This window comes from Cytobacillus sp. S13-E01 (assembly GCF_029193815.1).
GTDB lineage: Bacteria > Bacillota > Bacilli > Bacillales > Bacillaceae_L > Bacillus_BV.
The window spans coordinates 1-115,343 of sequence record NZ_JARFVC010000007.1; the positions used below are offsets into that span (position 1 = coordinate 1).

The following is a 115,343-nucleotide window of genomic DNA, read 5'->3' on the forward strand; positions in this document are numbered from 1 at the left end:
GATTTCGGGCATCAGATTGCACTTTTGATTACCGTTTTTTACTTTTTTCGGGATTTCGGGCATCAGATTACTCATTTGATTACCGTTTTTTACTTTTTTCGGGATTTCGGGCATCAGATTACTCATTTGATTACCGTTTTTTATTTTTTTCCCGATTTCGGGCATCAGATTGCACTTTTGATTACCGTTTTTTATTTTTTTCCCGATTTCGGGCATCAGATTGCACTTTTGATTACCGTTTTTTACTTTTTTCGGGATTTCGGGCATCAGATTGCCCTTTTGATTACCGTTTTTTATTTTTTTCGGGATTTCGGGCATCAGATTGCACTTTTGATTACCGTTTTTTATTTTTTCCCCGATTTCGGGCATCAGATTACTCATTTGATTACCGTTTTTTATTTTTTCCCCGATTTCGGGCATCAGATTGCTCTTTTGTTTAACGTTTTTTATTTTTTCCCCGATTTCGTGCATCAGATTGCCCTTTTGATTACCGTTTTTTATTTTTTCCCCGATTTCGGGCATCAGATTGCACTTTTGATTACCGTTTTTTACTTTTTTCGGGATTTCGGGCATCAGATTACTCATTTGATTACCGTTTTTTACTTTTTTCGGGATTTCGGGCATCAGATTACTCATTTGATTACCGTTTTTTATTTTTTTCCCGATTTCGGGCATCAGATTGCACTTTTGATTACCGTTTTTTATTTTTTTCCCGATTTCGGGCATCAGATTGCACTTTTGATTACCGTTTTTTACTTTTTTCGGGATTTCGGGCATCAGATTGCCCTTTTGATTACCGTTTTTTATTTTTTTCGGGATTTCGGGCATCAGATTGCACTTTTGATTACCGTTTTTTATTTTTTCCCCGATTTCGGGCATCAGATTACTCATTTGATTACCGTTTTTTATTTTTTCCCCGATTTCGGGCATCAGATTGCTCTTTTGTTTAACGTTTTTTATTTTTTCCCCGATTTCGGGCATCAGATTGCCCTTTTGATTACCGTTTTTTATTTTTTCCCCGATTTCGGGCATCAGATTGCACTTTTGATTACCGTTTTTTATTTTTTCCCCGATTTCGGGCATCAGATTGCTCTTTTGTTTAACGTTTTTTATTTTTTGCGGAGTTATATTTTTGATACCCGACTCCATTTAGAGATCACTGATAGCAAGGCATCTTATTCCAAGATTTTTGTTCTTTTATGCTGTTTTAAAGTCTAAAAGGATCAACATATAAAGTCTGATAGATAAGAAAAGCGCAGGGCGCCCGGAGCTAGACACTAAAACTATGTACAACTTTTATACCTTCTTATCTTTTAAAAAACAAAGAGAAACAGGCGACACTCTTGGCATCACCTGCTTCCATTCATCAAATTCTATTGAGCCAATCTGACTACATCTCGTGCTATCATTACTTCTTCATTTGTTGGGATTACTATTACTTTGACTGGAGAATGTGGGTAGTTAATAAATGCTTCTTCTCCGCGCACTTTGTTTAACGCAGGGTCCCAGTATACTCCCATAAACTCTAATCCACGTAGGACGCGAGCACGAATAACATCACTATTTTCACCAATACCAGCAGTAAAAATAATCGCATCAACACCATACATCCGTGCTGCATACGAACCGATGTATTTATGAATTCTACTTGCAAAAACTTCAAGTGCAAGTTCGGCACGTTCCACACCTTGTGCTGCTTGTTGCTCGATATCACGTAAATCACTTGAAAAACCTGTAATACCTAAAATACCACTTTTCTTGTTTAGAACATCTAATACTTCATCTGCAGTTTGGCTTGTTTTTTCCATGATGTACGGAATTAACGCTGGGTCAATGTTACCTGAACGAGTGCCCATCGCCACCCCTGCAAGTGGCGTGAAGCCCATAGATGTGTCAATGGATTTTCCACCTTCAATTGCAGCAATACTCGCCCCATTTCCTAAATGACAAGATAAGAGCCGAAGCTGTTCAATTGGACGTCCGAGCAATTGGGCAGCACGTTCAGATACATATTTATGTGATGTACCATGGAAGCCATATTTACGAATACCGTACTTTTCATAATACTCATAAGGGAGTGAGTATAAGAAGGACTTCTCTGGCATTGTTTGATGGAACGCTGTATCAAAAACAGCAATAGCCGGTACATTGGGTAGTACTTCTTTAAACGCTTTTATACCCGTTATATTAGCTGGGTTATGTAATGGTGCAAGTTCTGATAATTCCTCAATTTGCTCTAAAGCTTCGTCTGTAATTACTGCAGAATCACTAAATATTTCACCACCATGAACAACTCGGTGGCCAATTCCCTGAATCTCATCTAGGGACCTGATAATACCTAAATCAGTTAATTTTGAAAGCAATATTTTAACAGCAACTGCATGGTCTGGTATTTCAGTTGTCTCTGTTTGTTTTTCTCCATTTACTGTAATACTAAAAACTGCAGCTTCTAAGCCAATTCGTTCTACTAATCCTTTTGTTACAACTTCTTCACTTGGCATTTCAAATAATTGAAATTTCAAGGAAGAACTTCCTGCATTTATGGCAATTATTTTAGACATTATGTAATCGGCTCCTTTTTATCGTAGGTTTAAATCTGACTATGTATCATGCCCTTACAATATTCTATGCAAAAGGACACATTTTCAATCTAACCCCTCTCATTTAAACACTGAGATTCCTACATTTCAAGAGCCTTTCTAAATTGGTAACGACTTCGTCTTAAATTCATTAAATTCTGACACTCTTTTGACCATTTTTTTCAGCTTTAAACCATGCATCAATTTGGTCTATTATGTTTTTCATTGCTTCCTTGTTAGAAAACTTAGGTAGATTAACGAGTATAGCCTGATTAGGAGCAACCACCTGCTCTCCTTTTTTCTGCAGGATAAAGATACTTTTTGCAGCTTTCTCATTTGCAAACAATGATAGAGGTAATTGAATCAATCCTTGAATAAACGCCCTTTCTTTAATGAATTGATTAAGCTTTGGTGCTTGCTCACTGCTAAAAAGTGAATTGGGAATTAAAAATAGGAGATAACCACCTTCCTTAGTATGATTCATACTTTGCTCGATAAATAAATGATGGGCATAAGAATGTCCTGACTCAGAACGTAAATCGAATTTTTCAGCGCCGCTATCATTTGGATAATAGCCAACTGGTAAATCACTTAATACTAAGTCAACAGGATCAACATACAACTGCTCTAAACTATCTTGATTAAATAATTGAATGGAATGTCTTTGGAGATTGGCACTTACATAGGCAAGCTTAAGTAAAAGGTCATCAATATCCACACCAAAGCTCGTTATTTCCTTGCTGTTATTTTGATTTAATACAGTTGTTAATAGATTCCCAGAACCTATTGCGGGATCAAGTACCGAAATATTCCTCTCATGCCTAGTTAGCTTTGTCACAAGATAACTAATAAATAAGCCGACAGCATCTGGTGTCATCTGATGATTCGGTTGGGCACTGTTTTTCATTCCTTTTAAGATGACTAACTGAAAAGCTTTGCGTATTTCTTCATTTACAAATCGATCAAGTTGTATTTCTTTGTATTCTTTTTCTAGTCGTCTTGAACTTAGTTCAGATAATTCCGATTGAAGGATTTTACCCTGAAATAAATTTTCACCGGTTTTTGCAGCTGCCTCCAAATATGTACAAGATAATTCCTCTTGTAAAATTTCTGCTGTCTTATTAAGAACTGTAAATAATTGTTCGACCGTGGAATGCATTTTTCTTCCTCCTCTTAAACAAGTACTTTATATTTTAGAAGAAACAAATGATTTTAGGCAAGTGTATAAGTAAAGTGCAGGGCTCACAGTTCCATGAGCAAAACATTTAAACTAGGGTCATAACACCTATACATTCTTACCTATTAATAGAAAAAGACCCCGTAAATCGAGGTCCTAACTGTTTCTTCAATTAATGTGGTGTCATATTACACCACCACTTTCAGCTTTTACTTCGCTGCTTTTGCAGCTTCGATAGCAGCTTCGTAGTTAGGGTGATTTGTTGCTTCACTTACATATTCAACATACGTTACTTTGTCATTGCTATCGACAACAAACACTGCACGTGCTAATAAACGTAATTCCTTAATATGTACACCATATGCTTCACCAAAAGAAAGATCACGGTGATCAGATAAAGTTTGTACATTTTCAATACCATTTGCTCCGCACCAACGCTTTTGAGCGAAAGGTAGATCCACACTAACTGTTAAGATTTTTACATTATCTAGGTTTGCAGCTTCTTCATTGAAACGACGAGTTTGTGCATCACAAACTCCAGTGTCAACAGAAGGTACAACGCTAATCAAACGTACAGATCCCTTAGAGTCAGTTAAAGTAACTGGTGACATATCATTTGCTAAAACAGTAAATTCTGGTGCTGTATCTCCTACATTTACTTCCGTGCCAAGTAATGTTACGGGATTATTCTTAAATGTAATGTTTGCCATCTGTATTCCTCCTAATTAATTATATATGTACAGTGTAAATCATAGCCCTCTCAATGGCTGATTGCAATTATTTCGTTTCGAATTCTAAAAATTTAAATCACATTTCCATAAAATAAGTTAACTGCCACCATGACAGTTAACCAATTTATTAAATATCAAAGTCTTGTTTTGATTGCTGTTGTTGGCTACCACCCTGATTATTATTATCTTGACCTTGATCATTCTTCTTAAACATTTGCTGGATCTTTTCTACTGCCTGTGGTGCTAGTTCAAGGATCTTTTCATATAAATGTGTGCTTTCATCTAGATGAAGTAATTTAACACCTGAGGAGTTTACTATTAAAAATGCAATTGGTGTGATTGACACACCGCCACCACTACCACCACCAAATGGAAGTTTAGAGCTCCCTCCTTGCTGATCTCCTTTACCTTCTTGACTTTGTGCCTGAAACTCACTGCCCCCTGCAGCAAAACCAAAGCCTACTTTTGAAACTGTGAGTATAACACTGCCATCAGGTGTTTCGACTGGATCACCAATTATTGTGTTTACGTCTATCATCTGTTTTAAATTTTCCATTGCAGTTGTCATTAAACCTTGAATGGGATGCTCAGACATGTTGTATTCCTCCTACCATTATATTGATTTTTCATTATTTCCCGAAAGCATAGACAGAGGGCGTTTTTTAAAGTTTGGTAACCCGCCTCTCCAATATTTAATCAGTCTAATTCCTACTAACATAGCATGCCCTATTCGAAAGTGAAAAATACATGATAACTTCGTTTGCGAAATAGGAATTTGAAACGATGGTGTTATAGATGTAACAGGCTGAGTCATTAACTTCATATAGTTGCTTAAAATCCCTAGTAGTGTTCCTTTTATTGACCAGCCTAATCCAGCTAAAACCCCAGTTTGGGCAGCATCACCAATCCCTAATGTAGTATGCCATTCAAATTTTGTAATTGAAATCTTATTAAAAAATTTCCTAATAATAGTATGTAGATTAATAACATGTTTAAGAATTTCGGTGGTATCACGCATGCTTAATAAAATATCCATAGGAGAAAACTTTTGCTTCTTCTTTTTGCCCAAATCTTTTTGACCAGCTATTTCTTCATGTTTAACAACAATACCTGGGGTTTCTTTATCGACCTTAATTAAAGGGACCTTAATTGTATAACGAATTAAGCCAAACCAAGCTGTAAGTTTAATTCTTATATTGTCATCATCACCAGTATGGTATAAATCAACGTTCACACTTAGTTTTGTAATTGTAATAATAAATAATAATAAAAAAATTCCAAGGATAATAAAAAACCAAAGCAACTTAATCCACCCCCCATCTCTTTCGTCTTTCATTATCACCTACTTAAAAATAAAATAAACCTACTGTTTACCAGTAGGTTTAAGCACTTATCTTTCATGTACAACTGTCGTGTCTGCAAAAATATCATGAAGACCTTGTTTTTTAGGAAAAAATGCTACGAGAACAAAGCCTATAAACAAAAATTTCGAAATGAATTTACCGATAAGCTCTCTAAAAATAACTGTAGACCATGTTAAGTGTTTATTACTAATTTCGATAACTTTTAATCCAAATATCATTTTTCCGAGTGTTTGTTTAAAGAACTTTGTCATCAACACAAAATATAGGTAGAACGTAAATGCGGTGGCTATCGAACTCACAGCAAACATACTAGAATCTGATAAAGGGATATCTAAAAAACGGAGAATAGGGTTTATTAGAATTCGATTGATACTTCCAATTACGATTAAATCAGCAAGATATGCCCAAAAACGCATCCAAAACCCTGCATAGTGAAGCTCCTTTACTTTTCGTTCATCTTGTTTATGTTCATGTACTAACGTCCCTTGATTTTGACCATCTTCAATTATATAATCCATATCATTCCCCCTATTCTGCGTACAGGTACATGAGTCGTGGTGAGTTTGGTTGTGATAATAATTTCATGAGCCCTGTCATTTCAAGATCATCACTAAAAACTTTTCTAGCACCCATTGAGAAAATAGAACCAAGTCCATAATTGCTTTCATATTCGACAACCTTTATATTTCCTAAGCTATGATCTTGTTTCATTGCTTCTATAACATCCTCAAAATATCCAAGTTCATCAACAAGGTCTAGTTCCTTTGCCTGTCTTCCGTCATAAATTCGACCATCCGCAATTTTTTTGACCTGTGACTCTGATAGCTCCCGCCCTTTTGAGATAACGTCAACAAATCCGGCATACGCATTGTTAACTAAGGTCTGGAGTATTTCTCTCTCCTCTTCAGTCATGTCACGTGTTGGTGACATAATGTCCTTATATGGCCCACTTTTAATTGTCTGAAATTCTACTCCATACTTCTCAGCTAGACCACCATAGTTTATTCCCTGCATAATTACCCCTAATGAGCCAGTTAATGTATCTGGAACAGCATATATTTTATCTGCAGGGGCCGCAATGTAATACCCTCCAGAAGCAGCCATTGTTCCCATTGAAACATACACTGGCTTATTTGTTTTTTCTTGAAATTCAACGATTCTGTCATGAATTTCAGCGCTTTCTACTACTCCTCCACCCGGAGAATTTACCCGTAGGATGATCCCTTTTACTGAGCTATCATCGGTTGCATTGTCAAGCATTTTTAGGAAGGTCCGATGATTATAGCCAGAACCTTCAAATAATGACGGAACATCCTGTCCAGAGTCTTCGATAACACCATTTACATTTAATACCAAAATTTTATTGGTTCCACTTCCCTCAACTAATACATTTTCTAAAAATTCTTCTTCATTGGCTAAGAGATTTTCAGACCAGCTACCAAAATCACTAAAAGCCACTGCAGTTGTAAAATTAATTACGACTGAAAAGAAGAATAACGTTGCTGCAATAGCTAGAGCTGCCCATCGTTTTCCGTTCATAATTAGTCCTCCTTACCAAAATGTTCATAAATAAATTACGAATAAGATACTAAATAGTTTCATTAAAATGGTAAACTATATTCGTATAAACCCAAGTTGCCTATCACCATCCATTTAACGACAACTTTATCCCGCATTACTGAGGCTGTAAAACCCCCACTTTTAACACTTAGAAAATTCGCAGAGTATAGCGGGGGATGAATGACACCCCCCCTAAAGGGAAGCTTCCTTTATATACTAGCTTACTTTTTACATTATTATCAATTATATCTCATTAAATCTTTTTTCGTTTTTTGAACATGATAGAAAGTGACAATTAAATTAAAGGAGAAATTAAACGATGCCAACTCGCCGTAATCTGTACCTTTTTTACAAAAAAGACCCTGAAATCACACATCAACTTAAACCACTTTTCGATTTAGCAGAAAAATATAATTTCAACATCGTTTCAGATCATGCAAAAGCCAACATTATTGTAAGTATAGGTGGGGATGGAGCTTTTCTACAGGCTGTTCGTAAAACAAACTTCCGCGAAGACTGTTTATATGCTGGTATTTCCACAACAGGTTCATTAAGTTTGTATTGCGATTTTCACCTTGATGAAACTGAGAAAATGATTGAAGCCATGCAATATGAACAAATTGAAGTACGTAGATATCCAACAATCGAAGTCAAGGTCGATGATACGACATCCTTCTATTGCTTAAACGAATGTTCGATCAGGTCGCCCATTATAAAGACCTTTGTTTTGGATGTCTACATAGACAATTTACATTTCGAAACATTTCGGGGTGATGGTATGTTAGTTGCGACACCCACTGGAAGCACAGGATATAACAAATCTGTAAATGGTGCTGTTGTTGATCCAATGCTTCCTTGCCTTCAGGTAAGCGAACTAGCTTCACTAAACACAAATCGCTACCGTACACTAGGATCGTCATTTATCTTAAGTGGCGCAAGAAAACTTACACTGAAAATAGTTCAAGACGGTAATGACTATCCTATCATCGGTATGGATAATGAAGCTGTAAGTATTCGTCATGTTGATAGCATCGATATTAGCTTGACTGATAAAAAAATTAAGACGGTTAAGTTAAAGGATAATTCCTTCTGGGAAAAAGTAAAACGAACGTTTCTATAACTATGAAAGTGAAACTCCTCATTAACTGGATGAAAGGTAAACTTCTTTTTTGAAAAAAGCATGGAAGCTATGCCTCTACCGTGCTTTTTTCATGCTTATACATTATTGAATCATCTACTACGGTCATCATAACATTGGTTACCAAAATTTCATCCTCACTAATAGCGAAAAGATCTTGGTCTAATACAGTGAAGTCTGCTGTAAATCCTTTATCAATCTTGCCCCTTGTATTTTCCTGAGAAACCGCATATGCACTACCACTTGTGAATAATGTGACTGCTTCAAATACAGATAGCTTTTCATTAGCATTATAAATGGTTTTAGTCGGATCATTAGGTACTTTTCTTGAAACCGCGGCATGTATACCAAGAAGTGGATCAATTGGTTCAATTGGTGCATCCGAACCCCCTGCACAATGAAAGCCATTTTCTAAGAGCGTATTCCAAGCGTAGCAATATTTCATTTTTTCTTCTCCAATTCTCTCGATAACCCATGGAAAATCAGATGCTAAAAAACGAGGTTGAATATCAAGTATTATTGATAAATTTTTGGCTCTATCTATTAATTCTTTTCGTAAAATCTGCGCATGAATAAGCCGGTCCCGCATACCGCCAGTTGGAGGAAATTCCTCAATCGCTTCTATCGCATATTCAAAAGCTAAGTCCCCAATTACATGAATAGCTACAGGCATATTATAGTGTCTGGCTGTTTTAAATAGTTTTTTCAAATCAGCTAAGTCATGTATCGCAACACCTGAGGTTTCGGGTGCATCATTATAAGGTCGACTTAATAGCGCAGTTCTACCACCCAAGGCCCCATCTGCAAAAATTTTCATTGCTCCAAATTCTATAAAGCTAGTGTTTTTTCCATATGTATAACCTAATGAGTGCATATCATCAACAACTTCATGATGTACTAGTAGGTTGGTTCGAAATTTTATTGTTGTTCCATCTATCACTTTCCTAAAAGTTTTATATGTTCTTTCAAAACCACCATAATAATTCAGGTCCTCGCTATGTGCACCGACTAGACCTACTTTGAAACAATCCTGTATAGCAACAGTTAATGCTTTTTCTAGATACTGCTCAGATACTTTTGGAATGACAGCTTTAATAAGTTCTTGAGCTTGGTCAAGCAATAGACCTGTTGGCATACCATCATCGTCTTTTACGACTATGCCACCTGATGGATCTTGTTTTATATCCAAAATCCCCGCTAATTGTAATGCCTTTGTATTAGCGAGAATTGCATGTCTACATACTCTACTCAACATCATTGGATTGTTAGGAGCAATTTCGTCTAATTCTACTCTATGAAATATCTTCTTATCCACTAACAGGTTTTCGTTCCATCCCTCACCAATTATCCAATCACCAGGATTTGACTGTCCTACATAATCTTTTAAAAGCTGTATTATTTCTTGTGAAGATGTAATGGCTGAGAGATCCAATAATAAAAGTTTTTGACCATGGCCAATTAAATGGAGATGACTATCTACAAAACCCGGATACATTATATTTCCTTCCAAATCTACCGTTCTTGAAATATTATCTTGAAATTGAGCTCGGAGCTCAGCATCTGACCCAGTGGCAATAATCATTCCATCCTCGACATACACCGCTTCTACAAATTCATCTTCTTTATGTAAAGTATATATTGTACCGCCGTACCATAAAGTTCCCATTGGAATTCTCTCCTGTATTCTTATTCATTAGAAATGGCTTTTTTTTTAAAACTATATTTCATCAATAAAATCCAAAAGTAGTTACGATAATAACCTTAGAAAAACAATAGCAGATAGCCCGCTGCTATCTGCTCACTATTTTCTTTATGCTTTTTGAGCTTCTAGTTCGCGTTGTCTTAATTCAATACGTCGTATTTTACCTGATGTTGTTTTTGGTAATTCTTCAACAAACTCAATTTTTCTAGGATACTTATAAGGTGCTGTAAGCTCTTTTACATGCTTTTGTAAGTTTTGGACTAGATCAGGTGAGTGTTGATCCACCTCATCTTTAAGAACGACAAATGCTTTTACAATGCTACCTCGAATTTCATCGGGGCTTCCTACAACCGCGCATTCCTTTATAAATGGATGTTTTACAAGTGCATCTTCAACCTCAAATGGTCCAATTGTATAGCCGGAGCTAATAATGATATCATCCCCACGGCCTTCAAACCAAAAATATCCGTCCTCGTCGATTTTTGCTTTGTCACCCGTTACATAGTAGTCTCCGCGGAACTGCATCGCTGTTCTTTCTGGGTCTTTGTAATAGTGCTTAAATAAGGCGGGTGTATCAATATGAACGGCGATATCACCCACTTCTCCTACCTTACAAGGCTCTCCTGCTTCATTAATAATCTCAACTCGGTTACCTGGGGTAGGTTTCCCCATTGAACCTGGTTTAATATCCATCCCTTTTAATACACCAACAAGAAGGGTGTTTTCGGTTTGCCCATAACCATCGCGAACCTCAACCTTAAAATGTCGCTTGAATGTGTCAATGACATCTCGGTTTAGAGGCTCTCCTGCAGAAACCGCACTATGTAATGCTGGTAAACTATAGTCATCAAGATTATCTACTTTTGCCATGAGACGGTATTCAGTAGGTGTACAACATAATACATTTATTGAATAGTCACTTAAGAGTTGCAAATACTTTTTAGGTTCAAATTTTCCGTTATAAACAAAACCTATTGCCCCAGTACATAATGTTGAAACAAAGGGACTCCATATCCACTTTTGCCAACCAGGGCCTGCAGTTGCCCAAACAGTATCGTTTTCATCACAACTTAACCAGTTTGTAGCTGCTGTTTGTAAATGCGCAAAGGCCCACCCATGAGTATGTACTACACCTTTTGGATTACCTGTAGTACCTGACGTGTACGATAAAAACGCCATATCATCTCGTTTTGTGTCAGCCGTTGATAAGGTTGAACTTGCACTCTCCATCAAATCATCCAAAAACAACCAGTCATTACACTTTTTTCCGATAACAAATTGTGATAGGCTTTCTTTTTGAATGATGTTGGTAAACTGATCAACATAAGGGTAATAACTGACGACTCCTTTAACATCCCCATGTGAAATACGGTATTGTAAATCCTTTTCTTTAAGCATTTCCGAACTTGGGATAACTACAAGACCCGCTTTTAATGCACCAAGATACACCATATATGCCTCGATTAAACGAGGTACGATTACTAGTACAGTATCTCCTTTTTGTAAACCGTTACTTAATAAAGCGTTTCCAACTTTGTTAGCATTTTGCATTAATTGATCATATGTGATTTGTTTCCTATCTCCGTTTTCATTTTCCCATTTAAGAGCAACCTTATCAGGATTTTGTGTAAATTTTTCAACCTCGTTTACTAAGTTGTAGCTTTCAGGTGCTATAAGATTTTCTCTAATCACAGTATCCTCTCCCCTTGCTCATTATATGAATCTCTATGTACAATTCAAATTATACTAAATTATCTTACATTTTTGAATAATATTTTACTATACTTTTTGTAAAACTTAAAAAGGACGAGCATACGCTCGTCCTGTAGCCATTTTTATATTTTTTTGGTTAATTATTGTTGTTGACCACTCATTGAAGATTGAGCAAAAGATACTAGACGTTTAGTGATTTCTCCTCCAACTGAACCGTTAGCGCGAGAAGTTGTATCAGCACCAAGGTTTACACCAAATTCTTGAGCGATTTCAAATTTCATTTGGTCGATTGCTTGTTGAGCTCCTGCTACTAATAATTGGTTTGAACTGTTGCTGTTGCTTTGTTGTGCCATGTGCTTTCACCTCCTTGTGAGTATAGATTGTGTAAAAACACATGGCATCATTCAAATTATCTATTGGTAATTGTTCACATAATATACATCTTTTATAGGGAAAGAGAAAGATACAAGGATTTTTCGACTTAAACTTGCAAATTTCCAGGCTCAGATTTATTATGCTAACTTCTCTATACCGTTAAAATAAGTCACCAAGGTCTGAATTATCGATACCTATTTCTGTTTTATAATCAATGATTTCTGTTTTTGATATTGCTTCTTCAATTAGAGAATCAAAATCAACAAAACTTTCATAATGCATGACTTTCTCAAGCTTTGGTCGTGTTTTTGGAGATGCAGGAGTGAAAATCGTACAACAATCCTCATAAGGTAGGATCGATATATCATACGTATCTATATTCCTTGAAATCTCAATAATTTCTGTTTTATCCGATGATACAAGTGGCCGGATTACTGGTGTTGATGTCACTTGATTGATTGTATACATGCTTTCAAGTGTTTGACTTGCTACTTGTCCAAGACTCTCACCTGTAACGATAGCTAATCCATTATTTCTATTACGTATTTCATCTGTGATTTTTAACATCATTCGTCTAGTCGATATTAGCGTGTAGTTTTCTGGCACTTGTCTTTGTATCGTCTGCTGAATATCAGTAAAAGGGACAATATGAAGCCTAATCTTACTACCATATTGAGTTAGTTTTTTTGTCAAATCAATCACCTTTTGCTTAGATCTTTCATTTGTAAAAGGAGGGCTAAAAAAATGGACTGCTTCTATGTGAAGGCCCTTTTTCATTGCTAAATAACCAGCAACAGGACTATCAATCCCTCCAGAAAGCATTAGCATTGCTTTTCCACTACTACCAACTGGTAATCCACCAGCTCCACGTATATCTTTACATGTAATATATGTAGCCTCATGTCTAACTTCAACTCTTACATTAATCTCTGGATTATGAACATCGACACGTAAACCCTCAGTGTTGGTTAAAATATGACTTCCGACAGCATGGTTTAATTCGTTTGTATCTAACGGAAATTGTTTATCAGCCCGCTTTGCCGATATCTTAAAGGTTTTCCCAATATATTCTAGATCCTTTAATGCAGTTAGTGCCCCATCTTTAATTTCAGTAAGTTCACTATCTGTTTTGATTGCTAAACTAAACGAATGAATACCAAATACTTTTTCTATTCTATACGTAATTTCTTGAATATTTTCTTCTCCATTTAACTTTATAAAAATTCTATCTCTTGATTTTTCAATTGTTAGCTTTGAAAAATCAATTAATTTAGTCTTAATATTATATGCTAGTTGATCGATAAACTTTTTTCGATTTCTCCCTTTAGTTGATATCTCTCCAAAGCGTATTAATATATGATCATATTCCATAAATTATTTACCTCATTATCTTTTCTAGTTTACTAATTGAATCTGCTATTGCAGCTACTACTATATCTACTTCTTCAAGCTTATTCAAATAAGATAAGCTTATTCTTATAGAGCTTGTTGCTGTTTTCTCATCTTTTCCCATTGCCAATAATGTTTTACTCGGTGCTTTTTTTTTCGAAGAGCATGCCGAAGTTGTTGACACATATATTCCATACTCCTCAAGCATGTGAACGAATACCTCTGATTTTAAACCATTTATTGAAAAATTAATAATGTGTGGTGCAGAATATTTAGAGGGTGTATTAATTGAGATGCTTCCTAGCTTAGACAATTTTGTGATGTAACGTTCTTTTATTTTATTCATCCTATGAACGGTCTTTTCTTTGTTTTCTACTGTTAATCTTAACGCCTTTGCTAATGCCACTGCACCACCAATACTTTCAGTCCCTGAACGAAAATTATTCTCTTGTGCACCACCTGATATTAACGGAGTTAATGATACTCCGAACCGAACATAAAGGATCCCTGTTCCTTTTAACCCATGAAATTTATGGCCAGATATAGTACATAAATCAATCCCTGCCTTAGCAAAATCAAGGTTAACCTTTCCAACACCTTGAACATGATCAACATGAAAGAGAATTTTCGGATACTGCCGTAATAAGTTTCCAATATCTTCAATTGGTTGGATTGCACCAATTTCATTATTTATGTGAATGACAGAAATGAGGATTGTATCATCTCGTATTTCCCTTTTAATATCGTCTACGGATATAATACCATTATTATTTGGTTGTATGTATGAAATGGTAAAGCCATGTTGTTCAAGTTGCTTACATGCTTCTGTAACGGAGGGGTGTTCAACTCCCGTTGTGATAATATGGTTTCCCCGCCCTTTGTTAAACAAAGCTGATCCCTTTATTGCTAGACTATTCCCTTCCGAACCTCCTGAGGTGAAAATAACTTCTGATGGTTTACAACCTAACTGTTTTGCACTATTTTCTCTAGCTTGTGTTAATATCTGCTCTGCTTTCATCCCTAATCCATGAAGAGAGGATGGATTCCCATAAAAGTCTGTTGAAACTTTTACAAATGAATCAAGAACTTCATTATATGGCTTTGTCGTAGCACTGTTATCTAAATATATCATGTACATGCCCCACCTTTTCTCCATTTGATAGGAAACAACACCTTTTAACCTTCACACCAAAAAGGTTCAATAATATCGATTCCTAATCTTTAAAAAGCTAGTCTTTTTCAAACAGGGCTCCGCCTTTTCTTCGTACATATTACCATAATCACTTTGCAAAGAAAACTTTCCAAAATGAGATAGCGCAAAACAAAATTTTTAAAAATTTAAACATTTTATTTTTTCGACAATATTCGCAGTTTCTATGCTATTATGAAAACGAATTTATAGGAAGGCATCAGATTGACCTTTTGGTTACCGTTTTCTATTTTTTGCGGGGTTTCATTTTGAATTTGACACCATACTTCATTTAGAGACACTGATACCAAGGTACATTAGAAACTGTGCCCAGATTTATTGATCTACTATGCTGGTTCTAAAACAAAAAGGGGCAGGATATAAATTTTGATATTTTTAGAAAAACGCAGGGCGCCTTAGAACTAGACACCAAAACTAGGTACATATTTTTATACTTTTGACAATACAACAGGGGGTCTATATGAACGAAAAAGTGCTAACAGGAAAGGAAATAGTAACGATTGGTTTGATGCTTTTTGCACTATTTTTAGGGGCTGGAAACTTGATATTCCCTCCAGCACTTGGGCAAGCTGCTGGGACAAATATATGGATTGCTATAGCTGGTTTTTTAATTACTGGTGTTGGTTTACCACTTTTAGGTGTCATCGCCATCGCACACTCCGGTGGTGATTTACAATTATTAGCAAACAGAGTACATCCCGTTTTTGGACTTATTTTTACAATTACGATGTATATGGCAATAGGTCCTTTTTTCGGAATTCCCAGAACAGGCACAGTTGCTTTTGAAATAGGAATAGTTCCCTTTTTACCCGATGAATGGATTGGGGGAACAGCTCTATTTATTTATTCAATTATTTTTTTCGGAATAACCTATTTCTTATCCCTAAACCCCTCAAAACTAGTTGACCGAATTGGTAAAGTACTAACGCCAATCTTACTTCTTGTGATTGGCCTACTGGTTGTAAAAGCGGTTATGTCACCGATGGGAATTATCCAGAATCCGAAGGAAGGTTATCAAACTTCCCCATTTTTCAAAGGATTCATTGATGGTTATTTAACAATGGATACAATTGCTGCACTTGTATTCGGAATTGTTGTAATTAGCTCCATTAAGGAAAAGGGAATAACTGATAAACGAATATTAGTAAAAGCATGTACTAAGGCTGGGATTATTGCTGCTAGTGGCCTAGCAATTGTCTACGTTAGCCTTTCCTATCTAGGTGCTTCAAGTGTAGAATCCATCGGTTATTCAAATAATGGCGGTGAGATTTTATCAGCTTCTTCAAAATATTTGTATGGGTCATTAGGTTCTGTCATATTAAGTATAGCGATTACATTTGCTTGTTTGACTACTTCTATTGGACTAGTCTCATCGACTGCTAAATATTTCGCAACACTTTCTAGCAAACTTTCCTACAACTCTTTTGTAGCAGTGTTTTCTCTTTTTAGCATGGTAATTGCAAATGTCGGTTTATCACAATTAATAACTATTTCAGTACCGGTATTAATTTTTATTTATCCACTTGCGATTGTTCTTATTGCGCTATCCTTTGCCCATTCAATAATTAAAGACTATAAGGAAGTGTATTCAATCTCACTTATAGGAACAGGACTGGTAAGCTTATTTGATGGGTTAAAAAGTGCAGGAATTGACATAGACCTAATAACCAATCTTTTTAGTAGGATACTTCCCTTGTATGAACAAGGAATAGGTTGGTTAATGCCTGCAATAGTAGGAGCTATTCTCGGCTTTATCCTGGCAAAAACACGGAGGTAAAGACCCAAGAAAAGCGCAAGGCGCGCCAGCCTTTTCGGCGACAAGCATAAGATGAGCCCTTCCTGAAGGCGTTCTTTGCCTTTAGGAAGGGCTTGGCTTATGACCTCAGGTCCGATGGCGCCCGGAGCTAGACACCAAAACTAGGTAAAATTTTTATACTTTCTTACCTTTAAACAAAGACACCCTTGACGATTTGTCTGGGGTGTCTTTGTTTAAAGATCAAAATTTGAATATCGTTTTAGTGTCTTGCTCCTGGCACCGTGCACATTTCTTATTTATCTTCTAGTAGTGCTTGAATTCGTTTTAATGCTCCAGGCTCAACTTCTTCAATGGCACTGGCAGCTTGCTCTAATGCGAGTTCATACTCATAGTTACGGAAAGAGACTTCAGCTTCTCGTAGTGATTCTGAAATAGAACGATAACGACTTCTATACCTATTTCCATATTGAATTACTTGTTCAGCTAGATAAACCTGGTCAATTAATTCCTCAGTTAATTCAGTTGTACTAGTTACCGTATCTTGTGCATCTGTTAATACTTGATTTACTAGCTTCATATTCAGCGGCTTTTCATCAAGCTTAGCAACAACTACTTCTAAGGCTTCCCTGGCCTGAATTAACAGCTGTTTATAGCCTCCAGGCAATCCTGGTATATTACTTTTTGCTATCGCTCTACTTGCCTCTACTAAACTTTTACGCATCTCTGTTAGTTGCTCTCTAGCATAAAGCTCATCCTTACGTAGTGCCTGTAAGGTTTCACAGTACTGTAGATGTTGATCTTTTACAATTTCAATCTGAGAATAAACCTCTTCAAGCTCTTCTTGTATTAAGGAATAGGCTATATGTTCCTCTGAAAGTTTATCTTGGATCATGATGAACTGCTTCAAGAGTAGTTTTATTTGTTTGACAATAGCTTTGTGTGTTTGAATTTCTAAGTCTGACAAATGATAGCTCTGCCCCACAAAGTGTGTTTCTTCTTCAGACTTTTTACTACTCTCATGTAAAACATGTAACGACTTTTCAATTTTACTTACTTCTTGTTGAATGAAATGATTTGCAGCTACTTCTTTTTCTAGTAAATCATATAGAGATTCAATGGACTGTTTTATCTCGTTTAACGATTGTTTTGCCTCGTCAACTTCCAATTTTTCCAATCTGAATTTGTTTTCTTCAAGCTTATTTCTTAGTGATTCAACTTCACTTTCGACCTGAAGATGATCTAACATGTAGCCTTGCTCGTGCATTTGGATGAAACCTTCAATAATTTCATCAAGCTGTGATGGTATAGCAGAATTACACTCGGATAAGAATTGTGGAATATCACTTATATATGATTGAATTCTTGTTAATTTTTCTTTGATAAAAAGAACTATTTCTCTAGCCTCCAAATAGTTTCCAAGGGTAGTTGCTTCTTCAAATTCCTGAAACTTTGCATTTGTCTCTTCTAATTGAACTTCGATATTTAATTCAGACTTACCGAATGACAAACGGTGTGCCAATAAGGACTTTTTTAAATTACGGTATGTAGATTTTAAATCTCCAACTTCAATTCTATTTTTTTCCTCACTACCTATTAACTCCTTCAATTCTATCAATATATTCTCAATTGAGTCTTCTGTCTCTTGTAATGTTGATTTGATTTTTTTAAGGACTTCATTTGATTTTTTAAAACGATATTTATCCGCAAACTCTTCAGCATCAAACAAATATTCCTCAACATTTGGTAGCTTTAGTGTGACAATTTCGTCCCATTCTCTACGCCAGCGTTCAAATAAAGCTTCTGTTTGACCTGTCATATTTAACTCTTTTACTTTTGATATCTCATCGGTCACCGGTCTGTTCATAATATCTATTTTCCACAGTTCTAGACGGTCTACTTCTTTATACACCTTTTTTCTAAAATAAAATCCAACTAATAAACCTGAGCCTACTGCTATTATTATGCCGATTATGATTTCCATAATTAGCCCCCTTACCTCATCTTTTTGGAGTATGTGTTTTAGTTTCTTTAGTTAGAAGGCATTGTTATATGTAGCATCATTCTATTAAACCTTCAGGTAATGTGAAGGTGTATTTGCTCTTTTAACCTCATATTTTTATAATAAACGTATTATTTAATTAAAAATTCGACATTTATCAACCTATTCATTTCAATGCTATGATGTAACATTACTTTTAAATCCTCAGATAGATGTTTTTTCAATGTTTTTATGATACCATGTAAACGACAATTTTTGACCAAATTTTTTAAAATTTTTACAGATTTTCATTTCCTTTGAAAGGTAGCTGCTTTATGAAGACTGACGGACATATCCATACACCATTTTGTCCACATGGGACTAGTGATTTATTTGAAGAATATATTAGCGAAGCAATTAGTCGCGGATTTGATGAAATATCGTTTACTGAGCATGCTCCATTGCCAGAAAACTTTATTGATCCCACACCTGATAAAGATAGCGGTATGGATTCTACTCGATTACTAGAGTATTTTTCTATTCTAGAAAAATTCAAAAAAGACTATGCTTCAAAAATAAAGATAAACATTGGACTTGAGATTGATTATATTGAGGGGTATGAAAGTGAAACAAAGACATTCTTAACACGATATGGTGCCCTTTTAGACGACACCATATTATCTGTACATTTCCTAAAACGAGAAGATAAGTACTACTGCTTAGACTTTAGCCCAGAGCATTTTGGCGAGATGGTTGACATCTTTGGTTCTACTAATGCAATCTATGAAAAATATTTTGATACACTTATTAAATCAATTAATGCTGATCTTGGGCTCTATAAACCAAAGAGAATTGGTCATATGACTTTAGTACACAAGTTTCAAAAGCGCTTTCCTTGTTCACGCAGCTTTAAAAATGAAATTTTAAGTGCTTTAGCTGATATCAAGAAGAATAACCTTCAAATAGACTATAATGGCGCTGGAATAAAAAAGCCTTTATGTGGTGAAACATACCCTTCAGCTTGGATCATAAATGAAGCGGCCAAACAAAAAATCCCTCTCATCTACGGCTCTGACGCTCATAGTGTGAAGGATCTAGAACAAGGATTTGAATATATTGATAAAACTATCTCGCTCTCAAGACCTACATTTTAAACTGGAAGGGCAATCGTTCTTCCAGTTTTTTGAACAGAATGATAGGATTCACATATCGTCTCATTAATCCATCTTTCGATTTCTTTTCCATATTGTTCTGTAAAATATGCTTCATATGGCATTATATGTAGCACTTCAGACATATATTGAGGATGCATAAAAGGCATAATAAGCATTCCCTTTAATTGAATGATCGTAAGTGGTATTGCTATTTTTTTAAATTCCTTTTGTCTAATTCCTGCTTCAAGAATGGATTTAAGGTAATATTTTTCCTTTGCTAAATAAGTGGTCATGATCTCTCTTATTAAGAGAGTATCCAGTGTTAATTCTCGATGTACAAAACGTGCAAGATGACGGTTTTCTTTTTGGTACATTAACGTGTCTTTTACAACTAATAATAGACATTCTGTTGCTGATTTCAGATCCATGTTATTGTACCTGTTTTCTAAAACACTTAAATAGCCTTCGAAATAGGTGGCTAACAAATGTTCTAACAACCCACCCTTATTTTCAAAGTAATACGAAATATTAGCTACATTTACGTTTGCCTTTTTGGCTATTTCTCTAACTGATGTACCATCAAAACCCTTTGTATTAAAATAATATATGGCAGCGTCTATTACCTTTTGTTTTGTCTCTGTTTTCAAAAAATCACCTCAGCTCTAGTACTTCTATATAATAAAATTCTCTAGTAGTAGTACATATCCTTCATCTTTCGCTCGACAAAATTATGCGTAAATCTACGTTTTCTGCTATTATAGATGTAAGTTCTTTCAAAAGAATGGGGGATTATCATGTTTAACGTCGAACTATATAAAGGCACAAAAGAAGAAAACTATCAATTAGTAATTAAACAACTCACCTCTTTAATAGAGGACGAAAACAATACTATTGCAAACTTAGCAAATGCCTCTGCTTTGCTTAATCAATTTTTACGTGGTATCAACTGGGTTGGCTTCTACTTAACTGTAGAAAACGAACTTGTACTTGGTCCATTTCAAGGGCTTCCGGCATGTGTAAGAATTCCATTTGGGCGTGGTGTCTGTGGTACAGCAGCACAAAATGGCCAAACAGAAAGAGTAGCTGATGTTCATCTTTTCCCTGGACACATCGCATGTGACGCGGCATCTGCTTCTGAAATTGTTGTTCCTATGATTAAAAATGGTGAGGTTATAGGTGTGCTTGATATTGATAGTCCATCTAAAAATCGTTTCGATGAAATTGACCAAAAATATCTAGAAGAATTTGTTAGAGTATTAGTTACTTACCTAACATAATATTCCAGTAAAAACAAAAGAACCTCTCTTGTTGAAAGGTTCTTTTGTTTTCACTTAGCTAATATATCCAATGCTTGCTTTAAATCCATCCAAATGTCTTCCCATGCCTCTAGCCCTACAGAAAGTCGAAGCATGTTATCAGTAATGCCCATTTGCTGACGTTGATCTTCAGGGACCACTGCATGTGTCATTGTCGCTGGGTGCTGTATTAATGTTTCGGCATCACCTAAGCTTACCGCTATTTTTATTAGTTTTAATTCATTGATTACACTTTGTGCATTTTCTTTTGTGCCTTTAATAGTAAAGGAAATTAATCCCCCGGCCTGACTCATTTGTTTTTTCATAATATGATACTGAGGATTCTTTGAATCGCCAGGATAGAAAATTCCATCGATAGATTCATGCTGTTCCAATAATTCAGCAATTCTTTTGGCGTTATAGCAGTGCCGATCCATACGTACTGGTAATGTTTTAAGCCCTCTTAAAAGGAGCCAAGCATCAATTGGAGAGATAATTCCTCCAACATCCTTTCTTGTTGTCATGGCAAGCTCATTAATGAAATGCTGCTTTCCGACAACTAACCCTGCAATAACATCACCATGACCCCCAATGTATTTTGTAGCACTGTGAATAACAATGTCACACCCTAACTTTATTGGCTGTTGTAAGTATGGAGAGCAGAATGTGTTATCGACAATGACCGGAATATTATACTTCTTCGCTACATTTACGACCATTTCTAAATCAATAAGTGACATTGTTGGATTGATAGGTGTTTCTACGTATATCGCTTTTGTCTCAGGACGAATTAGTTCCTCGGTAGCCGCTTCCGTTTCCATGCCACTATAATGATGGGTAATGTTATATTTCTCTTTTATTAATTGAAGCAAACCAAATGTACAGCCATAAAGTCCTTTAGAACATAAGATATGATCTCCCGTTTTTGTTAGAGAAAGTAAAACAGCTGATACCGCAGCCATCCCAGAACCAAAAGCTAATCCCGCTTCTCCACCTTCTATTAATGCAATCCTAGTCTCAAGCGCTTTAACAGTCGGATTTCCAAGCCGCGAATAAATAAAGCCTTCCTCGTTACCTGCGAAACGACGTTCGCCTTGTTCTGCTGTTTCAAATGTAAACGTTGATGTTTGGTAAAGAGGGGGTGTTAAGCTACCTTTATGCTCCTTTGAATCATAACCACCATGAATAACAACTGTATCTATTTTTTTGGTTTCATTCTCCATCCACATTCATCTCCCCATAATTTTTACTCACTCCCTCTTTTAGAATATGACAAAACAACTTGTTTTGAAAGCGTTTTCTTTTTTTTGCAGGACTGTTGAACTTTTGGAAAACTAACTTCAACGTTTTTTAAGGCTATGTTCAAATAACTGCCCAATTCATATTCATGTCCTGTTCAATGATTTTATATATCCGTTATACAACAAATAAATGCCTAGGCAAACAGCCCAGGCATTTTTTAATTACCACTAAACTTTTGCTACTTCCTCAATAATTACTCGGTTTTTCCCAGTTTCTTTTGCAATATATAATGCTTTATCTGCTCGTTTAAATAATTTAAAAGCAGTGTCCTGTCGTTCCGCATTCCAATATGATATTCCGCAGGATATTGTTATTTTAGGGCTAGTAGATTGTTCAACTTTTTGAACGACTCGCTCCGCAATTGCAATACCAGCATCAAGCTCCACTTTTGGTAGATAGATAGCAAGCTCTTCTCCACCCCACCTTGCACCTATATCATTATCACGGATGCTTTCTTTTAAAATGTTAGCAACCTGAATTAAGACCTTGTCTCCTACCTGATGACCATGCATGTCATTTATGCATTTAAAGTTGTCCAAGTCAATTAAAATAAATGTCCCATAAGCATCCGTTTCCATCGATAGATTAATTGTTTCATCTAGGTAGCTTCTCGAATATAAATTTGTAAGATGATCTGTTATTACAAGTTTTTCCAGTTCTTCACGAAGCATGGAATTAGTAAATGCCAATGTAGAATGATGAATTAAAGACTGAAGTAATTTGAACGTTTCAAACGAAAAATGATAGGGTAGTTCATGTAACACAATCGCTACTCCCTTTATAAATCCACTTTGAACCATTGGCACCGCCATCAAAGAATGGTATTTCATTTGCTGTAGAGAAGGTTCGATTGTGATGTCTCCAATAAACAGTGTATCTTTTTCATCCTTTATTTTTTCATTAGCATAACCGATGTATTGTTTACTTTTTTCTGTTTGAAAAAAAGTTGTACTTCCTGGTAGAACATCAATTTTATCATTTAAAAACAAAATAAATCCGACCTCTTGGGCATTAAAGGATTTGATAATTTGTTCTGACATAAAATTCATTGTATCGGTCAAACGCAGACTCGAGTTTAATCGATGTGATGTTTCGTTTATTAATTGAAGATCTGCAATTAACCTTTTGGATTGTTGATATAGTTTTGCGTTTTCTAGCGCGCTTCCTGCTGTGTTAGCTAGTAGGTCGATAAAACGAACTTCGCTATAAGGAAAAATGACTGTACTCGGTGCAATTACTTGTAATACACCATAAACCCCCTGTTTTCCTTTGAGAGGAGCGTATAATGCGGAACGCTTATCTTTTATTGAGTCTTCGAATTGTATTTCACCAGTAACATATGCTTGCATAGCAGCTGGATTCTCATCATTATCATATAAAAAATCTTTGATTGGTAGATCGTGATTATTGTGATTGTCATGTGATAATAACAAAAAGTAAGTAAATGAAGGATATACCTTTCGGAGTGTATAGATTACTTCCCCAAGAACGTCATCCATATTCATAGAAGAGTAGAACTTGGCTGTTACATTAAACAATTGTTCATAGCGTTTTCCTTCATTGAATACTTTGGTCATTTTATTTATTTTTTCAATGAGTTTAGAGCATTCTTTTGCAACTTCTACTAATAAAGCACTACTCGTCCCTGTTTGTTTATATTTAAATTGATATAGACCGATTTCTTTATTATTGTGGGTCAACTGTGTTATTAAAGAGAATGTATGTGTTTCCAAGTCTAGTGATGATTGATTTTCACCTAGTCGCTTTACTTCATCTGATGTCATAAAATAGCTATCGGGCTTATTATTAATAGCCTCATTAGTTGAAGCGTCCGGAAAATAGTATTGCTTCCATTCGTTATACAAAAAGAGGGTAACTTCTTCTAATTGTAGCTCCATTTTAATAAATAGTAATAATTGTTCTATCATGTTTAATAATTGACCTTCATCATTCTCTACTAAAAAATCAAAGAATTGACTTTTAAGATTGGCCAATTGCTGCTTTTCTAAAAACTCCATATCATCACCCACAATTTCCCTTACAATAATCTGACAAATATATTATAAACTTTTTAAATTAAATTATCTCTAATAAAAGTATATTTGTAATAGAAATGTCTTTTTCTATATGCACTTTATTTTTATATGAACTATCAACATATTATAAATGATAAACTAGATGATATTTATGATATAGTATACTATATCATAATTTTCTACTGCTATTTTGTGAACATTACTTGACTTTATTTTATTAAAGTCATATACTAATCGTTGTGTAAAATATTGCAGCCTATGTGGTTGGCATTATGATTCATTTTGTTCCTCATATTTCTGAGGTGTATCTTGTAACTCTCTGCTGCTAGAGCGAGGATACATGAAAATAAAATGATCATAGTAGTTATAGTCACGTCTGGTTTTTATTTTATGCAAAATAAAAACATTTGAAGGAGGAGTCATTCATGGCTCGTTATACAGGTCCAAGTTGGAAATTATCTCGTCGTCTTGGTATATCTCTTAGTGGTACAGGTAAGGAAATAGAAAAGCGTCCGTTCGCTCCAGGACAACATGGTCCAACACAACGCAAAAAGTTATCTGAGTATGGTTTACAATTACAAGAAAAGCAAAAACTTCGTCATATGTACGGTGTAAATGAGCGTCAATTCCGTAACTTATTTGACACTGCTGGCAAAATGCCTGGTAAGCATGGTGAAAACTTCATGATTCTTTTAGATTCACGTCTTGATAACCTTGTTTATCGTCTTGGTCTTGCACGTACTCGTCGCCAAGCACGTCAGTTAGTTAACCACGGTCATATCCAAGTTGATGGTAGTCGCGTAGACATCCCTTCATACCGCGTAAGACCTGGTCAAACTATTACTGTTCGTGAAAAGTCACGCAACTTTGACATCATTAAAGAAGCGATCGAAGTAAACAACTTTGTACCAGATTATTTAACTTTTGACGCAGATAAATTAGAAGGTACGTTCACTCGCTTACCTGAGCGTTCTGAATTACCAGCTGAAATTAACGAAGCTCTTATCGTTGAATTCTACTCTCGTTAATAACATGAAGGATGGGAATTTCCCCATCCTTTTTTTGTTGTTATAAGCTTCTCATCATCTGTAGATAAAGGCTTGGATTTCTATCAAAAAAAGAACGTGAATGTACGCACGTCCATAAAATATATTAGTATTTAATTAAGAAATATTTCTTCTTCCCTCTACGTATAACAGTGAATAAACCTTCAATTCGATCTTCTTTTGTTAGTAAGTGTTCTACATTCTGGATTCGTTCTCCATTAATATAGATTGCACCATTTGAAACATCTTCACGTGCCTGACGTTTGGATGGAGAAATTTTACTGGTTACTAGTAGATCAACTAAACTAACCTCAGCTTCTCCTTCAAATTGATATGTTGGTACGTCCTTAAAGCCTTGTATAATTTCCTCTGCTGTCAAATTACCGATACTTCCACTGAACAATGCCTCTGAAATTTTTATAGCCTGTAAAAGTGACTCTTCTCCATGTACAAGCTTTGTTAATTCCTCCGCTAACGCTTTTTGAGCTGCACGTTTTTCCGGTGAAGTCTGCATTTCTACTTCTAGTTTTAAAATTTCCGCTTTTGATAAGAATGTGAAATATTTTAGATATTGAATAACATCACGGTCATCTGTATTAATCCAAAATTGATAAAATTCATATGGCGATGTTTTCTCACGGTCTAACCAGATTGTGCCAGATTCTGTTTTACCAAACTTTGTACCATCCGATTTTGTTACTAAAGGTATAGTTAAGCCAAATGCTTTTGCGTTTTCCTTTGATTTTCTAATTAACTCTAACCCAGCCGTAATATTTCCCCATTGATCACTGCCACCAATTTGAAGTTTGCAGTTTTCTGTTTCATATAATTTCAGAAAATCATATGACTGTAAAATCATATAAGTAAATTCAGTATATGAGATACCTTCGTCAATTCTTGTTTTTACCGAATCTTTAGCTAGCATATAGTTTAACCCGAAGTTTTTACCCACATCTCGTAAAAACGAAATAACATCTAGCTTACCTATCCAATCATAGTTATTTGCTATTTCAGCTGGGTTTTCACTAGCCTCAAAATCTAAGAAACGCGTTAATTGCTCTTTAATTTTATCACTCCACCCTACAACGACATCCTGTGAGTTTAGTGTACGTTCATTTTTCTTACCACTAGGATCGCCTATTAAACCTGTTGCCCCACCAACTAGTGCGATCGGCTGATGACCAGCCTGCTGAAATCTTCTTAATGTTAGAACAGCAGCTAAATTTCCAATATGTAAACTATCAGCAGTTGGATCAAAGCCACAGTACAGCTTTATTTGTTCTTCATTTAATGACTTTTGTAACCCTTCCTCATCTGTTAATTGATTAATTAATCCCCTAAATTGAAGGTCATGTAATATCTCCATTTATAGTCTCCTTTTTCGTGTTAATTACTACCATTTAAAAAAGTAGCAACTGTATTCGTAAACATTGTAGCTTTTAAAGGATCTGTTTATTTTTTTCTTCCCTATTTCTGAAAAAGTTTCTCTAACATGAAAAAACAATAATCTATCAGAAGAGAGCCTTCAGAAAAGCAAAAAACTCGTCTCTTCAAAATGAAGGGACGAGTTTTAATCGCGGTACCACCCAACTTAAAGACAAAAATATGTCCTTCGCTTAAACAAGATAACGGATAAACCGTCTTTTGCTACCCATCGTCTTCTAACTTGTCCTAACGACTAAATGTTTTCCAACAACTTCACAAAAGATGCTCAAGGGAGTAATTCATACACGATCTTTGTACTGATTTTCACCAAACATCAGCTCTCTAGCAACAGGGAGATATGTACTACTAAATCCTATCAATGCTTACAATATATTATGTTTAGTTTTTAACATATAAAGCTTATTCTTGTCAAACTAAATAATGGAAAAAAACAAAAAAATATAATAATTTACAAGTTTTATGCTATAATTAACATGGATTTTTAGGGGGATTGATTATATATGAATCATAAAAAAGAGAAGTGGCTTGAGAGGATTTTTGCCATAAAGAATTTCCTACTAAACAAAAAAGCAAGAAAGACTGCAAACATAACTTATAGTGTGTTCTGGAATTTATTTTTATTATTCATGATTTTTGGACTTATTGGACTGTTCTTTGCGGGCGGTGCTGGAGCAGGTTATTTTGCATCATTAGTCAAAAGTGAACCTATCCGTCCCTATGACGAGATGAAAAAGAATATATACAATTATGAGGAAACTACCGAGATTTACTTTGATAACAGCGTCTATTTAGGTAAACTTCGCTCTGATCTGGACCGCGAAGAAATAACGTTAGATGAAATATCTGAGCATGTAAAAAACGCAGTAATAGCAACAGAAGATGAGTATTTCTATGAACATAATGGAGTAGTACCTAAGGCGATTTTACGTGCGATTCTTCAAGAAGTAACAAATTCTGCCACTCGTACTGGTGGTAGTACATTGACACAGCAATTAATTAAAAACCAAATATTAACCAATGAAGTTTCATTTGATCGAAAAGCAAAGGAAATATTACTAGCTCTTCGACTGGAAAAATTCTTTAAAAAGGATGAAATTCTAGAAGCCTACTTAAATATGGCAACTTTTGGACGGAACTCATCAGGTAGAAATATAGCTGGTGTTCAAACAGCAGCTAAAGGAATCTTTGGGGTAGATGCGAAAGACCTAAACCTTCCTCAGTCTGCTTTCATTGCAGGTTTACCACAAAGTCCGTTTGGCTACACACCTTTTAATAACAAAGCTGAGATTAAAAATGATTTAGAGCCTGGATTAAGTCGGATGAAAACCGTACTAAAGAGAATGTTAGATGGTAAATACATTACTCAAGAGGAGTACGAGGAAGCGTTAAAGTATGATATTCGTGCTAACTTAACACCTTTTAAAACATCACCAACAGATGAATATCCTTGGTTAACCAGAGAGATTGAAATTCGAGCAACAGACATATTAAAATTTAAACTAGCTCAAGCTGATGGTTATGAAGAAGAAGATCTTCTAGGTGATGACGAATTACATGGCTATTATAAAGCACTTGCCGATCGAAATTTACGTCAAAACGGTTATCGAATTTATACGACTATTGATAAAGATATTTATGATAAAATGCAAGATGTTGCTAAAACATACGAATACTATGGTCCTGATAAACCACAAGTAAAGAGAAATCCAGATACAAATGAAGAAGAAAAAGTCTTAGAACCAGTTGAAGCTGGTGCAGTACTTATTGAAAACAAAACAGGTAAAATTATTAGTTTCGTAGGTGGGCGTGATTATAGTAGAGAACAAACGAACCATGCAACAAGCCCACGTCCAAATGGCTCAACGATGAAACCATTGCTTGCCTACGCACCTGCTATTGAACTCGGAACACTTCAGCCTGGTTCAATACTCGCAGACGTTCCTTTTAAATGGGAGCAATCAGCAGAACCTTATGAACCAAGTAACTATGGCGGTGGCTTTGATGGACTTATGTCAGCCAGATATGCGTTAAAGATGTCTCGTAATATACCAGCAGTTAAAACATATATAGATATACTTGACCAAAGACCTTTATCGTTCCTAGAAAAAATGGGATATACTACCTTACACCGTCAAGATGAAGGAGCTCCTGCTGTGGTACTTGGTGGGATGACGTTAGGTGTATCAGTTGAAGAAAATGTTAATGCGTACGCAACGTTTGGAAACTCTGGCAAATTTGTAGATGCATACATGATTGAGAAAATCGTTACAAACGATGGAGAAGTCGTTTATGAGCATGAAGCCAAGCCGGTTGACGTATTTTCTACACAAACAGCATATTTAACAATTGACATGATGAGAGATGTTATTCGTAGTGGTACAGCAACTTCAATTCAAAGATATTTAAATTTCAGTTCTGATTGGGCTGGTAAAACTGGTACAGGTCAGGACTACCGTGATGCTTGGTTTGTCGCTACAAATCCTAATATTACGTTTGGTACTTGGATTGGATATGATACACCAAAATCTATGTTCGGGAACTACAAAGGACTTTCTTATTCCCAAAGAAACCTATTGCTTTGGTCAAAGCTTATGAATGTTGCTTATGAAGTTAACCCTGAGCTTGTTGATCCAAGTGAAACATTTAAAATGCCTGGCGGGATTGTTAAACGGCAATATTGTGCATTATCTGGCCTACTACCATCAGACCTATGTAAAGAAGCTGGCCTAGTGGCAGAAGATATCTTTAATGCTAAATATGCTCCAACAAAAGTTGATGACAATTTAGAAAGAGGCAAATATCTTGTTGTTGATGATAAGGCCTATCGCGTTCCAGCAACCGCTCCATTGGAGTTTGTGCAGGAAGGGATTATGATTAAAAAGGAATTCTTAGAACAGAATGATTTAAAAGATTTGACGGCTATTAATGCTTTGCTACCAAAAAGAGAACAATGGTCGAATATAGTTGTAGCAGAAAAAGAAGAACTAGCCGATAATGGCACTGCACCAACAAAAGTAACAGGAGTTCAAATTTCTTCAGGTAAACTTACTTGGAAAAGACATGAACATAACGATGTTATAGGTTATCGAATCTACAGAGCCAATAATTTCTCTACTGATTTTACGCAAGTAGCAAGTATTCCTGCAACTAAAGAATTACAATATACCATTAATAATCCCTCTTCCGCTGCCTATTATGTTATCGCAGTAGATGTGAGCGGAAACGTTTCAGCACAATCTGATATCATTACAAACGGTAACTATATTGAAGAACCTGTAGAATTACCACCATCTGAGGAAGATGATAGTCAAGATGATGAAGGTAATGGTAATGATGATGATAACAATCAAGAAGAACCAGGTGACGGTGAAATTATAGATTTACCTGGCGTTGGGATGAATAGAATTGTATTGATACCACCCTATATTTGAGATAAGAAACGCGCAAGGCGCCCGCCTATCGGCGACACGCATAAGACGAGCCGGCTGGAAGGTTGTTCTTTACCTTCCGGACGGATTGCCCGAAAAGCGTAAGCGCCTTGGTCAGAAACGAGAAAACTGGTCGACAAGAACGCCACGTCCTGTGGCATTGTCGACACTTGCACATCGTGTGCTTCGAAGACTCCGCCGAAAGAAGCGTTCTTTGCTTCTGTAGGAGGAGTTGAAGTTTCTCCTTGTTTCTAGGCGCTGGAGCTAGACAGGCTTATAACATAGAGTCGATGGCGACCGGAGTTAGACACTAAAACTTGGTACAAATTTTTATACTTTCTTATCTTTAAATAAAAACCACCCGTGAGAATAACGGGTTTACTTGTGAGGTGCAAAACGGTAAATCACAGACCGAATCAAATAGCAAATCACATAAACTTCACAGTATAATTCACAGTAAAAATGGCTTAGAGATGCAAATATCTCTAAGCTATTTTTAAAATTTCCTTTTTTTCACGAAACCACCCGTAAGTTGTACAAGTCCATTAGATGCTAATGCGAGTTTGATAAATAAGCGGAGAAATTTCGCTTAATTAGGAAATAGCACCGAAAATAGCTTAAATAGACGGAAAAATTCCGACTATTGACTCAAAAAGCGTAAAAATGGGTAACTTTGCTTTGCTTAATCGGAAAATCTCCGCTTATATACCCCGAACCGAGCTCTATCGTGCTGTCTAACCGGAAAATCTCCACTTATTTTAAATATCACTGGTTACTCAATTATAATCCACGTACTAAATTACAAAAACTTCACACACCTTCCAATAATTATTTCATACCCTGTGATTTCCTATGTGAATTAGGGAAACGGTATGCAATTAAGATTCCCCAAAATATTGATAAATCAATAAAAAACACACTGTGAATTATATTGTGGATTCAAGCGCGTTTTGCTTTGTGTTTTATAATGTTTGCACCTCTGAAGTAAATCCGCTACCGTGAGAACAGGTGGTTTTCTCTGCTCTATAATAAGCAAAAGCACTATTCATTAACAGTGCTTTTGCTGTTATTATATTGTTTCATCTTTGAAGGTATACATTCTAAAATCTTCTAATGATATATAGTTTAACGTTTATCATTCAGTGAGGGTTTTCTTTCATTTCCCACTGTGAGGGTTAGGTGAATCCTTTAGAATTTTACCTTGGTTTTTATACTGATAATTAGTCTTCCATTGTAGAAAGGTCACCCGTTGGCAAATCAAGCTCCCATGCCTTTAAAACACGTCTCATAATTTTACCACTTCTAGTTTTTGGTAACTTATCACGGAATTCGATTTCACGTGGTGCAGCGTGTGCAGCTAATCCCTTTTTTACAAAACTGCGAATTTCTTCTTTCAATTCATCCGTTGCAGTATAGCCAGCGCGTAGTGCCACAAATGCTTTAATAATTTCTCCACGTACTGGATCTGGTTTTCCAATAACACCCGCCTCCGCAATTGCTGGGTGTTCAACCAATTTACTTTCAACCTCAAATGGTCCAACACGCTCACCAGATGTCATAATAACATCATCGATACGACCTTGAAACCAGAAATATCCATCTTCATCCATATAAGCAGAATCCCCAGACACATACCAATCTCCTGGCATAAAATAGGACTGATATTTTGCATCGTTGTTCCATATGGTGTGCATCATTGAAGGCCAGCCTTTTTTGATAGCTAAATTACCCATACGGTTATGTGGCAACTCATTCCCTTGATCATCAACGATTGCAGCAATTACTCCAGGAATTGGTTTGCCCATTGAACCAGGTTTAATTACCATTGCAGGATAATTACAAATTAATTGCGCACCAGTCTCTGTCATCCACCAAGTATCATGGATTCGCAAATTAAATACTTTCACTCCCCAACGTACTACTTCAGGGTTTAAAGGCTCTCCAACACTCAAAATATGTCGTAAGGATGTGAGATCAAATTGTTTTACTGATTCATCTCCCGCTCCCATCAACATACGAAATGCTGTTGGAGCACTATACCAAACTGTTACACCATAATCCTCAATTGTTTGATACCATGCGTCAGGCTTAAATCGTCCTCCAAGAATGACATTGGATGCACCTGCAAGCCATGGACCAAAGATACCGTAAGAAGTTCCTGTTACCCAACCAGGATCTGCAGTACACCAATACACATCATCTTCTTTTAAATCTAGTACCCATTTAGCCGTTTGGTAGTGTTGGATCATTGCATTATGAACATGAAGGACTCCTTTGGGTTTTCCAGTAGATCCTGAAGTATAATGAAGGATTAAACCATCGGTACGGTCAACCCACTCAATTTGTAGTTGCTTACTTGCACGCTTCATATGACTACGAAAATCGATATAAGGACCTTCTTCTTTCACATTATCTCCAACTAGTACTATATGTTTTAGCGCTGGAAGTTCATCAACAGGTATTCTTTCCAATAACTCTGGAGTAGTAATAATAACCTTTGCTTCACTATCCTCCAAACGATCTCTAACAGCACCTTGCATAAATGCTTCAAATAAAGGTCCAACAATTGCTCCTAGTTTAATTGCTCCTAATAAAGCAAAGTATAATTCGGGTGAACGAGGCATGAATATGAACACTCTATCGCCTTTTTCTACATCTGCAACCTGCTTTAATACATTGCCCGCTTTATTAGATAAGTCCTTCATTTCTTTAAATGTATATTTTTCTTCATTCAAAGGGTCACGATAGTATAATGCAATCTTATTCTTGCGATTCCCCTCTGCATGTCTATCAATAGCTTCATATGCCATATTGACTCTACCGGTTTCTGACCAGGAAAAATTTTTTTCTACCTCAGACCAATCATGATTTTGATATGTTTGATTGTAATCTTTTAAGTTAAAGTCCCCTTGCATTACTGGTAGCGCTTCCACCTTCATATTGAATCTCCCCCTTATGTAAATATATATCCGCTTACCCTAGTGTGTTCAATTTCCTACTAAAGAAATGAACAGTAATAGCCTAGTATAGTTACTTTACAGATAACCACACTGCCTGGAAGTTATTATTTATATCTTCTATTATAGTACAATAAATCCCTTTTCTCAATTTTTAAAATTTTTATATAAAAGCATTTTTTACCGTTCACTTTTTTTAAAAGATAAGAAAGTTTGTACCTAGTATTATATTTATTAAGTATTAGCAAAGGAATATACGTAATATTTTGTGAAAACGCTTTAATTCACTCGATTTCATGTATAATAGTATTAAAGTGATTCGATATGGTGGTGATTTGATGGAACATAAAAAGACTTATAATGCTAAAGAAATAAAAACCCCACATGGAAGTCTAATTATTGAAGGTCCAATTCCTGGCCATAAATTAGCTAGCTATGAATTTCACAAGGATCTGGTAGCTTTTCGCACGCCCGAACAACAACATAAAGCTTTAATTGAAATTGCCGATTTACCTGAAGGTAGAATACTTATTGCAAGAAGTCGTCATACGATTGTAGGTTATGTTACATATCTCTATCCTGATCCTTTGGAAAGATGGTCAGAAGGTAAAATGGAAGACTTAATAGAACTTGGTGCCATAGAGGTAATACCAGAGTTTAGAGGTTATTCTGTAGGAAAAAATCTACTAAAAGTATCAATGATGGATGACGCAATGGAAGATTATATTATTATTACAACCGAATATTATTGGCATTGGGATTTAAAAGGAACCGGACTAAATGTTTGGGAATACCGCAAAGTGATGGAGAAAATGATGAATGCTGGTGGACTTGAATGGTATGCAACAGATGACCCTGAAATTAGTTCTCATCCAGCAAATTGTTTAATGGCTAAAATCGGAAAACGAGTTGATAGTGAGTCAGTACAACGGTTTGACAGACTTCGTTTTATGAATCGTTTTATGTATTAGACTTTTTTTGTCTATGCACTTAACTGATGGCGGCTTCATTATATAAGTTAAATAACCCTCAGTGGGGATGAAAGAACCCCACTGAAGGTTATCCGTTAAAAAAATAGAAGTCAGATTTAGTTTGTTGTTATGCCTCCTACTTAATTGTTCTGACTTCAATATCAAGGGGGAATCATAATGATAGTGGAAGAAATTATGAGAAAAAACGTAAAAACGCTTACTCCTAGCGATACAATTATCACTGCTATAAAACTACTCGAAGAACATAAAATTCGTCACCTACCTATTGTTAATGATCAACAAATTATTGTAGGGATTATTAGTGATCGTGATATTCGAGATGCGAGCCCTTCAATATTCCATGTCAGCGAACATAAAGAAGATTTAGAAAAGCCAATTGAATCCATTATGACTACTAATGTTATAACAGGACATCCTTTTGATTTTGTAGAAGAAATAGCTGCAGTATTTTACGAGCATAACATTGGTTGCTTACCCATTACAACCGGAGGAAAATTAGTAGGGATTGTAACTGAGACTGATTTACTGCACACATTTGTACAACTTACAGGTGCTAATCAACCAGGATCGCAAATAGAGGTTAAGGTCGCAAACATTGCTGGAGTGCTGTCTGAGGTAGCTACAATCTTTGGTAAACGAAATGTTAATATCTCTAGTGTGCTAGTATATCCTGACAAGGATGAAAAGTTCAAAATTCTTGTCTTTCGTGTTCAAACTATGAATCCGACGGCACTTATTACTGATTTAAAAAATGAGGGCTATGTAGTATTATCGCCATACCTACCGGGGATATCATCATGATGAGTAATCAAGCTATATTTGTCTATTCGGATCAATTTTTAAATTATAAATTTAGTGACTCGCATCCTTTTAACCAAATACGAGTCGAGCTAACATATGATTTACTAAAAAAATTGAACGCAATAGATGACTCACAAATAATTGCACCTAGAATGGCTACAGATGAAGAACTAGAGCTTTTCCACGACCCGAAATATATCAATGCAGTTAAACTTGCTGGCTCAGGTAAGCTTCAACAAGATGTAGGGTTGAATTACGGAATAGGTACAGAAGACACACCTATTTTCCCTGGTATGCATGAAGCTAGTGCGCTCTTAGTTGGGGCAACCTTAACTGCAGTTGATTATGTCCTTTCAGGCAAGGGGAAACATGCCCTAAGTTTAGGTGGCGGACTACACCACGGCTTCAGAGGAAAAGCCTCAGGATTCTGTATTTACAATGATAGTGCAGTCGCTATTAAATATATTCAAAAAAAGTATAACCTGCGCGTTTTATATGTTGATACTGATGCCCATCATGGGGATGGGGTACAGTGGGCATTTTACGATGATCCAGATGTTTGTACCTTTTCAATACATGAAACAGGTCGTTATTTATTTCCTGGTACTGGAAATGTAAATGAAAGAGGTGCAGGAACTGGTTATGGGTACTCCTTTAATATACCAGTTGATGCTTTTACCGAGGATGACTCATGGCTAGAATCGTATTCTACTGCTTTTCGTGAGATTGTTGATTTTTTTAAACCGGATATCATTCTTACACAAAACGGTGCAGATTCACATTATTATGATCCACTTACACATTTATCAGCTACTATGAAAATATATCGTGAGATTCCAAAATTAGCACATGAGCTAGCACACCTATACTGTGAGGGACGCTGGATTGCCGTTGGTGGTGGCGGTTATGATATTTGGAGAGTTGTACCGCGTGCATGGGCTATGATTTGGCTTGAAATGACTGAAAATAAGAATATCTCAAAGAATTTACCAAAAGAATGGGCACTGCAATGGCAATCCAAATCACCTGTTCCATTACCTTGTGAATGGATGGATAAAGAGGATATTTACACACCTATTCCTAGAAAACCAGAGATAACAGAAAAGAATGCCCAAACAGTGGAAAGAGCTTTATACCCTATTCGAGCGAATAAAAACAAACGAAATTTACTATAAATCAAAATGATCTAAAAGGCACATGAAGAAAATCATGTGCCTTTGCCAATTTATTTAGTAGAATTGCGGTATTCAATGCGATGAGGTAATGTTACAATGTGGTCTGGAACGGTTTCTTTATTCATATATTTAGTCAGTAATCTCATCGCAACTGCACCTATATCATACATAGGTTGAAGAACAGTCGTTAACGTCGGCCGAACCATCGTCGCAAGTCTTGTATTATCAAATCCTACAACTTCGAGTTGATCGGGTATCAGGATTCCTCTGTCTTGTGCGCCATGAATGACTCCTAATGCCATCTCGTCTGTACCTACAAAAATCGCAGTTGGCTTTTTTTGTTGTTCTATCATTTTTTCATATGCCTCAATTCCAGAGTCATATGTATAATCACCTTCGACAACTAGTTCTGCGTTATATTCAAGATTAGCCTCTTCTAAAGCCTTACGGTATCCTGCTATTTTTTTGACTCCATTAACTGGTTCTACCATTGGACCTGAAACATAACCAATTGATTTATGACCTTTTTCAATTAGCATCGCAATAGCATCATATGTTGCTTGCTCATAATCGATTGCAACCGATGGAATTTTATCGTTCATTTCAATTGAGGCGGCTAGTACGATTGGAACAGGCGATCTTTCAAACTCTTGTACATGCTCTTCGGTAATATTTCCACTCATAAATACAATTCCATCAACTTGTTTTCCAAGCATGGTGTTAAGTAGGTGAAATTCTTTTTCTTTGTTTTGATCTGAGTTGCTTAAAATGATATTGTATTTGTACATTGTTGCAATGTCTTCAATACCACGAGCTAACTCCGCATAAAATATACTCGAAATATCAGGGATGATTACACCTACAGTTGTTGTTTTTTTGCTAGCTAGACCACGGGCAACTGCATTTGGGCGATAGCCTAATCTCTCAATGGCCTCTAAGACTTTTTTTCTAGTCGTCGGTTTAACATTTGGGTTACCATTAACTACACGTGAAACGGTTGCCATTGATACATTTGCTTCTCTGGCTACATCGTAAATTGTAACATTCATTAGTTTACACTCCTTTGCAACGAAAACAGCTTTCTATATTATTAGTATGAGTTTATTTATGGATTTAAATAAAAGTTTCAACATATTCTCATAATTAAGCTATATTTTTGTTTGATAGTTCTTATTTAAAAAGAAATAATACTATGTAAGTTATCATACGATACTATCTGTAAGTCCGCAATGTCTTTGTATTTTAAAATAGAAAATGTGTCCATTTTTTGAAAAATTTATGTATTGAAAAGCCTCCTGTAAAAGTACAGGAGGCTTTCATTTCATTTATATTCTTACAGCACTATGAGCCTTTAATTGAGTAATGAAATCATGGAACTGCTCAAAATCCATTTGCTGTGCTGAGTCAGAAAGCGCTACAGCTGGATCTGGATGAACCTCCGCCATTACTCCATCAGCTCCAATTGCAAGCGCAGCTTTTGCAGCAGGTAGTAATAAATCTCTGCGTCCAGTCGAATGGGTTACATCAACAAGCACTGGTAGATGTGTTTCTTGTTTCAAAATTGGTACAGCTGAAATATCTAATGTGTTTCTTGTTGCTCTTTCGTAGGTACGAATTCCTCTTTCACAAAGAATAATTTGTCCATTACCTTGAGAAATAATATACTCTGCTGCATTAATAAATTCTTCAATAGTTGCTGATATTCCACGTTTTAGTAGAACAGGTTTATTTACTTGACCTGCGGCCTTAAGTAATTCAAAGTTTTGCATATTACGAGCTCCAATTTGAATCACATCAATGTACTCTATTGCTTTTTCAATATCTGCAGGATTAACTATTTCACTAATAACAGCCATATCATATTCATCAGCTACTCTTTTTAAAATTTTCAATCCTTCAAGACCTAGTCCCTGGAAATCATATGGAGATGTTCTTGGTTTATAAGCTCCTCCACGTAATAGCTTTAATCCATAGCCTTTTGCCACTTTAGCAACCGCTGCAACTTGCTCATAACTTTCAACTGCACAAGGTCCAATAATGAAGTGAGGATTCCCATCACCAATTTTTTCACCTTTAAGATCCACAATTGTATCTTCTGGCTTTTTCTTCCTTGATACTAACAACGCTTTACGGTGATCATCCTTTTGCAGCTCTAATCCTGCTTTAAAAATTTCTTTAAAAATGTGTTGAAGTGTTGATTTTTCAAATGGTCCATCATTATTTTCGATAATCGCATCGAGCATTTTACGTTCACGAACAGGATCATATCTGTTTACACCTTGAGACTCCTTAGCTTTTCCAATCTCTTGTACTAGTTTTGCGCGTTCATTAATAATCTGTAATAATTGTAAGTTCAATTCATCTACTCGTTCTCGTAAAACATCTAATTCCGAATTACTCATCTACTAACATCCCTTTCTATTCCCGTTATTCTTTCGTTTCCGCCAAGAGGCTTTGCCTTTTAATATAACCAAGTTTTCTTTAGCTAATTAGAATTTATATCCATAAAATTCTATCCGCATAAGTGCAACTAAACCTCTGTCTTCGCCCTTAGGCTCGACACTCGACCTAGTTTGCTTTATATATTTAAGAAAATATGGTACATTTCTAGTAATTAGGGTTTATTATATACGATATGAAAAGTAATGTCACTAAAAAACTTTATTAAATAAACGCTTTTAAGCGATAAAGTGACATGTGCCCATTAATAAAAGAAGGTGTAAACACTTGAGAGAAGCAACAACAATTTTCGCTTTGGATATTGGTACCCGTTCGGTAGTTGGGATTATCTTAAATAAAGTAGATGGTCAGTATCATATCAATGATATCGTTATAAAGGAACATTCTGAACGTTCGATGATAGATGGCCAAATACATGATGTACTTGCTGTTTCAAATGTTATTTTAGCTATAAAGAATGATTTGGAAACTAGACATGGACATTTGACTAAAGTGTGTGTGGCAGCAGCAGGACGTGCTTTAAAGACAGAGAAAGCTAATTTATCGATTGATATCTCTGGAAAAATATTTATGCAAAAGCAAGACATACTCCACCTTGAATTAAGCGCTGTACAGCAAGCACAAATATCCCTAGCAAATAAACAGAACAACGAAAATAACCATCACTATTATTGTGTTGGCTACTCTGTTATACGCTATCTGTTAGACCAGCAGGACATTGGCAACCTAATTGATCAGCAAGGTGATCAGGCTTCCGTTGAAGTTATTGCCACTTTTCTGCCTAAGGTTGTCGTAGAATCCCTCATGTCAGCATTAACTAGAGCTGGTTTAGAAATGGATGCTCTAACACTCGAACCTATCGCAGCAATAAACGTCCTCATTCCACCAACGATGCGTAGGCTTAATGTCGCCTTAGTCGATATTGGTGCCGGAACATCAGATATTGCGATTACTGACCTAGGAACAATCGTTTCCTACGGGATGGTACCTGTTGCTGGTGATGAAATTACAGAAGCAATTAGTGATCAATTACTTCTCGATTTCCCTCTTGCAGAAAAAGCGAAACGAGAACTTAACGACAACGAATCAATTACAGTAACTGATATACTAGGGTTTGAGACAGAAATACCAAAAAAAGAAATTATTGAACAGATTGGTACAACCATAGATAAACTAGCCTCTTCGATATCGAATGAAATCCTTTCTCTAAATGGGAATAGGTCTCCCAAAGCGGTGATGCTTGTTGGCGGAGGAAGCCTTACGCCTGAACTTCCCAAACGACTTGCCCATATGTTGAATTTACCAGATAACCGTGTTGCGATTCGGGGAATTGACGCAATTCAAAATGTAGTTATGTCTGACGATATTACCAAAGGGCCTGAGCTTGTTACTCCCATTGGCATCGCAATTGCATCTGAACAAAGTCCAGTTCAATATATAAGCGTATATGTTAACAAAAAGCCGGTTAGATTGTTTGATATGAAGCAGCTGACAATTGGTGATTGTCTACTTGCATCTGGTATAAAAATGAACAAGCTATACGGAAAACCGGGAATGGCAATGATCGTCACAGTGAACGGACAAAATATAACCATTCCGGGAAGACATGGAAACCCACCAATTTTGCTTAAAAATGACGAGCCGTGTTCATTGGATGATGAGATTGGAAACGGTGACCAAATTACAGTCGAAAGAGGAACTGACGGATCTCAAAGTCACGCAAAGGTTAAGGATTTAATTGATGAAATCCCTTTAAAACGTATTGTTATTAATGGTACATCCTACGTAATAAAGGCCGCTATCTTACAAAATAGTGTTGTGGCCACAGAAGAACATATAGTTAAAGACCATGATGTACTTACTTATAAATATCCCGAAACCGCCGAACAAGCATTTACATCCTTAGGGTTAGTAAATCTACTAAAAACGTTATCTAGCTTTAATGTTGCGTTGAATGATGCGAAAGTTAATATTCCTGAGTTTACTAGAAAGTTATTTAAGAATGGTCGCGAAACTACGATTAGTGCATCCTTCTCCGATGGCGACTCATTTACGCTTGGGGAAGTGATACATCCCACGATTGAAAAACTGGCTGACATCAAAGACTTGAAGCTTTTTGAAAAGCTCCCTGTTTTCTTCAATGGTGAGAAGATCGTATTACAAAAAACAGTGAATGAGATATACCGGAACGGTCAACTTTTACATGAGGATGATGTACTAAGCACGAATGATCGACTACAAATCATTAGTAAAAAAATCGAACCCTTCATTTTTCAAGACCTTTTTCGCCATGTTGAAATAACTTTACCAGTCACATCAAAGGGACGCTTTATTCTTGAAAAAAACAATAAAGAGGTAAGCTTTCATGAACGTTTAACAGCTGGTGATCAACTAAGAATAATTTGGCCTGCGGATTCATTTTAATAAGAAAATCGCAGGGTGCCCGGAGCTAAACACTAAGGCTAAGTACAAATTTTTATACTTTTGAATGAAAATACCACTTTTTTAACACAAAAAAATATAATAGCATTTCCAAAATAAAACTACAATATTCAATAAATGAAATAAATTTTTCATTGTAGATGGTGGCTACGAGAAGGGTAGCCTTATTGGTTTCTTATTTTTTTAAAAATACGGAGCACCTTAATAAAGCTGACTATTTATAGTCAGCTTTAGTTTTAAAGGCCTGATAACTTTTACCTTCACTTACAAAAAATAGTAATAACCCTGTCTTTTCTTTTAAACATTAACCAACAACTTCTTTTGTTAATGTTTCATATGTAATTTTCCAATGAGATGTATGCCATGCTACATCTTTATTTTTAAATAGAACGACCTGTGGCGATTCGTGTTTAACATGGTATGTTTCCGCTACATAATTTGATAAAGACCTTGAATCTTGCACCACTAAATAATAGGCCTGTACATCTGTATGAGCTTCAACAAATTTTTCAAATTCCTCGTATCCGGCTTGGCTTATCGGACAGGTATTACTGTGCTTTAATAATAATAATTTTTCATTTGCTTCAAATACCTCGTTAAATTGTTCAACAGATTCTAGCTGTTTCATTTCCTTACCACTCCTAAAGAATATAATAATGAAATAATCGTATCATTTCACTACTAAATCTTCAAATTTCCTGTTTAGGCCAATGACAAGTAAAAAACCGCCACCTTTTTAATTATTTCTATTTTCAATCTCTTCAAAAGCCTTTTGTGCTTCTTCTAATTTTTGTTGAATTTCCTCTGTCTGGTTAATTGAATCAAGAGAATCTGTAGAAATGACTTCATCAATTACGTCTTGAAGAGAGTCGTCATTTTTTGGATGGCTCTCACTTTTTCCTTGATCATGCTGTTGAGTTTTTACATTACCTAAGTCTTTTACCTTGGTCATAATTTGGCTTGATTGTTCAGACACAGTTTGTGAAAAGTTTGTTGATTTTTCTTTTGCTACACTTGCAAGCTCCGAACCTCTCTGGGCGGCTTCTTCTCTCCAACGTTCTGTTTTTCCCTTTACAACTGAAGCCTGTGTATTTAAATCATTGCGTAGGTCTCTACCGGATTTTGGAGCAAGAAAGAGAGCTGTTGCTGCTCCAACTAGTCCTCCAATCAACGTCCCTATAAAGAAATTATTATCTTTTTTACCCATAAATGAACCCTCCAATTTAAATGTTATGTTAATTAAACCTTAATTTTTAAGTATCCTTTTGACGCCAAACATCTTTCGTTTCTTTTTCTTTTTTATTCTTCCACTTATCCCAGATATCTATTATCACATTACTCCATTGGATAACTTGACTAACCTTTTCTTGATTTTTTTCTACCTGTACATCAACCGATTCTGACACTCTTTGGATGGAACCATTAAACCTTTGGATAGACGTTCCTACATCACGCACAGCATCAACGATTGTGTTTAGTTTTTGAGTTTTCTGGTGGATATCATCTGCTAATGCATTTGTCTTATGTAAAAGTACAGTTGTCTCAGTTGTTATACCTTCCATTTGTTTTTCTAAGCCAGTTAAGGTTCCAGCCACATTATCAAGTGTATTTTTCAAGGAACGTAGTGTTGTTGATAAGTATATGACTAATATTAAAAAAGCAATTGCTATTAGTGCTACACTTAAATATAAAATGATGATCAAAATAGACCCCTCCCGATACATTATATTTACCCATTATTTTCATATATAAACATACCATACCAACCTTAATTTTATCTATAAAGGAAACTTCCCTCAGTGGTGTTTTATTTCATCCACCACTGAGGGTTAGTTAAACTTATAACGCTAGGAGCGTGCACGTCCTGTGCGCTATGCCTTACTGACACATCCTGTGCTTCGTCGGGCTTTTACGGGCAGTTATCCCCTTCTAACGAGCGAACCCGATTCCCTTTGGTTTCCCCCACTTAAACTTCTTCGATTTCTCTAAGCTTTGAAGTGGGGCTCTTACTGCCCGTTAATGCGGACTAAATTACCTTTAAGTTCTATATTAAAAGCCCTAAAAAGAAGAGTTAATTAATACCGAACCGTTTTTTTAAACAAATCGTCTTAATTCGGTTACAATAAGGTGGTAAATATAAATCACATAGGGGGCTTTTTAATGAAAGATCCACGCATTCAAACATTAGCTAAAAATTTAATTAATTATTCTGTTAAACTTAAAAAAGGCGAAAAAGTATTAATTGAAAATTTTGGTCTTCAACGTGAGCTTGTAACAGCGCTTGTAGATGAAGCTTATAATGCCGGTGGGTATCCTTTTGTTTCTCTAAAGGATCATCAAGTTGATCGTGCATTACTATTAGGTGCACAAGAAGAACAATTTGAAATGATCGCTGATTTTGAGGCAAATGTAATGAAAAATATGGACGCGTACATAGGCTTACGTTCAGGTGATAACATTAATGAGTTGGCCGATGTTTCAGATGATAAAATGAAAATCACTGGAAAAACAATCGGTAAAAAGGTCCATCGAGATATTCGTGTACCTAAAACTAGATGGGTAGTTCTTCGTTATCCTAACTCAGCAATGGCTCAATTAGCGAAAATGAGTACGGAAGGGTTTGAGGATTTCTATTTTGATGTCTGCAATCTTGATTATGGAAAAATGAGCGATGCAATGGATGCCTTGGTAGAATTAATGAATAAAACTGATAAAGTAAGAATAACTGGTGAAGGTACGGATCTATCATTCTCGATAAAAGATATTCCTGCTATAAAATGTGCGGGTGAAATGAATATCCCAGATGGTGAAGTATATACTGCTCCAGTTAGGGACTCGGTTAATGGCACAATTACATATAATACGCCATCACCATACCAAGGCTTTACGTTTGAAAACGTAAAACTAACGTTTAAAGGGGGCAAAATTGTTGAAGCTACCTCAAATGATACTGAACGGATTAATAAAATCTTTGATACAGATGAAGGAGCACGCTATATAGGCGAATTTGCAATAGGAGTAAATCCTTTTATCCAGCATCCAATGCAAGATATCCTATTTGATGAAAAAATTGATGGTAGCTTCCATTTCACACCAGGACAATGCTATGATGATGCTTTTAATGGTAATCATTCAAACATCCATTGGGACATGGTAAATATTCAACGCCCTGAGTATGGTGGAGGAGAAATATATTTCGATGATGTATTAATTCGCAAGGATGGAAAATTTGTGATTCCTAGGTTAGAAGGATTAAATCCTGAAAACTTAAAATAAGACATAAAAGAGGCACCTTTAAATTTAAGTAGTTCGGATAACGTGGAAAAAATTAATAAAACAGATGAAATATCATACTAAATCGCAGTATGTTTGATACCATAAATAACAGTATAAATAGCAAATAAAAAACGCTTGGATTTGATGAAATAAACCGTTCCGTTTTGAGGTACGCAGGCGGAAAATTGACATTAGAAATGGCATACGAATCGACGTATGCCATTTTCCTTTTATATAGGGATTTATAATACCTCTTATAGTAAAATAAAACCATTAATGACAAATTAAAGGACAATGCTTATTGGACACTCAAAATTAAATGTCAATTGGGATGTCAATTCTTACACATTTCCATATACATCAGAAGTCATCTCCTAAATTTAGTAACCAGTGATCGTTAAAATAAGAGGAGATTTTCCGGTTAAACTGCGTAATAACGCTTGGTTCGGGGTATATAAGCGGAGGTTTTCCGCTTAAGCAATGCAAAATGATCCATTTTGACGTTTTTTGTGTAAATAGTCGGAATCCTTCCGTCTATTTAAGCTATTTTAAGTGCTATTTCATAAATAAGAGAAATTTCTCCGCTTATTTATTAAACCATGCTGATTCCCTCATCTCTTGGTCCTTGAGGGTTCGCTCTTTGTTAAAGAGGTGTCAAATCTGTTGCCAGATTGCACGCCTTTTTCATTGTCATTTATAGGATTTGCACCTCAAAACGAAACCCTTTAGTCATCTTTAGTTTTATTGCTATCTCTAAAAAGGAAAAAGGGAAAATAAAATTATTTGGTCTGCTAATTATTATATGCTATTTAGTATGTGTCTCCACGTTAACGGAACTACTTACTTTAAATTTGGTGCCTCTTCTATATCTTAACTATATTGTTTTTCATATGACTCTTGAAATTTTTGAATATCTCCTGCACCCATAAAAATTAGTACACCGCTATCGTGATATCTAAGAATAGAGGTATCATCTTCATGAATTAATGCACAATCATCGATTTTTTCCACCAAATCATTAATCGTTAGCTTTCCTTGATTTTCTCTAGCTGAACCAAAAATATCACATAAATACACTTTATCTGCTGTATTTAAACTATCTGCAAATTCTTGTAAAAATGTTTGGGTTCTGGTAAATGTATGCGGTTGGAAAACAGCTACGATTTCACGATTAGGATACTTTTGTTTTGCCGCTTCTATCGTTGCATTAATTTCTGTCGGATGATGAGCATAATCATCAATTAAGATTTGATTACCAACTTGCTTTTCAGTAAATCTCCTCTTAACCCCTTTAAATGTTTTAAGGCGTTCTTGAATAATTTCAACGTCAATGTTTTCATAATGGCATAAAGCAATAACTGCTAATGCATTCAACACACTATGGTCCCCATAGGTTGGAATGGAGAAGGATGCGAATAATGTGTTTCTTACAAACACATCAAATGTAGTACCTGCTGTGTTTTTGTTCACATTTCGTGCTTGGAAGTCATTATCTTGCCCGAACCCATAATACAACACCGGAACGTTTGCGTGAATGCTCTGTAAATGTTCATCATCACCACAAGCAATAATTCCCTTTTTAACCTGTAATGCCATTTCCTGAAAAGCATTAAAGACATCTTCAACATTGGTAAAGTAATCGGGATGATCAAAATCAATATTCGTCATGATCGTATAATCTGGGAGATAACTTAAAAAGTGCCTGCGGTATTCACATGCCTCGAAAACAAAATACTCATTGTTTTCAGAGCCTTTTCCAGTTCCATCTCCAATCAAAAATGAGGTAGGATGTGCACCTTGAATCACATGGGCTAATAAGCCAGTAGTTGACGTTTTTCCATGTGTACCGGTAATAGCTACGCTCGTATATTTTTGCATAAAGTCACCTAGAAATTTATGATACCGAATGACTGTTAATCCCTGATTGCGTGCTTCTTCAAGCTCTTCATGTGAATCAGGGTACGCATTACCCGCGATAACTGTTAAACCGGGCTGTATATTGTCTTTGCTAAATGGAAGAATTGAGATTCCTCTTTCTTCTAATGGCATTTGCGTAAAAAATCGCTTCTCTACATCTGAGCCTTGAACTTGGTAATTCATATCATGAAGCACCTGTGCCAAAGAACTCATGCCAGTGCCTTTAATCCCAACAAAATGGTAAACTGTCATATAAAGAACCTCCAACAATCGTCTATCTGTAAGACAGTATATGACGTTCATCTAGTTTTGCTAATTGAACTCATTGTAAACAGATGATGAAACAGCTAAGAAACACTTAGCTTCCGTCAATTGTAGCAAATAAAAAAACTGCTTTTTTTATGTATGAACGAAGTATGGGATATATACGTAAATTCTCCCATTTCAATGAAAACAGTCAGCTCTAGAGAGAAGTAAATGCTGATGTATTCATCTCACATTTTCCTATTATAGCACTAAACATTCATGAAAACCATGAAAAAAATAAGCTGAATCCTTTGCACTATAAGATCTAAAATTAAAAACTGATAGGTATTTCCCTATCAGTTTTCCCAATTATACCGCATTGTATATCACTTGTTATTCAATATTGTTTATAATAAAAACAATATTTTTAGAACTTTTGGCATAAAAAACTTTTCTTCTAGATTGCCATTAAGAAAAGCGCAGGGCGCCCGCCTTTCGGCGACAAGCATAAGACAAGCCGGCTGGAAGGTTGTTCTTTACCTTCCGGACGGATTGGCTTATGACCTCGAGTCGATGGCGCCCGGAGCTAGACACTAAAACTTGGTACAAATTTTTATACTTTCTTATCTTTTAAGAAAAGCGCAGGGCGCCCGCCTTTCGGCGACAAGTATAAGACGAGCCCTGACTGAAGGCGTTTTTTGCCTTCGGGAAGGGATTGGCTTATACCATAGAGCCGATGGCGCCTGGAGCTAGACACAAAAGCTAGGTAAAAATTTTATACCTTTAGTCGACTTTTTCAAGGCGAGAATTCGGCCGATATTTTCTTCCTGCCTTTGCCTGTGGTCTACCATTTAAAATGACATTATCACCAGTGAAACCAATATTAATTTTTAATAAACTACTTCCAACACCATATATATCAACAGGTACACTTTGTTCTTCAAAGCTTTTAATACGCTCCTCGTTAAATCCGCCAGTAACGACAATCTTAACATGGCTAAACCCTTCATTATCAAGTGCTTCGCGAAGTGCATAAACCAAGTGTGCATTCACGCCACGTGGGTCAAATGTACCTAATACTTCAGGGTGCCTTACAAAATATTGATCAATCATTGTTCGGGAAGTATCAACTCTTACGGCTTTTAATTTCTCACCAAACTCATAAGCAACCTTAAGGGCATCTGTTATACAATCGTTATTGTAATCTACAAGCACCATCAATTCATCCTCTGGAAACTTCGTATGGTATGCTCTAGTTGCTGCGACGATATCACCATCAAAAAGCTGAATAAGAGCATGTGGCATTGTACCCATTCCCTTTTTACCCCACCATTCGTTCATAGCGTGAGTTGCTTGTGCCTGTGAACCACCTATGTATGCAGCATATCCATCGCCAGCTTGCTGTGTAAAATGATCATCACGGTCTCCCATAAATATAACGGGCTTTTGATTACCTGAATGTCCGGCGGCTTTTACAACATTATAAACATTTGTTGCAACACTTGTTCTTCTTGCAAGAATTCCATCAATGATTCCCTCAAGATACCCAAAATTTTGGTACGGTCCAGTGATTGTCAAAACAGTCTCAAACGGACTTATTTTATCTCCATCCATTAAAGAATAGATTTCTAACTCTTCTGGATTGTCAGCAAAGGTTTGTACAAGGGCGATAACTTCATCTGTTCCACATAAGACTGCATTGTCCTTTTGAAAAAACTGTAATGTTACACTATTATCGGCTTTAAATTCTTTTATAATTTCTCTCGTTTTTAAAAAATAAACAGCTGAAAACCAACCATTTTTTATACGCTCATCAAATTTAAACGTATGATTCGTTAATCTCTTTATTTTACCTTGCATTTTAAGTTCTATTTCTTTCATCCAATAAAGCTCCCTTTCTCCCGATAGAGATAGCCCCTATCAATTCGTCCAATAACAATTTACAACTTGTCTATCTGTAAGAATACCATTTTATCACTTTAAAGTGAACCTATAGGGGGAGTTGCCCCCCCCAACCTGCATTTCTTCAAATTTCCCGCTTGAGGGATCATAATGCCACTTAAGTATGGGGTAATATGCTAGTTTCTTGTATATTCTCCAATTCCGTTTCGGTTATAAGGACTTCCCGCGGTTTACTTCCTCGTCCTTCAGATATAATCCCTTGCTCCTCCATAATATCAATTAACCTGGCAGCTCTATTGTATCCAATTCTAAAGCGACGCTGAAGGCTAGATGTAGAAGCACCACCTTGATCAAAAACAAACTCACACGCTTCATAAAATAGATCATCTTCTTCCGAATTGATTGTAGCCTTTTTTAATAATTCTTCCTGTTCAAACATGTAAGTTGGTTTTAATTCCTCCTTAACATGCCCTACAACTCTTTCAATTTCATCATCAGAAACAAAGTTGCCTTGAAGTCGTGTTGGTTTGGAAGAACCATTTTCTAGAAAGAGCATATCTCCTTTTCCTAAAAGCTTATCTGCCCCATTTGTATCTAAAATGGTGCGGGAATCTACCTGAGAAGAAACTGAGAATGCAATTCTTGTTGGAATATTCGCTTTTATAAGTCCTGTAATGACATCCACAGATGGTCGTTGGGTTGCTAAAATTAGATGAATCCCGCAAGCGCGAGCTTTTTGAGCAATACGACAGATTGCCTCCTCAACATCTCCAGGAGCTACCATCATTAAGTCTGCAAGCTCATCAATAATGATGACTAAATAAGGCAGTTTTCCACTTTGCTCACTATGTCTTTCGACCAGCTCATTATATCGTGAAATATCTCTTACACCAGTATGTGCAAAGAGTTCATATCGTCTTTCCATTTCCTCTACTGCCCATTTAAGAGCTGCTGTTGCGGCCTTTACATCCGTAATTACCGGGCTGACTAAATGAGGAATATGATTATATGGAGCCAACTCTACCATTTTTGGATCAATTAATAATAGTTTCACTTCATGTGGAGCAGCCTTGTATAGCAGACTTACTAGCATCGTATTAATACAAACACTCTTTCCGGAACCTGTTGCACCTGCAATTAACCCATGTGGCATTTTACTAAGGTCTGTGACAACTGGCTTACCAGAGATATCCAATCCTAAAGCTACAGTAAGCGGAGACGAATCTGTTAAGAATTCCTCACTTTGAATTATTTCGCGTAATAAAACAGACTTACTTTTCCTATTGGGAACTTCTATACCAATCGTGTTTTTCCCTGGAATAGGGGCTTCAATACGAATATCCTTTGCAGACAGACTTAACTTTATATCATCCGATAAGTTAGTTATTTTATTTACCTTTACACCTGGCTCAGGATGGACTTCGAATCTAGTAACAGCTGGTCCCTGTGTGACGTTAACGACAGTTGCACGAACCTTGAAGTTTTTCAATGTTTGATCAAGTAATTCACTTTGACTAGCAAGCCATTCTTCGTCATCCCCTTCAATAACACGAGGAATATTTAATAAATCAAGGTCTGGGAAGTGATAAGTGCCGTTGCTCTTAGTTGGCAGCTCCTCTATTTTCACTTTTTCTTTTGCGTTAGTAGTTTCGTCTACCTGAATTTCTTCAAAACTTATCCTTTGACCTACTATTTTTTCATTGGCTTTCTTTTCTTCCGATGTTGCTTCAACTCTTTTTTGTAAATTTTTACGGTCTTGCTTAAGCATCATTACATTGTAGGGTATATAATGACGTTTAGGTGCTGTTTCATCAGTCGTATTCACAAGTTCATCTTGTTCTGCCTGTCCTTCATTATTAATAGGTTGGACACCACTGTTTTTTTCAATGCTAGTCGGAGCAACTTTTTCATTAATTTCATGAATCATATCGTTAGTATCACTTTCAATTTCTACTTCTTTCTCTTCACTTTTAGTATATAGAGGCCCCTTTTTAAGTTGGTGCAGTAAGTCAAGGAACTCATCTGAATCCTCTTTTATTAGGTCATCACTTGATTCAATAACTTCTTCAGGTTTACGACTATTCGGATTCAGCTCTATTACTGTTTCTTTTTCATTAGTCTCTCTTTTATACAAGAATTCTTCCTCTATTTCAACAGTTGCAGCAGTCTCTTTTTCAGCTAAATTAGGAAGACTTATCGATTCTAATTCATACTCTACCACTTCATCTAACAGATTGTTTTCTTCTACTGCCTTTGGCCTAGCAAATCCATAGACTGGAGATGGTACCTCTGTAGGTCGAAATGGTAGCTTTGACTTCTCTTTTTTTGTTTGTTGTTCTTCTTTTTTCTTGGTAGTACTACGTTTTACGACACTTACAGGTTTAGATACTTCACTTTTTTTATTCTTAGTAACAGTAGTTTTCTGCTCTTGTTCATCCGGTATAAGCGGGAATCGAAAATTTCCTTTCGGATATTGATAGGTGACCCTTGTTTCAATGTGCTTATGTTCTAAATTTGTTTGGTTATTGTGCAACTGAAGGTCTTCAGTTTCATCATTGTCGTTGTCATTTTTTAATCGTGTGTAAATCTTTTTTAACCAATCCATCAATCATCACTCTTTCATTTTCACTTCAAACTTATCTATATAGTATTGTAACAATAAATGAAGAAAATTGAATAAAGAAAATAAACTTAGTTCAAATAGATTAGGAATGGAAGTATTTAAATTGTTTAAGAAAAGCGCAGGGCGCCCGGAGCTAGACACTATAACTAGGTACAAACTTTTATACTTTCTTATCTTTTAAAAAAAGCCACTAGTTTATCTAGTGACTTTTACTAAAATATCATTTACGTTTATTTTTCCCAAGTATAAAGATAGGCTCTAATTCCCCATTTTCATACAGGAAGGATAGTGCTGTAATCGGGACCCTTCCACTTGCGAAAAAGCTCATCGTCATATGGGCGAGGACATCGTAACCTGTATCGTTTTGGATATCAGCTATAATTAAAACGTCTTGATGAGGGACGGCTACGGCCATTGTCCCATTGATTTTTTCACTGAATTTATGTAAATATGTTTCATTTAAAATTCGACTCGCGTCATACCCATCGTTTGTATTTATAAAGTAAAATGTATTATCTGCTACTATATCTTCCTTGACTTTTATTTCTAGTGAACGAATGTTAAATCGAGCCACTTCTTTTACTCTTTCTACATTCCATTCTTCTTTTTGCAAAAGTTCCTTATCAATTAAACGATACGTGGTCCCTAAATCAAGTGCATAGTACACTCTTGTTTCAGCTGTATGGTTATCAAAAAGCAGGGCCTTTCCTTCCTTTGTTTCAGTAGGAAAAGAGGTTGAACGAATAACGGGATAAATATTTTTTTCTTTCCCTGTTAAAACATGTTCATCATGCATCTTCGTCAAAGATTCTTCTATATAATAAACAACTTCATCAATTGCTTTATCTTTTTCCTCATGCCATTTTGCAATAATTCCTGATAATGCAACAGTAACACCCTTTTTGGTCTCTCGATTCTCAATGCGTAACGTGTCTTTTTCTCTGTCGAAGGTAAATTCCCACTCAGGTCTTGTTAATCTTTGCTCAAGCTGGGATCGCATTTTCTTTGTATCCATTTTCATTAAAAGTACTCCCTTCGAACCTAGCCGCTCTATTTTAACCCATTTAGAAAGGATTCTATTTCTTCTTTTGTCTTTCTATCCTTACTTACAAAGCGACCTGTCTCTTTCCCATTCTCAAATGCAACAAAACTTGGAATACCAAAAACATCTAACTCCCCACATAAATCAATAAACTCATCCCTATCCACATAATAAAAAGTAAATTCTGCGTGTGCAGCGAGAATTTCCGGTATGACTGGTTCAATAATACGACAGTCTGGGCACCAGTCCGCAGAAAACATTAATACCGTTTTCCCTTCTAAAATAACCTCTTTATATTGTTCAATACTTTCTAATTTTTTCATTTGTTTAGCCTCCAGTATTTATTTTCATATCACCAAATTTAATCCAGCCTTTTTTCCTCATCACCTCGGATAATACCAGACTTATTAGTGCAGGACCAATAAAATGCAATAGTAAAACTGAAAGGAAAATACCAAGAGTAAATCCGTTACTAGTAAATGTCATGATTTGGCCAACTAAACCACTTGTACCCATTCCTGCTCCCGCTGCATTATTTGTGAGTTTGAAAACCACTGTTCCTAAAGGAGCCAGTATGGCACCCGCAACTGTAGGTGGAATTAAAATTAACGGATTTTTGATAATATTTGCTACCTGTAACATGGATGTACCTAATCCTTGTGCAATAAAACCACCATATCTATTTTCACGGAAACTACTTGTTGCAAAGCCCATCATCTGTGCACAACATCCAATCGTTGCTGCTCCAGCTGCTAGACCCTGTAAATCGAGCATCAGGGCAATTGCTGCACTTGAGATAGGTGCTGTTAACGCTAAGCCCATCAATACAGCTACTAAAATCCCCATTACGATAGGTCTTTGTTCTGTTGACCACATGATGATTTCACCAAAACTTTTCATGAACAAGTTGATAGATGGTCCAATGAAGGTTGCGGTTAAAAATCCTGATACTATTGTAACAAATGGTGTGATAATAATATCGATTTTGGTCTCTTTACTCACTAATTTACCTATCTCAGTTGAAATCAAAGCAGCGATAAAACTTCCTGCCGGACCACCAAGCGATGCGCCAGCAGCTCCGCTAAGTAGTGCTGAAAACAACACTAATGGTGGCGCTTTTAGCCCATAGGCGACAGCTGCACCTATTGCAGGTCCATATAGACTCATAGCCATTGTACCCATCTCAATAAATAAAGGAGATAACGGAGTACCAATCTGCTCTCCTACCGTCTTGATAATTAAACCAATTATTAATGATGAAAATAGACCAAGCGCCATATAACTCAATGCTTCTATAAAATACACTTTTGGCGAAAGAGTGACACCTTTTCTTAATAAAAAATCACGCAACTTTTCTCCCACCTTAGCAGGTTATCTGTAAAAATAAAAAACTAGTTTAAAAAATGGTACTACATTGAGTATCGAAATACAAATGTGCCCCTGTATTTTAAGGTACAGGGACAATTATTCAAATCATTGATATTTAACAGATGAAACAATTTGCATCATTTGCTCTGCGCTCTCTGAAATTTGGCTAGCTTTTGCCTGTGTTGTCAGCTTAATTCCACCGATACCCACTAGTACCTCGTAAGAGTTTCCTTCGACTTCCGTAACTTTAACATAACCAAAACGATTTTCGTCTTCGAATGTTTCAAACACAAGATCTTTTTTAGTTTTAGCTCCTGTAGACTCAAACATGACTTTACTATCTAATTCTTCATTTGGATTAACAAACAAGATATACAGTTGTTTTCCCTGTTCAAAAATTAGATTATTGGTTCCTTCACTTTCGATTTTCATAGCGTTCGGTAAATAATAGGATATGCTTTCAAAGCTTTTATTTGTTTCCATTGGTTTGTTATTAAAAGCCTCTTCAATTTTAGCTGTCGTATTTTTTATCTCATCATCAACCGATACCGAACAACCTACTAATAGTCCTGTTAGTAGAAGTAAACAGGCAAATAGTACTATTCTATTTTTCATTTTCTTCTCCCCTCCAGTATTAAGGAAGTTTCTAAAGTGCATGCTCAGAGTTGGCTTAGAAAACCGCGTAGTTTCATGATGAAATTGCCAGCCTTGTTCTTCTTACGACTCATCTATAATCTTCATGATGATTTTTTACATAATTAAAATAAGACTACTAGATTTGGAAGCTTTTTACGAGAACAAGAAATACGCTAGTAATAAATTCGAGGATTTTTGACAACCTCTGACATACCTAATACTATAATACCCCTATTATTTTATAGGTGACAAGTAGTTTCTAGTAATTTCTAGTTAAATCCTACTATAAGAAAATATTAACAAATCGTGTTAAAATGTTCATACACGCTATGGATGTCTTCTGACGGCATAGTTAAGATTACTCAAAAGAGAGGATTTAAGTTGCAAGTAATTGTCTATTTAGCGGGAGAAACAGTATGTATACGAAAACTAATTCTGATAACTAGAAGAGGATAGGATAAGTCCTCTCCCTAGTTATTTTAAATTATACAGATATTGCCCGACTAATAGTCTTGCAAGGTGTGTGAACATTTCTGTTCGATTGACTAGCCCGTTTGTAAAAACACCGATTGCACCTTCATTATGTCTTACATTTCTTAATGTTGTATATTCGTCCATGACATCACCTAGTTCTCGACCACTTCTAACACCCTCTGCCACTTGAGTAGGCAACAGGATCCTAGCTCCTCCTGCTATAATGGGTTCATTCTCCCCATCGTATATGGAGCCCCAATTACATAAAAATAACCCTTTAGAAGTTTCAATTACTCCTCCCTCTAGGCCAACTCCAATATCAGCATGCTCTTTACTCCGAGAAAGCATTGCGCGGTTTATAGCTCCCTCAATTGTTTCTGTGTCTGAAAATGGTTGCGATGAAACGCCTGATGGAACAGATGTAGGTAAATAGGTAACATCTTGATCATTGAACGCACTTTTAACAGCATTAACCTTAGTTGGATTTTTCGTACCAATTGCTACTTTAAGCATATTAATTCCCCTCGCTAAACTTATAAATTTTGACTGTTCATTCCATAAATAAAAAGAGCCAAAAGGCTCTTTTTATTTATCACTTAGCTATTGCTTTTAATTGAATCTACTGTAGCACGGTCTGAAGATTTTACTAATTTTACAAGTAATTCTTTTGCTGCAGCATAGTCATCGACATGAACAATTGACGCATGTGTATGGATATAACGAGAGCAAATTCCTACAACTGCAGAAGGAACTCCTTCATTTGACATATGAACTCGACCAGCATCTGTTCCACCTTGGGAAATAAAATACTGGTACGGAATCTTATTAGTTTCAGCAGTGTCAAGTATAAATTCACGCATACCACGATGAGTTACCATTGAGCGATCATAGATACGAAGTAAAGCACCTTTCCCAAGCTGTCCAAAAGCATTCTTATCACCTGACATATCATTTGCCGGGCTTGCATCTAGTGCATAAAAGATATCAGGTTTAATCATGTTTGCAGCTGTTTGTGCTCCTCGCAAGCCAATCTCTTCTTGAACTGTTGCACCTGAGAAAAGAACATTAGGAAGCTTTTCACCCTGTAATTCTTTTAATAGCTCTACTGAAAGGCCACAACCATAGCGATTATCCCATGCTTTTGCAAGTACTTTCTTTTCATTAGCCATCGGTGTGAAAGGGCAAATAGGAACGATTTGCTGACCTGGTTTTATACCAATCCTTTTTGCATCTTCTCGATCATCTGCACCAATATCAATCATCATATTTTTAATATCCATGGGTTTGTTACGTTTGGCATCATCTAGTAAATGTGGAGGAATCGAACCGATGACACCGATCACTGGGCCATTGTCTGTTATTACTTGAACTCGTTGTGCAAGTAACACTTGACTCCACCATCCACCTAATGTCTGGAAGCGAATCATACCATTATCGGTAATTTGTGTAACCATAAAGCCTACTTCATCCATATGTCCTGCAACCATAACTGTTGGACCATTTTGGTCTCCACGTTTCACTCCAAAAATACTACCTAGACCGTCTTGAACAATCTCATCAGTATATTTTTCAATCTGTGAACGCATGAATTTTCGAACCTGATGTTCATTACCAGGTGTACCTGGCAATTCTGTTAAAGTTTTAAAAAGCTCCATTGTTTCCTGATTCATTATGTTATTCCCCTTTTCAATCAACTATGTAACAGTGCGGTTCTAGGTAATTAGCACAGTCATCTTATTATTTTAGAACAATTCTTATTATTTAGTATATCGAAATACCCTAATCCTTTCTACTATGAACATACACAATGCTTAACAACTATATATTAGTTTTGTATACTATATGAAAAGCGCAGGTCGCCCCGCTTAGCGACGTATGGACTAAGACCGCTCCGCATGAGATAAAGGAAACACGGAGCTCAAGTCGATTCGATGTTGACTTATCGTAAGGAGGAGAGGGAAGTCCACTAGTCGCTGGGCTACCGGAGCTAGACACAAAAACTAAGTTTAATCTTAACATTCTAACCTTAACACAATACTCACAAAGTGAAGGAGGCGGTTCTATGAGTTGGAAAAAGTTTGTACTAGGTCTTAGTGTCGGCTTTGCAGGTGCTTACCTATTGAAAAGTTATGTTCAAGAGCAAACCATATCTGCAGAAAAGGCTTTAAAAATCGCAAAAAACGCTTTTAAGGAAAACGGCCCTATAGATGGTTCATGGATACATATGGTCCCTGAAACATTTGAAAAATCCAACCTATCGTATAACGTTTATAAAGGCGGAATATCACGCACCATAGAAAACGAAGTAAAACAATTTGAATTCCTCGTTGACACAAAAACAGGTACTATTTTAGAAGTATATCCGATTTAGTGTAGAAGTATTTGAACTCCAATTTCTTGGAGTTCTTTTTTTACTCAATACGTTTTAAGGAATCTATCACATTTCCTTCATCATCCCATTTGATTGCTCGGTAGATTGCATCATGATAAAAGCTATACCATGCTTGTTTTTTAGTACCAACTTCCATCCATTTTTGCTTTTGTTCAACGGAAGTCATAGGGTAGTCATCATACGCCATTACCCATAATACATTTTGATGAGCATGTGTTGGCATAATATCAGCCAAATGTAGTAACACTTCATCTTCACTTTCCATTATGATTATCGAATGGCCATCACTATGTCCACCAGTATGGACCATTTTTATTCCCGGAACGACTTCTATTTCACCACTGAATGTCTGAACCTGACCTTCAATTGCTTCCCAGTTTTCCTTCCAATATGTATTACGAGAGCGAATATTTGGGTGTCTCATTTCTTCCCATTCCACACTTGAAGTGATAATGGTTGCGTTTTCAAAAGTTGAAATAAGCACATCGTCCTGCCATTTTGTCAATCCGCAGGCATGATCAAAATGCATATGAGTCATCAAGACTATATCGATGTCTGCTGTTGTTAGGTTTAGTGCCACTAAGGATTCCTCAATAGCGGATTCTTCATCCATACCAAAATTCCGTTTCATTTTATCAGACATCTTATTATTTCCCATTCCTGATTCTACTAATATATTCTTTCCTGCCACTTGAATAAGGATTGGATCTGAACGTAACTCAATTTGATTTTTATCATTAAAAGGATATTTCTTCGTCCATAATGCTTTTGGTACAACTCCAAACATTGCTCCCCCATCTAAGCGGGTTACTCCACCATTTAACCAAGTAAGAGATATTTTACCAACCTTTAAATTTTCCATTATGCCGCCACCTCTCTCCTAAATAATATATTTAGTTTACCATTTATATAAATATATTTAAAATTAAATGAATGATCTTATACATTTCCATTATATGAATTTAGTAATTAAGCGAAAAAGGGAGTAGACGACATCTCTACTCCTCATTTTGGTATTTAACTTCACTACGATAAATTGGAAAACCTTTACTTGAAAATTTCTCTTCATATTCAGTCATAATATTACCTTCAAAATCACTTTTGTGAAGGTCTAAACTAACATACGTTAACAGTAACCCATACTCCGAAAAACTCGTTAATGAGTACTCGAATAAGCCACGATTGTCTGTTTTAAAATGAATTTCTCCACCATTTTTTAAGATGTCTTCATATGATTTCAAATAGGTTTTATAAGTGAGTCTTCGCTTTTCATGGCGCTTTTTAGGCCATGGATCTGAGAAATTTAAATAGAGGCGATCCACATCACCCTTATCAAAAAATTCATGTAAGTCGTTTGCATTTCTGTTTAGGATTTTTATGTTAGGTATATCAGCCGCAATCGCAAGATCAAGTGCAGAAACAACTACACTTTCAGCTAGCTCTATTCCAATATAATTAATATCGGGATTAGCTTTTGCCATCCCGGTGATAAATCGACCTTTTCCAGTTCCTACTTCAATGTGTAATGGATTGTTATTTCCAAATAATTCATGCCATTTTCTTTTGTGTGATTCAGGTTTATGAATGACAAACTGTGGGTATTCCGCCAACTTCTCTTTAGCCCACGGTTTATTTCGTACACGCATTATGCCACCTCATTTTAGTGATATCGATGAAAAAGATAACATGAACGATGAAAGTTAGCAAGGCTTTCGTGTCTATATTTCACTTGGTTTTGGGAAATCCTAAGGATTTGTGAGGATATAAACGGATAAGTGTGAAATTGTTCGTAAAGCTAACCTAACCGTTTGTCAGCGTGTTTTAAGTCATTACAACAGTTGATTCCCTCATTTTTACAGTTAGGTAAAAAACAATTTCTCGTTTATGATTAAAGGAGTTTAATTTTCGCTAATGAAAAGTCAAATCCAGTTAATGGAAATTCCATATTAATTAAAGGGAGTTGATACAATGGTAATTAAAAAGTCTTTGACAATGTTAATTGAGTTCATGATTTTATTCAGTATTACACTTGCGTTTGTAGGTTATTCATTAACTATTTACCCTGCTGAAATCCTCTTAAACAAGCTTCAAGCTAAAAAGGCTTCTGAACGTAAAATGGAGTACGCAAGGAATAGTGCTTAGGTACCCTTCAAGTGGACTTCAATAAGCGGGGATTTCTTCATGCTTCATTAAGACCTTATTAGCAATGTACTCTAGATCTATATTCTTCTAACCTTAATCATCTCTTCAGATTACTTGCGATACAAAAAAATGGTTATTTTTCACAACCGTTTTTTTGTATCGCAAGTATATTTTTTGCTGTCTTAAGGCAATTTAAGGTATATGACTCTCTACGTAAAAGGATGTGTCTTTAATGCCTATCAATCATACCGATCAAATGAATGTTTTAAAAGATATATTGACTAATCAACAAGCCGACTGTTGTGGTACAGTTGCTGAATGTGAGCAAATGGAACGAATTATTAAATCATTAATGGTTAACACAAATGTAGATCAAAATCTCAAATCAGTTTTAGATGATATATACTCATATAGCCAAAATGGAAAGTACACTCAACATCTCGATAGCCATATTGATTCACACCGATCTGATTTAACACAGTGGGTCAATGATATCGATTCGTTCAGCTAAAAAATTCAGGGTTTCCCCAATAAATCTTGTAAATAGTTAAGCCAGTGTTCAACTTCTTTATTGTGGTTTTTAGATTTATACCAAATTACCGATTGGATTGTTTGGGAAATTACATACCATTTCATCCGTATTTGCAAATGATCTGATAGTTCGAGCCCGTACATTTGTAACCATGTAGCCCAGTCCTTTTCATTAATATACCAATGCAAAAGCATACCAATATCAATAGCAGGGTCGGCAATAATAGCCCCATCCCAGTCAATTAAAAAAAGCTGTTCTTTCTCTGTAATTAACCAGTTATTATGATTGACATCACAATGACAGACCACTTTATGGTCGTATTGGACATTTGGTAATTCTCTTTCAAGAACATCTAGTGCATTTTCTATAACTGATAAATTGCCTAACTCTCCCGCATAAACAAGCTGACTCTTAATATCAACTAAAATCTCTTCGGGTAGAAGAGGTTTTTTTTCTAGCCTTTTTAGCATATCTAATAATTCATTTGATTGATGTATTTTTCGTAGCAAGTGTGCGACATTATAGTCAAACATGTCACTAGGCTTTAATTCACGACCCTTTAACCAATGCTGTGCCGTTATTACATCACCATTTTCTAGCCTTTTCGTCCACATTAGTTTTGGTACAATTCCTTCTGCCGACAGAACAGCGAGAAAGGGGGATGAATTACGCTTTAGGAATAACTTCTTGTCATTATATTGAGCAAAATAAGCATCCCCCGTAGCACCTCCAGCAGATGTTATTATCCACTCATCACCTAGTATATATTCGAACCAGTTTACCTTCAAATTCAACACAACATTTCTTAGTATTTATATTATTTCATTATTATTTTTAGTATCAGTAAAATTAAATTTTAAATAAAAAAAACAGCTATTGACTACGTTTCATAACAATAGCTATCTATAAATTTTAGGTTCTTATCATTTTTTAGTCAAGAGAAAATCTGATTTGCTACTACTTTCTATACAGAACCATGGTACTAACAGGTTTGATGGTTACTTGGTTATCTGTTAGTGTAAAGATTGGTTCAAGCCCAGCATTACTTTCTTCACAAACCACACTCCAATTATGATATACAGGGATTGTGATTTCCTTTGCCTCAAGGGAATTGCTATGAATTACCAAGATTGAGGACCATGGACCAAATTTTTCTACATTTAATAATGAATAAATAACTACACCTTCAGAATACTCATAAAATTTTAGATGACTTCTAATTAAGGCTGTTGAGTCAAAGCGGAATGCCCCATGGTGCTTCCGAATAGCTATTATTCCTTTTATATAGTTGACATCCTTCTCAAACTGTTTTTTTCTAGCCCAATCGAGCATATTAATTGCGTCAGGTGAACGATAGCTATTTTCAATACCTTGCTTTGTTCTGTAAAATTCCTGACCACTGTGTAAGAATGGTATCCCTTGGGATAGTAAGACAATGGTTGTTGCTAAACGTTGCCTTTTCCTTTTTAGGTCATCTGATTCATGAGAGTTACAACCAACTATTTTATCCCAAAAGGTGTGATTGTCATGTGATTCTACATAATTGATTGTTTGTGTTGGTTCTAAAAATAGACCTTTATAACCTTTTTTAAATGAAACACTTCCTGCAATAGACTCTTTCACTTCTGTATCTTTATGAATATTTCCTAGCGTATATCCACGATCGTACAAATTGAAAGTACTTCCTTTAATCCCATCACGAAATCGATCATTAAATTGAGCAACCCTTGGCATTTTTTGAGCATTACGGATAATAGCTTTTTTATCATAATGTAAGGGAGTATTTAAATCCCAACCTTCTCCCAGAATAATGACATCAGGGTTAACATCATCTACAGCTCTTCTAACAGTGTTCATCGTTTCAATGTCTAAAATCCCCATTAAATCGAAGCGAAAACCATCTACTTTGTATTCCTTTAACCAAAATAGAACAGAGTCAACAATGAACTTCCGCACCATTTTTCGTTCTGATGCAATATCATTCCCTACTCCCGTTCCATTTGAGGGCATTCCATGTTCATCATGTCGAAAATAATACCCTGGTACTATTTTTTCAAAAGCTGAGTCCTCACGTATGTAGACATGATTATAAACGACATCGATAATGACCCGGAGCCCATGCTGATGAAAGGTTTCAATTACTGACTTTAGTTCATTTATCCGATTATACGGTTCTTTAGGATTAGTTGCATAGCTTCCCTCGGGAACGTTAAAATGTAAAGGGTTATATCCCCAATTATATTCCCCTGTTTCCACCATTTCATTGACTCCACAATAATCATTGATGGGTAATAGTTCAATATGTGTGATTCCTAATTCAACTAAGTAGGATAGCCCAGTACTCGTACCTGCTGGACCTAAAGTCCCGGATTCCGTTAAACCTAGATACTTTCCTTTTTGTTTTATCCCACTTTGCGGGTGTATTGAAAAATCTCGTATATGAGTTTCATAAATGATTGCGTCAGTAGGATTCGAAAAAGCTGGAAGTGTTGTTTTAGACTGATATGTATTTTTTAGATCAATAATAACGCCATATTCACCATTAATTGAAACTGCATTTACATACGGATCTACTGCCTCTCTCCAAACTTTATTTACACATACTAAATACGCGTAAAAATGCCCTTCTAAGTCCCCTGGAATTGAGGCAAACCATACACCATTGTGTTCTCTTGCCATTACATGCAATTGAATGTCATCAGCGGATGTCCCACAAAAAATCTTTAACTTAACACTGCTTGCTGATGGTGCCCATACCTTAAATAAAGACTCTATAGCAGAGTATGTAACACCTAAATCATTTCCTTCATAAGCATAAAAATCATCAAAAGCTTGAGTGCGAATAACGGCACCTACCTGTAAATCAGTAGATGACCCATACTGATCCTTTACGATATAGTCATCACCTATTGAAATAATCGCGGTGAAAGTGCAGATATATTTCACACAATCTTCTATATCAATTTTGTTAATGATATCAAGGTCTAAACAAGACTCATGGATACATAGTGTGAAGGAATGAGATAGTCCACCATGATAAGACTTTGGTAAAAGCACGGTTATACTATTTAGTTCATCAAGGTATGCCTCAAATATTCTGTCGGTATTTGTCATTCGCTCACCGCCTATTACAGGATTAGAAGCTATAGTTTTTGCTTGAAAGCTAAAACTTATGAGGTAAAGAAAAAATACTGATCCGGCTTTTGTCTACTGATACCACAACAGGTGTATGTCCAACTTGCTCTCCATCGACATGTACAAGAAATGGTTTCTCTGAATCAATCTTAATTTCCCGTCCAGTGTGCACTGAAACTTCTTTTAAGCCAACATGCTTTCCAAAAAAAACTGTACCAAATACTAAAAGTAGCTTTAGTTTTGATAAATTATGAATAACCGTTATGTTTAATAAACCATCATTAGGGCGTGCATTGGGTGATATTTTCATACCGCCACCATAAAAACTTTGATTTGATACAGTAACAAACCAAACATTTTGGTACCGGTGGATCGTTCCATCTATCGATAGCGTAACACTTGTAGGCACAAACGAAAATAAAAGTTTCAATAGCGCTATGACATAGACTAAAGATCCTAAACGAACAACACTTAAATATTTTTTCATTAACGATTGATTTGTAAGCTTTGAAACTTCTGCATCAAATCCCACACCAAGACTATTCATAAATAGCTTTCTTTGTGATGAAGTCCCAATTGTGGCTTTTCCAATATCAAATTGAGGTATAGGTCTTCCTTGCTTCCTTAAAATAAGCTTTAAAGCAGCAATCGGTGAATTCGGAATGTTAAAACCTCTCGAAAAGTCATTTCCTGTCCCAGCTGGGATAAATCCAACTCTAACGGCTGGATGCTTGGCAAGACCGTTTACTACTTCATTCATTGTGCCATCCCCACCAACTACAATAATTCCTTCAATTTTATCTTCATACATAGTGGCAATTTGTTTTGCAATTTCTGTAGCATGATTTGGGGATTTTGTATAAAAAGATCGATAGTTTACATTTTGTTTATCTAGTTCTCGCACGAGTTTCTCCCAAACCTTTAAAGACTTTCCATTACTAGCAGCTTTATTTACAATAAAAAAAAGTATTTTCATAGATTCAACCTTCATTCGTCTTAATGTCTTAATGTAATAGTACGTACCTACTGCTTCTATTCTTATTTTAACACTTAAATTGATACAGGAATCTATTAATTTATCCCGCATTAACAGGCAGTAAGATCTCCCTTCAAAAATTAGAGAATTCGAAGAAGTTTCAGTGGGTATGTAAGTAAACCCCCACTGAGGGAAGTTTCCTTTATAAAAATTTGTATTTACAGCTTATCTTTAAACTTGTACCGATGATGCCTCAAAACTTAAAAAAATGGTTGCAAAAACCATAGAAACATCAATTGCGTATGAACAATTATATGAAAAAATTTCAACTGAAAGAATCGATAACTTTATTTGGGGAGTAGGATAATTTTAAAATACTCAATTCCTAGTGAATTTCGCCAATTTTAACCAATAGGGTGTCTTGCCTATTCTTCCTAATTCTGTTATTCTTATTATGAATTATTTTTGTTCAGTATATGGGAAGAACAAGTTACAACTTTTCGCCTGGATATCAATAAGAGTGTTTTCAAAAAGAGGACTATTTTGACCTTGATTTTTTGAACGACTCTTAGAGCAAGAATAGTAATACAATTGTGTGGTTTTCGCACATAGGAGGCAACAAACATGGAAAATGGTAAAGTAAAATGGTTTAACGCAGAAAAAGGTTTCGGATTCATCGAGCGCGACGGTGGAGATGATGTATTTGTACACTTCTCAGCTATCGAAGGTGACGGTTTCAAATCACTTGAAGAAGGTCAAGAAGTTTCTTTCAACGTAGAGCAAGGTGCACGTGGACCTCAAGCTGCTAACGTTCAAAAACTTTAATTTTTAAGACTAAGTAAAAACATATAAACAGACTCTCATAAAGAGTCTGTTTTTTCATTTTTTCTTTCATATCTGCCCGATGGATTATAAATTGGTCTAAAATTTGTGAAATAATCCATCGAATACTAACTTATTCCTCATTTTCATTCCACTCAACCCGTTTAACACAGGTAGTTTGGCAATATAATAACAGGGATTGCGCCGCTTTTAACTGCACATGTTTGAGGGGAGATGAAAGGTTGCGCAAATTAGTAAACCAACCTTCGTAATTTCTCTTTTCAATAAAATCAACATCATATGGTGGAAAGGGGTAATCAAAGTATCCGGTTCTGTTTAATACAATTTTTTTAATGGGCATTTCAATCTCATTTAGTTGAAAGACTTTCCTTACAATTTTCTCCATTCTATTCAATCCAATAAGGGGAGAGAGTACTTTCTTTTCTTTACTACCTATACGTTCTGTCCAAAAGCGCTCTTTAGATCCAAGGAATACACTTCCTTCTTCACCCTCAAGTATGGTTATACACCAGGTCGTTGTTGGACTGATAATGATGATGTCTGCCTCAATAGGAGCGTGTTTCAAAAGAAAAACTGGTTTATACAGTACTAAATACGTATCAGGAAATCTTTGTAGGAAATATTTTAGATTTTCTTCCTCATAAAAACGATCATCAATATAGGACTTTTCCCTAATTGTTGAACTAGCCCATTTCATTTGAAATCTAAATAAACTCTCTAAAAAGATGAGCTTTACCTCATCCAACGTTTTAGGATCATTATTTAATGAAGAAAACATTTCATTTGAATCTAATTCATCATCTATTCCATCTATTGAGACTGAAGGTTGAAAAGATATTTCGTCTTGAACCTCCTCATTTTTTCGAACCTTTTGAAAGAACTGTTTAAACGGGTCAAGTACCGACTTTTTTTCTTCATTTAATAGTTGAAACTTTTCATAGATGTCAGTCGTGTTTTTAGAAATGGCACTAAGTGAATCTAATGTTCCATTTTCCCACGCCGTATTGATTTGTTTCCATTGCTGTTTTTTCAAACGAATATATTGACTAGGGTAGCGGTAAATATCAACCTCATATCTTGAGATATAGTCTTGTAATTTTATAAGTTGGCCCAAAAATTTTCTCACCTACTTCCTATAGAAAAAATAGAATAATATATGGATATAAAATACTTGAGAAAATAGCACTTAGAATCATTGAAACAGAGCTAATTGCTGCCTCACGTTTACCTATTTCTAATGCTTTAGCAGTACCAATTCCATGTGCAGATGTTCCAAAACCAAGTCCAACTCCTATGAAGTGAGAAATACCAGATTTTTTTAATATTATCGGTCCAAACATTGCTCCTGATATACCCGCAATCATAACATATACAGCCGCAAGTGTAGGAACACCACCGATAATATCTGCAATATCCATTGCAACAGGAGAGGTAACTGATTTCGGAAGAATCGATATTAGAATTTTTTGGTCAATTTTAAGTAATAGTGAAAAATAGATACCTGTAAAAAGAGCAATCATCGTGCCAATAAACACACTGACAAAAATTGGTGTAAAGTATCGTTTTAATGTAGCTTTATTTTGATAAAGTGGAAATGCAAGAGCGACCACCGCTGGTCCTAGTAACTCATCAATCCATTTTCCACCTATCATATACGTATTGTAGGACATGTTAAGAAGGGATAGGATGATAATGAGAACGAGTGTTGTTGTAGCAATTGGGACAAATAAAGGAGAATTCACTCGCTTGTATAGGCCCTTCATACCATTATATAGTAAAACTGTTACTATAATGATAGTAAGTGCATAAATTGCATTCATGCATCTAAACTCCTCTCATATTCCTCCCGCTGCTCCTTTTTCTTTGAAATGTACTGCCCTACCGCTCCAGAAATCACCATAACTAAAAAGGTACTTATCAAAACAATAAGGACGGTTAGGATCCCTTTCCCCTGAAAAAACGGGATATACTCGATAACCCCTACTGTTGCAGGTAGAAATAATAGTGGAAGACGAGATAGTAAAAATTGTGACCCCTCTGAAAGCCATTTTTCTTTTACGATTTTAAATTGAAGTAGGATAAAGAGACCAAGCATACCAATTATACTACCCGGAATAGTTAAATCCAATAAAGCTTGAATAAAACTTCCAACATAATAGATTCCATATAAAACGCTGATTTGGAGGATAGTAAGTAAGGTTTTTTTCATTGTTTCCTCCTTAATTAAACAAAATCTAGCTGAACCAAAAGCCCTCATTCATAATGATGTTTAGTAAACATCCTTTCATTTTAGTCGTTATATTATCACATTTTCTATTCTGGGGCTATTCCTTATTGCCCAGTGGATAAATCGAAAGTGGTTGATATTTTGGTAAGCGCTTTAGGTGTGTTTGATATAAGACAATATGTTCTGCAATAAACGCTGTAAATTCCTCTTTTGGCTGGACGATTTTATCGATCGCTTTAAAAGGGATTTCAGAATTCCACCTTCTTGCCAAAGTAATATGTGGTGTAAAAGGCCGATCCTCTAAAGTAAAACCAACTTCCGTACATGCTCTATATACATCTTTTTGAAGACTAACTAAACGATCCTCTTGCTTAACTCCACTCCATAAGATTCTTGGGGATTCTGGTTTTCCAAAAGTACCAATTCCTTCTAACTCAAGTTGAAATGCTTTATGACTAGGCATAATTGAAGCTAACCTAACCTTAACAGCTTGAATTTGTTCAATAGACGACGGTTTACCTAAAAAGGCAAGAGTAATATGTAAATCCTGCGGATGAACCCATGATTTAAACGGTAACTTAGGCTCAACCAATTCTCTAAAGCTTTGGAGAACTTCGCGAATATGCTGGGGTAAGGATAATGCAAGAAAAAAATGTGTCTGTTGTGTCATACATAACTCCCCTTTTTTTAAAATGTAAATAGCTATTTGAATAACCCAAGTTGACGAAATTTTCTTTGTCATGCTTATTTTAACAAATATCGTTTTGCAAATGGATACCAATTAATATTTAGGTGAATCATAATACTTTTATAAGCAATGTTTTACCGTTTTAGGATAAACTAATTCTTTGAAATTAACCATAATCCCAACATACTAGATAGGATTAGTTATTACATGTATAATAGAACTAGGAATATTTCAAAAAGGAAGTGAAATCTATGCGTGTGGTAAACAATATGGCAGAATTAATTGGAGATACACCACTTGTTAAACTAAATAAAATCGGTCCTATTGATGGAGCTTCTATTTATTTAAAATTAGAGTTTTTTAATCCTAGTGGAAGTGTTAAGGACAGAGCAGCCTATAATATGATTATACAAGCTGAAAAGCAAGGATTGCTAAATGCCAACTCGACGATTATTGAACCTACTAGCGGTAACACTGGTATTGGATTAGCCATGAATGCAGCGGCTAGAGGCTACAAGGCCATTCTAGTTATGCCTGATACAATGACACTTGAGCGCATTAACTTACTAAAAGCGTATGGGGCTGGGGTCGTACTTACACCTGGTGACGAGAAAATGCCAGGTGCAATTAAAAAGGCAAATGAACTTGCAAAAGAAATTCCGGATAGCTTCGTACCTATGCAATTTGAGAACGGTGCGAACCCTGATGCACACCGCACAACTACTGCAGTTGAAATAATTGAAGCAATGAAAGAAATTGGTAAGCCATTATCAGCGTTTGTTGCTACAGCTGGTACTGGTGGAACGATTACTGGCACTGGTGAGACTTTAAAAGAAAATTATAAAGATCTAACCGTACATGTAGTCGAACCGGCAGGGTCTCCTGTCCTTTCAGGCGGGAAGCCAGGTAAACATAAGCTTGTTGGCACAAGCCCGGGTTTCATACCTGAAATTTTAAATCAAAATGTGTATGATGAAATTTTTAAAATTAAAGATGAAGAGGCTTATGAAATCACTCGAAGTCTAGCACGTGATGAAGGGATTCTTGTCGGACCTTCGTCTGGAGCAGCATGTTACGCAGCCATTCAAGTGGCTAAGCGCCTTACTCCAGAAGATGTTGTCGTATGTATCGCTTGTGATACGGGTGAACGATATTTATCCAGTGATGTATTTGATTTTTCATAAAATATTATAGAAAAGAGAGCCCAAAGCTCTCTTTTCTCACATTTATTTTTAAGAAAAGCGAAAGGCGCGCCCGCCTATCGGCGACAAGCATAAGACGAGCCCTGACTGAAGGCGTTCTTTGCCTTCGGGAAGGGCTTGGCTTATGACCTCAGGTCCGATGGCGCCCTGAGCTAGACACTAAAACTAGGTACAAACTTTTATACTTTCTTATCTTTTCAAAAAACAATTCCCTACGGAACTGCCTCCTCTAGTTAATCACAACGTTAAATCTCTTTTTACGATCAATAAGCATAATGACTATTAAAAGTAGTAAACCGGAAAATGTTAGCAAACTATAAAATAGATACACATGATTTATATCATAGGCATCTAGAATCATTCCACCCACAAATGTACTAAACCAACTACCTAAACCATTACCGACAGCTGAATATAATGAAACAGCTGTTACTCTTACAGAGCTTGGAGATATATCTCTTACATATTGTAGTGCAGCAGGAATGAACAAGCCTACTGAAAATCCTTGAGCAATAATTGTCGCAAACACTAGATATAGCGAGGGCTCAAAAAATAAACTAGCCATCATACCCCAAAGCGGTTGAGCTAGAATCGTAACTACAGGGCTTATCGACATAATTATCCCTATTTAAGTACCTGATAAGCCAATTGAATCATTTAAATACACTGATAAAAGCGGAAAAAGCGCACCAAAACCGAAGAATACGAGAAAATAAAAAGAGGCAAAATTCAGCTTGGCATTGCTAGATAGAGGCCGTTTTAATGTTAACTGCATGTGTTGACTTCCTTCCTAGGTGGCTCATTTAGCCATAACTTAATAAACCGCCCCCCATGTATGAGAGCGGTTATTACTATTACCTAATAGTAGCATATCTGTAAGAAATAAGGGAAGTTGCTAGCTTCCAAGTTCACTAATAGCTTGTGCGTATATTGCAGTAGCTCTTAAGAGGTCGTCAATAATAATATACTCGTCTTTTTGGTGTGCAGAATCTGGACGTCCAGGGAATAAAGGACCAAATGCTACGCCAGCTTTTAATGAACGTGCATATGTACCACCACCAATTGATAACAATGTTGCCTCTGCTCCAGTTTGCTCTTCATACACTTTTTGAAGAGTCTTTACTAACACATGATCCTTATCAACATGGTGCGGTTTTGAATCACTGAAATTAGTAAGTTTAAAGGAATGCTTTTCACATTCTTTTTCAATTTTTTGTTTTGTTTCTTCCATATCATTTGTAACAGGATAACGGAGATTAAGTCCAATGCTTCCCCCACTTTCTGATGAATATGACATTTTTCCGACATTAATTGTTAGCTCTCCGGTTATCTCGTCAGAATAAGCTACCCCAAGTTTGTTTCCACGAGAATCTTCATGAAAATAATCACCTAGAAACTGAATATACGCTGAACCATTTTGATCAAGCTGGTATCCTTTTAGAAAGGCAGCTAATAATAGCCCTGCATTTTTACCATTATTCGGCTCCATTCCATGAGCAGATTGTCCTTCTAGTTGAAGAACAAGAGTTTCTCCCTCAATATTGCCCTTACCTACTAGCTCTCGGCTTTGAATAAATGACTTAAATTCATTTAAAAAATCTTCTCCTCCTGAAGTTGCTGACAAACGTGCCTCTGCAAAGTCAGGTACCATATTATACCTTCGACCTGATTGAAATGACCTTAACACTAGTTTACTCTTGTTAGGATTTTTATTTGGTTCTATCTTTAAATCAAAATCAGATATTCCTTTTTCTGCATAAATGATTGGAAAATCCGCATCTGGTGCAAAGCCCATTGTCGGCATTTCTTCATGTTTAAAATAATGCTCGACACATCTCCAGTCACTTTCTTCATCTGTTCCGATTATCATTCGAATTCGTTTATGTAGTGGAAGTCCTAGCTCTTTTACAATTTTCATGGCATAATAGGCAGCCATGGTAGGGCCTTTGTCATCAATGGCACCTCTAGCAAAGATTTTCCCCTCTCTGATCTCTGCTCCAAAAGGGTCGCTTGTCCACCCATCTCCTTCTGGCACAACATCAACATGACAAAGTATTCCTACTAGCTCCGTGCCTTGTCCGAATTCTAAGTGTCCTGCTAACCCATCTACATTCTTTGCTGTAAATCCATCTTTACTACCCTTTGATAATAAAAATTGAAGGGCTTCATCTATTCCTTCTCCAAGTGGAGCAGTAGTTGTTCCGTTTTCTTCATCTAGAATACTTTTGATTTTTAAAAAGGTTTGGGTATCCTTAATCAATTCATCTTTTCTTTTTAGTACTTCATCCATCCAGTTAATATTACTCATTACGTACCTCATTTCTATATGTGTTATATGTGTACAATACCAAATTAGTTGGTCAAGTTAAAGGTAGCCATGATTGCGGGGCATGACCCCACCGAGTTAATGCGGTGCTGAAGTGGGATAATTCCCCTAGTAATTACGTCTACTAATGTCATATATTTTTCCCTCCGCTATGTACTAAGATTAATCTAAAGAAAAGTTTTCAAAAAAAGAAAAAGAAAAAAACTGCCAAATTAATTAAAGTAGTTCGTTTCTGTGGAAAAACTTCAAATAACATTTTGAATAGCACTATTATTTGCAGCAGTAATCACATAGTAATCCGCAAAACAAAAAAGCCTGAGGAAGAAATTTATCTCAAGCTTTAGAATTTTTTATCACAGGTTTGTCACATTAGCAACAGCGATTGATTCAGTTTTTTATTTTTTTAGCTTTTAATTAAGGCTCTTTTCTGAAAGATTGTTGCTTTTAACTTAGAAGACAGGGTAGTAAGAAATATTTAGAAATTATTACGCTTTGATTTCAACTCATTTCCAGAATACCTCGGCATTTCTGGGTTGTTTAAATATCTTGACAAAGAAGCTTTTAGTTCAGGATATTCATCAATTTTTTGAGATGAATCTTTTTCTAAACCACTAATTGAAGCTGGATCATTATTCTCAACTTCAATTGATACTAGTTTACCATTTATCACAAAAACTCCAGTTTTTCTACCTTTTAGAGCATTAAATAACTCTTGTTTCGCATGTTCACTTAACGAATGCAAATAACATCACCTCAGATAAATTATATCAAAACCACGTTAATGAATTCCATTCATTATAAAAGTTTTTTAATCGCGGGTGAGCTCAAAGCCTATTGTTTAAAGTATTGTTAGCAATAAATAAACGTTTAACTTTGATTTATGGCTGATTTAGTAATTTTAATAGTTCCTCATTTTGATAATCCTCTGCATAATCAAGTGCTGACATTCCATTTTCATCTTGAATTAATGGGTCTGCTCCATATTCGAGTAACAGCTTCACTAGCTCTACATTCTCAAAATTTACAGCACTTACTATGGGAGTCGATCCATAAACATCTTGGGCATTTATATCTGCACCTGCTTCTAAAAGAATAGAAGCCGTCTCTACACTTTTTGCTCCAGCATCAGTCTCGATATCATCTTCATAGTAATAACCACTTCCATAAACCGCCCAATGTAAGGCTGTAGAATCATCGGAATCTCTTGCATTAACATCTTCACCATTCTGAATTAATTCCTCAACTCTAGAAATATCTGCTTCATATGCAGCATCCATAAGTGGCGTTGAACCTTCTACTCCAAGTACAAAATCCGACCACAATGATGAATTAACAATTTTATCAATACTTATATAAGTACCAACGACAAAAATCAGAAAAGCAAGAGAAAGACTAATTATACCTATTACTACCCTACGTTTTCTTTCACGATAGTAAGGAAATTCTTCGTTCATAAATAAAGCTACTTCTTGGATCCGTTTTGGTAAGTGTGGATGCGTCGAGACTTTTTCACTTAACCAAATAAAAAAACCAGATTCATCTTGTATTTGTTTTAAATAGGCATCGTGATTAACACGATTATACAACTTTTTACCAATTGCCAGTATCGTGAGTCCATTTTTAGCAGCCTCAAAACTATTTGTATAATACGCAGCATAACGATCACTTGTGTATTCACAGGATCTTAAATAGGCTTCCCCTAGAAAGGGGACCCACATCGCTGGTAGGATAACCATTTGGGTGGTAATATGACGTCGTTTAATATGTGCTAATTCATGCGCAATGACATATTTAACCACGTCTTCATTTCCTGTTTCAATTAAGTCAAAAATATCTGAATATAGGACAACCATACTTTTGCCGAAAAACCTCGTTGCAAAAGCGTTCAATAGACCACCTGATTCCATTACATAGATGTCTGGGACTTTTTCTAACTTCATTTCTGAACATAACAGTTTGACACTCTCATAAACTTCAGAAAATTGTTCCTCACTGATTCTAATAGCATTCCTTCTTATCTGACCAAGCATTATCGCATGTATAATCAATGAAAAGAGTGTTATAAACACAATAAAGAAAATCCCAATGATAGAAAACAAAAGTGCAATATAAACACTTACACTTACAAGGATACTTAATATAAAATACAGATCTTCCCTAGAATGTACGAGGCTTTGTTTATGTTCCATATACCCCTCCGTTTATTTCACTATATAGTTCACGTCTTAGTATGTTGTAACTTGGTAAGGAAACATACTGGAAGTTTTTTATGTAGAAAAATGTAAAAAAATGAAGGGTTTTAAGAAATTACCGAGGAATAGTCATACTATTCAGATTTAAAATATATAGATTAGTAAAAGCTTATTGAATGAGGTGATACAATGCTATTGTAAAATACCCCATAAAATAACGTTTTAACTAATGGAATGGTGATATTCTTTCAATCAGAAATATGTAAATAGTTTGTAAATTAACCCTTAACGCTAGAAATATCCAGATTAATTGTGTAAACTAGAAGTGTTACATCAAAAGAGTCTTATCGTAAAGTATTGTGCCATACGAAAAAATGATAAGGAGTGGTTTTTTGAAGAATTCAACAAACCGGATGCTAACCCGTATCAAATCAGTCTACATGTTTATAAATGAGAAAGGAACTGTGTCTACACAGGAACTTGTCGATGAATTTGGTATAACTCCTCGTACGATCCAACGTGACTTAAATGTGTTAGCATACAACGATTTGGTTAGTAGCCCAAGTCGTGGTAAATGGACGACCACAAAAAAGAAAATTAAGTTAACATCATAGCTTTAAGATAAAAACCTCCTACGTACATATACAGAGCTTTCCATTAAGAAAAGCGCAGGGCGCCCGCCTTTCGGCGACAAGCATAAGACGAGCCCTGACTGAAGGCGTTTTTTGCCTTCGGGAAGGGATTGGCTTATGACCTCGAGCCGATGGCGCCCGGAGCTAGACACTAAAACTAGGTACAAACTTTTATACTTTCTTATCTTTTTAAAAAGGCTGACTCCATGGTCAGCCTTTTTCTATTTTATTATTTGCATTTCTTAGTAGCTCTACCTCTTCTTCTGTAAGTTCACGATACTCGCCCAACTCAAGAGTCCGATCTAATCGTAAAGGTCCCATTTGTATCCTTTGCAAGTAGACAACCCTTTTACCTACAGCTTCAAACATCCGTTTAACCTGATGAAATTTCCCTTCTGTTATAGTTACCTCTATATCTGAAGAAATTCCTTCTTTTAAAATCGTTAAGTCTGCAGGAAGGGTTTTATAACCATCATCAAGAATAACTCCTTGCTTAAACTCCTCTATATCTTCTTTTGTTACAACACCCTCAATAACAGCAAAGTATATTTTCGGCACATGTTTTTTAGGTGAAAGTAGTTGATGAGATAATTGCCCATCATTTGTTAATAAAAGCAGACCTTCAGTGTCTTTATCTAGCCGTCCAACTGGAAAGGGTTCATAGATCGCATCATCCATTTCTAATAAATCAATCACTGTTTTTTGGGAAGAATCCTCTGTAGCTGAAATGACTCCAGGTGGCTTGTTTAACATTAAATAAATAAATTCTTTATACACAACAGCATCTCCGTGAACAGTAACGATCTCTTTCGTAGGATCAACATGCTTACTTGAATCCTTCACAATCACATTTTCGATTTTAACAGCACCAGATTTTAAAAGCTTTTTCACCTCTTTTCTACTACCAAAACCAATAGTTGATAACATCTTATCAATTCTCAAAGGTTTTACCTCCTCTTGGACTAAGCCTCTTTTAAATTTTAGGCTTTTTAACACTCCCACATTTGTCCTGACTACATAGTCTAATTTCGTATTTAATAAACGCGCTTTTCTGTATGATTGTTGTTTTTTACATTAACTATTGTTTTGCCTACGTTTTTTCCGGCTAAGAAAAGCAAATCGCTTTCCTAATAGCTTTGATAATAAGTGAGACTTATATGCTAGATACAAGTAAACAATAGCTCCAACCACTACACAAACTAATAAAATAGCAGTTGATTGAGTTTTTCCTTGATCATATGTAATGCTAAATGAGAATAACCATTGCACAAGAATAAGCGAAAGAGCCATAATCGCTGCAAAGATACCCATAAGTACTGATCTACGTACAAATAAAGAAAATGTATATTTTGTATGTTTAGCAATCATCCAAAAGTTATATGCAATTGAAACAGCGAACCCTAGTGCAGTTGCAATGATTGAACCAAATCCTTCAAATACATAAATTAGTGGGGTGTTTGTGATTATTTTTACGAATAAACCTAGTACCAAACTAATCACAGCCAGTTTCTGCTTATTAATTCCCTGCAAAATAGCTGCGGTTACAGTATAAAATGAGAACAAAATCGCAACAGGTGCAAACCATCTTAAAATCTGGCCACCAAGTTCGTTAGCAGAGTAAAATGTTGAAAACGTTGGGTATGCTAAAACTGACAATCCTACAACAGCCGGCAGTACTAGAAATAATATCACTTGAAAAGTTTGATCTATTTGATTTCTAAGCAAGGAATAATTTCCAGACGTAAAAGAGCTTGTAATCGTTGGTATCAATGTCATACCAAAGGCTGTTGCAAGCGATACTGGTATCATTACAAGTTTTGGTATAGAGAAGGTTATCATCCCAATGACATTTTCAGTAATATCCCCTAAACCTATGGAGGTCATTGCCTTATTAAATGTGAAATTGTCTACATAATTATACAAAGGGATTGCAAGGGCTACAAACACAAATGGACCAGCATATGATAATAATTCCTTGTACATATCCTTCGTTCTGAGCTCTGTTTGTGGTCTACTGTTTTCGAGTAGTTCATCGAAATACGGTTTACGTTTTTTTAAATAAACAAGTAGAACGACGAGTCCACCTAATGCACCTATAAACGCAGCAAAGGTTGCAAATCCGACTGCAGTGGCCATTTGTCCATCGACCACTTTTATTACAATATAACTAGCTGATAGTAAGAAAATAACCCTAACCAGCTGCTCAATTACTTGAGATACTGCTGTTGGTCCCATCGATTGATTTCCTTGAAAAAACCCACGAATAATACTCATGATTGGGACAGCAATTAATGCCACACTTACCATTCGAATAACCATGGTAACATCTTCAACTGTATTAGCATGCTTATCACCACCTAGCACAACTGGTGCTATATAGGGAGCAAGAAGAAAAAGTAATATAAATGCAATAAAACCAGTTACACTCATTACCAATAAGCCTGACTTAAACAACCGTCTACTTGTATGATAATCTCCTAGTTCATTATACTTAGCAACGAACTTTGAAACAGCCATCGGAAATCCCATTGTTGCAATACCCAAAAAGATCGTATATTGGGCATATCCATAGGAAAATAATGCTGTTCCGTCCTCACCTACTAAGGCAACAAATGGAAAAACATAAATCATCCCAAGTATTCTTGATATGTAAGTACCGATTGTTAATATAAACGTACCACGTAACAATTTTGAATCCATAATATTCCCCATTCTATTATCATTGGAAATAGGAGTAACAAACTAATCACTTGTCTAGATATTTTACCACAAGATTTACCTTCGAACGCTATTTATCACCATCCAGCAATAGTTTGTCTTGATAAAGTTATATTTGAGAAAGTTAAGTATTCACTTTCTTCAGTTATGTCCTCAAATGATTGGTCTGTTATTGTAATTGTAAAAGCTTCATATGCTTGCTGATCTAGTAATAGTCTCCCAGCATGCCTTGCTTGAAAAATCACACCAAATTCTTTCCCGTTAGATACCTTAAAACAAAAAATATAAGCATCTAACTCTTTGTTATAAAGCCAAGCATAGTCATAGGTTAACATGTCCTCATGGAAAAAATCCGAAATCGACGGAATTGATAAAAGCAAAACATTGCCAAGGTCATCCTCTGTCCATCCCGCATTATCTGGATAATGTCCTTCTGTTATTGTTGGAATATAGTCTTTTTTCATGATTACTACCTCAATTCAGGTGGGGTTCACTTAATAAATCATGAATAGTGTACCATATTCAAAAACTAAGTCGTAAATAAATGACTTTCTATTAGAAGAAAATACGCCATTTTACATTAGGGTAACATTTGTAGTGGTGCTAGCTCTATGAATACCCGCACTGTCTAATCATTTTTGTTTCTTGATCTTTAGTGGTATCTTAATAAGAATACGATAAAAATGGGTGGTGACTGCATGAAGTACGATGTAATAGTAATTGGTGGTGGCCCTTCTGGTTTGATGGCTGCTATCGGAGCTGGTGAGCAGGGGGCAAGGGTTTTGCTCCTAGATAAGGGAGATAAGCTCGGACGAAAACTAGCAATCTCCGGTGGGGGGCGCTGTAATGTAACAAACCGTCTACCAATTGATGAAATTATTAAACATATACCAGGAAATGGTCGATTTCTCTATAGTGCATTTTCTGTCTTCAATAATGAAGATATCATTCGATTTTTTGAAAAATTAGGGATTAAATTAAAAGAAGAAGACCATGGAAGAATGTTTCCAATAACTGATAAGGCACAATCAGTAGTAGATGCTTTAATTGATCAGTTAATAAAATACAAAGTACATATCCGTACGAACACTCCTGTTTCAAAGGTAATCTATAACGACGAACAGGTGGCTGGGGTAGTGTTAAAAAATGATGAACAGATAACTACCAAAAGCCTAGTAATTGCTGTAGGCGGGAAGTCGGTTCCACAAACTGGTTCAACTGGAGACGGTTATGCTTGGGCAAAGAAGGCAGGACATACAATAACAGAGCTATTTCCAACAGAGGTTCCAATCACATCTAATGAGCCTTTTATAAAAAGTAAAACTCTCCAAGGTTTAGCGCTACGTGATGTAGCATTAAGTGTCCTTAACCCCAAAGGAAAAATTGTGAAGACACATACAATGGACATGCTATTTACCCATTTTGGCATTTCTGGTCCTGCTGTTTTACGCTGCAGTCAATATGTAATTAAAACAATGAAAAAATTCAACGTAGATAAAGTTACTGTAAGTATCGATGCCCTACCAAATATGAATGAAGAAGAAATTTTCCAATTCATTTTAAGGGAAACAAAGGCTGAACCGAAAAAGGCTATTAAAAATATTTTAAAAGGCTTTTTACCAGAGCGTTATTTATTGTTTTTACTTGACAAAAACAAGATTGACCTCCAAGTAACATCTGCAAATTTACCACATGACAGTATCCGATCATTTGCTAAAGACTGTAAGCAATTTGAGTTTAGTGTAAATGGTACATTACCGATTGAAAAAGCATTTGTAACCGGTGGTGGAGTTTCAATTAAAGAAATTCAGCCTAAGGAAATGGCTTCAAAATTAATGAATGGACTTTACTTTTGTGGGGAGATCCTTGATATACATGGCTATACTGGGGGATACAACATTACCTCTGCACTTGTTACAGGCCGGCTTGCTGGTGTAAATGCTGGTAAATTCTCGAAAAGACCTTGAAAATTTCACACCCTATATAGAGCCTAACTAAACTGTTAGGCTCTATATAGTACAAGAGCTGAAAAACAATAGATTTGCCCTTCCACTTCGTCACAGGATACAGCAACTTGATACTTTATATCTATCAATTGTGTTTCATCAATTGTTTTAAGGAACGTATTCATAGCTTTCTCTAAATCTTTTTCATGTTCTTCGTCAAAAACTTTTACTCTACACTGCATCCTTTTCACCTCTACTAGCATTATTTACAAGTGTCTGAAAATATAAACTCGTCATAGAGTATATTCACTAGGATGCTAGTTTATGAAAACTTGAGATTATTACTAGCTGGCTTTTGAGTAATGGTACGGTTTACGTGATAAATGTTTGTAAATAGAAACTGCAAACGAAAGGATAGGTAACATCCATAGAAAAATTGCGTATGGAAGGTAGGACGATAATGGTACGCCTATAATCGTACTACACATAATCGCTAATACACTCCATGGAATCATACCTGGAAATAGCATCGTGGAGTCCCCCATTACACGGGCAAGCTCACCTTTACTATACCGTCTAGTCCAATGTGGTAAAAACGAACGACCTGTTAAAATAATCGGTAAAGTTTGGTTTGCGGCGATCATTGAAATGACTAATGTTGCTACCATTGCTTTAACAGTGTCTCCAATTAATGAAAAAGAAGTTTCTAACCAGCGATCCAACAGTGATTGAATGATTCCAAACTCTTCTATTAGGCCGTTATAGGCACCCGCTAAGGCCAGAAACAGGAGCAGCAAATACATGTTCACAAACCCCCCACCCATTCCATCTATTCCATAAAACAATGATCCAATAATTTCAGATCCAGACACTTTTTCAATTAAAGCTAACAAAATTGCGCTCGTAATGCTTCCTAAAAACGCATAAATTATCTTTAAACGTAAGACAACAAATACTATTAAAATAATGGGTGGTAAAAAGGTAGCCAGTGAAAATTCGTTCCAATTAACAGATATTAAATTAGTAGTTGCTTCTTGAATATAAAAATCGAAAATCCCATAGAAAATAAAACCTAAAAGAATCGCAAATATAGTTGTAGGAAGCATCGCTCGAAATTGTTCTTTTCCTGATAGTTCAACCGTATTAGCTAAAAGTTGATGTGCACTGGAAAATGGCGATGTGCGATCCCCGACAAAAGCACCCGATATTACTGCCCCTGCCGCAATCTCAATCGGTAATCCGATTGTCATCGCACTACTCATAATCGGTATTCCAACTGCACTCAGTGTACCAACTGATGTACCAAGTGTCATCGAAAATACTAGTGAGACAATAAAAGAAATAAGAAAAAAATGCTGTGGTGTGATGATTTGTAGGGACACAGAAACTAATTGATCGATTGTACCTGATAAGTGCCACGATGGTAATAGAAAGCTTACAAGTAATAATATCCAGATAACACCACTAGTACGATTAACGCCCTTAAAGCAGATTTCTGATATTCTTTTTATACTTACCTGTTTGCTTCTCACCATTAACACTAGTAAAATAAAACCCGGTAAAAATCCAAAAACCAATGGTATATGAAAAATCACTGACAAAATTACTCCTGCTATAGTAACGAGTAAAAGAATAATGATTTGGCGTAACGTAAAAAACTGTCCCAAAATGATACACTCCTAAAGTAATTCGGATTAACCTATTATATACTAGAACTAATTGTCTCTCCTACTATTTCACTTACCAATCTGAATTGTTTTTTATCCTGCATTAACGGGCAGTAAGACTACCATTATTTTAAAACTTAGATAATTCGGGAGAAGTTTAAGCGAGAGAGTAACTGCCCGTAAAAAGCCGAATAAGCTCAACTAACCCTAAGTGGGGGATGAAAGAATACCCACACTGAAGGAAGTTTCCTTTATAAAAAGCTAATGCTTACTATATAGTCGTGAGACAAATTAATGGCATGTTTATTATTCAGGTAAACGTGGTATTATCAAGTTTAGGATATTGTTGGAAGGGGTGATTTTCGTTGGTTAACAGCATAAGAGAAAACCAAGACAAACTAACGCTTCAAATTATTAAACAGCTAAAAGATGGAAAAAAAACAGAGTTTAGACTCATTTTAGATGAATTACAACCATACGATGTTGCTCGATTGTATGAAAGCTTACCTCAAAAACATCATACTAAGTTCTTACTATTCATGCAGCCTGAGGAAATAGCAGATCTAATTCAAGAACTTGACAAAGACAACCAGCTAGAGATATTGACTAAGCTAGGAATAGAAAAGTCTGGTCATGTAATGGATTTAATGGATAACGATGATTTGGCTTCTTTGTTAGAGGATTTATCTCCTGATAAGATTGAAGAGCTTTTATCAGGAATGGAGCGAGAAGAGTCTAGAATCGTCCAAAATATCATGAACTACCAACCTGAAACAGCCGGACGATTAATGACAAATCGATTTGTGTGGATACCACAACATTATACAGTTAGAGAAGCTGCTGATAAGCTAAAAGTCTTTGCTGAGTTTTCGGAAACAATCAATTATCTTTATGTGATCGATACGGAAAAAAGATTAGTGGGTGTTGTTTCTTATCGTGATTTAATAATTGCTGATACGCACGAAAAAATTCAGGATATTATGTACAGCCGAGTAATTTCGGTTTCTGCTGATACTGACCAAGAGGCAGTCGCTCAGTTAATAGAACGATACGACTTTTTAGCAATGCCTGTTGTTGAAAATGAAATACTTGTTGGTATCGTCACTGTCGATGATATTATTGACGTTGTAATTAGTGAAGCAACAGAAGATATTGAAAAGTTATCCGCTTCAGGTAAAGCAATCGACTTTGACACTAAGGCATTTGTTGCAGCCTATCGAAGACTACCTTGGCTTATCTTGCTTTTGTTTATTGGAATAGTGTCTGGGTCAATCATAAGCCAATTTGAAGAAACATTATCTAAAGTTGTTGCTCTTGCCTTTTTCATGCCAATGATTGCAGGAATGACAGGAAATACTGGAACACAATCACTTGCTGTTGTTGTTCGTGGTTTGATTACAAGAGATGTAGATAAAGGAGTAGCGACCAGATTAGTTTTTCGTGAGTTAAAGGTTGGCCTTATAATTGGTATTACATGCGGCATTTTAATTGCTATTATTGCATTAGTTTGGCAAGGAAGTGCAGTACTTGGAATCGTTGTTGGAAGCTCGTTAATCATGACCCTGATTATTGGAACCTTGGCCGGCACTGTTATCCCACTAATCTTATACAGGTTTAACATTGATCCAGCTGTAGCTTCTGGTCCATTAATTACAACATTAAACGATATTTTATCACTTCTTATTTATTTTGGTTTAGCTTCCATGTTCATCAATTACCTCATGTAGTGAGTCAGGTAGTTAAGCTTTAATGGGCTATTTTCTATTTCTAGAATTAAAGCGCAGGGCGCCCGCCTATCGGCGACAATCATAAGACAAGCCGGCTGGAAGGGTTGTTCTTTAACCTTCCGGACGGATTGGCTTATACCATAGAGCCGATGGCGCCTTATTTACTTCTAATTACTTCCACACTTATTTTTTATATCCTTTATTTAAACAAGGAAAGCTCAATACAACTTCATATTTTATTTGTATTCTTTAATTAGCATTTGTACAAGAGATATCTTTACCTATATGTACATATACATAATCTAAGTGATCCAATAATACTATAATAAATCAAATTTATTCTTACATTGATAATCCGCGTGAGGGTAATCTATAGTAGTATGAGAATATACTACAGCTATATATTTCTTTCCATTATATGATATATTTATTGTAAGAGAATTAAGGATGTGTACATATGTCAAAAAGGTATATACCGAATGCACTGACATTTGGTAATTTATTTTGTGGATTTCTGTCATTAGGATATATCATTAATCAAGATATTAGAAACGCAACCATCTTAATTTTTATTGCCATGATGTTAGATGCTCTTGATGGAAGGGTAGCAAGAATACTTGGAGTCTCAAATGATTTCGGCAAAGAATTAGATTCCTTAGCAGATATTGTATCTTTTGGTGTCGCACCTGCATTTTTAGCGATTTACACATATTTTGTTGATTATGGAATGTTAGGTATGGTACTTGCTAGTGTCTTTCCGTTATTCGGAGCGTATCGATTAGCAAGGTTCAATTTAACCAGTTCAAGTGAATCAGCAAAGCATTTTAGGGGTGTACCTATCACCTTTGCTGGTGGTGTCGTTACATTTTTAGTCCTTTTTTATACGGTAATTCCAGTACCACTTTTCGCACTAATTTATTTTATCCTTTGCCTACTTATGGCAAGCTCGTTTAAAATTCCTAGCGCTAAAGATATACCATTACCTAAATATAGCTTCCTTGTCACACCGTTTTTACTCTATATGACTTTTTTAATTAGCAGGTCACAGAATGTTCCAATCTTCTTTTATGTAGCATTAGGGACATACATTTTATTTATACTACTTCGTTTTGTAAAAGAAAAGGAAATCAAATTCCCTAAACGAAACTTCCATCTTCCTAAAAAAAGGTTTCGAATTAAAAAGAAAAAGTAACTCTGCCGTATGGAAAAGCATACGGTTTTTCTTTTTAAGCTATTTTTCTTATAAAACGGTGCATTACATGCAAGAATAGTGCAATAATATTTAAGATTAGATGGTACCTAATAAGTCAAAAGGAAGAAAGGAATGGTATTTCTTGGCAGTAGAAATTGGAGAAGAATTACTTATCGGTGAAGAGGGTAATGAAGAAAGCTTTGAGGTACTTTATACTTGTAAATTAAATGGGATTGATTATCTAATAGTTGCATTACAAAAAGAACTAGATGAGGAAAAAGAAGATCTAAGTATTATTGCTTATCGCTATAAGGAAGAGGACGATGGCACCATTGTTTATGATGAGATGGAATCAGACGATGAATGGAATCAAGTTGAATCTCAATTTTTATTATACCTAGAACAAATTGAAAATGATACATATTCTGGATAAATGACCGCTTATTAAGAATTATTTCATTCTACTTCTTAAATCAGGTTAAAAAAAAGTTATCGATTAAAAGGAAATAAGACGCCGTCATTTTTGACAGCGTCTGCATATATCGTTAAAGAGGATTTACCCAAACGATTTTTGTATGTGGATATAAACATTCCATCATCATTATTAAATCTTTCAGGAATGCTGAAATAACCTTTGAACATTTTCGGCAAATTCGCCACTAGATTTTGTTAGCGTACCTTTCATTAAACGTGACCCCATTGATGCTAAACGACCTGACATTTGTAAATCCATTTCATAATCAACCAAAGTGTCACCAGTTTGGGTTTCCGATAAATTTATAACCATCATATTACGGAACTCCCCAACTAAAGCGACTGGCTTTCCCGTCATTTCTACAGTTAACTGTTCTTTTTCCTTTGCGTTCTTAAGTTCACCGGTTGCTTGCAATGTTATTGCTATAAATTGGGCCTTTAATTCGAACACTGTTTCATATTTTGTTGGACTTATTTCGTTTATTTCTTTACAACCTGGAAAACAACTGCCCAACCGTACAGGATCCATAAACACCGACCATACCTCGTCTTTGTTGGCGTGTATCAAAAATTGTTTTTTTATAAGCATTTTCCTACCACCCACTATCTGAATAAATAAAGGAAGAATGTTTCACTTCACTCTGATTTATGTCTATTCATATTGTCGTAGAATAATAACTATCTTTTAACTTGTTATTGGTGTGCCGGAATTTGGTCGGCACTTTTCCTTGGTACGATATATATTTTTATCCCAACTCTTGCAAAGTATCTTATTTTTATTTTAATTATTGCAGGAGGTCAGGCTATCCTCGAAATTTTTGTGGTTTGAACATTAAGAGGGCTGAATTTTTTTCTGAACAAAACGAACATCTTGATGCGAAAAAAGCTCCTGAATAAGTCCAGAAGCTTTCTCAAATTAAATCCGATCAAGCGGATGCTTTTTCTGATTAATCACTACAGCTCTTTTTATACTAGAAACTCTTAAATCTAAAATAATTCGAGTATCTGCCAAAATCATAAACAAAGCGGTACCAATAGCTAAATGGACTACTGCCCACGGAATGCTAATACTTGTTATAACAGTTAAGACACCACTTAACACTTGGAGAAGTACAAATGCAGAAGCGAACATCATACGAGTCTTTACTTTTATTTCCCAGTTTCTTGTGAATGCCAAAACAGTAAGAAAAACAATATAAATCACAGTAACAAACGCTAGTCCTCGGTGCAATGTTTGTAGTATTTGCGGACCTGTTACTGGCAACCATCCACTTCCACAATTCAACCAATCACAAGCTAGTCCATAGTTCATATGTTTAATATAAGCACCCATTCCTATTGTTAGTAATAGTAGGGCTAGAAGGACATTTAAATGTGTGATAATTTTCTTTCGTTTTTTTACATTAGTTGTAGTACTGAAGCTTGTCTGATTTTCAGCTCGAAATATCCACAACAGACTTAACATAAACAACATTGCTGTTACTAGATGAATCGTTACTACAATCGAAGGTAAGTCCCAAACAACAACAACTGCACCCGCTAAAACTTGAAATGTAAGTAAGCATATCATCCACGCCGAAGCAATTTGAATACGATTGCTTGAATTGGTATGTCTTATAAGCATAAACAATAAAACTGCAAGAATTACCAGTATTAAACCTATAAACCGATGGGCGAACTCGGTAAGTGTCTCATCCTGCAAAACAGGAATAACCTCACCATTACAAAGAGGCCACTCAGGTCCACAACCCATCCCGGATTCCGAAGAGGCCACATAACCTCCAAAAACGATTAAAACGTAGGTCACAATGATCGAAAGTAATGCAATTCGTTTTATAGTAATAGTTATACCCCCTGTATAAGTTGTTAATAAATACATTCTATAATTAATTTATAGAATTTTCTGTTACTTAAATCACATATGGAGGGTTAAGGTTCTCTTTTCACTCATTTTTTTATAGAGAGACTCTAAGAAAATTTAGGGTGACCTGAACAAGATCCCTAAACTAGGTACAAAATTTTATGAATTCTTATATTCTAAAAAAAGAGGCGAAACTCTCTATTATATTAGAGTTTCGCCTTACCGTTTCTATTGGTCATGTGTATCCTTTGTAGTTCCTCCGACACCCCAATACTTTCTAGGAACAGTACTAACAATCACACGTACTTGTTCGGGATTCACATCTAGCGTATTAACTGTAGTTTCAGTCACATTTGCAATTAAGTTTTTGATATTTTCATCAGTTCTACCTTCTAAGATCTGAATTTGTATTATTGGCATCGTATACCTCCATAAAAGATACTAATATCCGAACCAACTCGGAATAAGTAGAGTTGTTTTTTCCCAATAAGTAATGATGAATAAGATAAAGATTCCTAGAAGTAGCATTGGCATAACTGCCTTTACCAATCTTTCGAATTTAACCTCAGCGATGGATGATACGATAAATAGACCTGTTCCAACCGGTGGTGTAAGCAAACCTATGGTTAGGTTAATACAAATAATTACTCCGAAATGAATCGGATCAATTTGGAAGGCTGTGATCAATGGCATCAAAACAGGTACTAAAATAATTAAGGCAGCAATTCCATCAAGTACAGTTCCAACTAAAAGTAAAAATATATTGACAAGAAATAAGAAAACAAAAGGATTATCTGATATTGAAAGCATTGAACCAGCTATTAACTGAGGTATTTGTTCAAACGCAATCACCCAACCAAATATATTGGCCATTGCAATCAAGAACGTTACGGTTGCAGTTCCAATAACTGTGTTAACTAAAATAGAAGGTAGTTTTCTCCATTTTAATTCCTTATAAAAAAGCATTCCGACGATAAATGCAACAGCACTTGCAATACCAGCAGACTCGGTCGCAGTGAACGCCCCACTCAATATTCCAACAGTAATAATTAATGGAACTAGCATTGCAGGCATTACATTAATAAATGATGTCCACTTCTCTTTTAAACTAGATTTTTCACTTTTCGGAAAATTTTGCTTATATCCCACGTAGGCAATAAGAGCAATAAATCCTATTCCATAGATTATTCCTGGGATAATTCCTGCGATAAATAACGCACCTATCGAAGTTCCAGATAGAGTCCCATAAATAATAAAAATCATACTTGGTGGTATTATCGGTGCTACAATTGATGAGGCTAATGTCAATGCGGAAGAAAATTCTCTTGTATAACCCTCTTTCTCCATTTCTGGTACCATGACTTTACTCATCATTGCTGCCTGAGCATTTGCAGACCCTAATATGGATGCAAGGAACATGTTAGCTATAATAGTAACATAGGCCAGACCACCTCTTACATGACCTACCATCACTCTCGCAAATACAACTAGTCGATTAGTTATCCCGCCACTATTCATTAATTCACCAGTTAACATAAATAAAGGAATAGCTAATAAACCGTAATTTTCCATGCCGGAATAAAGCCTTTGAGGGGTTGAATCTAGTAATATAGTGTTCCCAGTAACAAAAAAGTAAACAATAGTAGTCATACCAAGGACGAGTGATATAGGAATCCCCATCAGCAAAAACAATATGAAAGCGAGTATTACTAAAACCGTCATTTGGTATCACCACTCCTTGCAATATCTAGAAGATTATTTAGTAAATGTATAGTAGCAAATGAAAGACCAATTGGAAGAATTGAGTAAGGAATCCACATTGGAAGTAGAATTGCAGTTGACTTTTGAAAGGCAACATTAGGTGAACTAATCCATTTAAGGCAATAAAAAAGGATAATTGTCATAAACAGCAACATGAAGAGATGCCCTGCAACAAACACAGATTTCTTTACTTTATTAGGAAGATAGTCAGTGAGAATCGTAACTGAGGCCTGGGTATTATACTTTAGGCCTAGACTACCACCGATGAACGTAATGTAAATTAAAAGAAAAATCGATACTTCACCAGCCCAAAACAGTGGTTCATTTAATATGTAGCGAAAAAGTACAGCAAATGTAACAATTAAAGCCATTGCAAACATAAGGACCATAGCCAGTTTCTTTTCGAAACCGGCTATAGTATCACTGAGATACTTCATAAATTTACCCCCAAAAAGATTACTTGCGGAATGTATCTATGAATTCCTGAATCAACGGGTTAGTAGGCCCATATTTTTCATCAAATTGTTTAATATATGGAGCAAACAAAGCCTCATCAATCTCATAAATTTTCATTCCTGCATCACTTAGTGTCTTTTTAAATTCTTCCTCTTGTGCAGAACGAGTGGTTACAGCATAATCGGCAGCTGCTCTTATTGCTTCATCAATTATCTTTTTATCACTATCAGACATTTTCTCATAGGTTGCTTTATTCATCATTGCAACAGCAGGCCATACCATATGGTTTGTAACTGCACCATATTTGGCTACTTCATAATATTTGTTAGTAATAGTCGCATCTAAATCCATATCCATCCCATCAATTACACCTGTTTGTACAGCAGCATATACCTCAGGTAACGGTAGTGACTCAGGTGAGGCTCCCATTGACTTATAAAAATCCTGTAAGGGTGGACTTGGTGTAACACGGAACTTTAATCCTTTCATATCCTCTGGCTTTAAAACTTCTTTATCTTTGAATAACATCACTCGGTTTCCGGCAAATAAGTAATCTAAGCCTTTAATGTCTTGCTCATCTAAAGTAGCTAAGATTTTTTTTGCAACCTCAGTGTCACGTGCCGCATTAGCACTTTCTAGGTCTTTAAAAGCATATGGAGCAAACCATGCAGTAAATGCGTCTGCTCTTGAACTCAAATAAGCAGCCGTGATAAAGCCAAAATCAACTGATCCAGCTGCAATTTGTTGTACCATATCAGCTTCTGTACCTAGTTGGCTAGCCGGATAAATTTCTAGTTTCATTCTTCCATCAGATCGATTTTCTAGCTCTTCTTTAAACTTTTCTGCAGCCTTATTCCACATATGATCTGTAGGTGTTATATGAGCGAGCTTAAAGTTATACGTCTCACTTGAGTCAGATTTTGAGGCAGTGTCTCCGCCACACGCTGCGATTGTTAAAACTAGAGCAGACGTTAAAAGTGCAAACCCCCATTTTTTTATCTTTTTCATTTTATATACACCCCTTTTAGAATTGTAGAATCCCCCTATGTAAACGCTATCATTTAGGAAGGAAACACTCTTGTTTATAGTTTCGGTACAAGTTTAGTCTTAATCGAATTATAAACCTAAACACTATGAATAAGTGTTAAACAGTTAACATATTCTGTGATTTTTATCACCATATTTAGAATATTCAATATAAAATACAAAAAAGAAGGGCACATAGTGAAACAAACTACGTGCTTTATTTACATGCAAAAGATACACTACCTAATTCGGAAAATTGTACATGAATTGTATCTTTTGGTCCAAAGCTGATAGCTTCAGAAATAGCTCCGCTAAGAATAATATCACCTTTCTTTATTCCCTTACCTACTTCACCTAGCTTATTAACAGCCCAAGCAACAGATGTTGCTGGATGCCCTAAAACCGCCGCACTTGCTCCTACTTGTGTCACTTCCCCATTTTTAGACATAACCATACCCAAGTTGGCCAAGTCTAAGTCGGTTGGAGACATCCATTTACTTCCTATTACAAATCGAGATGAAGAACAATTATCTGCAATTACATCTGCTAGGGTAAACTTAAAGTCTTTATAACGACTATCAATAATTTCAATAGCAGGTGCTACATATTTTGTTACACGTATGACATCCTCTCCAGTGATATTAGTGCCTTCTAGATCTTCTGCGATAAAAAAGGCTATTTCCGGTTCAGCTTTTGGGTGAATCAGTTGGTTAAATTCAATTGGTTCCCATTCGAGAGCAAGCATATCATCTGTAAGATACCCATATATAGCTTCATGAACGCCCATCATCTGCTGTTTGGCCTTACTTGTTAAACCTAATTTCAAACCTATGGTGCGAGCACCATCTAGCTCTCTTCTATGAATTAACTTTTCTTGAATGGAATATGCTTTTGCAAAACTTAACTCTGGATATTTATCAGTAATCTTTATTACTTCTCGTTGTTCTTTTTCCGCAGAATATAAATATTCCACGATTTCCATATCTATACCTTGTGTTAAAGTCATCTTTTACACCTCCATTTTACGAGCTTTTGCCAGTTCTGCTGCTACATCAAGTATCATATCTTCTTGACCGCCTACCACTTTCCTTTTTCCAAGTTCCATTAGAATATCTCTTGAATCTAAACCAAAACGTTTTCCTGCCCGTTGCGCATGGAGAAGAAAACTTGAATATACACCAGCATAGCCTAAAACTAAACTACCTTTATTAATTTCTTGTGGACGCGGTACTAATGGCCCAACAATGTTCTCTGCAATATCCATCATTTTATAAATATCTATTCCTAGATTTACTCCCATTCGATCTAATACAGAAAGCAGTACCTCTGTTTGTGCATTTCCCGCACCAGCACCTAAGCAGCGAACACTACCATCAATTCTTGTAGCCCCCTCTTCAATAGCAACTAGAGTATTAGCAACGGCCACAGACAAATTATTATGAGCATGAAAGCCAACTTCAATATTTAATGCCTCACGTAAGGCTGAGATTCTCTCGCGGACCTGATTAGGCAAAAGAGCTCCTGCCGAATCTGTTACATATACCGCTTGGGCACCGTAGCTTTCCATTAACTTTGCCTGTTCAACTAATTTTTCTGTTGGGACCATATGTGCCATCATTAGAAAGCCTAAGGTTTCCATTCCTAATTCACGAGCTAAGCTTATGTGCTGTGCAGAAACGTCTGCTTCAGTAACATGTGTAGCAACACGTACCAATCCCGCTCCTAACGTATGTGCTTGCTTTAGTTCATGAACAGTCCCTATTCCAGGAATGAGAAGAACGGCAATTTTTGACTTCTTACTTTCATCAATAGCCGCTTCAATTAACTTCATTTCATCGACTAACGACCTTCCGTATTGCAGAGTAGATCCACCTAAACCATCACCATGACTAACTTCTATGTAGTGCATCCCTGCATTGTCTAATTCCCGGACTACACTACGCACCTGAGCTTCTGTATATTGATGTGCAAGAACATGGCTACCATCACGCAGACATACTTCAGTTATTTTAATAGGCTTGTCACTTTTACGTTCCATCTGTCTTCACCTAGCCTTTCTATCTAACACTATTTGCATTTTCCAGATTAAGCATTTGCTGTGCAAAATCCTCAGCGACTCGTGTAGCTGCTGCAGTCATGATATCTAAGTTACCAGCGTAAATTGGAAAATAATCTCCTGCTCCCTCAACTTCAATGAATACTGTAACACGGTTCTCATCAAATAATGGATCTTGTTTTAAGCGGTAACCAGGTACATACTGTTTTACAGTTTCGACCATGTCGTAAATAGATTTAGTAATCTCTTCTTTATTCATATTTTTCACTTCACAATAAATTGTATCTCGCATAAGTATCGGTGGTTCAGCTGGATTTAGGATAATAATTGCTTTTCCTTGATCAGCACCTCCCACTTCTTCAATTCCTCGTTTGGTTGTTATCGTAAATTCATCAATATTTGCTCTTGTTCCTGGTCCGGCACTTTTACTTGAAATAGTTGCTACAATCTCTGCATATGTTACGTCAGCCACACGATTTACCGCATGTACAATTGGAATTGTGGCCTGCCCTCCACATGTAATTAAGTTCACATTTGTTACATCTAAATTGGTCTGCATATTAACAGCTGGACTGACGAACGGGCCACTAGCAGCCGGAGTAAGATCAATTGCTAGTTTCCCCAAATCCTCAAGGATCTTCGCATGTCTTACATGCGTTTTAGCTGATGTAGCATCAAATACAATCTCTGCTAAATCAGGTCGATCGACTAAAGCTTGAATACCATTAGAAAATACTTCATAGCCTTTTTCTTTAGCTCGTTTTAATCCGTCCGAGTCAGGATCTATACCAATCATTGCTGTTAACTCTATTACTTTACTTCTTTCTAGCTTATACATAAGATCAGTGCCAATATTTCCTGAACCAATGATCGCAGCTTTAATTTTACTCAAAGTACCCACCCCTTTACTCAAATGTTACTGAAACAGAACCTAGTGGACCGAAATGAGCAGAAATTGTATCGCCTTCTTTAACGGTCAGTGCTGCGCAAAGAGCACCTGGTAGGATTAGTTCTCCCGCTTTAAGTGTTATATCAAATTCATGCAATTTATTTGCCAACCATGCGATAGCATGTGCAGGATGTCCAAGGGCCGCAGCTCCTGAGCCTGTTGATACCATCTCACCATTGTTGTACATGACCATTCCTAGACTCCGCAAATCTATCCCATCTATTTTGCTTAACTTACTTCCTATTACAACTCTAGCTGAAGATCCGTTATCTGCTACTGTATCTATTAATTTAATCTTCCAACCTGCGATTCTACTATCAATTATTTCAAGCGTTGGTACGATGTATTCCGTTGCCATCAATACATCTAAAAAAGTGACATTAGGCCCTCTTAAATCTTCTCCAAGTATAAATCCAATTTCTGGCTCTATTTTCGGGCTAAGCATATCACTAATCTTTACACTACTTCCATCTGAAACTCGCATATCATCCAATAAATGGCCATAATCAGGTTCATCTACTCCAAGCATTTTTTGCATTGCAAGGCTTGTTAAGCCAACCTTTTTACCTATAACAGTACGTCCTTCACTAACCTTTTTCTTCATTACTTCTAGTTGAATTTGATAAGCGTCTGTTACATTTAATTTAGAATATTGCAAAGTAAGTGGAGCAATTGCTTGTTTGCTTCGCTCAGCCTCTAAAAGATTTTCAACAATTTCATCCAATAGTAGATTCATATACTCACTCTTCTCTATTTGATCTGTTTTAATTAAGGAAAATAAAGAGTGACAATTAACACTCTTTATTTATCCCGCTTTAACGGGCTGTAATACCCCCACTTCAAAACCTAGAGTATTCGAAGAAGTAAAAGTGGGGGATAACTGCTCGTACAAGCCCGATAAGGTCAACTAACCATCAGTGGGGGATGAAAGAACCCCCCACTGATGGAAGTTTCCTTTATAGTTTCATCGTTATCGTTTTTGCCTCAGAGTAGAATTCAAAGCTATGGCGGCCGCCTTCCCTACCAATTCCACTTGCTTTTGACCCCCCAAATGGAGTCCTTAAATCCCTGTAGTACCAACAATTTATCCAAAGTAGTCCGGAATTTACTCGCGAAGCTACACGGTGGGCACGGCGAAGATCATTCGTCCATACTACCCCAGCAAGACCATAGATTGAATCATTCGCAATTTGGATGGCCTCTTCTTCAGTTTTAAACGGAATAACTACTAGGACAGGACCAAATATTTCTTCCTGTGCTACTTTCATCTTATTATCAACATCGTAAAGTACAGTTGGTTCGTAGAAGTTCCCTTCTTCAAATCCAGCTACTCTATTACCGCCAATTGCTAGCTTAGCACCTTCAGATATTCCAATTTGTACATACTCATCAACGGATTCTAAATGACCCTTAGAAACTAATGCACCCATATCTGTCTCTTCACTAAGAGGATCTCCAACCTTGATCTTTTTAACTGCCTTAACGAACTTTTCAAGAAACAGGTCATAGATGCTATCTTGTACTAAAAGCCGCGAACCAGCAAGACAGATTTCTCCCTGATTTCTAAAAATTGCTTCAATCGAACCTGCTACTGCCTCGTCTAAATCTGCATCCTCAAAAACGATGTTTGCTGATTTTCCGCCCAATTCAAGCGAAACAGGGATTAATTGAGTAGCAGCGTTCTGCATAACCGTTCTACCTGTTGTACTATCTCCTACAAAAGAAATTCGTCTAACATTAGGATGATTGGTCATTCTTGTACCCACAGTCCCCCCGGGTCCTGTAATGATATTTAAAACACCTGGTGGAAGTCCTGCTTCATTAGCGATTTCTCCTAACATGACCGCACTAAGTGGAGTATAGGATGCAGGTTTTACAACCACTGTATTTCCAGCAGCCAACGCTGCTGATACCTTCCAGGTCATTTGCATAAAAGGAAGATTCCAAGGAATAATTAAACTTGAAACTCCTGCAGGTGAATATTTGGAGTAAGACATATATTTAGAATGATCATAGTGTTCATGATTAATATAGTTTGCCATTTCTGCAAAAAAACGCAAATTTGCTGCCGCTCTCGGGATATCAAAACCCCGACTCTCTTTTATCGGTTTACCTACATCTAGTGTTTCAACTAATGCTAGTTCATCAACTCGTTCCAACACAAGACCAGACATCTTACAAAGAATCTTTGATCTTTCTGCAACTGGCATTTCACTCCAAATACCACTTTCGAAGGTACGCTGTGCAACCTTGATTGCATACTCTGCATCATGTTCATTCGCTTTTGCTACACTAGCTAGCTTTTGATTTGTTGAAGGATCAAATGTATCAAAGCTCTCACCCGAAATAGATTCCTTATATTCTCCATTAATAAAGAGTTTAGCGTCTTTAATTCCTTGTTGGCCAATCCGACTCATACTATACCTCCTACTCTTCTATTTCTATGACCATCTCAACTTCAACTGCATTATTATGTGGAAGCTGAGCCATTCCTACAGCAGATCTTCCATGCTTTCCTCTCTCACCAAATACTTGTACTAGTAAATCGGAAGCACCATTCATTACTTTAGGCTGATCTGTAAAATCGGAAGTACTGTTTACGAACCCAAGTATTTTTACAATACGCTTAACTTTATTTAGCTCTCCGACCTCTTGTTTTATTACAGTTAAGAGATTTAACATACACTGCTTTGCTGCTTCATAGCCCACTTCTATCGTTACATCCTCACCTAATCTACCACGATATTCGTCCGTGCCTTGGCCAGCGGTAAAAAGAAGGTTTCCTGTACGAACACAGCTTACATAATTCCCTGCTGACGCCCTAGGAGATGGTAAAGTTAATCCCATCTCCTCCAATCTTTGTTCAGGTGTAAGAACCTCATTCCTCATAGCTTCACGTCCTAACTTTAGATGAGATATTTAAGAAACGTAGAGCATTCATTCCTAACATAGCTTCCGTTTGCTCCTGTGTAAGTCCAAGTGTATCATCAATTACCTTTCCAGGTGGAACCTCTCTTAATAAAAACGGATAATCAGAACCCATAATTATACGTTCATGTCCAAAATTATCCAATAGGTATTTAAGATTAATTGGTTCGTTCACTAAGGAGTCAAAGTAGAATTTCTTAGCATAGTGACTTGGCGGCTGCTCAAGTAATCGTAAATGAGGCCATACTCTCCACCCTTGATCTAGACGTGGAAGAAGATAAGGTAAAGCCCCACCACCGTGTGCAAAGCAAATTTTTAAATTAGGGAACTTATCCATAACTCCGCCTAAAATTAGACTCGCACCCGCTAAAGCAGTTTCACTAGGCATTCCAACTGTATACATTAAATTGTGTCTAGGCATTCGTTCTTTCCCCAAGGTTTCCCAAGGATGAATAAAGAGAGGAACTTCCCACTTCTCTGCCATTTCAAAAAATTCAATAAAAGAAGGATCATCTAAATTGTTGCCGTTTACATTTGTGCCAATCTCAATCCCTTTTAAACCTAACTCATGCATACAACGATCCATCTCACGAATAGCGACATTAACATCCTGCATTGGTACCGTTCCTAAACCAATGAATTTTGTTGGATGCTGCTTTACTGTCTCTGCTATAAAATCATTCTGAATACGTGCTAGCAGTTCGGCTTCCTTAGCAGGTGCCCAATAAGAAAAAGTTACAGGAATAGGAGACAAGACTTGTATGTCAACACCTTCTCGTTCCATATCATAAATTCGTTTCTCTGGACTCCATACTTGGTCTGTGACTTCACGGAACACCTTGCCGGCAACCATAATATTAGCTCCACATGCACAAGTCCGTTCTAGTGTAGGCCATCTTTCCCCTGTTAATTGCTCAGTAAGCTCTGTGAAGTTCTCTGGAATGATGTGAGTATGAAAATCTACTCGCATTGCCATTCACTCGCTTCAGGAGGCATTTCATTTCCACAATGTTTGCACTTTCGAAGCTCTAAGCTACCGTTAAATCCAGCAATTGCTTCCTTAACCTGTACTTCAATATTTGTTAGTTGAATGGTAACTCTGTGCATTTCATGGTCGCATTCATCACAAAACCATACGAAATCCTCAAGCTCTCCATCTGCTCTATTTCGTTCGATAACTAATCCAATTGTATCGGCTACTCGGTGTGGAGAATGAGGTACACCAGCTGGAAGTAGGAACATCTCTCCTTCTTTGACTTCAACAACTTCACGTTTCCCCTCACCATTAATCACTTCTACGTAACAACTTCCTTGTAATTGATAGAAAATTTCTTCTGATGGGTCTACATGAAAATCACGCCTTTTATTCGGCCCGCCAAGCAACATGACCATTAATTCTGCATCCTTCCAAACGAGCTTGTTATTTACAGGTGGCTTAAGCTGATCCTTATTTTCCTCAATAAATTTCATTAGGTTGATAGGTAGAAATTTACTTTTCATAATATAAAACTCCCTTCAATTTTTAAATTGTGTTTAATCTGTTACCTCAGCATGATTCACTTTTAATGCTTTTTGCATGTGAACAACTTCTTCTGCCAAATTGGATATTCTATTTAAAACTTCAGGATCAACTAATTCATTTTTTTGATTGAAATGATCACCATTTACATAAACATAACTTGGTGCTACATAGGCCCTTAAGAAACCCGCAATTGGTTTTAATTGATTTTCAATAACTAAATAATGTTGATAAGTACCTCCATTTGCAACAAATCCCATTACTTTGCCTCTTAATGTAAGCGGATTCATTAAGTCAAATAAGTTTTTCAACACACCAGTAATAGATCCCTGAAAAATTGGTGTTCCAATAATATAGAAATCAGCAGAAGAAACAATCTCAATAACCTTTTTCGTATCTTCAGAATAATTTGCTGGGTCGCGTCCATCACAAAATTGCACATCATAATTCATCATGTCTAGATATTCAACCTCGATATCTGGATATTTTTGCTTAACTTCATCCAGAACTTTTTTAACTACAATTCCTGTTTTTGCGCCTATAATTGTTCCCGAAATACCTAATAATTTCATTCTATCTTTCTCCTTTCCTACTAAATTTCTATTCTCCTATAGGCCAGCCAAGAAGAGAGTTGGATAGATGAATATCTCCATTTGATATCAATTGACGTATTCTTGTAGATGAAATTCGATTGCCCATAGAACAACATACCGGTTGAGTAACTCTAACCTTAAAATATTGTTCAAGTAACGTGATATCTCCCACCCGGTCTTTGCCAAATCTGAAGTCTTCTCCGACTACAATTTCAATAGGATTAAGTTTTGATAGACATCCGATAAAATGATTGGCACTTCTTTTGGCATATAATTGATTAAAACTTGCAACGATTACATGATCCACTCCAAGTTTTTCTAGTTTAGATAATTTCTCAGTAATAGGAGTTAATATACTCGCTCCCTGGAAATACACACGAGGTGGAGGATCAAATGTATAAACCAGACTAGGTACTTGAAGAATTTTACTTCTTTCTACAACCTGCTTAATCACAGTTTGATGACCCTGATGGACCCCATCAAAAGCACCTATTGCAATATTTGAGCAGGGCAATGTTAAAGAAGTATCAAAATGTGCTTCCAAGTCATCCGTCTCCTCTCAATGGTGTAACCCAACTAATTATTAACTTTTTTCTCTAAAACACTTACTTTTAATGCTTCATCAACTAAATCAAGTGAACGTTGACGCTTATAATTGTTGTAGAAAATCCCTCTTTTACGTATTGGGTCACCAGTGTAATAGCGCTCATATTGAAGCAAGCGTTGACCAAATGCCTCTCCACATAGATCCCATGCTAACTTAAAGACACTAACTCTTTCTAGTGAGGATATTCCTTCTCGACCTACATAATATTTATCTATTTCATCTCTTAATGCCTCATTATTAAAGTCAGCACCTGTTGGCGACATCAATAAACCACCTGCACCGACAATTTGCATGACCTCAATTGCCCTAGGATACATTTTTGGTAATAGCCCTCTAATTGTTTCGAGTGCTACATAATCTGGCATAGCCTCGCCATATTCAGTAAACGTATGCTCATATTCTGCAACATTAAGTAATGCTCTAATAGATTCCACTGACTGAGCTAACTCAGCTAGGTCATTTTGTACATTTAAATATCCATCTACACCGATAGTGTCAGCTACTTTCATCGCAACCTCTGTAGCAAATTGAAGCTTTATCAAGCCTCTTACTCCAGATTGATGTGCTGGTTGTTGTCCTGCTCCAGTCATTGGATACAGCTTATTAGCAGCTTCGACATTGTTATATAAAAAGACTCTGTCCCATGGAACGACAACATCATCAAAAACTAATAAAGCATCCATTTCCTCGAATCTTGATGCAAGCGGATGATCATATAAAGAACGTGTGCCATCTTGCATCGGCTCACGACAAATGATACGAAGGCCCGGAGTTTCGATCGGAATTGCAAAAGCTAGTGCATATTTCTCATCTCCCGGAGCAAAGCCTGGGAAGGAATAGATAATAACTTCGTCTGTAATAGGTGCGAGTGTTGCTAACATTTTTGCCCCTCTTACTACTAACCCTTCTGAAGTTTCCTTTACGGCCCCTAAATGAGTATAGGTATCGTTTTGCTGGTGTGACGTCTTACTACGGTCATTTTGAGGATTAATAATTGCATGTGTTAAAAATAAATCATTATCACGAAGGTATTTATAATAATTTCGAACATTTTCGGCCCAATCCTTATTGTATTTTTCAAAGAACCAGGAATTATAATACATAGACGTTACAACTACATTTAAAAAGTCAGGTGTTCTACCCATTAAGCCAAAGGTTGCCTTTGCAAAAGCCTCAAAAACCGCTCTTCGTCGTTTTAAGTCATCAAAGCTCTTAGGTACCAAAAACGCGTTATTAACTCTTTCACCAGTTTCCTCACAAATATGAGTAATCTTCTCCTGGAATTCAGAATCATGCTGCATATCATACAACTTTGCAATCTCAAGAATCGGCTGTTTAAAGACAACCTCATCAAACATGTTCGTAATTCTTCTACCTGACAACCATACCTCCGGTTGACGTTTTTTTACAGCTTGAATGTAATCAGCACCTGTACGGATTCCCATACAATACCTCCTCAAGAATAGTTTTTAAATTTCTTAACTGAATTGTAATACTTTAGTTCGAGGATAACTGTAAGGTATTTAACGTAAATTCGGTTTTAATATTTAAAATAGTCAAAATAGTATAAATAGCCATTTGAACGATGATTATAGTAAATCACGAATGTGGATTATCCAAAATCAGACAGACTTATCCCGTGGAATCTTCCGTAGTTTTTTAAGATGTCAGCTATTTCCGAGAGCAAATCTAAGGGTAAATTTCCTTTTAGCCATTGTCGCTGAAACGAGATAAACGATAATTTTTGAATACACTGCCTTTAGATGTCCAAGTATCCAATAATTAAATCATAAAAAGACAAAAAAAGAGACAATTAGTCTCTAAATCTAGTTTAATCATTAGATTCAATTATTTCTTCAGGGGAATAAAATTCTCCTGGTAATCGTTTGAAATGCTTTTTGTTCCATGTAATAATGCTTTTTTGATTTTTGGATGCTAAAGTCGATAAATAAGCGTCTATAAAATCCACATTCATAGAATGATAGGCTTCAAGTGAAGATAGTAGTAATTCTTTTTCATCCACTTTGATTCCTGGGGACTCTATGATTTGTGAAAGCTTTGAACCAATTTCCTTCGGTGTATATTTATAACGTAAAGATTCAAGTACCCAGCAACATTCTGCAACAATGTGTGATGTAAGTATTAAGGTTATTTTCCCACTAACAACCTCTTTGAAAACTTTTAATGCGATAGGTGATTGGACTGGATCATCATTTGTAAGAAAACGAATTATTAGATTAGTATCTGCGTAAAATTCCTGAGTACTCATAAAATATAAAACCTCACTTCAAATTTTTTACAGAGGATCTCCTTGTGTTTTCTCGTCCCTAGCTCTACGTCTTATTGTTTCCCATTCAAGTACCGTTTCCTCTTTAGACGGCATAGATCCGAATAGAGAAAGTAATGAATCCTTCTTAATAGCTTTTAAAATTACTTCACCTGATTCATTTAAAGTAAACTCAATTTGGTCACCTGTACTAGCGTGAATTGCTTCTCTAATTTTTTGTGGTATGGTAACTTGTCCTTTTGAAGTTAAAGTAGACTTTTGGGATAATGAAACATAGGAATCTTCGCGATAAGACTTTGGTTGGTAAGCCATTTGTATTAATCCTCCCTTTAACTACAAGTAGTATTGATTAACTTCATACTTCTATGATAACACTGACATTCTCCTTATAATTTTTATAGTATACCCTTTTCACCCCTCTTACATACCATTATAGTATTACTGTTTATTTAAGTAAAGATATTATTCATGTCCTTACTTCAATTACACCCCTTACTATACACCTTCAATTTCTATAGCTTCCATAGACTCTAAGCTCAATACTACCAACGATTAACAACTATTATTTTATTGGTGCGAAAGTTGAGTTATTTTAATAAAAAAACGTAAGGGCTAATGAAACAAATATAGATCCTGAAGATGTAAATCGTTGTTCCTTTATCGTCAAAACACCTCTGGTTTACGTTTTTTTACTGCTTCAATGTAGTGAGCACCTGTACAAGTTACCATATAATACCTCCTTAAAGAATAATTATTTGAAAGTTCTTAACTAAATTGTGATAGTATATTTTGGCGCAAAGTGTAAGGTATTTAACGTATTTTTGGTTTTAATATTTAAAATAGTCGCAATAGTGAAAACTATTATAGAAATTTGTTACAAGATAAACTATGATTATAGTTAATAAATAAAGTTTAGATTGGTAAACAAAACTTACTATCTGTGCTAATGCATCCAGTAATATCAAGGGGGGTCATGGTATGGTTACATTTTATGAAAGTGTTTTTAATTGGGAGGAATATTTAAAGTTCGGAACGCGACAGTTCGTAAAGCGAAAAGGGTTTATTTATAAACAAGGAACTTGTGGAGATGGCTTTTATTTTCTTCATAAAGGTTTAGTAAGGATTGTTACTGCAACTGTAACAGGTAAAGAAAGAATGCTAAATATTGTTGTACCTAACCAACTATTAGGTGTTCAAGCGTTGGATCAACGAACTCATTTTACGACGGCAATAGCTGTTAAGGATTCTGTCGTCTATCATTTTTCATGTGAAGAATTTAAAAAATTAATTACAATACATCCAGAGCTATTTAAACAGTTTTCTCGCACCGTTATACATAAAATGCGAATTCTATTGGACGGAATAAACTTGAATGCGCTTACATCTGAGCAAAAAATAGCATTACTCCTACAAAACATTTGTGACGAGTTTAAAAATTACGAGGTTCCCTTATATCAACAAGATTTGGCAAGCTGTACAGGTCTCACGAGAGTTACCGTTTATAAAGTTTTAAAGAAATGGCAAGCGGCGGGCATTATCGAGATAAAAAACAGAAAATATTATATTAAAAAACCAGATTTCTTGAGAAATCTGGTACAGCAGAATATTTATAGTTAAGCATCTCCAATTTTATTTGCAATTGCACGTATCTTATCAGTGTCTATAATCACTATTTTGCGATTGCTAAGCTTTATGTATTCTAGCTGTTTCCACTTCTGAAGTACTTTATTGACGGTTATACGGGATGTTCCAATGTACTTTGCTAAAGCTGTTTGATTCATCGGAACATTTCCATTCTCCTCCACAAGCTTTAGTAAATAATATCCCATTTGTTGTTCAACTGGACTATCAATTAAAGAAATAATTTCTGCAAGTATTCTAAACTTATATATTAACGAATCTGTGTAAATTGGAGCTGCATCTGGATGCTCTTTACAAATAGCTGCCATTACCTCGTCTGAAAAGTAATAGATGGTTGATGGACATGTTGTTATCGCACTAGTTAAATAGGGTTCCTGCTGGACACCATGCTCCCCAAATAACATCCCTGGCGGAACGACATTTATGATACGTTCATCCCCTTTATCCGATAGAAGAGTGATTTTCATTTCTCCTTTACTTAAGTAATAAAAACCTCTTCCAGTTTCACCCTGTCGATAAATAATCTTGTTTTTTTCCGTCTCAAAACTTTGTCCATACTTCAAAAAAGGTTCCCATCTGTACCGAAGGTTTAACATACTATCACCTTTTTCTAGTGATTATTTTTTCTAGTGATTATTCTTTCTAGTACTGACTTTTTTCCATAAAATTCAATATAAGCATACCATTTATTTTCTGATTTTTCCACCAATTATATTTCCTTTGGTTAAATTACAACATGAGTATTATTCGAAATTAAAAGACGAAACCATAAGATTTCGTCTTTTAATAATTATACCATTATCGTTTCACTACTATTAAGTTCAGTCAGCTGATACTCATTATCTAATGCTATTTCCTTCATAATATCAACTAGACGAGAATGGTGAGTAAAGAAAATAATTTGGGTTTGCTTTGATAATTCTAGTAAAATTTTGAGAGTCTCTTTTGAACGAATATCATCAAAGTGAACGAGGATATCGTCCACGATAAATGGAATTGGTTCGTTTTCATTTGCATATATTTCGATGCTGGCTATTCGTAGTGATAAATAGAGTTGATCTGTAGTTCCATCACTCATACCATCAATTGATACTTTGTCACCATTGGCACGAACACCCATTAATATTGGTTGGTCTTTCTCATCATAATCCACTATTAATCCTGTAAAAGATTGCAGCGTTAACCTTGCAAATAGGTTACTAGCACTTTTTAAAATTGGGTCTTGGTTTTTATTACGATAGTGCTCTATCCCCTTTTGTAAAAGGTTAGAAGCTAGTTTTAACTGAATATATTGATCTGTGACGTTTGCAAGCTGTGCCAAAATACTAGCTTTCTTTTGCTCTGCCAACACAGATGACGTATTATTTCCTTGAATCTTCTCTTCGTACTCTTTTTTAACAACACCATGATCCTGTTCGCGTTGTGAGCGGGTTGATTCAATCTCATCTAGCTCACGCTTAATTTCCTCTAATTCCACTTCAAGACTATCATGTTCAATACTATCAGCTTCTTCAATTAAGTCTTTTAAAGACTGACCACTACCAATCTGGAGCAGCTCTTCCTCAATTACTAGAATTTTATTTTCGTATTCTTGCTTGAGTTTAAAGGATTTTTCAACTAGTTCTAATTCTTCAATATCGTTACAATTTGCTTGTTTCATTAAGCCCTTTAGAATCGTTTTTGCATCTTCAATCTCTTCTATTGCATCCTTACTACTTGATTGAAGCTTTTTTAGCTGAATATTTATTTCATTTATTTTTACTATATCCTGCTGAGCCTGTTGGAGTGTTGCATTTAATTGATTCACTACAATATCAGCATTTTGATCATCTGTATCTGTTGATACATGTTGAATAACAGCTTTCACTTTATTTTCAAAAAAAGTGATTTGCTTTTTTAAAGATTCTTGCTCTTTTTCAACTCTCTTTAGGCTATCATAGCTTTGAGAACAATTTTCATATTTAATTAGTAAGCTTTCGGCAACATTAACAGAAGTGATTTCCGCAATGTTTGTGCCTTGGGTTACTTTTATCCATTCATCACTCCAATTACTCACTTTTCTATCGATTTCTGTATTTTTCAACGCAATATTATTTACCTTATGCCTTATTCCAGAAATACCATCTAAGAGTCCTTTACGTTTGTTCAAATCATCTTGGATTCGCTTCTGATGTTTTTCAGCGATTCTTAACAACTCATCCACTGTTTTATCTTCATTAATATCTACAAAAAGTGACAGGGCTGAGATTAACGTGTGCTTATACTGTAGTTTTTTACTTTCTAACTCTCGTATGGTTACTTGTGCTTTCTCATATTCCTGAACCATCCCTTTTATTTGCCCATACTTTACTAACCATTCTCTCATCTCTTCAGGCGTTAAAGGGATTATAGTTGATGGCTTCCAAAGCTCATACCATGAAGCTTCCCATGTTGCAACTTCTTCTAGTAAACTGCTTTCCTCATGTTCTAGTTCAGTAATCTTACTTTTACAACTTTCAATATCAGATAATCTTTTGTTCTTTTCCCCAACCTTTGCCGCTTCGATTCTCATTTTATCTGCTATATGATCGGCATCTCGAACACTATCTTCATAGGCAGTTTCAATTGCCTGGCCCTTTGAAAAATCAACAAGTTGTTCATCACAGCTACCCTTTTGAAGCTTTGTACGAATCAGTTGCCATCCATGGTCACGACGAGTTCGAACAGTAGTAAGCTTTTCTTCAGATGGTATTTCCGTCATAGATTCTAGTTTACGAATTCCTTCTTCATGAATTTCAATCGATTCTTTTTGACTAATTATTAGTTCTCGCGTTTTCTGCAGTTTTTGCAGTAGGACGGAACGTTCCTGTTCAAATTTTTTTATCGTTTCAGACAATCCTGGAACCTTAACATTCATTAGCTCCTTGTATGTTCCACTCCATTGTTGGAGCTGCTTAACTTCTTCTTTTATTTGTTGTTCCTTCAGTTCGTTCTCAGCAATGAGAGTTTTGAGTGTTTCCTCTATTAGCCCTGCTCTCTTTACAGTATCAATTACGAGCTCTAGTTCTTCGATATCAGGATGATTAGGGATTAAATTAAGCTCTTCTTCTTTGGATTGTAGCTCTTTTTCAATTTCTTTTCTATCATTTTCATTTTGTTCAAAGGCCTGATCAAGTAAGGGCTTTTGTTTACATAGTTCACGAATTGTTTCCTTTTTTTCTGCTGACAAGCGGTACATATCGATGTTGTTGATATCCGCATGTAACGAATCAATATCTTTCATCAAGGAAAGGACTCTATCTTCTAGTAGCTTTCTTTCCCCTTCTAATCTAGGAATCTGTTCTACATTATTTTGATAGCTTTGGACCTCCCGGTATAGGGAATCGATTATCGTTGCTTGTTCAAGTAGACCTTCTGGAATCTTGATCTCAATTCGTTCTTTTTCTAAATCTCGATAATTGTCTTCAGCTTTCTTCTTTTCTTTTCTACCATTTTCAAGCCTTTGTTGGTTTACTTTACGAAGTTCTTCAATATCATCTGGTAAAATTGGAACTTCTCCAAGCTCAGAAGTTTTTTGTATTAGATCCCTTTGTCTAGCAATTTTGGGCATGGATAGCTTTACTCGTTGAAGCTTCTCTTGTTTACTCCGCAATACCTTCATCAGCTTGATCATTTCTTCAATTTCTTGTCTGCCCTCGTTATATTTTCTTTCAATTTCTTTCCATGCTTGAATTTTTAACTGATAGTCGGCTATTTCCTTTTTCAACTCTTTTTCTTCTTTTAGTAATTTATTAAGTTCAGGTGCAGATCCTCTTTTTTTATAGAGATCTCCTGATTTTTTCTCTAGCTCTTCAAACACCTTACGTAATACACTAATCCCTGAAGCAGCAGAGAATATGCTTTCCCCTAGATTACCTCCACTTTGAAGTAGACTTTCTCCTCCCTCACGAAGACGAACATGATCAAGAGCAAACATATTTAAGAAGTGTTTTTCTGAAATATCGTTTAAAAACTGGTTGACTGAATCTTCAGTAAGGGGTTCTCCAGTGACATCAAGCACCGTATTTTTATTCCCTTTTCGACGAATAAACTGCAATGTGTCACCCTTTGAATTACTCAATTGACCCTCAATTCGCAGTTTGGCATTACTATGAAGGAAGGAATCATTCGTTTGCTGTGGAAATCCATAAAGGAAATGTGTGATAGACCTTAGTGCTGTACTTTTACCGGCCTCGTTAGGTCCGTATATAAGATGGAAGTTCTTGGCTTGCTCAAAAAATAGATCATAATCTGTAAAATGACCGAATGCACGTAAAGTTAAAGAGTCAAATCTCACTTTATCCTTCCACCTCCGTCTTCGTTAAATAATAAAGGATCAAATCCTCCACATTATCTAACCGTTTCTTAATCAAGTCAGAGTCATTAAAATTATATCCATCTTCACCGTGTCGCAATTCGTATGGCATGGCTTGGTGAATATCTTGGAACTCTAATAGTAATTCTTTTAAAGTGGCCTCATCCGTTGCTATCTCCTTGATAAAGTCTAATATGACAGCAACAGGTGTATGTTGAGCCTTTAATTCCTCGACATTAACCTGACGTGAAGTCTCAATCTTAACCTTTTCAACCCAAATGTCTCCTAGACCAACTTCTAAAGAAATTGATCTAATATTGTTGATAAAATGGTCTTTGTCTACGATAAGCTCCTGGTGTACTCTAGTTGCACCATGAATTCGAAATCTCACTGCCAAAAATCGGCCATTTACTTCTTGGAGTTTTCTCTCTAACGATATTCGTGCTTCATCGATTAGCTCATCAAGACTATCCACTTCGCTTGCATCAACTTCACAAAGCTCCCATCGTAGGACATCAAGTGAGAGATGAGTAATAGATTCGATTGCCCCATCCCAGACACATACTAGAGTACAACCCTTATCACCTGTTTCCTTACTATGTCTCCCTTGAATATTACCAGGAAATAAAATAACAGGTTCTTTTTCATGAAGAATCTCACGTAAATGAATATGACCTAATGCCCAATAGTCATATCCTTTTTCCCTCATATCATCAATTGAACATGGTGCATAATTTTCATGCCCTTCTCGGCCGGTCGCACTTGTGTGTAGAATACCAATATTCACATATCCTTCTTTACGTCTGGGGTAGTTGTTAACGAGGTTTTCTTCAACAGATCGTGAGGCGAAGCCTTGTCCATGAATCGCAATTCCTAGGTCATCAAGTACATGTGTTTCTGCTTGCAAAACAGAGAACTCTATAACATTATCAGGAAGCTTTAATTCCCTAGTTATTAAACTAGCTGCATCATGGTTTCCACGGATTAAGAATACTTTAATCTTTTCTTTTTGTAAGCGAACCATTTGACTTGAAAAAAACAAGCCAGTATTATAATCCTTCCAGTCACCATCATATAAATCACCAGCAATAATGATAAATGAAACCTGTCTCTCAATAGCTGTATCTACTAAATTCTTAAACGCATCTCGTGTAGCACTACGAATTTTATCAACTGGCGCCCCCTCATATTGCTCCAGTCCTGTTAGCGGACTGTCAAGATGGATATCAGCAGCATGAATAAATGAAAATGACAAGCTTATCACCCCAAATAATTTATTACTTACAAATTCTAATAATTTGATAAAAACCCTTTAAATCTCGAGAATATTATACTTCTCTTATTACAGGATTATTGTTGAAAGTTAATCTATTTATCTCTTTCTCTATTCTATCCTCTTTCATAGTAGAGTATCAAGTTCGCAAGAAGCGAAAGTGTTGATATATAAAGGTTTGGAGTATTTATAGTATTTTTTGGAAAACAAAATTAAACCAAAAAGCTCCTGAATTTATCTAGGAGCCTCATCTGAACGTCACCATTTTTACAAAGGTCTTCTTGTATACATAAATAATTATCTTTCGAGCTGTCTTATCGGAATGGTATCATTTTCAACAATTATATGTTTCCCCGTACTCTTTCGTTATATTATCGATAATGGTTTGAACTGGTAGAATTTCATTTATTTCATGAACTCTAGAACCCGCAAAAACTAATCCATTCTCCACATCTCCATCGATAGACTTTACCAATGAATCTAATGTACAAAAACGATAAGAACAATTTTTAAGGCAATTGTAGCAATGATCTATTTTCAGCTTTCCGCCTCCGCTAATTCTATCTGTAAAACTATTACGGATTGCTCTGCCTTGAAGTCCAACTGTAGTCGTTACTAAAACAGTATCACCATCTTTGCAGTCAATATATTTTTGTTTAAAAGCACTTGGTGCATCACACTCTACACTTGCTACAAATCGAGTACCCATTTGGACACCTGAAGCTCCCATTCTTAGGGCTTTAGCTATATCTTGTCCAGTTATTATACCACCAGCAGCTATAACAGGGATATCAACCGTTTCTACTACTTCGGGTAAAATATCAAATAGGGGCCTCTGCGTTCCTAAGTGGCCTCCAGCCTCAAATCCTTCTACTACTACTGCCGATGCTCCTAATCTTTGTGACATTTTGGCTAATTTAGCTGATGAAACGATTGATATTACAGGAACATTATACTGCCTCCCCCAGCTGTACATATCTCGAGATATACCTGCTCCGGAAATAATGAAATCTACTTTTTCTTCCATTGCAGCTTTAATCGTTTCTGCAAAGTCGCTCATTGCAAATAAAACATTTACCCCGATATATCCAATGCCTTTGGTTAGTTCTCTTGCCTTACGAATATGGGACCTTAGTTCCTCAATAGGAATACCAGTTCCGGAAATAATCCCGATTCCACCAGCATTTGCAACGGATGAAGCTAGACCACTTAAAGAAACCCTAACCCCCATTCCTCCTTGCATAATTGGTACTCTTGGTTTCATGTGTGCAATTTCTAATTGTGGAAATTTCAATTATAATGCTCCTTATCTATCGCCAATTTTACCCAAACCGTTCTTAAGGTAAGTTTAAATTTAATTCTACCGTTAAATTCCAAATTTTAATGTTATTTAAATCACACAAAAGGGGTAAAGAATAAATAACTTGAGTTTCGCACCCTTAATAAACAGGATTTTCTAACTCATAATCCTGCCTAAACCCTTGTTATATAAGGCTTGTCTATTATTCCATTTTAATTGCCTATGCAGCTTTATCCTTTTGAAATAATTGTTTACCTAAATATGATTCTTCAAATAGCTCCCTTTAGAAATTAATATTCTGGGGAGTTTTTGAACTCTTTGATGTCGACCGTTCCAGAGTCTGCTACCTGCCGTGATCAATACCTGCAGAAGCTCCTCGAACATATCCCATAACCTTTCGGCTAATCATCTCGTCTTTGACATGTTCAAAATAGGCCTCCAAGTGTCTCATAATCATTGATCCTGCGAAAATTGGCAAGAAACACATAGAGGATATAGGTGGTGGTCACATGGCTAATTTGGGCGTCAAAATCCTGGGAATTTCCAAACTTCAGATATTGGTTGACCTCTCGAAAGAAGACTTCGATCGTCCAACATTTCCAGCATCGCTAGAAAAGGCAATGAAGTGTCTGTGGATAGATGCAGTTTCCAATCTTTTTGATATGGAAATCGGCAGAAGTATAATTTCACTTCTCCCAAACCTTAAATAGTCCACAATAACCTCAAAATAACGGGTGTTTCTTTTGCTAAAGGGTTCCGTTTTGAGGTGGAAGTCCTATAAATTACAATGAAAAAGGCGTGCAATCTGACAACATATTTGACATCTCTTTGACACCCATAAATAAAAATATAGAGCGAACCCTCAAGAACCAAGAGATGAGGGAATCAGCATGGTTTAATAAATAAGCGGAGAAATTTCTCTTAATTACGAAATAGCACTTAAAATAGCTTAAATAGGCGGAAGGATTCCGACTATTTCCACAAAAAACGTCAAAATGGATCATTTTGCATTGCTTAAGCGGAAAACCTCCGCTTATATACCCCGAACCAATCCTTATTACGCAGTTTAACCGGAAAATCTCCTCTTATTTTAACGATCACTGGTTACTAAATTTAGGAGATGACTTCTGATTTATATGGAAATGTGTAAGAATTGGCATCCCAATTGACACTTAATTTTGAGTGTCCAACAAGCATTGTCCTTTAAATTTATTTTGTCATTAGTGGTTTTATTTTACTATAAGTGGTATTATAAATCCCTATATAAAAGGAAAATGGCATACGTCGATTCGTATGCCATTTCTAATGTCAATTTTCCGTTATGTACCTCGAAACACGAATAACAAGGTAATAACCTCCGTCACAGGGTAACCTTCCTCCTTTTTGAAGCCAACCTTGTGACAGAGGGATTTGTTTAGTACAGTGATATTTAATATTTAAAAATCAAGTCAATCTAAAGTATTTGTTTCAGTCGACTATTCAAGATTTTTTATTAAAATCAATTAGACTTAATAATAATGTGATACTCCACAGCTACCTAACCAAAACCCGTACAAAAAACTCTTCATATAAAGCTTGAACAGCTCGTATTTCATCGATCTCTTTAACGCCAAACATCATACTTACTTCTGAGGATCCTTGATTGATCATTTCAATGTTTATTCCATTTTGCGCCAATGCCTTTGCAGCTCTAGCAGTTGTTCCAACATTATGTCGCATTCCTTCACCTACCACCATGATAAGGGCAAGGTTATGTTCGAATTTGACCTCATCTGCAAGAAGCTCATGTTTGATTATATCTATTATTGTTTGTTCCATTTCTCTATCAATCTGTTTTTGTCTTAGTATGATTGATAAGTCATCGATACCTGAAGGAATGTGCTCATAGGACAAACCAAACTTTTCTAGGATGTGTAGCAGCTTTCGCCCAAACCCTATTTCTCTGTTCATTAAGTATTTACTGACATAAATGCTACAAAATCCTTTATCACTAGCAATTCCAATGACAGGTCCATTTTGGTTATCTCTTTCATTCACTATCTTGGTTCCAGGTGCAGATGGGTTGTTAGTATTTTTTATTTTTACGGGAATGCCCGCACGGAATGCCGGAATAAGTGCTTCCTCATGAAAAACAGAAAATCCAGCATAAGATAATTCACGCATTTCACGATATGTCAATTCACGAATTTCCTTTGGGTGTTGAATAATACTTGGATTTACAGAATAGACCGCATCAACGTCCGTAAAGTTTTCATATAGGTCTGCTTTAACTCCCGCTGCTAAAATAGATCCAGTAATATCAGAGCCACTGCGTGAAAAGGTAATAATGTCACCCTTCATGCTATAACCAAAAAATCCTGGTATGATGACTATACCAAAACGATCACGTAGTGCAAATAAGCGATCATATGATTCTGGTAACACTTGAGCATTTCCAGGCTCGTCACTCACAAATAACCCCGCTTCTTTTGGATTTACGTAGTGTGCTTCTTCGCCCATTTGCTGAAAATACTCAGACAATAATTTAGCAGTATTATCCTCACCACTTGCCTTTACAGCATCCAAATACTTTGTTGGATTACTTTTGTCACTATTTAATACACTTACTAAATCACTATAAATTCTTTCTATAATAGAATCAGAAAGATTAAGCTCTGTAGCTATATCAGAGTATCTTTGAATAACGGCATCGACTAGTTTTTCTGCTTTTTCATTTTGTAAAATTTGGTTCGCACATGCGATTAATAAATCAGTAACCTTTATATCCTCGGGATATCGTTTCCCAGGAGCTGATACAACGATAACTTTTCGACTAGGTTCTGATCGAACTATATCAAAAACCTTCCTAATTTGTTCTGCTGAAGCTAATGATGTACCACCAAACTTTACAACTTTCATTTCGACATCTCCTAATTTTTAAATATAAGTGAACCTTTAATTATTTTGGACTAACTGCCCCTTAAGCAAGGAATAAATCTTATTATCACTCTTTCATGGGTAATAATCAAGGATTTTCTTTTCCTTGCATACAAATGTTATTTCCAAATGAACAGTAAGAGAAAAATCCTTAATCCAATATTACTTTTTGGTCTAAGGATTTCTTCTTTATATTTTATTTACTTAATACTTTAATAAATTCCCTCATATAATCGGGCAAATCAGGTGGACGACGGCTAGAGATTAGATGTCCATCAACAACAACAGCTTCGTCCAACCAAATTGCTCCTGCATTTGTCATGTCGTCTTTTATACCGGGTGTGCTTGTTACTTTTTTACCTTGAAGGATCTTAGCTGAGATCAACACCCAGCCCGCATGACAGATTTGACCTATTGGCTTTTGCTGTTCATTCATTGTTCTTACCATATCCAACACATCACCAGATCTTCTTAACAGATCTGGTGACCAACCCCCTGGCACTAATATAGCATCATACTCATTTGGATCAATGTCAGTAAAGGCTAGGTCTGAAATAATTAGAACACCATATTTTCCCACGTATTTTTCTCCCGCTTCTTTCCCCACAATATGGACCGTCGCACCTTCTTCTCGTAGCCGTAAAACTGGATACCCTGACTCACTCCACGGGGCAAGCCCGCGTGGTTTTACGGGCTATTTCCATAACTCCAAATCTTCAAAATCACTACTTACGATTTGGATAATTTTTTTAGATTGTAATTTCAATTCATTCTCTCCTCTATGTTCTAATTTGAAAAATTCGGTTTAACGATGAACCAAGATCAACAATACGGTTCCCTTTATATTTTATTGTAAAATTTACGCCCTACTTTGTTATTATAGAGAAAATTTTTCTCAGTTAAACAAAATCAACATCAATCTGCAATATTTCCGATCTGCTACCTATACGAATAGGTGGACCCCAAAATCCAAATCCTGATGATACAAATGCATGGAGCTGTTCTTTTTTTAGATAGCCCCAATCTAATTCATACATTTTTCTAGTTATAAGATGGTTTGGAACCATCTGCCCCCTATGTGTGTGTCCTGATAATAGAATGTCAACCCCGTTCTCTTGAGCTTGTCTTAACTCAAATGGTTGGTGATCCATTGCTATAATAGGCAACGAGTTACCTATACCCTCAAGTAGATTATTAAAAGACTTTCTTTTTCTGTCCGTTTTGTCATTTCTGCCTACAAGGTAAAACGTCTTCTCAATTGTTACAACTTCGTCCATCAAAATAGTTATATTATTTTTTTTCATTTCTTCACTAAATGCAAATAGATCTCCACCATAATATTCGTGGTTGCCAAGAACACCATAAACACCAAGGGGAGCTTTCAATTCCCTCATTATCAGCCCCATTTGCTTTTCCACGAAAGGCTTAAGTTCATCATCAATAATATCGCCTGGTAAAAGAATGATATCAGGCTTTATATCATTTACATTCCGAACTAAACGCTTTACATGAGATACTCCTGATAACCTCCCAAAGTGCATATCAGAAGCAACAGCGACTCGAAGGGAATTTCTAGTACCATGTTTTTTAGGAACTGTAATCTGATACTTTCTCACAACCGTACTGTAAGCATTAAATATTCCATATGTGAAAATAACAAATAATAAAAGTATTACTACTATGCCAGTCCAAAAAATTATATTTTCTAATGCAATCGGTAAAAAATGGAGAAGGAAAACAGAAATATTAGCGATCGGAAATATCACTAATCCATACTGAATAACCCCAAACCATATCGATCCTATTGGACGGAAAAACGAAAGATATTTGCCACCCCTTGCAATAAGATATGAATATGAAATGATGAAATAGATCAGGGAAAAAATCCAAGTGCTTTGAAACCCAAAGGCAACCTTTAGCCATTCCCAAATATTCCACCCTAAATAGAATAATAGGCTGTTAAAAATTACTAGTATAATGACGATTTGAAGCATTTTTTTCATCCATCTATCTCCTTAAAACTATCGTTATATTAAAAATGTACATTCATAGTTGGGATATCAGTCACTTTAACCCATTGTTTTCAAGTTCGTTCTCTACTTATTCAAAAGCAGCTGCCTCTTTAGCAGGGATCCTGATAAATTTCTTCTTTTGGACAAAAATAAGTCTAATAGACAGCCCGATACCTGCTGTGAGCAATCCAACTGTTAGTCCTATCCAATAACCAGGAGCACCTAGATTGGTATATTGGGCTAAAATATAGCCTACTGGAAGACAAATTAGCCAATAGGCAACGAGAGTCATCACAAATGCTGTGTTCACATCCTTATAACCTCGTAATGCAGCCTGAGCTGTTGCCTGAATTGCATCGGAAATCTGGAAAAACAGTGCATAAATTAAGAAGTGTGCAGTCAAGCTGATAACAGCTGGGTCATTTGAATAAAATCCTGCAACTTCATATCGGAAAAGAACCACTAATAAACCAGTAACAAGAGCAATCAACATAGATAAATAAATCCCAAGCCAGCTGTAGACTTTTGCATCTTTATAGCGTCCTGCACCAACCTCAAATCCTACTAAAACGGTCAGAGCCATCGAAATACTAACAGGAATCATGTATAGAAAAGAGACTACATTTAATGCAGTTTGGTATGCGGCAATCGTCGTAATTGCAAACTTACTGATCAATATTGTCACAACTGCAAACATGCTTGTTTCAAAGAAAGTAGAGAGCCCCATTGGAACACCAATTTTCAATATCTCCTTACTCTTCTCAATTGAAAATCCCTTAAAATTCGAGAAAACTCTATAGATTGAAAAAGGTTCTTGTGTTTTTATAATGAATGCTGTTATTCCCGCAATAATCCAATATGTTATCGAGGTTGCATAACCTGCCCCTGCCCCGCCTAGTTCTCTGAATCCCCAATGACCAAAAATCAACACATAGTTTAATAGAAAATTAAATGGAAGTGAAACAAGTAAAATAACCATAATTATCCGTGTTATTCCTAACGCATATATAAAAGACCTTAATACGTTAAAAATAAAAAGTGGAATAATTCCAAAACTAAGACCCACCAAGTAATCATGAGCAATGTTATCTACACTTGAAGGTAGGTTCATAACATCCAAGATTGGTTCTAATAAAAAATATCCTAATACAATTACGAGTAAACCAATAAAGAAAGCTAAATAGATTCCGTTAGCAACAACTGATGAAATTTCCTTTTCCTTCTTTTCCCCAAAACACTGAGCAACAATCGGAGATACGGCAAGTAGAATTCCGCTTAAACCTGTAAATATTGGATTCCAAATCGAAGAGCCAATCGCAACACCTGCTAAATCTGAGGGGTTGTACTTACCTGACATGATAGTATTGAAAAATACCATTGAAAACATACCAAGCTGTGTGATAAGAATAGGAATCAATAAGATAAAGATTTGTTTTATCTTTTCCTTCATTGTATATGTTTGGTTCATAAATGATAACTCCCAGAAAGTGTAATAGTAGCAACGCTAATTATATTCTAAATTGATAAACAAAGCACTCTTTAACATGTAAACTCTAGTACGGGATACACAATTTTCTTCTAACTTCTGTAACTATCGTTACTAAAAAAACCCAACCAAGATAGGTGAGTTTTTTATCATACTAGTTATTTAAAGACGTTCAACTTGCCCTGTATAATCTGTTGAACTTTCGTTACCGCATCTTCAACATTTTGTACCTTTACTGTCATCTTTCGGTCAGCTGGATATTTCATCGCCATATGGTCATACCGAGGGTCATAATAGTACTCCAGCAGTAAACGAACAGCCGATTCAAACTCACCTTCATTAAGGTCCTTTTCAATCTGAGAAGCGATTGGTGTATGAATACGATTCTTGATTATTTGAAATGCATCGATACATTCCTGTTTGTGTTCCCAAGGGCTATAATCCTCTAAAATATTACGCACCCTCTCTTCCAATGGTATATCAATAAATAATTGAATACCATGTTCTTTCTTTTCGGTTAAAAAGGCAGGAAGTACTACTTTGCCAACTCGCTTACTCTCCGCTTCAAAAACTACATATGGTGATTGCTGCAAAAAAAGGAGTTGTTCAACAAGGAGGGCATCAAACATTTTCTGATT

At 36.0% G+C, this 115,343-nt stretch carries 99 protein-coding genes, 4 pseudogenes and 1 other annotated feature (1 of these 104 running past the window's edge); of the genes and pseudogenes, 23 read left to right on the plus strand and 80 right to left on the minus strand.

What is annotated here, in order from left to right:
- The 8 genes and pseudogenes from PY093_RS06815 to sppA form a co-directional block, all read right to left on the minus strand.
- Positions 1-1,149, minus strand: a pseudogene (locus PY093_RS06815) (hypothetical protein); the annotation flags it as partial.
- Between the two features lie 224 nt (positions 1,150-1,373).
- On the minus strand, positions 1,374-2,561 hold the full coding sequence (locus PY093_RS06820) for an acetate kinase (RefSeq protein WP_275645135.1): 1,188 nt from the start codon (positions 2,559-2,561) through the stop codon (positions 1,374-1,376).
- A 169-nt stretch (positions 2,562-2,730) separates the two neighbouring features.
- On the minus strand, positions 2,731-3,738 hold the full coding sequence (locus tag PY093_RS06825; protein ID WP_275645136.1) for a class I SAM-dependent methyltransferase: 1,008 nt from the start codon (positions 3,736-3,738) through the stop codon (positions 2,731-2,733).
- A 227-nt stretch (positions 3,739-3,965) separates the two neighbouring features.
- Positions 3,966-4,466, minus strand: coding sequence for a thiol peroxidase (tpx, locus tag PY093_RS06830; protein ID WP_275645137.1), 501 nt, complete (start codon positions 4,464-4,466; stop codon positions 3,966-3,968).
- Between the two features lie 148 nt (positions 4,467-4,614).
- Positions 4,615-5,082 (minus strand): GerW family sporulation protein, encoded by a 468-nt coding sequence (ytfJ, locus tag PY093_RS06835; protein ID WP_275645138.1) that lies wholly within the window; start codon positions 5,080-5,082, stop codon positions 4,615-4,617.
- 18 nt (positions 5,083-5,100) lie between these two features.
- Positions 5,101-5,790 carry a DUF2953 domain-containing protein gene (locus PY093_RS06840; RefSeq protein WP_275645139.1) on the minus strand — a complete coding sequence of 230 codons (690 nt, stop codon included), beginning with the start codon at positions 5,788-5,790 and terminating at the stop codon, positions 5,101-5,103.
- Between the two features lie 87 nt (positions 5,791-5,877).
- On the minus strand, positions 5,878-6,369 hold the full coding sequence (locus PY093_RS06845) for an RDD family protein (protein ID WP_275645140.1): 492 nt from the start codon (positions 6,367-6,369) through the stop codon (positions 5,878-5,880).
- Between the two features lie 10 nt (positions 6,370-6,379).
- Complete coding sequence (sppA, locus tag PY093_RS06850; RefSeq protein WP_275645141.1) at positions 6,380-7,390, minus strand: signal peptide peptidase SppA; 1,011 nt, start codon at positions 7,388-7,390, stop codon at positions 6,380-6,382.
- Between the two features lie 340 nt (positions 7,391-7,730).
- Between sppA and PY093_RS06855 the strand changes: the two genes are divergently transcribed.
- Positions 7,731-8,531 carry an NAD kinase gene (locus tag PY093_RS06855; protein WP_275645142.1) on the plus strand — a complete coding sequence of 267 codons (801 nt, stop codon included), beginning with the start codon at positions 7,731-7,733 and terminating at the stop codon, positions 8,529-8,531.
- Positions 8,532-8,598: 67 nt separating this feature from the next.
- On the opposite strand, the gene PY093_RS06860 is transcribed toward PY093_RS06855, so the two are convergent.
- The 5 genes from PY093_RS06860 to PY093_RS06880 all read right to left on the minus strand — a co-directional run bounded on the left by PY093_RS06860 (position 8,599) and on the right by PY093_RS06880 (position 14,860).
- Positions 8,599-10,215, minus strand: a complete 1,617-nt coding sequence (locus PY093_RS06860; protein WP_275645143.1) for an amidohydrolase — start codon at positions 10,213-10,215, stop codon at positions 8,599-8,601.
- A gap of 144 nt (positions 10,216-10,359) precedes the next feature.
- Entirely contained in the window at positions 10,360-11,943 is a 1,584-nt protein-coding gene (gene mbcS / locus PY093_RS06865; RefSeq protein ID WP_275645144.1) for an acyl-CoA synthetase MbcS, read from the minus strand.
- 161 nt (positions 11,944-12,104) lie between these two features.
- A complete protein-coding gene (locus PY093_RS06870; protein ID WP_275645145.1) occupies positions 12,105-12,317 on the minus strand; it encodes an alpha/beta-type small acid-soluble spore protein in 213 nt (70 codons plus the stop codon).
- A 181-nt stretch (positions 12,318-12,498) separates the two neighbouring features.
- On the minus strand, positions 12,499-13,710 hold the full coding sequence (thiI, locus tag PY093_RS06875; protein WP_275645146.1) for a tRNA uracil 4-sulfurtransferase ThiI: 1,212 nt from the start codon (positions 13,708-13,710) through the stop codon (positions 12,499-12,501).
- Positions 13,711-13,717: 7 nt separating this feature from the next.
- Positions 13,718-14,860: a cysteine desulfurase family protein gene (locus PY093_RS06880; RefSeq protein WP_275645147.1), complete on the minus strand. Its 1,143-nt coding sequence runs from the start codon at positions 14,858-14,860 to the stop codon at positions 13,718-13,720.
- Between the two features lie 538 nt (positions 14,861-15,398).
- Between PY093_RS06880 and brnQ the strand changes: the two genes are divergently transcribed.
- Positions 15,399-16,715, plus strand: a complete 1,317-nt coding sequence (brnQ, locus tag PY093_RS06885) for a branched-chain amino acid transport system II carrier protein (protein ID WP_275645148.1) — start codon at positions 15,399-15,401, stop codon at positions 16,713-16,715.
- Between the two features lie 271 nt (positions 16,716-16,986).
- On the opposite strand, the gene ezrA is transcribed toward brnQ, so the two are convergent.
- The gene (gene ezrA / locus PY093_RS06890; protein ID WP_275645149.1) at positions 16,987-18,675 is read right to left on the minus strand and encodes a septation ring formation regulator EzrA; all 1,689 of its coding nucleotides are present in this window, start codon (positions 18,673-18,675) and stop codon (positions 16,987-16,989) included.
- Between the two features lie 332 nt (positions 18,676-19,007).
- Here ezrA and hisJ point away from each other — a divergent pair, with 332 nt between their 5' ends.
- Complete coding sequence (gene hisJ / locus PY093_RS06895; RefSeq protein WP_275645150.1) at positions 19,008-19,826, plus strand: histidinol-phosphatase HisJ; 819 nt, start codon at positions 19,008-19,010, stop codon at positions 19,824-19,826.
- Here the strand turns inward: hisJ and refZ are convergent.
- Entirely contained in the window at positions 19,823-20,473 is a 651-nt protein-coding gene (gene refZ / locus PY093_RS06900) for a forespore capture DNA-binding protein RefZ (protein WP_275645151.1), read from the minus strand. The two genes, hisJ and refZ, sit on opposite strands and share 4 nt — an antisense overlap.
- Positions 20,474-20,620: 147 nt before the next feature.
- Between refZ and PY093_RS06905 the strand changes: the two genes are divergently transcribed.
- On the plus strand, positions 20,621-21,103 hold the full coding sequence (locus PY093_RS06905; protein WP_275645152.1) for a GAF domain-containing protein: 483 nt from the start codon (positions 20,621-20,623) through the stop codon (positions 21,101-21,103).
- A gap of 50 nt (positions 21,104-21,153) precedes the next feature.
- On the opposite strand, the gene megL is transcribed toward PY093_RS06905, so the two are convergent.
- Positions 21,154-22,344: a methionine gamma-lyase gene (gene megL, locus PY093_RS06910; RefSeq protein ID WP_275645153.1), complete on the minus strand. Its 1,191-nt coding sequence runs from the start codon at positions 22,342-22,344 to the stop codon at positions 21,154-21,156.
- Between the two features lie 246 nt (positions 22,345-22,590).
- Positions 22,591-24,441, minus strand: coding sequence for a sensor domain-containing diguanylate cyclase (locus PY093_RS06915; RefSeq protein WP_275645154.1), 1,851 nt, complete (start codon positions 24,439-24,441; stop codon positions 22,591-22,593).
- 443 nt (positions 24,442-24,884) lie between these two features.
- Here PY093_RS06915 and rpsD point away from each other — a divergent pair, with 443 nt between their 5' ends.
- Positions 24,885-25,487: a 30S ribosomal protein S4 gene (gene rpsD, locus PY093_RS06920; protein WP_275645155.1), complete on the plus strand. Its 603-nt coding sequence runs from the start codon at positions 24,885-24,887 to the stop codon at positions 25,485-25,487.
- A gap of 124 nt (positions 25,488-25,611) precedes the next feature.
- Here rpsD and tyrS read toward each other — a convergent pair whose 3' ends face one another.
- A complete protein-coding gene (gene tyrS / locus PY093_RS06925; protein ID WP_275645156.1) occupies positions 25,612-26,871 on the minus strand; it encodes a tyrosine--tRNA ligase in 1,260 nt (419 codons plus the stop codon).
- Positions 26,872-27,061: 190 nt separating this feature from the next.
- Positions 27,062-27,319 (minus strand) — a binding site (T-box leader).
- A 132-nt stretch (positions 27,320-27,451) separates the two neighbouring features.
- Here tyrS and PY093_RS06930 point away from each other — a divergent pair.
- Complete coding sequence (locus tag PY093_RS06930; RefSeq protein ID WP_275645157.1) at positions 27,452-30,382, plus strand: transglycosylase domain-containing protein; 2,931 nt, start codon at positions 27,452-27,454, stop codon at positions 30,380-30,382.
- A 1,217-nt stretch (positions 30,383-31,599) separates the two neighbouring features.
- On the opposite strand, the gene acsA is transcribed toward PY093_RS06930, so the two are convergent.
- Positions 31,600-33,318: an acetate--CoA ligase gene (acsA, locus tag PY093_RS06935; RefSeq protein ID WP_275645158.1), complete on the minus strand. Its 1,719-nt coding sequence runs from the start codon at positions 33,316-33,318 to the stop codon at positions 31,600-31,602.
- A 356-nt stretch (positions 33,319-33,674) separates the two neighbouring features.
- Between acsA and PY093_RS06940 the strand changes: the two genes are divergently transcribed.
- The 3 genes from PY093_RS06940 (at position 33,675) to PY093_RS06950 (ending at position 36,304) form a co-directional block, all read left to right on the plus strand.
- A complete protein-coding gene (locus tag PY093_RS06940; RefSeq protein ID WP_275645159.1) occupies positions 33,675-34,307 on the plus strand; it encodes a GNAT family N-acetyltransferase in 633 nt (210 codons plus the stop codon).
- Between the two features lie 177 nt (positions 34,308-34,484).
- Positions 34,485-35,129, plus strand: a complete 645-nt coding sequence (locus tag PY093_RS06945; RefSeq protein ID WP_275645160.1) for an acetoin utilization AcuB family protein — start codon at positions 34,485-34,487, stop codon at positions 35,127-35,129.
- Entirely contained in the window at positions 35,129-36,304 is a 1,176-nt protein-coding gene (locus PY093_RS06950) for an acetoin utilization protein AcuC (RefSeq protein ID WP_275645259.1), read from the plus strand. The genes PY093_RS06945 and PY093_RS06950 overlap by 1 nt, the downstream gene beginning before the upstream one ends.
- Positions 36,305-36,354: 50 nt before the next feature.
- Here PY093_RS06950 and ccpA read toward each other — a convergent pair whose 3' ends face one another.
- Positions 36,355-37,353: a catabolite control protein A gene (ccpA, locus tag PY093_RS06955; RefSeq protein ID WP_275645161.1), complete on the minus strand. Its 999-nt coding sequence runs from the start codon at positions 37,351-37,353 to the stop codon at positions 36,355-36,357.
- A 276-nt stretch (positions 37,354-37,629) separates the two neighbouring features.
- Complete coding sequence (locus tag PY093_RS06960; RefSeq protein WP_275645162.1) at positions 37,630-38,706, minus strand: bifunctional 3-deoxy-7-phosphoheptulonate synthase/chorismate mutase; 1,077 nt, start codon at positions 38,704-38,706, stop codon at positions 37,630-37,632.
- Positions 38,707-39,031: 325 nt separating this feature from the next.
- Between PY093_RS06960 and PY093_RS06965 the strand changes: the two genes are divergently transcribed.
- On the plus strand, positions 39,032-41,188 hold the full coding sequence (locus PY093_RS06965; protein ID WP_275645163.1) for a cell division protein FtsA: 2,157 nt from the start codon (positions 39,032-39,034) through the stop codon (positions 41,186-41,188).
- 322 nt (positions 41,189-41,510) lie between these two features.
- Here PY093_RS06965 and ytxJ read toward each other — a convergent pair whose 3' ends face one another.
- From ytxJ to PY093_RS06980, 3 genes are all read right to left on the minus strand, one after another.
- On the minus strand, positions 41,511-41,834 hold the full coding sequence (gene ytxJ, locus PY093_RS06970; RefSeq protein WP_275645164.1) for a bacillithiol system redox-active protein YtxJ: 324 nt from the start codon (positions 41,832-41,834) through the stop codon (positions 41,511-41,513).
- Between the two features lie 108 nt (positions 41,835-41,942).
- A complete protein-coding gene (locus PY093_RS06975; RefSeq protein ID WP_275645165.1) occupies positions 41,943-42,413 on the minus strand; it encodes a YtxH domain-containing protein in 471 nt (156 codons plus the stop codon).
- A 46-nt stretch (positions 42,414-42,459) separates the two neighbouring features.
- On the minus strand, positions 42,460-42,909 hold the full coding sequence (locus PY093_RS06980; RefSeq protein WP_275645166.1) for a DUF948 domain-containing protein: 450 nt from the start codon (positions 42,907-42,909) through the stop codon (positions 42,460-42,462).
- 457 nt (positions 42,910-43,366) lie between these two features.
- Here PY093_RS06980 and PY093_RS06985 point away from each other — a divergent pair, with 457 nt between their 5' ends.
- Positions 43,367-44,482: an aminopeptidase gene (locus tag PY093_RS06985; RefSeq protein WP_275645167.1), complete on the plus strand. Its 1,116-nt coding sequence runs from the start codon at positions 43,367-43,369 to the stop codon at positions 44,480-44,482.
- Positions 44,483-45,352: 870 nt separating this feature from the next.
- Here PY093_RS06985 and murC read toward each other — a convergent pair.
- From murC to PY093_RS07030, 9 genes are all read right to left on the minus strand, one after another.
- Positions 45,353-46,651 carry a UDP-N-acetylmuramate--L-alanine ligase gene (murC, locus tag PY093_RS06990; RefSeq protein ID WP_275645168.1) on the minus strand — a complete coding sequence of 433 codons (1,299 nt, stop codon included), beginning with the start codon at positions 46,649-46,651 and terminating at the stop codon, positions 45,353-45,355.
- A gap of 777 nt (positions 46,652-47,428) precedes the next feature.
- Positions 47,429-48,526, minus strand: coding sequence for a nicotinate phosphoribosyltransferase (locus PY093_RS06995; protein WP_275645169.1), 1,098 nt, complete (start codon positions 48,524-48,526; stop codon positions 47,429-47,431).
- Between the two features lie 178 nt (positions 48,527-48,704).
- Positions 48,705-51,152: a DNA translocase FtsK gene (locus PY093_RS07000; RefSeq protein ID WP_275645170.1), complete on the minus strand. Its 2,448-nt coding sequence runs from the start codon at positions 51,150-51,152 to the stop codon at positions 48,705-48,707.
- A 238-nt stretch (positions 51,153-51,390) separates the two neighbouring features.
- Positions 51,391-52,185, minus strand: coding sequence for a DUF1444 domain-containing protein (locus PY093_RS07005; protein ID WP_275645260.1), 795 nt, complete (start codon positions 52,183-52,185; stop codon positions 51,391-51,393).
- 35 nt (positions 52,186-52,220) lie between these two features.
- Complete coding sequence (locus tag PY093_RS07010; RefSeq protein ID WP_275645171.1) at positions 52,221-52,535, minus strand: thioredoxin family protein; 315 nt, start codon at positions 52,533-52,535, stop codon at positions 52,221-52,223.
- A 4-nt stretch (positions 52,536-52,539) separates the two neighbouring features.
- Positions 52,540-53,562 carry a PTS sugar transporter subunit IIC gene (locus tag PY093_RS07015; RefSeq protein ID WP_275645172.1) on the minus strand — a complete coding sequence of 341 codons (1,023 nt, stop codon included), beginning with the start codon at positions 53,560-53,562 and terminating at the stop codon, positions 52,540-52,542.
- Positions 53,563-53,685: 123 nt separating this feature from the next.
- Positions 53,686-54,195: a hypothetical protein gene (locus PY093_RS07020; protein ID WP_275645173.1), complete on the minus strand. Its 510-nt coding sequence runs from the start codon at positions 54,193-54,195 to the stop codon at positions 53,686-53,688.
- 495 nt (positions 54,196-54,690) lie between these two features.
- A complete protein-coding gene (locus tag PY093_RS07025) occupies positions 54,691-55,203 on the minus strand; it encodes a DUF84 family protein (protein ID WP_275645174.1) in 513 nt (170 codons plus the stop codon).
- Between the two features lie 83 nt (positions 55,204-55,286).
- A complete protein-coding gene (locus PY093_RS07030) occupies positions 55,287-56,360 on the minus strand; it encodes a M42 family metallopeptidase (protein WP_275645175.1) in 1,074 nt (357 codons plus the stop codon).
- A 392-nt stretch (positions 56,361-56,752) separates the two neighbouring features.
- On the opposite strand from PY093_RS07030, the gene PY093_RS07035 reads away from it, so the two are divergent.
- Positions 56,753-57,061 (plus strand): PepSY domain-containing protein, encoded by a 309-nt coding sequence (locus PY093_RS07035; RefSeq protein ID WP_275645176.1) that lies wholly within the window; start codon positions 56,753-56,755, stop codon positions 57,059-57,061.
- Positions 57,062-57,101: 40 nt separating this feature from the next.
- On the opposite strand, the gene PY093_RS07040 is transcribed toward PY093_RS07035, so the two are convergent.
- Entirely contained in the window at positions 57,102-57,944 is an 843-nt protein-coding gene (locus tag PY093_RS07040) for a YtnP family quorum-quenching lactonase (RefSeq protein ID WP_275645177.1), read from the minus strand.
- 136 nt (positions 57,945-58,080) lie between these two features.
- Positions 58,081-58,728: a tRNA (guanosine(46)-N7)-methyltransferase TrmB gene (gene trmB, locus PY093_RS07045; RefSeq protein ID WP_275645178.1), complete on the minus strand. Its 648-nt coding sequence runs from the start codon at positions 58,726-58,728 to the stop codon at positions 58,081-58,083.
- A gap of 322 nt (positions 58,729-59,050) precedes the next feature.
- Here trmB and PY093_RS07050 point away from each other — a divergent pair, with 322 nt between their 5' ends.
- Both PY093_RS07050 and PY093_RS07055 read left to right on the plus strand, forming a co-directional pair.
- Positions 59,051-59,224, plus strand: coding sequence for a hypothetical protein (locus tag PY093_RS07050; RefSeq protein ID WP_275645179.1), 174 nt, complete (start codon positions 59,051-59,053; stop codon positions 59,222-59,224).
- Between the two features lie 232 nt (positions 59,225-59,456).
- On the plus strand, positions 59,457-59,735 hold the full coding sequence (locus PY093_RS07055) for a YtzH-like family protein (protein ID WP_275645180.1): 279 nt from the start codon (positions 59,457-59,459) through the stop codon (positions 59,733-59,735).
- A gap of 5 nt (positions 59,736-59,740) precedes the next feature.
- On the opposite strand, the gene PY093_RS07060 is transcribed toward PY093_RS07055, so the two are convergent.
- The 3 genes from PY093_RS07060 to PY093_RS07070 all read right to left on the minus strand — a co-directional run bounded on the left by PY093_RS07060 (position 59,741) and on the right by PY093_RS07070 (position 63,867).
- The gene (locus tag PY093_RS07060; RefSeq protein ID WP_275645181.1) at positions 59,741-60,550 is read right to left on the minus strand and encodes a phosphotransferase family protein; all 810 of its coding nucleotides are present in this window, start codon (positions 60,548-60,550) and stop codon (positions 59,741-59,743) included.
- Between the two features lie 163 nt (positions 60,551-60,713).
- Entirely contained in the window at positions 60,714-62,870 is a 2,157-nt protein-coding gene (pulA, locus tag PY093_RS07065) for a type I pullulanase (RefSeq protein ID WP_275645182.1), read from the minus strand.
- A gap of 49 nt (positions 62,871-62,919) precedes the next feature.
- Positions 62,920-63,867 carry a diacylglycerol/lipid kinase family protein gene (locus PY093_RS07070; protein WP_275645183.1) on the minus strand — a complete coding sequence of 316 codons (948 nt, stop codon included), beginning with the start codon at positions 63,865-63,867 and terminating at the stop codon, positions 62,920-62,922.
- A 624-nt stretch (positions 63,868-64,491) separates the two neighbouring features.
- Between PY093_RS07070 and cspD the strand changes: the two genes are divergently transcribed.
- A complete protein-coding gene (cspD, locus tag PY093_RS07075; protein ID WP_275645184.1) occupies positions 64,492-64,692 on the plus strand; it encodes a cold-shock protein CspD in 201 nt (66 codons plus the stop codon).
- 130 nt (positions 64,693-64,822) lie between these two features.
- Here the strand turns inward: cspD and PY093_RS07080 are convergent, their stop codons facing one another.
- The 4 genes from PY093_RS07080 to thpR form a co-directional block, all read right to left on the minus strand.
- Positions 64,823-65,824: a nuclease-related domain-containing protein gene (locus PY093_RS07080; RefSeq protein WP_275645185.1), complete on the minus strand. Its 1,002-nt coding sequence runs from the start codon at positions 65,822-65,824 to the stop codon at positions 64,823-64,825.
- A 19-nt stretch (positions 65,825-65,843) separates the two neighbouring features.
- Entirely contained in the window at positions 65,844-66,530 is a 687-nt protein-coding gene (locus PY093_RS07085) for an LrgB family protein (RefSeq protein WP_275645186.1), read from the minus strand.
- The gene (locus PY093_RS07090; RefSeq protein ID WP_275645187.1) at positions 66,527-66,919 is read right to left on the minus strand and encodes a CidA/LrgA family protein; all 393 of its coding nucleotides are present in this window, start codon (positions 66,917-66,919) and stop codon (positions 66,527-66,529) included. Before PY093_RS07090 ends, PY093_RS07085 begins: the two co-directional genes overlap by 4 nt.
- Before the next feature lie 115 nt (positions 66,920-67,034).
- Positions 67,035-67,607, minus strand: coding sequence for an RNA 2',3'-cyclic phosphodiesterase (gene thpR, locus PY093_RS07095; protein ID WP_275645188.1), 573 nt, complete (start codon positions 67,605-67,607; stop codon positions 67,035-67,037).
- Positions 67,608-67,876: 269 nt separating this feature from the next.
- Here thpR and cysK point away from each other — a divergent pair, with 269 nt between their 5' ends.
- Positions 67,877-68,809, plus strand: a complete 933-nt coding sequence (gene cysK / locus PY093_RS07100; protein WP_275645189.1) for a cysteine synthase A — start codon at positions 67,877-67,879, stop codon at positions 68,807-68,809.
- 247 nt (positions 68,810-69,056) lie between these two features.
- Here the strand turns inward: cysK and PY093_RS07105 are convergent.
- From PY093_RS07105 to PY093_RS07125, 4 genes and pseudogenes are all read right to left on the minus strand, one after another.
- Positions 69,057-69,446, minus strand: a pseudogene (locus PY093_RS07105) (MFS transporter); the annotation flags it as partial.
- A gap of 276 nt (positions 69,447-69,722) precedes the next feature.
- On the minus strand, positions 69,723-71,135 hold the full coding sequence (pepV, locus tag PY093_RS07115; protein ID WP_275645192.1) for a dipeptidase PepV: 1,413 nt from the start codon (positions 71,133-71,135) through the stop codon (positions 69,723-69,725).
- Positions 71,136-71,628: 493 nt separating this feature from the next.
- Complete coding sequence (locus tag PY093_RS07120) at positions 71,629-71,895, minus strand: hypothetical protein (RefSeq protein WP_275645193.1); 267 nt, start codon at positions 71,893-71,895, stop codon at positions 71,629-71,631.
- A gap of 136 nt (positions 71,896-72,031) precedes the next feature.
- Positions 72,032-73,342 carry a M48 family metallopeptidase gene (locus PY093_RS07125; RefSeq protein ID WP_275645194.1) on the minus strand — a complete coding sequence of 437 codons (1,311 nt, stop codon included), beginning with the start codon at positions 73,340-73,342 and terminating at the stop codon, positions 72,032-72,034.
- A gap of 395 nt (positions 73,343-73,737) precedes the next feature.
- On the opposite strand from PY093_RS07125, the gene PY093_RS07130 reads away from it, so the two are divergent.
- On the plus strand, positions 73,738-73,959 hold the full coding sequence (locus PY093_RS07130) for a DeoR family transcriptional regulator (RefSeq protein WP_275645195.1): 222 nt from the start codon (positions 73,738-73,740) through the stop codon (positions 73,957-73,959).
- Positions 73,960-74,187: 228 nt separating this feature from the next.
- Here PY093_RS07130 and PY093_RS07135 read toward each other — a convergent pair whose 3' ends face one another.
- The 3 genes from PY093_RS07135 to PY093_RS07145 form a co-directional block, all read right to left on the minus strand.
- Positions 74,188-74,919, minus strand: a complete 732-nt coding sequence (locus PY093_RS07135) for a pseudouridine synthase (RefSeq protein ID WP_345774229.1) — start codon at positions 74,917-74,919, stop codon at positions 74,188-74,190.
- Between the two features lie 132 nt (positions 74,920-75,051).
- Positions 75,052-76,677, minus strand: coding sequence for a putative polysaccharide biosynthesis protein (locus PY093_RS07140; RefSeq protein WP_275645196.1), 1,626 nt, complete (start codon positions 76,675-76,677; stop codon positions 75,052-75,054).
- Between the two features lie 95 nt (positions 76,678-76,772).
- A complete protein-coding gene (locus PY093_RS07145; protein ID WP_275645197.1) occupies positions 76,773-77,159 on the minus strand; it encodes a hypothetical protein in 387 nt (128 codons plus the stop codon).
- Between the two features lie 234 nt (positions 77,160-77,393).
- Here PY093_RS07145 and PY093_RS07150 point away from each other — a divergent pair, with 234 nt between their 5' ends.
- On the plus strand, positions 77,394-78,662 hold the full coding sequence (locus PY093_RS07150; RefSeq protein WP_275645198.1) for a BaiN/RdsA family NAD(P)/FAD-dependent oxidoreductase: 1,269 nt from the start codon (positions 77,394-77,396) through the stop codon (positions 78,660-78,662).
- A 35-nt stretch (positions 78,663-78,697) separates the two neighbouring features.
- Here the strand turns inward: PY093_RS07150 and PY093_RS07155 are convergent, their stop codons facing one another.
- Together PY093_RS07155 and PY093_RS07160 are read right to left on the minus strand one after the other, a co-directional pair.
- Positions 78,698-78,883: a sporulation protein Cse60 gene (locus PY093_RS07155; protein ID WP_275645199.1), complete on the minus strand. Its 186-nt coding sequence runs from the start codon at positions 78,881-78,883 to the stop codon at positions 78,698-78,700.
- Between the two features lie 102 nt (positions 78,884-78,985).
- Positions 78,986-80,308, minus strand: coding sequence for a Na+/H+ antiporter NhaC family protein (locus PY093_RS07160; RefSeq protein ID WP_275645200.1), 1,323 nt, complete (start codon positions 80,306-80,308; stop codon positions 78,986-78,988).
- Positions 80,309-80,673: 365 nt separating this feature from the next.
- Here PY093_RS07160 and mgtE point away from each other — a divergent pair, with 365 nt between their 5' ends.
- The 3 genes from mgtE to PY093_RS07175 all read left to right on the plus strand — a co-directional run bounded on the left by mgtE (position 80,674) and on the right by PY093_RS07175 (position 83,660).
- The gene (gene mgtE, locus PY093_RS07165) at positions 80,674-82,035 is read left to right on the plus strand and encodes a magnesium transporter (protein ID WP_275645201.1); all 1,362 of its coding nucleotides are present in this window, start codon (positions 80,674-80,676) and stop codon (positions 82,033-82,035) included.
- Between the two features lie 457 nt (positions 82,036-82,492).
- The gene (gene pssA, locus PY093_RS07170; RefSeq protein ID WP_275645202.1) at positions 82,493-83,227 is read left to right on the plus strand and encodes a CDP-diacylglycerol--serine O-phosphatidyltransferase; all 735 of its coding nucleotides are present in this window, start codon (positions 82,493-82,495) and stop codon (positions 83,225-83,227) included.
- A 142-nt stretch (positions 83,228-83,369) separates the two neighbouring features.
- Entirely contained in the window at positions 83,370-83,660 is a 291-nt protein-coding gene (locus PY093_RS07175) for a DUF1292 domain-containing protein (protein WP_275645203.1), read from the plus strand.
- A 180-nt stretch (positions 83,661-83,840) separates the two neighbouring features.
- Here PY093_RS07175 and PY093_RS07180 read toward each other — a convergent pair whose 3' ends face one another.
- Positions 83,841-84,290 carry an SRPBCC family protein gene (locus tag PY093_RS07180; protein ID WP_275645204.1) on the minus strand — a complete coding sequence of 150 codons (450 nt, stop codon included), beginning with the start codon at positions 84,288-84,290 and terminating at the stop codon, positions 83,841-83,843.
- Positions 84,291-84,437: 147 nt separating this feature from the next.
- On the opposite strand from PY093_RS07180, the gene PY093_RS21400 reads away from it, so the two are divergent.
- Positions 84,438-84,530, plus strand: a complete 93-nt coding sequence (locus PY093_RS21400; RefSeq protein WP_481769285.1) for a hypothetical protein — start codon at positions 84,438-84,440, stop codon at positions 84,528-84,530.
- Positions 84,531-84,617: 87 nt separating this feature from the next.
- Here PY093_RS21400 and PY093_RS07190 read toward each other — a convergent pair whose 3' ends face one another.
- The 18 genes from PY093_RS07190 to PY093_RS07275 form a co-directional block, all read right to left on the minus strand.
- A complete protein-coding gene (locus tag PY093_RS07190; protein WP_275645205.1) occupies positions 84,618-85,580 on the minus strand; it encodes a COX15/CtaA family protein in 963 nt (320 codons plus the stop codon).
- Between the two features lie 210 nt (positions 85,581-85,790).
- Positions 85,791-85,982 carry a 4-oxalocrotonate tautomerase gene (locus tag PY093_RS07195; RefSeq protein ID WP_275645206.1) on the minus strand — a complete coding sequence of 64 codons (192 nt, stop codon included), beginning with the start codon at positions 85,980-85,982 and terminating at the stop codon, positions 85,791-85,793.
- Positions 85,983-86,003: 21 nt separating this feature from the next.
- Entirely contained in the window at positions 86,004-87,284 is a 1,281-nt protein-coding gene (locus tag PY093_RS07200; RefSeq protein ID WP_275645207.1) for a TRAP transporter large permease, read from the minus strand.
- A complete protein-coding gene (locus PY093_RS07205) occupies positions 87,281-87,760 on the minus strand; it encodes a TRAP transporter small permease (protein ID WP_275645208.1) in 480 nt (159 codons plus the stop codon). The genes PY093_RS07200 and PY093_RS07205 overlap by 4 nt, the downstream gene beginning before the upstream one ends.
- Before the next feature lie 19 nt (positions 87,761-87,779).
- Positions 87,780-88,787 carry a TRAP transporter substrate-binding protein gene (locus PY093_RS07210; protein ID WP_275645209.1) on the minus strand — a complete coding sequence of 336 codons (1,008 nt, stop codon included), beginning with the start codon at positions 88,785-88,787 and terminating at the stop codon, positions 87,780-87,782.
- Positions 88,788-89,022: 235 nt separating this feature from the next.
- Positions 89,023-89,811: a 2-keto-4-pentenoate hydratase gene (locus tag PY093_RS07215; protein WP_275645210.1), complete on the minus strand. Its 789-nt coding sequence runs from the start codon at positions 89,809-89,811 to the stop codon at positions 89,023-89,025.
- A 3-nt stretch (positions 89,812-89,814) separates the two neighbouring features.
- Positions 89,815-90,843, minus strand: a complete 1,029-nt coding sequence (gene dmpG / locus PY093_RS07220; RefSeq protein ID WP_275645211.1) for a 4-hydroxy-2-oxovalerate aldolase — start codon at positions 90,841-90,843, stop codon at positions 89,815-89,817.
- Positions 90,844-90,862: 19 nt separating this feature from the next.
- Entirely contained in the window at positions 90,863-91,753 is an 891-nt protein-coding gene (locus PY093_RS07225; protein ID WP_275645212.1) for an acetaldehyde dehydrogenase (acetylating), read from the minus strand.
- A 13-nt stretch (positions 91,754-91,766) separates the two neighbouring features.
- On the minus strand, positions 91,767-92,546 hold the full coding sequence (locus PY093_RS07230) for a 2-keto-4-pentenoate hydratase (RefSeq protein WP_275645213.1): 780 nt from the start codon (positions 92,544-92,546) through the stop codon (positions 91,767-91,769).
- Positions 92,547-92,766: 220 nt separating this feature from the next.
- Entirely contained in the window at positions 92,767-94,227 is a 1,461-nt protein-coding gene (locus PY093_RS07235) for an aldehyde dehydrogenase (protein ID WP_275645214.1), read from the minus strand.
- Between the two features lie 10 nt (positions 94,228-94,237).
- A complete protein-coding gene (locus tag PY093_RS07240) occupies positions 94,238-94,699 on the minus strand; it encodes a RidA family protein (protein ID WP_275645215.1) in 462 nt (153 codons plus the stop codon).
- Between the two features lie 4 nt (positions 94,700-94,703).
- Positions 94,704-95,714 carry an amidohydrolase family protein gene (locus PY093_RS07245; protein WP_275645216.1) on the minus strand — a complete coding sequence of 337 codons (1,011 nt, stop codon included), beginning with the start codon at positions 95,712-95,714 and terminating at the stop codon, positions 94,704-94,706.
- Positions 95,699-96,238, minus strand: a complete 540-nt coding sequence (locus tag PY093_RS07250; RefSeq protein ID WP_275645217.1) for a 3-hydroxyanthranilate 3,4-dioxygenase — start codon at positions 96,236-96,238, stop codon at positions 95,699-95,701. Before PY093_RS07250 ends, PY093_RS07245 begins: the two co-directional genes overlap by 16 nt.
- Before the next feature lie 33 nt (positions 96,239-96,271).
- Complete coding sequence (locus tag PY093_RS07255; RefSeq protein WP_275645218.1) at positions 96,272-96,829, minus strand: NADPH-dependent FMN reductase; 558 nt, start codon at positions 96,827-96,829, stop codon at positions 96,272-96,274.
- A 28-nt stretch (positions 96,830-96,857) separates the two neighbouring features.
- Positions 96,858-97,394, minus strand: a complete 537-nt coding sequence (locus PY093_RS07260; protein ID WP_275645219.1) for an FAD synthetase family protein — start codon at positions 97,392-97,394, stop codon at positions 96,858-96,860.
- Positions 97,395-97,426: 32 nt separating this feature from the next.
- Positions 97,427-98,902, minus strand: coding sequence for a 4-hydroxyphenylacetate 3-hydroxylase family protein (locus tag PY093_RS07265; protein ID WP_275645220.1), 1,476 nt, complete (start codon positions 98,900-98,902; stop codon positions 97,427-97,429).
- Between the two features lie 386 nt (positions 98,903-99,288).
- Complete coding sequence (locus PY093_RS07270) at positions 99,289-99,726, minus strand: PIN domain-containing protein (RefSeq protein WP_275645221.1); 438 nt, start codon at positions 99,724-99,726, stop codon at positions 99,289-99,291.
- Positions 99,727-99,753: 27 nt separating this feature from the next.
- Positions 99,754-100,056, minus strand: coding sequence for an AbrB/MazE/SpoVT family DNA-binding domain-containing protein (locus tag PY093_RS07275; RefSeq protein ID WP_275645222.1), 303 nt, complete (start codon positions 100,054-100,056; stop codon positions 99,754-99,756).
- 666 nt (positions 100,057-100,722) lie between these two features.
- Between PY093_RS07275 and PY093_RS07280 the strand changes: the two genes are divergently transcribed.
- Positions 100,723-101,361, plus strand: coding sequence for a Crp/Fnr family transcriptional regulator (locus PY093_RS07280; protein ID WP_275645223.1), 639 nt, complete (start codon positions 100,723-100,725; stop codon positions 101,359-101,361).
- Here PY093_RS07280 and PY093_RS07285 read toward each other — a convergent pair.
- The 10 genes and pseudogenes from PY093_RS07285 to mnmH form a co-directional block, all read right to left on the minus strand.
- Positions 101,358-101,948, minus strand: coding sequence for a Crp/Fnr family transcriptional regulator (locus PY093_RS07285; RefSeq protein ID WP_275645224.1), 591 nt, complete (start codon positions 101,946-101,948; stop codon positions 101,358-101,360). The genes PY093_RS07280 and PY093_RS07285 overlap by 4 nt on opposite strands.
- A gap of 227 nt (positions 101,949-102,175) precedes the next feature.
- Positions 102,176-105,700 carry a YhaN family protein gene (locus PY093_RS07290; protein WP_275645225.1) on the minus strand — a complete coding sequence of 1,175 codons (3,525 nt, stop codon included), beginning with the start codon at positions 105,698-105,700 and terminating at the stop codon, positions 102,176-102,178.
- Position 105,701: 1 nt separating this feature from the next.
- A complete protein-coding gene (locus PY093_RS07295; RefSeq protein WP_275645226.1) occupies positions 105,702-106,973 on the minus strand; it encodes a metallophosphoesterase family protein in 1,272 nt (423 codons plus the stop codon).
- Positions 106,974-107,325: 352 nt separating this feature from the next.
- Positions 107,326-108,255 carry an NAD(P)H-dependent flavin oxidoreductase gene (locus PY093_RS07300; protein WP_481769286.1) on the minus strand — a complete coding sequence of 310 codons (930 nt, stop codon included), beginning with the start codon at positions 108,253-108,255 and terminating at the stop codon, positions 107,326-107,328.
- Between the two features lie 256 nt (positions 108,256-108,511).
- Positions 108,512-109,036: pseudogene (locus PY093_RS21405) on the minus strand (IS4 family transposase); the annotation flags it as partial.
- 788 nt (positions 109,037-109,824) lie between these two features.
- Positions 109,825-111,189: an aspartate kinase gene (locus PY093_RS07310; RefSeq protein ID WP_275645229.1), complete on the minus strand. Its 1,365-nt coding sequence runs from the start codon at positions 111,187-111,189 to the stop codon at positions 109,825-109,827.
- A 214-nt stretch (positions 111,190-111,403) separates the two neighbouring features.
- Positions 111,404-111,973 (minus strand): annotated as a pseudogene (locus PY093_RS07315) (type 1 glutamine amidotransferase domain-containing protein).
- Between the two features lie 133 nt (positions 111,974-112,106).
- Complete coding sequence (locus PY093_RS07320) at positions 112,107-113,210, minus strand: metallophosphoesterase (RefSeq protein ID WP_275645230.1); 1,104 nt, start codon at positions 113,208-113,210, stop codon at positions 112,107-112,109.
- Between the two features lie 97 nt (positions 113,211-113,307).
- A complete protein-coding gene (locus PY093_RS07325; protein ID WP_275645231.1) occupies positions 113,308-114,687 on the minus strand; it encodes an MATE family efflux transporter in 1,380 nt (459 codons plus the stop codon).
- A gap of 176 nt (positions 114,688-114,863) precedes the next feature.
- On the minus strand, positions 114,864-115,343 hold the end of the coding sequence (gene mnmH, locus PY093_RS07330; RefSeq protein WP_275645232.1) for a tRNA 2-selenouridine(34) synthase MnmH. 570 nt of this gene lie beyond the right edge of the window; the window shows 480 of its 1,050 coding nt (coding positions 571-1,050); its start codon lies beyond the right edge, outside the window; its stop codon occupies positions 114,864-114,866.

Coding starts and splice junctions, on each gene's coding strand:
- trmB (WP_275645178.1), bottom strand. CDS start 58,728: ATGCGTGTACGAAATAAACCGTGGGCTAAAGAGAAGTTGGCGGAATAC.
- PY093_RS07010 (WP_275645171.1), bottom strand. CDS start 52,535: ATGAAAAAATTAGAAAGTATTGAACAATATAAAGAGGTTATTTTAGAA.
- pulA (WP_275645182.1), bottom strand. CDS start 62,870: ATGACAAATACCGACAGAATATTTGAGGCATACCTTGATGAACTAAAT.
- murC (WP_275645168.1), bottom strand. CDS start 46,651: ATGACAGTTTACCATTTTGTTGGGATTAAAGGCACTGGCATGAGTTCT.
- PY093_RS06995 (WP_275645169.1), bottom strand. CDS start 48,526: ATGAAAGAAATAGAACTTAAAATGCAAGGTAAAATAAAGAGATTAACG.
- PY093_RS07180 (WP_275645204.1), bottom strand. CDS start 84,290: ATGCTTATAAAAAAACAATTTTTGATACACGCCAACAAAGACGAGGTA.
- PY093_RS07190 (WP_275645205.1), bottom strand. CDS start 85,580: ATGTATTTATTAACAACTTATACAGGGGGTATAACTATTACTATAAAA.
- ezrA (WP_275645149.1), bottom strand. CDS start 18,675: ATGGAAATCATAATCGGCATAATAATAGCAGTAGGCTCAGGTTTATTA.
- sppA (WP_275645141.1), bottom strand. CDS start 7,390: ATGAACGGAAAACGATGGGCAGCTCTAGCTATTGCAGCAACGTTATTC.
- PY093_RS07230 (WP_275645213.1), bottom strand. CDS start 92,546: ATGAATCTACTATTGGATGAAATTGTTGAAAATCTTTTAGAGGCTGAG.
- pepV (WP_275645192.1), bottom strand. CDS start 71,135: ATGAGTAATATTAACTGGATGGATGAAGTACTAAAAAGAAAAGATGAA.
- thiI (WP_275645146.1), bottom strand. CDS start 13,710: ATGGAATATGATCATATATTAATACGCTTTGGAGAGATATCAACTAAA.
- PY093_RS06880 (WP_275645147.1), bottom strand. CDS start 14,860: ATGATATATTTAGATAACAGTGCTACGACAAAGCCATATAATGAAGTT.
- PY093_RS07320 (WP_275645230.1), bottom strand. CDS start 113,210: ATGAAAAAAATGCTTCAAATCGTCATTATACTAGTAATTTTTAACAGC.
- PY093_RS07050 (WP_275645179.1), top strand. CDS start 59,051: ATGGTAATTAAAAAGTCTTTGACAATGTTAATTGAGTTCATGATTTTA.
- PY093_RS07270 (WP_275645221.1), bottom strand. CDS start 99,726: ATGAGTACTCAGGAATTTTACGCAGATACTAATCTAATAATTCGTTTT.
- PY093_RS06940 (WP_275645159.1), top strand. CDS start 33,675: ATGGAACATAAAAAGACTTATAATGCTAAAGAAATAAAAACCCCACAT.
- PY093_RS06855 (WP_275645142.1), top strand. CDS start 7,731: ATGCCAACTCGCCGTAATCTGTACCTTTTTTACAAAAAAGACCCTGAA.
- hisJ (WP_275645150.1), top strand. CDS start 19,008: ATGAAGACTGACGGACATATCCATACACCATTTTGTCCACATGGGACT.
- PY093_RS07245 (WP_275645216.1), bottom strand. CDS start 95,714: ATGGCAATGCGAGTAGATTTTCATACTCACATCATTCCAGAGAACTTC.
- PY093_RS07125 (WP_275645194.1), bottom strand. CDS start 73,342: ATGGAACATAAACAAAGCCTCGTACATTCTAGGGAAGATCTGTATTTT.
- PY093_RS07155 (WP_275645199.1), bottom strand. CDS start 78,883: ATGCAGTGTAGAGTAAAAGTTTTTGACGAAGAACATGAAAAAGATTTA.
- PY093_RS07055 (WP_275645180.1), top strand. CDS start 59,457: ATGCCTATCAATCATACCGATCAAATGAATGTTTTAAAAGATATATTG.
- ytfJ (WP_275645138.1), bottom strand. CDS start 5,082: ATGTCTGAGCATCCCATTCAAGGTTTAATGACAACTGCAATGGAAAAT.
- PY093_RS06905 (WP_275645152.1), top strand. CDS start 20,621: ATGTTTAACGTCGAACTATATAAAGGCACAAAAGAAGAAAACTATCAA.
- PY093_RS07040 (WP_275645177.1), bottom strand. CDS start 57,944: ATGGAAAATTTAAAGGTTGGTAAAATATCTCTTACTTGGTTAAATGGT.
- rpsD (WP_275645155.1), top strand. CDS start 24,885: ATGGCTCGTTATACAGGTCCAAGTTGGAAATTATCTCGTCGTCTTGGT.
- tpx (WP_275645137.1), bottom strand. CDS start 4,466: ATGGCAAACATTACATTTAAGAATAATCCCGTAACATTACTTGGCACG.
- PY093_RS06820 (WP_275645135.1), bottom strand. CDS start 2,561: ATGTCTAAAATAATTGCCATAAATGCAGGAAGTTCTTCCTTGAAATTT.
- PY093_RS07250 (WP_275645217.1), bottom strand. CDS start 96,238: ATGAAAAGTAAATTTCTACCTATCAACCTAATGAAATTTATTGAGGAA.
- PY093_RS07200 (WP_275645207.1), bottom strand. CDS start 87,284: ATGACGGTTTTAGTAATACTCGCTTTCATATTGTTTTTGCTGATGGGG.
- PY093_RS07145 (WP_275645197.1), bottom strand. CDS start 77,159: ATGAAAAAAGACTATATTCCAACAATAACAGAAGGACATTATCCAGAT.
- megL (WP_275645153.1), bottom strand. CDS start 22,344: ATGGAGAATGAAACCAAAAAAATAGATACAGTTGTTATTCATGGTGGT.
- acsA (WP_275645158.1), bottom strand. CDS start 33,318: ATGAAGGTGGAAGCGCTACCAGTAATGCAAGGGGACTTTAACTTAAAA.
- PY093_RS07205 (WP_275645208.1), bottom strand. CDS start 87,760: ATGAAGTATCTCAGTGATACTATAGCCGGTTTCGAAAAGAAACTGGCT.
- PY093_RS06950 (WP_275645259.1), top strand. CDS start 35,129: ATGAGTAATCAAGCTATATTTGTCTATTCGGATCAATTTTTAAATTAT.
- PY093_RS07030 (WP_275645175.1), bottom strand. CDS start 56,360: ATGAATCAGGAAACAATGGAGCTTTTTAAAACTTTAACAGAATTGCCA.
- PY093_RS06930 (WP_275645157.1), top strand. CDS start 27,452: ATGAATCATAAAAAAGAGAAGTGGCTTGAGAGGATTTTTGCCATAAAG.
- PY093_RS07150 (WP_275645198.1), top strand. CDS start 77,394: ATGAAGTACGATGTAATAGTAATTGGTGGTGGCCCTTCTGGTTTGATG.
- PY093_RS06915 (WP_275645154.1), bottom strand. CDS start 24,441: ATGGAGTTTTTAGAAAAGCAGCAATTGGCCAATCTTAAAAGTCAATTC.
- PY093_RS07090 (WP_275645187.1), bottom strand. CDS start 66,919: ATGAAAAAAACCTTACTTACTATCCTCCAAATCAGCGTTTTATATGGA.
- tyrS (WP_275645156.1), bottom strand. CDS start 26,871: ATGGAGATATTACATGACCTTCAATTTAGGGGATTAATTAATCAATTA.
- PY093_RS07280 (WP_275645223.1), top strand. CDS start 100,723: ATGGTTACATTTTATGAAAGTGTTTTTAATTGGGAGGAATATTTAAAG.
- ccpA (WP_275645161.1), bottom strand. CDS start 37,353: ATGAATGTTACAATTTACGATGTAGCCAGAGAAGCAAATGTATCAATG.
- PY093_RS07215 (WP_275645210.1), bottom strand. CDS start 89,811: ATGACTTTAACACAAGGTATAGATATGGAAATCGTGGAATATTTATAT.
- PY093_RS07085 (WP_275645186.1), bottom strand. CDS start 66,530: ATGAATGCAATTTATGCACTTACTATCATTATAGTAACAGTTTTACTA.
- PY093_RS06985 (WP_275645167.1), top strand. CDS start 43,367: ATGAAAGATCCACGCATTCAAACATTAGCTAAAAATTTAATTAATTAT.
- PY093_RS07025 (WP_275645174.1), bottom strand. CDS start 55,203: ATGCTTAAAGTAGCAATTGGTACGAAAAATCCAACTAAGGTTAATGCT.
- brnQ (WP_275645148.1), top strand. CDS start 15,399: ATGAACGAAAAAGTGCTAACAGGAAAGGAAATAGTAACGATTGGTTTG.
- PY093_RS06845 (WP_275645140.1), bottom strand. CDS start 6,369: ATGGATTATATAATTGAAGATGGTCAAAATCAAGGGACGTTAGTACAT.
- PY093_RS07140 (WP_275645196.1), bottom strand. CDS start 76,677: ATGGATTCAAAATTGTTACGTGGTACGTTTATATTAACAATCGGTACT.
- PY093_RS07325 (WP_275645231.1), bottom strand. CDS start 114,687: ATGAACCAAACATATACAATGAAGGAAAAGATAAAACAAATCTTTATC.
- PY093_RS06870 (WP_275645145.1), bottom strand. CDS start 12,317: ATGGCACAACAAAGCAACAGCAACAGTTCAAACCAATTATTAGTAGCA.
- PY093_RS07005 (WP_275645260.1), bottom strand. CDS start 52,185: ATGGATACAAAGAAAATGCGATCCCAGCTTGAGCAAAGATTAACAAGA.
- PY093_RS07300 (WP_481769286.1), bottom strand. CDS start 108,255: ATGAAACCAAGAGTACCAATTATGCAAGGAGGAATGGGGGTTAGGGTT.
- PY093_RS06960 (WP_275645162.1), bottom strand. CDS start 38,706: ATGAGTAATTCGGAATTAGATGTTTTACGAGAACGAGTAGATGAATTG.
- PY093_RS07000 (WP_275645170.1), bottom strand. CDS start 51,152: ATGGATTGGTTAAAAAAGATTTACACACGATTAAAAAATGACAACGAC.
- PY093_RS06825 (WP_275645136.1), bottom strand. CDS start 3,738: ATGCATTCCACGGTCGAACAATTATTTACAGTTCTTAATAAGACAGCA.
- PY093_RS07195 (WP_275645206.1), bottom strand. CDS start 85,982: ATGCCAATAATACAAATTCAGATCTTAGAAGGTAGAACTGATGAAAAT.
- thpR (WP_275645188.1), bottom strand. CDS start 67,607: ATGACACAACAGACACATTTTTTTCTTGCATTATCCTTACCCCAGCAT.
- PY093_RS07020 (WP_275645173.1), bottom strand. CDS start 54,195: ATGAAAAATAGAATAGTACTATTTGCCTGTTTACTTCTACTAACAGGA.
- PY093_RS06860 (WP_275645143.1), bottom strand. CDS start 10,215: ATGGGAACTTTATGGTACGGCGGTACAATATATACTTTACATAAAGAA.
- cysK (WP_275645189.1), top strand. CDS start 67,877: ATGCGTGTGGTAAACAATATGGCAGAATTAATTGGAGATACACCACTT.
- PY093_RS07210 (WP_275645209.1), bottom strand. CDS start 88,787: ATGAAAAAGATAAAAAAATGGGGGTTTGCACTTTTAACGTCTGCTCTA.
- ytxJ (WP_275645164.1), bottom strand. CDS start 41,834: ATGAAACAGCTAGAATCTGTTGAACAATTTAACGAGGTATTTGAAGCA.
- PY093_RS07035 (WP_275645176.1), top strand. CDS start 56,753: ATGAGTTGGAAAAAGTTTGTACTAGGTCTTAGTGTCGGCTTTGCAGGT.
- PY093_RS06945 (WP_275645160.1), top strand. CDS start 34,485: ATGATAGTGGAAGAAATTATGAGAAAAAACGTAAAAACGCTTACTCCT.
- cspD (WP_275645184.1), top strand. CDS start 64,492: ATGGAAAATGGTAAAGTAAAATGGTTTAACGCAGAAAAAGGTTTCGGA.
- PY093_RS06975 (WP_275645165.1), bottom strand. CDS start 42,413: ATGGGTAAAAAAGATAATAATTTCTTTATAGGGACGTTGATTGGAGGA.
- PY093_RS07070 (WP_275645183.1), bottom strand. CDS start 63,867: ATGAAAATACTTTTTTTTATTGTAAATAAAGCTGCTAGTAATGGAAAG.
- PY093_RS07240 (WP_275645215.1), bottom strand. CDS start 94,699: ATGAGGAATGAGGTTCTTACACCTGAACAAAGATTGGAGGAGATGGGA.
- PY093_RS07265 (WP_275645220.1), bottom strand. CDS start 98,902: ATGGGAATCCGTACAGGTGCTGATTACATTCAAGCTGTAAAAAAACGT.
- PY093_RS07310 (WP_275645229.1), bottom strand. CDS start 111,189: ATGAAAGTTGTAAAGTTTGGTGGTACATCATTAGCTTCAGCAGAACAA.
- dmpG (WP_275645211.1), bottom strand. CDS start 90,843: ATGGAACGTAAAAGTGACAAGCCTATTAAAATAACTGAAGTATGTCTG.
- pssA (WP_275645202.1), top strand. CDS start 82,493: ATGTCAAAAAGGTATATACCGAATGCACTGACATTTGGTAATTTATTT.
- PY093_RS07275 (WP_275645222.1), bottom strand. CDS start 100,056: ATGGCTTACCAACCAAAGTCTTATCGCGAAGATTCCTATGTTTCATTA.
- PY093_RS07255 (WP_275645218.1), bottom strand. CDS start 96,829: ATGAAATTATTAGGTATTTCGGGAACAATTATAGGCGCAAAAACAGGA.
- PY093_RS07235 (WP_275645214.1), bottom strand. CDS start 94,227: ATGAGTCGGATTGGCCAACAAGGAATTAAAGACGCTAAACTCTTTATT.